General features: G+C 68.8%; 113 protein-coding genes and 1 tRNA gene (1 of these 114 cut by a window edge). 50 read left to right on the top strand and 64 right to left on the bottom strand.

Translation table 11 applies throughout. The features are described from left to right. Positions 1 to 21: 21 nt before the first annotated feature. Entirely contained in the window at positions 22 to 1,017 is a 996-nt protein-coding gene (gene uppS, locus ACOZ35_RS08030) for a polyprenyl diphosphate synthase (protein WP_424015857.1), read from the top strand. Here uppS and ACOZ35_RS08025 read toward each other — a convergent pair. The 3 genes from ACOZ35_RS08025 to ACOZ35_RS08015 form a co-directional block, all read right to left on the bottom strand. Next, on the bottom strand, positions 1,014 to 2,114 hold the full coding sequence (locus ACOZ35_RS08025) for a DUF2891 domain-containing protein (RefSeq protein ID WP_424015856.1): 1,101 nt from the start codon (positions 2,112 to 2,114) through the stop codon (positions 1,014 to 1,016). The genes uppS and ACOZ35_RS08025 overlap by 4 nt on opposite strands. Positions 2,115 to 2,192: 78 nt before the next feature. Continuing rightward, positions 2,193 to 2,651, bottom strand: a complete 459-nt coding sequence (locus tag ACOZ35_RS08020) for an NOB1 family endonuclease (protein WP_007345155.1) — start codon at positions 2,649 to 2,651, stop codon at positions 2,193 to 2,195. Continuing rightward, the gene (locus tag ACOZ35_RS08015; protein ID WP_017344246.1) at positions 2,651 to 2,896 is read right to left on the bottom strand and encodes a PRC-barrel domain-containing protein; all 246 of its coding nucleotides are present in this window, start codon (positions 2,894 to 2,896) and stop codon (positions 2,651 to 2,653) included. Before ACOZ35_RS08015 ends, ACOZ35_RS08020 begins: the two co-directional genes overlap by 1 nt. A gap of 229 nt (positions 2,897 to 3,125) precedes the next feature. Here ACOZ35_RS08015 and infB point away from each other — a divergent pair, with 229 nt between their 5' ends. Next, positions 3,126 to 4,919 (top strand): translation initiation factor IF-2, encoded by a 1,794-nt coding sequence (gene infB, locus ACOZ35_RS08010; protein ID WP_424015855.1) that lies wholly within the window; start codon positions 3,126 to 3,128, stop codon positions 4,917 to 4,919. Positions 4,920 to 4,970: 51 nt separating this feature from the next. Here the strand turns inward: infB and ACOZ35_RS08005 are convergent, their stop codons facing one another. The 5 genes from ACOZ35_RS08005 to ACOZ35_RS07985 form a co-directional block, all read right to left on the bottom strand. Then, positions 4,971 to 5,243 carry a hypothetical protein gene (locus tag ACOZ35_RS08005; protein ID WP_424015854.1) on the bottom strand — a complete coding sequence of 91 codons (273 nt, stop codon included), beginning with the start codon at positions 5,241 to 5,243 and terminating at the stop codon, positions 4,971 to 4,973. 121 nt (positions 5,244 to 5,364) lie between these two features. Then, the gene (locus tag ACOZ35_RS08000; protein WP_017344249.1) at positions 5,365 to 5,508 is read right to left on the bottom strand and encodes a hypothetical protein; all 144 of its coding nucleotides are present in this window, start codon (positions 5,506 to 5,508) and stop codon (positions 5,365 to 5,367) included. A gap of 43 nt (positions 5,509 to 5,551) precedes the next feature. Next, the gene (locus tag ACOZ35_RS07995) at positions 5,552 to 6,109 is read right to left on the bottom strand and encodes a hypothetical protein (RefSeq protein WP_424015853.1); all 558 of its coding nucleotides are present in this window, start codon (positions 6,107 to 6,109) and stop codon (positions 5,552 to 5,554) included. A gap of 431 nt (positions 6,110 to 6,540) precedes the next feature. Then, positions 6,541 to 7,608: an mRNA surveillance protein pelota gene (locus tag ACOZ35_RS07990; protein ID WP_424015852.1), complete on the bottom strand. Its 1,068-nt coding sequence runs from the start codon at positions 7,606 to 7,608 to the stop codon at positions 6,541 to 6,543. A gap of 25 nt (positions 7,609 to 7,633) precedes the next feature. Then, on the bottom strand, positions 7,634 to 8,764 hold the full coding sequence (locus tag ACOZ35_RS07985; RefSeq protein ID WP_424015851.1) for a DUF4013 domain-containing protein: 1,131 nt from the start codon (positions 8,762 to 8,764) through the stop codon (positions 7,634 to 7,636). A 235-nt stretch (positions 8,765 to 8,999) separates the two neighbouring features. Between ACOZ35_RS07985 and ACOZ35_RS07980 the strand changes: the two genes are divergently transcribed. The 3 genes from ACOZ35_RS07980 (at position 9,000) to ACOZ35_RS07970 (ending at position 10,724) form a co-directional block, all read left to right on the top strand. Next, positions 9,000 to 9,404: a hypothetical protein gene (locus ACOZ35_RS07980; protein ID WP_424015850.1), complete on the top strand. Its 405-nt coding sequence runs from the start codon at positions 9,000 to 9,002 to the stop codon at positions 9,402 to 9,404. Beyond that, on the top strand, positions 9,401 to 10,336 hold the full coding sequence (locus ACOZ35_RS07975; RefSeq protein ID WP_424015849.1) for an alpha/beta hydrolase: 936 nt from the start codon (positions 9,401 to 9,403) through the stop codon (positions 10,334 to 10,336). Before ACOZ35_RS07980 ends, ACOZ35_RS07975 begins: the two co-directional genes overlap by 4 nt. A gap of 76 nt (positions 10,337 to 10,412) precedes the next feature. After that, complete coding sequence (locus tag ACOZ35_RS07970; RefSeq protein ID WP_424015848.1) at positions 10,413 to 10,724, top strand: MTH1187 family thiamine-binding protein; 312 nt, start codon at positions 10,413 to 10,415, stop codon at positions 10,722 to 10,724. A 30-nt stretch (positions 10,725 to 10,754) separates the two neighbouring features. On the opposite strand, the gene ACOZ35_RS07965 is transcribed toward ACOZ35_RS07970, so the two are convergent. The 4 genes from ACOZ35_RS07965 to ACOZ35_RS07950 form a co-directional block, all read right to left on the bottom strand. Further along, a complete protein-coding gene (locus tag ACOZ35_RS07965) occupies positions 10,755 to 11,456 on the bottom strand; it encodes a hypothetical protein (RefSeq protein ID WP_424015847.1) in 702 nt (233 codons plus the stop codon). 120 nt (positions 11,457 to 11,576) lie between these two features. Further along, complete coding sequence (locus ACOZ35_RS07960) at positions 11,577 to 13,085, bottom strand: RtcB family protein (RefSeq protein ID WP_424015846.1); 1,509 nt, start codon at positions 13,083 to 13,085, stop codon at positions 11,577 to 11,579. A gap of 63 nt (positions 13,086 to 13,148) precedes the next feature. Continuing rightward, on the bottom strand, positions 13,149 to 13,604 hold the full coding sequence (locus ACOZ35_RS07955; RefSeq protein WP_424015845.1) for an archease: 456 nt from the start codon (positions 13,602 to 13,604) through the stop codon (positions 13,149 to 13,151). After that, on the bottom strand, positions 13,601 to 14,410 hold the full coding sequence (locus ACOZ35_RS07950; RefSeq protein WP_424015844.1) for a DUF502 domain-containing protein: 810 nt from the start codon (positions 14,408 to 14,410) through the stop codon (positions 13,601 to 13,603). Before ACOZ35_RS07950 ends, ACOZ35_RS07955 begins: the two co-directional genes overlap by 4 nt. Positions 14,411 to 14,733: 323 nt before the next feature. On the opposite strand from ACOZ35_RS07950, the gene ACOZ35_RS07945 reads away from it, so the two are divergent. From ACOZ35_RS07945 to hmgA, 3 genes are all read left to right on the top strand, one after another. Continuing rightward, the gene (locus ACOZ35_RS07945; RefSeq protein ID WP_424015843.1) at positions 14,734 to 15,207 is read left to right on the top strand and encodes a GNAT family N-acetyltransferase; all 474 of its coding nucleotides are present in this window, start codon (positions 14,734 to 14,736) and stop codon (positions 15,205 to 15,207) included. A 120-nt stretch (positions 15,208 to 15,327) separates the two neighbouring features. Continuing rightward, entirely contained in the window at positions 15,328 to 16,128 is an 801-nt protein-coding gene (locus ACOZ35_RS07940; RefSeq protein WP_424015842.1) for an inositol monophosphatase family protein, read from the top strand. Positions 16,129 to 16,175: 47 nt separating this feature from the next. Next, positions 16,176 to 17,399, top strand: a complete 1,224-nt coding sequence (gene hmgA / locus ACOZ35_RS07935; protein ID WP_424015841.1) for a hydroxymethylglutaryl-CoA reductase (NADPH) — start codon at positions 16,176 to 16,178, stop codon at positions 17,397 to 17,399. An 18-nt stretch (positions 17,400 to 17,417) separates the two neighbouring features. On the opposite strand, the gene ACOZ35_RS07930 is transcribed toward hmgA, so the two are convergent. The 3 genes from ACOZ35_RS07930 to ACOZ35_RS07920 form a co-directional block, all read right to left on the bottom strand. After that, positions 17,418 to 17,735, bottom strand: coding sequence for a DUF2250 domain-containing protein (locus tag ACOZ35_RS07930; protein ID WP_424015840.1), 318 nt, complete (start codon positions 17,733 to 17,735; stop codon positions 17,418 to 17,420). Positions 17,736 to 17,859: 124 nt separating this feature from the next. After that, positions 17,860 to 19,317: a 7,8-didemethyl-8-hydroxy-5-deazariboflavin synthase subunit CofH gene (cofH, locus tag ACOZ35_RS07925; protein WP_424015839.1), complete on the bottom strand. Its 1,458-nt coding sequence runs from the start codon at positions 19,315 to 19,317 to the stop codon at positions 17,860 to 17,862. 407 nt (positions 19,318 to 19,724) lie between these two features. Next, a complete protein-coding gene (locus ACOZ35_RS07920; RefSeq protein ID WP_424015838.1) occupies positions 19,725 to 20,708 on the bottom strand; it encodes a DUF6293 family protein in 984 nt (327 codons plus the stop codon). Positions 20,709 to 20,830: 122 nt separating this feature from the next. Here ACOZ35_RS07920 and ACOZ35_RS07915 point away from each other — a divergent pair, with 122 nt between their 5' ends. Beyond that, the gene (locus ACOZ35_RS07915) at positions 20,831 to 22,138 is read left to right on the top strand and encodes an acetamidase/formamidase family protein (protein ID WP_424015837.1); all 1,308 of its coding nucleotides are present in this window, start codon (positions 20,831 to 20,833) and stop codon (positions 22,136 to 22,138) included. A gap of 432 nt (positions 22,139 to 22,570) precedes the next feature. Here the strand turns inward: ACOZ35_RS07915 and ACOZ35_RS07910 are convergent, their stop codons facing one another. After that, complete coding sequence (locus tag ACOZ35_RS07910; RefSeq protein ID WP_424015836.1) at positions 22,571 to 23,557, bottom strand: M48 family metallopeptidase; 987 nt, start codon at positions 23,555 to 23,557, stop codon at positions 22,571 to 22,573. A 165-nt stretch (positions 23,558 to 23,722) separates the two neighbouring features. On the opposite strand from ACOZ35_RS07910, the gene ACOZ35_RS07905 reads away from it, so the two are divergent. Next, the gene (locus ACOZ35_RS07905; RefSeq protein WP_424015835.1) at positions 23,723 to 24,802 is read left to right on the top strand and encodes an aminopeptidase; all 1,080 of its coding nucleotides are present in this window, start codon (positions 23,723 to 23,725) and stop codon (positions 24,800 to 24,802) included. A gap of 13 nt (positions 24,803 to 24,815) precedes the next feature. Here ACOZ35_RS07905 and ACOZ35_RS07900 read toward each other — a convergent pair whose 3' ends face one another. After that, complete coding sequence (locus tag ACOZ35_RS07900; protein WP_424015834.1) at positions 24,816 to 25,211, bottom strand: hypothetical protein; 396 nt, start codon at positions 25,209 to 25,211, stop codon at positions 24,816 to 24,818. 96 nt (positions 25,212 to 25,307) lie between these two features. On the opposite strand from ACOZ35_RS07900, the gene ACOZ35_RS07895 reads away from it, so the two are divergent. Beyond that, the gene (locus ACOZ35_RS07895) at positions 25,308 to 25,592 is read left to right on the top strand and encodes an amphi-Trp domain-containing protein (RefSeq protein WP_424015833.1); all 285 of its coding nucleotides are present in this window, start codon (positions 25,308 to 25,310) and stop codon (positions 25,590 to 25,592) included. A 20-nt stretch (positions 25,593 to 25,612) separates the two neighbouring features. Here the strand turns inward: ACOZ35_RS07895 and ACOZ35_RS07890 are convergent, their stop codons facing one another. Continuing rightward, positions 25,613 to 26,170 (bottom strand): response regulator, encoded by a 558-nt coding sequence (locus ACOZ35_RS07890; protein ID WP_424015832.1) that lies wholly within the window; start codon positions 26,168 to 26,170, stop codon positions 25,613 to 25,615. Positions 26,171 to 26,468: 298 nt separating this feature from the next. Here ACOZ35_RS07890 and pan2 point away from each other — a divergent pair, with 298 nt between their 5' ends. From pan2 to ACOZ35_RS07875, 3 genes are all read left to right on the top strand, one after another. After that, positions 26,469 to 27,692 (top strand): proteasome-activating nucleotidase Pan2, encoded by a 1,224-nt coding sequence (gene pan2, locus ACOZ35_RS07885; protein WP_424015831.1) that lies wholly within the window; start codon positions 26,469 to 26,471, stop codon positions 27,690 to 27,692. A gap of 507 nt (positions 27,693 to 28,199) precedes the next feature. Further along, entirely contained in the window at positions 28,200 to 28,745 is a 546-nt protein-coding gene (locus tag ACOZ35_RS07880) for a pyruvoyl-dependent arginine decarboxylase (RefSeq protein WP_424015830.1), read from the top strand. Between the two features lie 73 nt (positions 28,746 to 28,818). Then, a complete protein-coding gene (locus ACOZ35_RS07875; RefSeq protein ID WP_008441998.1) occupies positions 28,819 to 29,196 on the top strand; it encodes a DUF5811 family protein in 378 nt (125 codons plus the stop codon). Positions 29,197 to 29,216: 20 nt separating this feature from the next. On the opposite strand, the gene ACOZ35_RS07870 is transcribed toward ACOZ35_RS07875, so the two are convergent. Both ACOZ35_RS07870 and ACOZ35_RS07865 read right to left on the bottom strand, forming a co-directional pair. Then, entirely contained in the window at positions 29,217 to 30,203 is a 987-nt protein-coding gene (locus ACOZ35_RS07870) for a succinylglutamate desuccinylase (protein ID WP_424015829.1), read from the bottom strand. Between the two features lie 54 nt (positions 30,204 to 30,257). Continuing rightward, on the bottom strand, positions 30,258 to 31,886 hold the full coding sequence (locus ACOZ35_RS07865) for a lipopolysaccharide biosynthesis protein (protein ID WP_424015828.1): 1,629 nt from the start codon (positions 31,884 to 31,886) through the stop codon (positions 30,258 to 30,260). A 120-nt stretch (positions 31,887 to 32,006) separates the two neighbouring features. Here ACOZ35_RS07865 and ACOZ35_RS07860 point away from each other — a divergent pair, with 120 nt between their 5' ends. Continuing rightward, positions 32,007 to 35,162 (top strand): FAD-binding and (Fe-S)-binding domain-containing protein, encoded by a 3,156-nt coding sequence (locus tag ACOZ35_RS07860; protein ID WP_424015827.1) that lies wholly within the window; start codon positions 32,007 to 32,009, stop codon positions 35,160 to 35,162. A 62-nt stretch (positions 35,163 to 35,224) separates the two neighbouring features. Here ACOZ35_RS07860 and ACOZ35_RS07855 read toward each other — a convergent pair whose 3' ends face one another. Beyond that, on the bottom strand, positions 35,225 to 36,211 hold the full coding sequence (locus tag ACOZ35_RS07855) for an aldo/keto reductase (RefSeq protein ID WP_424015826.1): 987 nt from the start codon (positions 36,209 to 36,211) through the stop codon (positions 35,225 to 35,227). Between the two features lie 115 nt (positions 36,212 to 36,326). Next, positions 36,327 to 37,205 carry a type II CAAX prenyl endopeptidase Rce1 family protein gene (locus ACOZ35_RS07850; RefSeq protein WP_424015825.1) on the bottom strand — a complete coding sequence of 293 codons (879 nt, stop codon included), beginning with the start codon at positions 37,203 to 37,205 and terminating at the stop codon, positions 36,327 to 36,329. Positions 37,206 to 37,481: 276 nt separating this feature from the next. Here ACOZ35_RS07850 and ACOZ35_RS07845 point away from each other — a divergent pair, with 276 nt between their 5' ends. After that, a complete protein-coding gene (locus tag ACOZ35_RS07845; protein WP_424015824.1) occupies positions 37,482 to 37,691 on the top strand; it encodes a hypothetical protein in 210 nt (69 codons plus the stop codon). A 26-nt stretch (positions 37,692 to 37,717) separates the two neighbouring features. Here ACOZ35_RS07845 and ACOZ35_RS07840 read toward each other — a convergent pair whose 3' ends face one another. Then, the gene (locus ACOZ35_RS07840) at positions 37,718 to 38,092 is read right to left on the bottom strand and encodes a hypothetical protein (protein WP_424015823.1); all 375 of its coding nucleotides are present in this window, start codon (positions 38,090 to 38,092) and stop codon (positions 37,718 to 37,720) included. Positions 38,093 to 38,159: 67 nt separating this feature from the next. Next, positions 38,160 to 39,242, bottom strand: a complete 1,083-nt coding sequence (locus ACOZ35_RS07835) for a pyridoxal-phosphate-dependent aminotransferase family protein (protein ID WP_424015822.1) — start codon at positions 39,240 to 39,242, stop codon at positions 38,160 to 38,162. Positions 39,243 to 39,424: 182 nt separating this feature from the next. On the opposite strand from ACOZ35_RS07835, the gene ACOZ35_RS07830 reads away from it, so the two are divergent. The 6 genes from ACOZ35_RS07830 (at position 39,425) to ACOZ35_RS07805 (ending at position 45,091) form a co-directional block, all read left to right on the top strand. Continuing rightward, entirely contained in the window at positions 39,425 to 41,023 is a 1,599-nt protein-coding gene (locus tag ACOZ35_RS07830) for an NEW3 domain-containing protein (protein ID WP_424015821.1), read from the top strand. Further along, positions 41,013 to 41,927, top strand: a complete 915-nt coding sequence (locus tag ACOZ35_RS07825; RefSeq protein ID WP_424015820.1) for an ABC transporter ATP-binding protein — start codon at positions 41,013 to 41,015, stop codon at positions 41,925 to 41,927. The genes ACOZ35_RS07830 and ACOZ35_RS07825 overlap by 11 nt, the downstream gene beginning before the upstream one ends. Then, the gene (locus tag ACOZ35_RS07820) at positions 41,920 to 42,705 is read left to right on the top strand and encodes an ABC transporter permease subunit (RefSeq protein WP_424015819.1); all 786 of its coding nucleotides are present in this window, start codon (positions 41,920 to 41,922) and stop codon (positions 42,703 to 42,705) included. The genes ACOZ35_RS07825 and ACOZ35_RS07820 overlap by 8 nt, the downstream gene beginning before the upstream one ends. Positions 42,706 to 42,815: 110 nt before the next feature. Beyond that, complete coding sequence (locus ACOZ35_RS07815; protein WP_424015818.1) at positions 42,816 to 43,412, top strand: metal-dependent hydrolase; 597 nt, start codon at positions 42,816 to 42,818, stop codon at positions 43,410 to 43,412. 96 nt (positions 43,413 to 43,508) lie between these two features. Next, a complete protein-coding gene (gene thyA, locus ACOZ35_RS07810; RefSeq protein ID WP_424015817.1) occupies positions 43,509 to 44,537 on the top strand; it encodes a thymidylate synthase in 1,029 nt (342 codons plus the stop codon). Then, a complete protein-coding gene (locus ACOZ35_RS07805; protein WP_424015816.1) occupies positions 44,537 to 45,091 on the top strand; it encodes a dihydrofolate reductase in 555 nt (184 codons plus the stop codon). The genes thyA and ACOZ35_RS07805 overlap by 1 nt, the downstream gene beginning before the upstream one ends. Positions 45,092 to 45,093: 2 nt before the next feature. Here ACOZ35_RS07805 and ACOZ35_RS07800 read toward each other — a convergent pair whose 3' ends face one another. Continuing rightward, complete coding sequence (locus ACOZ35_RS07800) at positions 45,094 to 45,510, bottom strand: thiol-disulfide oxidoreductase DCC family protein (RefSeq protein ID WP_424015815.1); 417 nt, start codon at positions 45,508 to 45,510, stop codon at positions 45,094 to 45,096. Positions 45,511 to 45,665: 155 nt separating this feature from the next. On the opposite strand from ACOZ35_RS07800, the gene ACOZ35_RS07795 reads away from it, so the two are divergent. Next, positions 45,666 to 47,342, top strand: a complete 1,677-nt coding sequence (locus ACOZ35_RS07795; protein ID WP_424016050.1) for an HTTM domain-containing protein — start codon at positions 45,666 to 45,668, stop codon at positions 47,340 to 47,342. A 51-nt stretch (positions 47,343 to 47,393) separates the two neighbouring features. Here the strand turns inward: ACOZ35_RS07795 and ACOZ35_RS07790 are convergent, their stop codons facing one another. The 6 genes from ACOZ35_RS07790 to ACOZ35_RS07765 all read right to left on the bottom strand — a co-directional run bounded on the left by ACOZ35_RS07790 (position 47,394) and on the right by ACOZ35_RS07765 (position 52,760). After that, on the bottom strand, positions 47,394 to 48,203 hold the full coding sequence (locus tag ACOZ35_RS07790) for a metal-dependent transcriptional regulator (RefSeq protein ID WP_424015814.1): 810 nt from the start codon (positions 48,201 to 48,203) through the stop codon (positions 47,394 to 47,396). Next, complete coding sequence (locus ACOZ35_RS07785) at positions 48,200 to 49,318, bottom strand: metal ABC transporter permease (RefSeq protein ID WP_424015813.1); 1,119 nt, start codon at positions 49,316 to 49,318, stop codon at positions 48,200 to 48,202. The genes ACOZ35_RS07790 and ACOZ35_RS07785 overlap by 4 nt, the downstream gene beginning before the upstream one ends. Next, positions 49,315 to 50,217, bottom strand: coding sequence for a metal ABC transporter ATP-binding protein (locus ACOZ35_RS07780; RefSeq protein ID WP_424015812.1), 903 nt, complete (start codon positions 50,215 to 50,217; stop codon positions 49,315 to 49,317). The genes ACOZ35_RS07785 and ACOZ35_RS07780 overlap by 4 nt, the downstream gene beginning before the upstream one ends. Further along, positions 50,214 to 51,263 carry a metal ABC transporter substrate-binding protein gene (locus tag ACOZ35_RS07775; RefSeq protein WP_424016049.1) on the bottom strand — a complete coding sequence of 350 codons (1,050 nt, stop codon included), beginning with the start codon at positions 51,261 to 51,263 and terminating at the stop codon, positions 50,214 to 50,216. The genes ACOZ35_RS07780 and ACOZ35_RS07775 overlap by 4 nt, the downstream gene beginning before the upstream one ends. A 206-nt stretch (positions 51,264 to 51,469) precedes the next feature. Further along, on the bottom strand, positions 51,470 to 52,351 hold the full coding sequence (locus tag ACOZ35_RS07770; RefSeq protein WP_424015811.1) for a homoserine kinase: 882 nt from the start codon (positions 52,349 to 52,351) through the stop codon (positions 51,470 to 51,472). A gap of 160 nt (positions 52,352 to 52,511) precedes the next feature. Further along, positions 52,512 to 52,760: a hypothetical protein gene (locus ACOZ35_RS07765; protein WP_424015810.1), complete on the bottom strand. Its 249-nt coding sequence runs from the start codon at positions 52,758 to 52,760 to the stop codon at positions 52,512 to 52,514. A gap of 125 nt (positions 52,761 to 52,885) precedes the next feature. Here ACOZ35_RS07765 and ACOZ35_RS07760 point away from each other — a divergent pair, with 125 nt between their 5' ends. The 3 genes from ACOZ35_RS07760 (at position 52,886) to ACOZ35_RS07750 (ending at position 57,400) form a co-directional block, all read left to right on the top strand. Then, positions 52,886 to 54,160 carry a TIGR00341 family protein gene (locus ACOZ35_RS07760; RefSeq protein ID WP_424016048.1) on the top strand — a complete coding sequence of 425 codons (1,275 nt, stop codon included), beginning with the start codon at positions 52,886 to 52,888 and terminating at the stop codon, positions 54,158 to 54,160. 103 nt (positions 54,161 to 54,263) lie between these two features. After that, on the top strand, positions 54,264 to 56,594 hold the full coding sequence (locus ACOZ35_RS07755; protein WP_424015809.1) for a formate/nitrite transporter family protein: 2,331 nt from the start codon (positions 54,264 to 54,266) through the stop codon (positions 56,592 to 56,594). 59 nt (positions 56,595 to 56,653) lie between these two features. Continuing rightward, entirely contained in the window at positions 56,654 to 57,400 is a 747-nt protein-coding gene (locus ACOZ35_RS07750; protein ID WP_424015808.1) for an SIMPL domain-containing protein, read from the top strand. A gap of 164 nt (positions 57,401 to 57,564) precedes the next feature. On the opposite strand, the gene ACOZ35_RS07745 is transcribed toward ACOZ35_RS07750, so the two are convergent. From ACOZ35_RS07745 to ACOZ35_RS07735, 3 genes are all read right to left on the bottom strand, one after another. Continuing rightward, a complete protein-coding gene (locus ACOZ35_RS07745; RefSeq protein ID WP_424015807.1) occupies positions 57,565 to 58,494 on the bottom strand; it encodes a hypothetical protein in 930 nt (309 codons plus the stop codon). Beyond that, the gene (locus tag ACOZ35_RS07740) at positions 58,491 to 58,928 is read right to left on the bottom strand and encodes a hypothetical protein (RefSeq protein ID WP_424015806.1); all 438 of its coding nucleotides are present in this window, start codon (positions 58,926 to 58,928) and stop codon (positions 58,491 to 58,493) included. The genes ACOZ35_RS07745 and ACOZ35_RS07740 overlap by 4 nt, the downstream gene beginning before the upstream one ends. 646 nt (positions 58,929 to 59,574) lie before the next feature. After that, positions 59,575 to 60,558 carry an NOG1 family protein gene (locus ACOZ35_RS07735; RefSeq protein ID WP_424015805.1) on the bottom strand — a complete coding sequence of 328 codons (984 nt, stop codon included), beginning with the start codon at positions 60,556 to 60,558 and terminating at the stop codon, positions 59,575 to 59,577. Positions 60,559 to 60,782: 224 nt separating this feature from the next. Here ACOZ35_RS07735 and ACOZ35_RS07730 point away from each other — a divergent pair, with 224 nt between their 5' ends. Next, complete coding sequence (locus tag ACOZ35_RS07730) at positions 60,783 to 62,246, top strand: Na+/H+ antiporter NhaC family protein (protein ID WP_424015804.1); 1,464 nt, start codon at positions 60,783 to 60,785, stop codon at positions 62,244 to 62,246. 19 nt (positions 62,247 to 62,265) lie between these two features. On the opposite strand, the gene ACOZ35_RS07725 is transcribed toward ACOZ35_RS07730, so the two are convergent. Both ACOZ35_RS07725 and ACOZ35_RS07720 read right to left on the bottom strand, forming a co-directional pair. After that, positions 62,266 to 63,012, bottom strand: coding sequence for a class I SAM-dependent methyltransferase (locus ACOZ35_RS07725; RefSeq protein WP_424015803.1), 747 nt, complete (start codon positions 63,010 to 63,012; stop codon positions 62,266 to 62,268). A gap of 9 nt (positions 63,013 to 63,021) precedes the next feature. Then, positions 63,022 to 63,906 (bottom strand): aldo/keto reductase, encoded by an 885-nt coding sequence (locus ACOZ35_RS07720; protein ID WP_424015802.1) that lies wholly within the window; start codon positions 63,904 to 63,906, stop codon positions 63,022 to 63,024. A gap of 152 nt (positions 63,907 to 64,058) precedes the next feature. On the opposite strand from ACOZ35_RS07720, the gene ACOZ35_RS07715 reads away from it, so the two are divergent. From ACOZ35_RS07715 to ACOZ35_RS07705, 3 genes are read left to right on the top strand one after another with little or no spacing between them, the layout of a single operon-like run. Beyond that, positions 64,059 to 65,399 (top strand): MFS transporter, encoded by a 1,341-nt coding sequence (locus ACOZ35_RS07715; protein ID WP_424015801.1) that lies wholly within the window; start codon positions 64,059 to 64,061, stop codon positions 65,397 to 65,399. A gap of 59 nt (positions 65,400 to 65,458) precedes the next feature. Further along, the gene (locus tag ACOZ35_RS07710; RefSeq protein ID WP_424015800.1) at positions 65,459 to 65,986 is read left to right on the top strand and encodes a DUF2240 family protein; all 528 of its coding nucleotides are present in this window, start codon (positions 65,459 to 65,461) and stop codon (positions 65,984 to 65,986) included. 1 nt (position 65,987) lies between these two features. Further along, entirely contained in the window at positions 65,988 to 66,455 is a 468-nt protein-coding gene (locus ACOZ35_RS07705) for a hypothetical protein (protein ID WP_424015799.1), read from the top strand. Positions 66,456 to 66,518: 63 nt separating this feature from the next. On the opposite strand, the gene ACOZ35_RS07700 is transcribed toward ACOZ35_RS07705, so the two are convergent. After that, a complete protein-coding gene (locus ACOZ35_RS07700; RefSeq protein WP_424015798.1) occupies positions 66,519 to 68,426 on the bottom strand; it encodes a methyl-accepting chemotaxis protein in 1,908 nt (635 codons plus the stop codon). 293 nt (positions 68,427 to 68,719) lie between these two features. On the opposite strand from ACOZ35_RS07700, the gene ACOZ35_RS07695 reads away from it, so the two are divergent. Beyond that, complete coding sequence (locus ACOZ35_RS07695) at positions 68,720 to 70,027, top strand: DNA double-strand break repair nuclease NurA (RefSeq protein ID WP_424015797.1); 1,308 nt, start codon at positions 68,720 to 68,722, stop codon at positions 70,025 to 70,027. An 11-nt stretch (positions 70,028 to 70,038) separates the two neighbouring features. Here the strand turns inward: ACOZ35_RS07695 and ACOZ35_RS07690 are convergent, their stop codons facing one another. The 11 genes from ACOZ35_RS07690 to ACOZ35_RS07640 all read right to left on the bottom strand — a co-directional run bounded on the left by ACOZ35_RS07690 (position 70,039) and on the right by ACOZ35_RS07640 (position 78,037). Next, positions 70,039 to 70,257, bottom strand: a complete 219-nt coding sequence (locus ACOZ35_RS07690) for a hypothetical protein (RefSeq protein ID WP_424015796.1) — start codon at positions 70,255 to 70,257, stop codon at positions 70,039 to 70,041. A 279-nt stretch (positions 70,258 to 70,536) separates the two neighbouring features. After that, positions 70,537 to 71,271 carry a lysostaphin resistance A-like protein gene (locus ACOZ35_RS07685; RefSeq protein WP_424015795.1) on the bottom strand — a complete coding sequence of 245 codons (735 nt, stop codon included), beginning with the start codon at positions 71,269 to 71,271 and terminating at the stop codon, positions 70,537 to 70,539. A gap of 94 nt (positions 71,272 to 71,365) precedes the next feature. Continuing rightward, positions 71,366 to 72,652, bottom strand: coding sequence for a glucose-6-phosphate isomerase (locus ACOZ35_RS07680; protein ID WP_424015794.1), 1,287 nt, complete (start codon positions 72,650 to 72,652; stop codon positions 71,366 to 71,368). A 65-nt stretch (positions 72,653 to 72,717) separates the two neighbouring features. Further along, positions 72,718 to 73,818, bottom strand: coding sequence for a DoxX family protein (locus tag ACOZ35_RS07675; protein WP_424015793.1), 1,101 nt, complete (start codon positions 73,816 to 73,818; stop codon positions 72,718 to 72,720). Positions 73,819 to 73,951: 133 nt separating this feature from the next. After that, the gene (locus tag ACOZ35_RS07670) at positions 73,952 to 74,509 is read right to left on the bottom strand and encodes a class I SAM-dependent methyltransferase (RefSeq protein WP_424015792.1); all 558 of its coding nucleotides are present in this window, start codon (positions 74,507 to 74,509) and stop codon (positions 73,952 to 73,954) included. A 90-nt stretch (positions 74,510 to 74,599) separates the two neighbouring features. Continuing rightward, on the bottom strand, positions 74,600 to 75,742 hold the full coding sequence (locus ACOZ35_RS07665) for an aminotransferase class V-fold PLP-dependent enzyme (protein WP_424015791.1): 1,143 nt from the start codon (positions 75,740 to 75,742) through the stop codon (positions 74,600 to 74,602). A 40-nt stretch (positions 75,743 to 75,782) separates the two neighbouring features. Then, on the bottom strand, positions 75,783 to 76,121 hold the full coding sequence (trxA, locus tag ACOZ35_RS07660; RefSeq protein ID WP_007996841.1) for a thioredoxin: 339 nt from the start codon (positions 76,119 to 76,121) through the stop codon (positions 75,783 to 75,785). 305 nt (positions 76,122 to 76,426) lie between these two features. Next, positions 76,427 to 76,711, bottom strand: coding sequence for a translation initiation factor eIF-1A (locus ACOZ35_RS07655; protein ID WP_004595341.1), 285 nt, complete (start codon positions 76,709 to 76,711; stop codon positions 76,427 to 76,429). A 99-nt stretch (positions 76,712 to 76,810) separates the two neighbouring features. Beyond that, positions 76,811 to 77,497 carry an AAA family ATPase gene (locus ACOZ35_RS07650; RefSeq protein ID WP_424015790.1) on the bottom strand — a complete coding sequence of 229 codons (687 nt, stop codon included), beginning with the start codon at positions 77,495 to 77,497 and terminating at the stop codon, positions 76,811 to 76,813. 64 nt (positions 77,498 to 77,561) lie between these two features. After that, positions 77,562 to 77,867: a helix-turn-helix transcriptional regulator gene (locus tag ACOZ35_RS07645; RefSeq protein WP_424015789.1), complete on the bottom strand. Its 306-nt coding sequence runs from the start codon at positions 77,865 to 77,867 to the stop codon at positions 77,562 to 77,564. Continuing rightward, positions 77,864 to 78,037 (bottom strand): hypothetical protein, encoded by a 174-nt coding sequence (locus ACOZ35_RS07640; RefSeq protein ID WP_424015788.1) that lies wholly within the window; start codon positions 78,035 to 78,037, stop codon positions 77,864 to 77,866. Before ACOZ35_RS07640 ends, ACOZ35_RS07645 begins: the two co-directional genes overlap by 4 nt. 182 nt (positions 78,038 to 78,219) lie before the next feature. Between ACOZ35_RS07640 and ACOZ35_RS07635 the strand changes: the two genes are divergently transcribed. After that, on the top strand, positions 78,220 to 78,549 hold the full coding sequence (locus tag ACOZ35_RS07635; RefSeq protein WP_424015787.1) for a MarR family transcriptional regulator: 330 nt from the start codon (positions 78,220 to 78,222) through the stop codon (positions 78,547 to 78,549). Positions 78,550 to 78,575: 26 nt separating this feature from the next. Here the strand turns inward: ACOZ35_RS07635 and ACOZ35_RS07630 are convergent, their stop codons facing one another. Then, entirely contained in the window at positions 78,576 to 78,839 is a 264-nt protein-coding gene (locus tag ACOZ35_RS07630; protein ID WP_424015786.1) for a hypothetical protein, read from the bottom strand. A 140-nt stretch (positions 78,840 to 78,979) separates the two neighbouring features. Between ACOZ35_RS07630 and ACOZ35_RS07625 the strand changes: the two genes are divergently transcribed. Then, the gene (locus tag ACOZ35_RS07625; RefSeq protein WP_424015785.1) at positions 78,980 to 80,191 is read left to right on the top strand and encodes a DNA cytosine methyltransferase; all 1,212 of its coding nucleotides are present in this window, start codon (positions 78,980 to 78,982) and stop codon (positions 80,189 to 80,191) included. Positions 80,192 to 80,216: 25 nt separating this feature from the next. Here ACOZ35_RS07625 and ACOZ35_RS07620 read toward each other — a convergent pair whose 3' ends face one another. Next, positions 80,217 to 81,500: an McrC family protein gene (locus ACOZ35_RS07620; protein WP_424015784.1), complete on the bottom strand. Its 1,284-nt coding sequence runs from the start codon at positions 81,498 to 81,500 to the stop codon at positions 80,217 to 80,219. Continuing rightward, positions 81,497 to 83,839, bottom strand: a complete 2,343-nt coding sequence (locus ACOZ35_RS07615; RefSeq protein ID WP_424015783.1) for an McrB family protein — start codon at positions 83,837 to 83,839, stop codon at positions 81,497 to 81,499. The genes ACOZ35_RS07620 and ACOZ35_RS07615 overlap by 4 nt, the downstream gene beginning before the upstream one ends. A gap of 152 nt (positions 83,840 to 83,991) precedes the next feature. Here ACOZ35_RS07615 and ACOZ35_RS07610 point away from each other — a divergent pair, with 152 nt between their 5' ends. Together ACOZ35_RS07610 and ACOZ35_RS07605 are read left to right on the top strand one after the other, a co-directional pair. Next, the gene (locus ACOZ35_RS07610; RefSeq protein ID WP_424015782.1) at positions 83,992 to 85,182 is read left to right on the top strand and encodes a hypothetical protein; all 1,191 of its coding nucleotides are present in this window, start codon (positions 83,992 to 83,994) and stop codon (positions 85,180 to 85,182) included. Further along, a complete protein-coding gene (locus tag ACOZ35_RS07605; protein WP_424015781.1) occupies positions 85,179 to 85,898 on the top strand; it encodes a hypothetical protein in 720 nt (239 codons plus the stop codon). Before ACOZ35_RS07610 ends, ACOZ35_RS07605 begins: the two co-directional genes overlap by 4 nt. A 91-nt stretch (positions 85,899 to 85,989) precedes the next feature. Here ACOZ35_RS07605 and ACOZ35_RS07600 read toward each other — a convergent pair. After that, positions 85,990 to 86,064: transfer RNA gene (locus ACOZ35_RS07600), tRNA-Val, on the bottom strand. Positions 86,065 to 86,237: 173 nt separating this feature from the next. Here ACOZ35_RS07600 and ACOZ35_RS07595 point away from each other — a divergent pair. After that, on the top strand, positions 86,238 to 87,395 hold the full coding sequence (locus ACOZ35_RS07595) for a M24 family metallopeptidase (RefSeq protein ID WP_424015780.1): 1,158 nt from the start codon (positions 86,238 to 86,240) through the stop codon (positions 87,393 to 87,395). Positions 87,396 to 87,464: 69 nt separating this feature from the next. Here the strand turns inward: ACOZ35_RS07595 and ACOZ35_RS07590 are convergent, their stop codons facing one another. Further along, complete coding sequence (locus tag ACOZ35_RS07590; RefSeq protein WP_424015779.1) at positions 87,465 to 88,853, bottom strand: NAD(P)/FAD-dependent oxidoreductase; 1,389 nt, start codon at positions 88,851 to 88,853, stop codon at positions 87,465 to 87,467. Positions 88,854 to 89,048: 195 nt separating this feature from the next. Here ACOZ35_RS07590 and ACOZ35_RS07585 point away from each other — a divergent pair, with 195 nt between their 5' ends. Next, complete coding sequence (locus tag ACOZ35_RS07585) at positions 89,049 to 90,404, top strand: sodium-dependent transporter (protein WP_424015778.1); 1,356 nt, start codon at positions 89,049 to 89,051, stop codon at positions 90,402 to 90,404. A 30-nt stretch (positions 90,405 to 90,434) separates the two neighbouring features. On the opposite strand, the gene ACOZ35_RS07580 is transcribed toward ACOZ35_RS07585, so the two are convergent. The 4 genes from ACOZ35_RS07580 to ACOZ35_RS07565 all read right to left on the bottom strand — a co-directional run bounded on the left by ACOZ35_RS07580 (position 90,435) and on the right by ACOZ35_RS07565 (position 93,300). Further along, positions 90,435 to 91,091, bottom strand: a complete 657-nt coding sequence (locus ACOZ35_RS07580; protein ID WP_424015777.1) for an AIM24 family protein — start codon at positions 91,089 to 91,091, stop codon at positions 90,435 to 90,437. 134 nt (positions 91,092 to 91,225) lie between these two features. Then, complete coding sequence (locus tag ACOZ35_RS07575; protein WP_424015776.1) at positions 91,226 to 91,891, bottom strand: cytochrome c biogenesis protein CcdA; 666 nt, start codon at positions 91,889 to 91,891, stop codon at positions 91,226 to 91,228. A gap of 36 nt (positions 91,892 to 91,927) precedes the next feature. Further along, entirely contained in the window at positions 91,928 to 92,536 is a 609-nt protein-coding gene (locus ACOZ35_RS07570; RefSeq protein ID WP_424015775.1) for a TlpA family protein disulfide reductase, read from the bottom strand. Further along, a complete protein-coding gene (locus ACOZ35_RS07565; protein ID WP_424015774.1) occupies positions 92,533 to 93,300 on the bottom strand; it encodes an SCO family protein in 768 nt (255 codons plus the stop codon). The genes ACOZ35_RS07570 and ACOZ35_RS07565 overlap by 4 nt, the downstream gene beginning before the upstream one ends. Before the next feature lie 208 nt (positions 93,301 to 93,508). Here ACOZ35_RS07565 and ACOZ35_RS07560 point away from each other — a divergent pair, with 208 nt between their 5' ends. Next, positions 93,509 to 93,715: a cold-shock protein gene (locus tag ACOZ35_RS07560; RefSeq protein ID WP_004595330.1), complete on the top strand. Its 207-nt coding sequence runs from the start codon at positions 93,509 to 93,511 to the stop codon at positions 93,713 to 93,715. 217 nt (positions 93,716 to 93,932) lie between these two features. After that, positions 93,933 to 94,640, top strand: coding sequence for a DNA repair and recombination protein RadB (radB, locus tag ACOZ35_RS07555; protein WP_424015773.1), 708 nt, complete (start codon positions 93,933 to 93,935; stop codon positions 94,638 to 94,640). Between the two features lie 182 nt (positions 94,641 to 94,822). On the opposite strand, the gene ACOZ35_RS07550 is transcribed toward radB, so the two are convergent. Beyond that, positions 94,823 to 95,962, bottom strand: a complete 1,140-nt coding sequence (locus tag ACOZ35_RS07550) for a CBS domain-containing protein (protein WP_424015772.1) — start codon at positions 95,960 to 95,962, stop codon at positions 94,823 to 94,825. Between the two features lie 126 nt (positions 95,963 to 96,088). On the opposite strand from ACOZ35_RS07550, the gene ACOZ35_RS07545 reads away from it, so the two are divergent. From ACOZ35_RS07545 to ACOZ35_RS07525, 5 genes are all read left to right on the top strand, one after another. Beyond that, positions 96,089 to 96,229: a hypothetical protein gene (locus ACOZ35_RS07545; RefSeq protein WP_424015771.1), complete on the top strand. Its 141-nt coding sequence runs from the start codon at positions 96,089 to 96,091 to the stop codon at positions 96,227 to 96,229. Between the two features lie 78 nt (positions 96,230 to 96,307). After that, positions 96,308 to 96,991, top strand: a complete 684-nt coding sequence (locus ACOZ35_RS07540; RefSeq protein ID WP_424015770.1) for an HAD family hydrolase — start codon at positions 96,308 to 96,310, stop codon at positions 96,989 to 96,991. Between the two features lie 70 nt (positions 96,992 to 97,061). After that, positions 97,062 to 97,820, top strand: coding sequence for a hypothetical protein (locus ACOZ35_RS07535; RefSeq protein WP_424015769.1), 759 nt, complete (start codon positions 97,062 to 97,064; stop codon positions 97,818 to 97,820). Positions 97,821 to 98,115: 295 nt separating this feature from the next. Continuing rightward, complete coding sequence (locus ACOZ35_RS07530; RefSeq protein WP_424015768.1) at positions 98,116 to 98,955, top strand: aldo/keto reductase; 840 nt, start codon at positions 98,116 to 98,118, stop codon at positions 98,953 to 98,955. A 93-nt stretch (positions 98,956 to 99,048) separates the two neighbouring features. Continuing rightward, positions 99,049 to 99,942 carry a bifunctional methylenetetrahydrofolate dehydrogenase/methenyltetrahydrofolate cyclohydrolase gene (locus ACOZ35_RS07525; protein ID WP_424015767.1) on the top strand — a complete coding sequence of 298 codons (894 nt, stop codon included), beginning with the start codon at positions 99,049 to 99,051 and terminating at the stop codon, positions 99,940 to 99,942. 450 nt (positions 99,943 to 100,392) lie between these two features. On the opposite strand, the gene ACOZ35_RS07520 is transcribed toward ACOZ35_RS07525, so the two are convergent. Continuing rightward, entirely contained in the window at positions 100,393 to 101,844 is a 1,452-nt protein-coding gene (locus ACOZ35_RS07520) for a bifunctional metallophosphatase/5'-nucleotidase (RefSeq protein ID WP_424015766.1), read from the bottom strand. Positions 101,845 to 102,108: 264 nt separating this feature from the next. Here ACOZ35_RS07520 and rpl7ae point away from each other — a divergent pair, with 264 nt between their 5' ends. From rpl7ae to ndk, 4 genes are read left to right on the top strand one after another with little or no spacing between them, the layout of a single operon-like run. Continuing rightward, positions 102,109 to 102,471 (top strand): 50S ribosomal protein L7Ae, encoded by a 363-nt coding sequence (gene rpl7ae / locus ACOZ35_RS07515; protein WP_004595322.1) that lies wholly within the window; start codon positions 102,109 to 102,111, stop codon positions 102,469 to 102,471. Positions 102,472 to 102,477: 6 nt separating this feature from the next. Next, positions 102,478 to 102,702, top strand: a complete 225-nt coding sequence (locus ACOZ35_RS07510) for a 30S ribosomal protein S28e (RefSeq protein WP_004595321.1) — start codon at positions 102,478 to 102,480, stop codon at positions 102,700 to 102,702. Between the two features lie 3 nt (positions 102,703 to 102,705). Then, positions 102,706 to 102,900 (top strand): 50S ribosomal protein L24e, encoded by a 195-nt coding sequence (locus ACOZ35_RS07505; protein ID WP_004595320.1) that lies wholly within the window; start codon positions 102,706 to 102,708, stop codon positions 102,898 to 102,900. After that, positions 102,897 to 103,376: a nucleoside-diphosphate kinase gene (gene ndk, locus ACOZ35_RS07500; protein ID WP_424015765.1), complete on the top strand. Its 480-nt coding sequence runs from the start codon at positions 102,897 to 102,899 to the stop codon at positions 103,374 to 103,376. The genes ACOZ35_RS07505 and ndk overlap by 4 nt, the downstream gene beginning before the upstream one ends. A 165-nt stretch (positions 103,377 to 103,541) precedes the next feature. On the opposite strand, the gene ACOZ35_RS07495 is transcribed toward ndk, so the two are convergent. The 4 genes from ACOZ35_RS07495 to ACOZ35_RS07480 form a co-directional block, all read right to left on the bottom strand. Then, entirely contained in the window at positions 103,542 to 104,822 is a 1,281-nt protein-coding gene (locus tag ACOZ35_RS07495) for a PQQ-binding-like beta-propeller repeat protein (RefSeq protein WP_424015764.1), read from the bottom strand. A gap of 134 nt (positions 104,823 to 104,956) precedes the next feature. Then, positions 104,957 to 105,688 (bottom strand): carbonic anhydrase, encoded by a 732-nt coding sequence (locus ACOZ35_RS07490; protein ID WP_424015763.1) that lies wholly within the window; start codon positions 105,686 to 105,688, stop codon positions 104,957 to 104,959. Positions 105,689 to 105,847: 159 nt separating this feature from the next. Continuing rightward, positions 105,848 to 105,982 (bottom strand): hypothetical protein, encoded by a 135-nt coding sequence (locus tag ACOZ35_RS07485; protein ID WP_424015762.1) that lies wholly within the window; start codon positions 105,980 to 105,982, stop codon positions 105,848 to 105,850. 69 nt (positions 105,983 to 106,051) lie between these two features. Beyond that, positions 106,052 to 107,725, bottom strand: coding sequence for an ABC transporter substrate-binding protein (locus ACOZ35_RS07480; RefSeq protein WP_424015761.1), 1,674 nt, complete (start codon positions 107,723 to 107,725; stop codon positions 106,052 to 106,054). A gap of 139 nt (positions 107,726 to 107,864) precedes the next feature. On the opposite strand from ACOZ35_RS07480, the gene phoU reads away from it, so the two are divergent. Beyond that, complete coding sequence (phoU, locus tag ACOZ35_RS07475; protein WP_424015760.1) at positions 107,865 to 108,539, top strand: phosphate signaling complex protein PhoU; 675 nt, start codon at positions 107,865 to 107,867, stop codon at positions 108,537 to 108,539. A 120-nt stretch (positions 108,540 to 108,659) separates the two neighbouring features. After that, on the top strand, positions 108,660 to 109,004 hold the full coding sequence (locus ACOZ35_RS07470; protein WP_424015759.1) for a hypothetical protein: 345 nt from the start codon (positions 108,660 to 108,662) through the stop codon (positions 109,002 to 109,004). Positions 109,005 to 109,142: 138 nt separating this feature from the next. On the opposite strand, the gene ACOZ35_RS07465 is transcribed toward ACOZ35_RS07470, so the two are convergent. Next, positions 109,143 to 109,685, bottom strand: the final stretch of a protein-coding gene (locus ACOZ35_RS07465) for a DUF2309 domain-containing protein (RefSeq protein ID WP_424015758.1). It continues 1,965 nt past the right edge of the window; the window shows 543 of its 2,508 coding nt (coding positions 1,966–2,508); its start codon lies off the right edge, out of view; its stop codon occupies positions 109,143 to 109,145.

Raw genomic sequence — 109,685 nt, 5'->3', positions numbered from 1 at the left:
TCGGGGGCGTGGTCTTAGCCCATGTGGCAGCGACTCCGCGGCCTCGTCGGGCGCGCGTACCGACGACACCTCCGCCGCGAGATCGACGACGTCCCCGACCACGTCGCCGTCATCCAGGACGGGAACCGGCGGTACGCCCGCGAGCGCGGCGACGACGCCCCCGAGGGCCACCGCGCCGGCGCGGACACCACCGAGCGCGTCCTCGACTGGTGCGCGGACCTCGGCGTCTCGGAGCTCACCCTCTACGCCTTCTCGACCGAGAACTTTGAGCGCCCCGACGAGGAGTTAGAGCCCCTCTTCGACCTGTTGGAACACAAGCTGCGCGAGTTCGCCGACGCCGACCGCGTCCACGAGCAGGGCGTCCGCGTCCGGGCCATCGGCGACGTGCCCCGGCTCCCGCCGCGTGTTCGCGACGCGGTCGACTACGCAGAGCAGCGAACCGCCGACAACGACCGCTTCACGCTCAACGTCGCGCTGGCGTACGGCGGCCGGACCGAGCTGCTCGACGCCGCGCGCGCCATCGCCCGCGACGTCGACGCCGGCGAGATGGCCCCCGAGGACGTCGACGTCGAGACCGTCGAGTCCCGGCTGTACGACCGCCCGATCCGCGACGTTGACCTTATCGTCCGCACCGGCGGCGACGAGCGGACCTCGAACTTCCTCCCGTGGCACGCGAACGGCAACGAGGCGGCCGTCTACTTCTGTGCGCCGTACTGGCCGGAGTTCTCCGAGGCCGACTTCCTGCGCGCGATCCGCACCTACGAGTCGCGCGAGGAGTCGTGGCAGCGCGCCCGGGCGGAGCGGGCCGCCGCGCTGGTGCGCGCGCTCGCCGAGGTCGAGTTCGCGGAGGCGCGCGCCGCCGCCTCGCGGCTCCGCGAGCGCGTCCCGCGGCTCGACCGCGGCGACCTCTCGGACGACGCCCTCGGCATCGCTGAGGGCGACGCGGTCGGGTCGGCCGACGGCGACGCCGCCGGTCGGATGGACGGCGACGCGCAGGACTCGCCGGGAGCCGATTAGACCGCTCCCGGCGCGATCCCGCCCTCGTTCCGGGTCAGCAGGTAGAGGGCGAACGACGAGAGCCAGTGCGAGCCCGCGTAGTCGTCGGTAAGCACGTCCGCGGCCCCCGCCTCCGCGTGGCGGCGCGCCGCGGTCTCCAGCGGTTCCCGGAGCCGGTCCGCGGCCGGTCCGTCCCGCCCGTCCAGCGCGTCGGACAGCCCGGCGAGACACCACGCGCGGGAGACGTTGAGCCCGATCAGGTGCATCGCGGCGCCGTCGCCCTCGTCGGGTTCGACGTCGACGGGCGCGAGCAGCGCGTCGTGCGGCGGCGCGGTGAGATCCGGGAGGAAGTCGTCGAGCCACGCCGCGAACGGGTCCGGGTCGAGGACGCGTCGCATGAGGTCAGCCTCGGCGAGCGCGGGCGAGAGGAAGTCCCAGCCGACGGGCTCTGCGCCAACGACCGCGGCGGTGTCGTCCGCGTAGAGGCGGCGCGCGGTCGCCTCCGTCTCCGATTCGAGGTCGGCGTCGCCGACGACTCGCGCGTAGTCGAGGACGCCGGCGAGCGCGAACGCGGTGTTGCCGTGGGTGCCGACGCGGTGCGGGCGGCCGACGTCGAGGAACGACTCGCGGGTCCCGCGCCGGACTCGCTCTTCGAGCGGGCGGAGCGTCTCGCGCCACGCGTCGGCGCGAGGGTCGTCCCAGAGCGTGAGCTCGGCGGCGAGGCGCAGCAGCCACGACCAGCCGTACGGCTCCTCGAAGCCGGGATTCTCGTCGAGGTATGCGACCTCGCGAGCGACGTTCTCGGGGGTTAGTCGCTCGTCGATGCTCGCAGCGATTTCGGCCTCGTCCGGGTGATCGGGGACGAGTCGCAGCGCGCGGACGAGCGCCCAGTGGCTGTGGACCGCGGAGTGCCAGTCGAAGCAGCCGTAGAAGACGGGATGGGTCTCCGCGGGACGCGGCGGCGCCTCCGGCCCCTCGACGGTCCCCTGGTAGTGCGGGTACTCGGTCTCGACTCCGTCGAGCGGGTGGGCGGAAAGCGCCGTCGCGACGGCGTCGTCGAGCGCGTCCGCTCGCCCGGCGCGGAGCGCGTCCGGCGACAACTCCTCGAATGTGTTCATACCGAGGGGTCTGCGGGGCGCCTGTTCAATCGGTCGGTGGCGTGCGGACCGGTGGCACGCAGAATTATGCGATGTCGCTCACGCCGGGTTCTTCCGCGTCAGGTCGCTGCCGCAGATCGGACACCGCTCCTTGTTCTCGTCGAAGGTGCGGTTGCAGCCGACGCACTGGAAGCGCCACTCTCGCTCCTCGGAGATGCCGTCGCGGGCGATGGCCTCGACCGGGAGGTCGAGCCGCTCGGCGACGTTCTGCATCGCGTAGTCGTCGGTGACGAGCGTCGCGTGGAGCTCTAAGGCGGTCGCGATGAGCCGGATGTCGGTGTCCGACAGCTCCGCGGCGTCGCCCGACCCCTTCGCGGCGCGGCGGACGCGGTCGACCGCCTCCGGCGCCGGGACGTGGACGGTCATTCCGGAGCCCTCCATCGCGTCGAAGCGGAGGGCCACCTCGCCGGTGAGCTCGTCATGGACCGCCGGGATGGAGACCACGTCGTCGTCTGTCGTGTACTCGTGGATGAACGCGGACGAGTCGAGGACTTGCATCAGCGGGCGACGACGATGTAGTCTTTCACCGCCTGGACGTTCGCGACCGGGACTCGGAGCCGGCCCATCTCGTCGACGTCGAAGTCGACGCGCTCGGGCCTGAGCTGCTCGTGTGGGCTGACGAGGAGGTGGTTCAGCTCCCCGGACTCGAGGTTCATCGTGATGTTGTACAGGTCCCCGAGCTCCGTGCCGTCGGAGCTCATCACCGCCTTCCCGGAGAGGTTCTCCGCGAGGATGTCGACCATACCCCCACGGTCCCGGGCGACGGTATTAAACGCCACGGGGCGTCGGACGGGTGACGGACGCGGGCGCGCGTTTGTCACCGGACGGGCGACCGGCGCTGGCGCGCGTTCGTCGCCGGACGAACGACGACGGACGGTCCGGCTCCGTCGCCTCGGTTCGTCGCAGCATTTTGAAAGGCTTAACTGACGCCCGGGCGGAACAGTCGGTATAACCTTCTCGGGGCGATCACATATGACCGACCACACACACGCGGACACCCTGCGAACCCCCATCGTCGCCGTGCTGGGCCACGTCGACCACGGCAAGACGAGCCTGCTCGACACGATCCGCGGCTCCGCCGTCAGCGAGGGCGAGGCCGGCGCGATCACCCAACACATCGGGGCGACGGACATCCCGCTCGACACCATCTCCGGGATGGCTGGCGAGCTGATCGACCCGTCGGACTTCGACCTCCCCGGCCTGCTGTTCATCGACACGCCGGGGCACCACTCCTTCTCGACGCTGCGCGCCCGCGGCGGCGCGCTCGCCGACATCGCGGTGCTCGTCGTCGACGTCAACGACGGCTTCCAGCCGCAGACGGAGGAGGCGATAGACATCCTCCGCCGGACGGGGACCCCCTTCGTCGTCGCCGCCAACAAGGTCGACACGACGCCCGGCTGGAACCCGCAGGACGGCGAGCCGATCCAGGTGAGCATGGAGGCGCAGTCCGAGCGCGCCAAGTCGATGCTCGACGAGAACCTCTACGAGATCATCGGCCAGCTGTCGGACGCCGGCTTCTCCGCTGACCTCTACTGGCGGGTTCAGGACTTCCAGAAGAACATCGGCGTCGTCCCCCTCTCGGCGCTCACCGGCGAGGGCGTGCCGGACCTCCTCACCGTACTCATGGGCCTCTCCCAGCGGTTCATGAAAGAGGAGATGGCGATCGACGTCACGGGGCCGGGCGAGGGGACGGTCCTCGAAGTGAAAGACGAGCGCGGCTTCGGCGCCACCGTCGACACCGTCGTCTACGACGGCGTGATCCGCAACGGCGACACCGTCGTCGTCGGCGGGCAGGACGAGCCGATCGTCACCGAGATCCGCGCGCTGCTCCGCCCGCGGCCGCTCGCGGAGATCCGCACGGAGAAGGAGTTCGAGAAGGTCGGCGAGATCGGCGCCGCGGCCGGCGTGAAGATCGCCGCCCCCGACCTCGATCAGGCGATGGCGGGCGCGCCGGTCCGGGTCGTCCGCGACCGCACCGTCGACGAAGTCGTTGAGGAAGTGAAAGCGGAACTCGCGGAGATCGAGGTCGAGACGGCCGAGAACGGCGTGGTCGTCAAGGCGGACACGCTCGGGTCGCTGGAGGCGATGGCGAACGCCCTCCGCGAGGCCGAGGTCCCAATCCTCCGCGCCGAGGTCGGCGACATCGCGCCGCGCGACATCGCCGTCGCGGAGACCGCGAACCAGGACGAACACAAGGCGATTTTGGGTTTCAACGTCGACCTCCTCCAGAACGCGGAGTCGGACTTAGAGAACGCCGACGTGAAGCTGTTCAAAAACGAGGTCATCTACCAGCTGGTCGAGGACTACGAGCGCTACGTCGAGGAGAAGCAGCGCGCGCAACAGGAGACGGTGCTGGACAAGGTCGTGCGCCCCGCCCGCTTCCGCATCCTCCCTGACCACACGTTCCGGCAGAACGACCCCGCTGTCGTCGGCGTGGAGATCATCTCCGGCACGCTCCAGAACAACCGCAACGTCGGCTTCTTCGAGGGCAACGAGTTCGAGCGCGTCGGCGGCCTCTCCGGGATTCAAAAGCAGGGCGACGACGTCGACGAGGCGCGCTCCGGCGAGCGCGTCAGCATCGCCATCGACGGGCCGACGGTCGGCCGCGACATCGAGGAGGGCGACACGCTCTGGACCGAGGTGCCCGAGAAGCACGCGAAGATCCTCGAACAGGAGCTGAAAGAGGAGATCACCGCCGACGAGCGCGAGGCGCTTCAGGGATACTTGGAGACGCGCCGGAAGCGCGACCCCTTCTGGGGGAAGTAACAGTCTGAATTTTTGACACGCTTCTGTGATTCCTAACGCGCGGCCGCAGCACTACCGCAGCCAGACAGCCACGAACGACACAACGATCCCGGCGATCAGCGGCGCGACATCGACGACCACATCGCTCTCGGTCGGTGCCGCGATCTCACCGAGAACGGGTGCGTACCACGCGATCGTTGGCGCACCGAGATACGGCGCGAAAAACGACCAGAAGGCGACGATACCGAGCGCGAACAGTGCGTAGCTGGCGAGGCTCTTCACGAGCCCGCCGACACCTCCCGGCCCGCTGGGCGTCGCCTCGTCGTCATCCCAGTCGTAACCCATACCACCATCCCGAAGCCCGGCCCTAAAAAGGTTGGATTCGAAATATGTCGCTGCCGGACGCCGTGATTCAACGTCACTCCCAAGGGACACAGTCGGGTCGCCGCGGTTCGTCATCGCTCACTCACGTCCCCGGCGGCGTCCTGACGTGGTGGCCGCAGTTCGGACACTGCCCCTCGTTTAAGAACTCCGTCGGGCCGGTGCCGGTCGCCGCGTTGTAGCTGAAGCTGTGGCCGCAGTTCGGACAGGTCTCGGAGCGTCGGACCATGCGGTCCGGTAGCGCGTCACGTCACTTCAATTTCCGCCGGCGGTCATCCGTATACCAGAATGATCACGGCCACGAACGCCAGTTCCCCGCCGACGAGCAGCGCGGCGAGCAGCCACGTCCGGTAGGTCCAGAGCCACTCGCGGACCGCCGCGAACCGGTTCTCACCGGCCGACGCCGACTCGGCCCGATACGCCGCATCGACCCGCCAGCCCGTCTCCGAGTCGTACGTCGCGGGGACGCGGGCGCCGACGAGCTCGTCGACGTCGAGCGGTGAGACGCCGGCGGCGTCCAGAAACTTGAGAAAGTCTTCGGACTCCTGAAGCGACCCGTCTCGGGGCGCGTCGAACCGCTCGGTGTGGGTGGCGTCGCCGTGGGGCGGGCGCATCTCGACGACGACGCGGTCGCCGACGGAGCGAACGCGCGTGACGATCAGCGCGTTCTCCTCGTCGTTGAGGTACGCCTCGCGCAGGCGGCGCTTCACCGCCTCGTCGACGCCGGCGTCGTCGAGGTCGTCGGGGAGGGGATCGGAGTCAGTCTCGGAGGGCGGAGACGCGTCCTCGACCGCGGTGGTCTCGGCGTCGTCCCCGGATCGGTCCGCCATCGCTCCGACGTTGACGGCGCGATCTGATAAGGTCACGGCCGCTCCCCGAACGCGTTACGTGACTGTTGTCGCTGCGAACGACTATACAACAGGGTCTGCCGAAGCCCCAGCCGCTCGGCCGTACGAAAGTGGCCCTTATAAATCGCCGATCGACATGAACGCCGCCGAAGCCCCAGCCGCGAGGCGGGCGCACGCTCGCTGCGCTCCTCAGTCGTTCGCTTCGCTCACTCCTTGCGGTGCTTACGTCGCCTGCGCCCGCCTCGCGACTGCCCCTTCGAGTCCCGCCCCGCACAGCCCCGCGCCTCACACCTCCCCAGCCTCGTCGCTGGCGGTCTTCGCTTCGCTCGACCGCCACCGACTCCCTCGCGCGTGCGACTCGCGCCCGTCGGGCGCTCGCCGGCACGCGCCACCGCACTTCGACTGTCAGCCGCTCACTGGAGCCGGTAGCGGAGGATTGCGGCGATGCCGCCAAGGTTGGCGAGCTGCTCGCCGGGGGCGAACTCCGAGGAGAAGACGACGACGTCGCCGCCCTGCCGCTCGACCGACTCGATCACCTCGTTGACGTCGATCGCCCAGTCGCCGTCTCCCTGGCGCTCCGTGCGGAGGCGCTCGTCGACGACGAGCAGCGTCTCGACCGCGCCGAACTCGGCGGCCTCGGCGGTGTCGTCCGGGCCGTACGTCGCCTTCTCCTCCGTCGCGATGTTCTCGGTCAGCTCGTCGATGAGGCTCGCCTCCTTCGAGATGCGTGTCTCCTTTTGTACCTCGTCGACCGCGCCGCGCTTGAGCACCTCGTGGACGCCGCGGTCGCCTGCCGCGGACGTGTCGACGGTGGTGATCCGGTCCGAGAGGTCACGGTACTCCTCGTCGATGTAGTCGCGGGCGTCCTGCTTGGTGAACCCGGGCCCCGCCAGAATGACGGCGTCTGCGTCGAGGTGCGCGAGTGCCTCGCCGAGCTCGGCGAACAGCTCCTCGCGCGGCCGCGAGAACTCGCCTTTCCCGGTCGGCTTCGTGAACGAGGCGTACTCCTCGGTGCCGTACTGCTGGACCGTATGGACGTAGGCGGCGCCCTCTTCGACGGTCGCGATGGCGACGTCGGGGTTCTCCGCGGCCTCGGTGGCCTCCTCTAACCGCTCGGTCTGGTCCGGCTTGAAGTGCTTCTCGACGGTTATCTCGTCGTGCTCCTCGACGTTGAGCGTGTGGTGGGCGTTGAGCTGGTCCTCCCGCGAGCAGCCGACGATGACGCCGGAGACGCGGAGGCGGTTGGCGAACCGCGCGAACTCCACGTCCTCGACCTCTAAGGTGACGAAAATGTGCTCGCGCTGCCCGCCGGTGTCCCGCATCTGGTCGTCGTTCCGCTGGATCCGCCGGGTGGTGTCGCCATCGACGCGGTCCCCGGGTTCGAGGACGTGCGCGAGGTGCCAGAGGTCGTCCACGTTCTCGGGGACCAGCGTGAGCCGTTCCCGGCCCTCCTCGCCGTACCCCCGCTCGGAGATGCGCATGTTCGGCCGTTCGCTCGCGGCCGTATCAACTCTTGTCTTCCGCGTCGGCGAGCGACGGTCCCCACTCGAAGCCGCCGGCCGGTTCGTCGCTCCCCTCGTCGATGGCGGCGGCGTCGCTCGCGTTTCCCCGGTCAGTGACCGGAACGTCGCGGCCGACCTGAACCGGCGCCGGGGGCTCGCTCCGTATCGGCTGCCCACCGTCGCCCGACACGATGTGGGTCGGGGGGGCGTTGCGCGCGCGACCCGCGGCGTCGGCGGCACGACCCGCGCCTGCGCCGTGGGTCGCGTCCGCGCGGCGATTCGCGTCCGCGCGGCGAACCGCTCGGCTCCCGGAGCGCGCGGCGTCGCGGTGCGTCCGGACCGCCGGCTGCGCCGCGGCGTCCCACGTCGAACCCTCCCGCAGCGCGCCCGCCGCGCCCCGCCCGTAGAGCCCGTGCGCGACGACGCGGGCGAGGAAGGCGAGCGCGACGCCGACCACGAGTGGCACCGTCGGCGCCGCGACGGCGTAGCCGACCGCGAGCGCCCCGACCGCGAGCGTCCACCCGGTGGCGTACGAGCCCGTCGCGGCGACGCCGGCCACCGTCCGCGGGCTCAGCCCGTCCCTGAGCCGCCCGGATTCGGCGAACGCGGCGAGCGCGGCGGGGCGGACGTACGCGAACGCGAGGAGGTACGCGCCGACGAGCGCGGCGGAGAGACCGACGGCGACGACCGCGACGGCGACTGGCCCGTTCGGACCGAGGGCAGATTCGATCGCATTCACGGTCGATTCCGGATCGACGGGACCCGCGACAAGCGCGGCGCCAGCGCCCCCGGCGACGGCGAGGCCGCCCGCGAGCGGGGCGAGCAGCGCCGCGGACAGCACTGCCGACTTGAGGCCGTCCCTGACCAGCTCCCCCCAGGCGACGAGCGAGGGCGCGCCGGTCGCGTCGCCGGACTGGATCGCGCTCCGCGTCACCCGGACGAAGTAGCCGCGCGCGACGAGCGACGGCGCGAGCGCGACCGGGGCCGCGACGGCGATGGCCGGGCTGACGAAGAGGACGCCGACGAGCCACAGCGCCGTGAGGATCCACCCCAACAGGGTCACGGACCCGCCGACGAGGACGACGCCCGCCGTGTCGTCGGTTCGCGTCAGCGCCGTCGCGGCCGCGGTGAGCATGTGACTCGACACAGGAACGGGAGCCGCATAAATGATACCCGGGCCCGAGCGTTTATATCACTCCACGGATTATTGCCACTCGGCCGCGCGGGACAATCGTGTGCCTCTGACAACTCAACCGCGGCCGCCACTCGGCGGTCGCCCCCCGTCCGCGGCTTTCGACTGCGCTCTTCCACCAGCCGCGCCGCCGTCGCGTGCCGGTACCGATTTATCCCGCCCCGCCGACGGATCGGGTATGACCGGCGACGAGCGGACGGCCGATCTGGAGCCGGAACTCAGGAGCTACGGCGTCAGCGTCGAGTCCATCGACGAGGGCGACCCGCTGGAGCTGACGTACATGACCGCGTTCCCCGGCCGCGAGATCCATCGCGGCGAGATCGGGCGCGCGCTCAACGCGCTCATCGAACAGGCCGAGGCCGACGAGTGGGACCCCGTCCGCGTCGAGGGGACGGTCGTGCGGTCCCCCGGCGACGTCCTCGGCACGTGGCACGCCGAGGCCGAGTGGTTCGAGGCGCTCGCGAGCTACGAGATCTCCGAGACGGAGTTCTCGACCCGCGTGCTGGACACCGTCAGCCACGAACCCGGGGCCGGAGACGAGGACGATGCCGGATCCGAACCCGACGCGGAGGCCGACCGGTGACCCGCCGCGATCCGGTCAACCGCGCGCAGCGCCGGCTCGCGCGCCCGGCCCGCGAGCGGTTCGCCACCCGCGCGGTCGCGTTCGACGTCGACGGCGCCACCTGCCGCGGGACGCTGTACCTGCCCGGCGGCGACGCCGACGACCCCCCGGTCGTCGTGATGGCGCCCGGGCTCGGCGCGGAGCGGACCTTCGGCTACCCCGCCGTCGCGGAGCGGTTCGCGGACGCGGGCTACGCCGCCCTCCTCTTCGATCACCCGGAGTTCGGCGACTCCGACGGTGACTCGCAGGTCGTCGACCTCGACCGCCAGCGCGAGGCGTACGAGGGCGCCATCGACCGCGCGGACCGCGTCGATGACATCGGCGACGACCTCGTGTTATGGGGCGCGTCGCTGTCTGCCGGCCACGTCCTGACCCTCGCCGCCGAGCGCCGCGACGTCGACGCGGTCGTGGGGCTCGTCCCGTTGCTCGACGGGCGCGCCGTCTCCCTGCGGCGCGGCGGCCGGTACCTCGCGCGCGCCGGCGCCGCCGGGCTCCGCGACCTGCTCGGCCATCGGATCGGTCGCGGCCGCACTGTCCCCATCGTCGGCGGGACGGAGGAGTGCGCGGCGATCACCGAGCCAGGGACGAAGCGGAAGTACATCGACCTCGTCGACCGCGAGTCGGCGTGGCGCAACGAAACGCCAGCGCGGTCGCTCCTCGGCCTGGTCGGCTACCGGCCCGTGACGCGGCTCGACGAGATCGACGCCCCGACGCTGCTCCTGGCCGGCACCGACGACGCCATCATCGACGCCGACTCGGTCGCGGCCGCCGGTGAGCGGCTCTCGCGGGGGACCGTCGTCTCGATGCCCGCGGACCACTTCTCGGTGCTCGGCGACGACTTCGAGGGCGCGGTCGGCCACCAGCTCTCCTTCCTGCGCGACGCACTGGAGTGACCAGCCGCGCCGACGCGCTCGCTCCTGACCGCCGCCCGCGCGACCGCTTAAGTGACCTCGCGACCGATTCCCCGATATGACAGCCATCGCGATGCTGAGCGTCGCGCCGGTGATCGAGGGGAGCATGGCCGAGGAGGTGGCGAAGGCCGTCGCCGCGCTCGACGAGTTCGACGTGAGCTACGAGACGAATCCGATGGGGACCGTCATCGAGGCCGAGGACGCGGAGACGCTGTTCGCGGCCGCGGCGGCCGCCCACGACGCCGTCGACGGCGACCGCGTCTCCACGGTCTTAAAAATCGACGACAAGCGGACGAGCGGCGGGACCGCCGCGGAGAAGGTCGACGCCGTCGAGGAGCACCTCGGCCGGGCGGCGAAGCGGGAGCGCTGACGGCGCCCCTTCACGTCCCGTCACGTTCCGTCACGCCGTGTCAATCCCGACGCTGCCACCCGCGGTCGCGTCGCCGTCCGGATTCTCGACCGCGACGTCGACGGTCGTCGTGCGGACGACGGTCGCCTCGTCGTCGCCGCCTGCGACGTCCGCGCGGAACACGACGTCGAGCGTCGTCGTCGCCGTCTCGCCGCCGCCGAGCTCGGGCGCGCTCAGCGACTCGCTCGTCACGGCGTCGCCGCGCTCCGTCGCGTCGGCGCGCTCGAACCGCGCGGAAAGAGCGCCGTCGACCGCGTTGAAATCAGGCGACTCGTCCGAAACGGCGTCGGATTGGTCGCCGCTCGGTCTTCCCACCGATGCGACGTCTCCGGGCGTCGCGTCTGGGTCGGCGCCCGTCAGGGTCTCCCGATACACCTCGTCGACGCCGGCGTCGCTCCCGACGGCGAGCGTGAGCGTCACGCGGTCAATTCCCTCGGAGAAGTCGGTCCACGACACCTCGAGGGCGGGCGAGAGGTACACCGACTCGATCCGACCGTCGTTCGCGGTGACGGTCGGCGCGTCGCCCGCCTCGAAGGCGGCGGGGTCGCCGTCGATCGCCGCCGCCGGACGGCTCGACGCGACGAGGGCACCGAGGCCGGTGAGGCCGCCGACCGCGACGGCGGCGACGCCGCCGAGGACCGAGCGTCTGGAGACCGTTTCGGACGAGCTACCGTTCCGCGAGTGGGCTGCCATCTCGGTGCGACGTGGCCGCGGCATCCGGCATAAGCGCTCGGCGGGGACGGGTTCAGCGGAGACGGGTTCAGCGGAGACAGGTTTGGTGGCGACGGGCTCGGCGGGGAGCGAGGACCGTCGTTACCCCTTGATGTTACAGACGGGGAACGTGCGCGCGACCTTGTCGCCGATACCGAGTTCGTCGCTCACGCGGATCACCTCGTCGATGTCCTTGTAGACGCCGGGCGCCTCCTCCGCGATGGTGGCGCCTGACTGCGCCTTCACGTAGATCCGCTGGCCGTCTTCGAGATCGTCCTGGACATCGCCGCCCCAGAACTCCTGTTTCGCCTGCGTCCGGCTCATCAGCCGCCCGGCGCCGTGGGCCGTCGAGCCGAACGACACCGACATCGACTGGTCCCCGCCGCGGAGGACGTACGAGCCGGCGCCCATGCTGCCGGGGATGATGACCGGCTGGCCGACGTCGCGGTAGGTCTCGGGCACGTCCTCGTTGCCCGCGGGGAACGCCCGCGTCGCGCCCTTGCGGTGGACGTACAGTTCGCGCTCCGCGCGGTCGACCGCGTCGTCGCCGACGGCGGGCCGCCCCTCGGCGTCGACGCCGATCTCGTGGGTCTCCTTCTTCGCGATGTTGTGCGCGACGTCGTACAGCAGCTCCATCCCGAGGTCCTCGATCGGGTCCGCGTCGAACACCTCGCCGAACGTCTTCCGGGCCTGGTGGGTGATGAGCTGCCGGTTCACCCACGCGAAGTTGATGCACGCGCCCATCGCGCCGTAGTACTCGTCGGCCAGTTCCGAGCCGGCGGGCGCGGCCGCCAGCTCCTTGTCCGGCAGCTCGTCGAGCAGGTCGCCGTGCTCCTTCTCGATCCGGCGGAGGTAGTCGTTACAGGTCTGGTGGCCGAGCCCGCGGCTCCCGCAGTGGATCAGGACGACGATCCCGTCCTCTTCAAGCCCGTACGCGTCGGCGACGTCGGCGCGGAACACGTCGGTGACGCGCTGAACTTCGAGGAAGTGGTTGCCCGAGCCGAGCGACCCCATCTGGTTGCGCCCGCGGTCCATCGCCTTCTGGGAGACGTACTCCGGGCGCGCGTCGGGGCGACGTCCCTCGTCCTCGCAGCGCGCGAGGTCGCTCTCGATCCCGTACCCCTCCTCGACCGCCCACTCGACGCCGCGTTCGAGGGCGCCCTCGATCGCGTCGGCGTCGCCGTCGATAACCCCGCCGCCGCCGAGCCCCGAGGGGATCGCCTCGAACAGCGCGTCGACGAGCTCCTCCTCACGGCCGCGCACGTCGTCGTAGGTGAGATTAGTTTTCACCATTCTCACGCCGCAATTAATATCGTAACCGACCGCTCCGGGCGAAATACAGCCGTTTCGGGCGTCGATCGCGCCGACGCCGCCGACCGGGAAGCCGTACCCCTGGTGGCCGTCGGGCATACAGAGCGCGGGCTCGACCATCCCGGGCAGGTGGGTGGCGTTCTTCAGCTGCTGAAGCGAGTCGTCGTCGCCGATCTCCTCGAGCAGCGACTCGCTGGCGAGGACCCGCGCGGCGACGTTCATGTCGCCCTCGCGGGGAATCTCCCAGACGTGCTCGCGCACCTTCTCCAGCCGGATCCCGTCGAACTCGCGCGTGGTCATGTGTCGGCCTTCGACGCCGGAGGGGAAGGGCGTTGCGTCAGGGAGTCGCGCGGGCGGCGCCCCTCACACGTCGAAGACGACGTACGCGTACCACTCGTCGTCGCGACGTTCGAGCGCCATCTCGGAGTAGGTGACTGCCTTGATCTCCCGGGCGGCCACCGCGTCGAGCGGGACGCCGCGCGCGCTGGCCGTGAGCCGCCACTGGTCCGCGTCTGCGTCCGCGTCCTCGTCCTCTCCGCTGTCCCCCTTACCGGGTTCGACGACCGAACAGCGGTGGTCGGCCGGGAGGACGAGCCGCACGTCGCGCTCGTAGATCAGCCGGTCGAGATAGTCGAACAGCAGGGCCTCGCGGCTCTCGGCGGCGACGTCGAGCTCGAACCGGTCGCCCCCCGTCTCCGGCACCGACTCCGCGCTCGCGGCCGCGAGCCCGTCCGCGACCGCGGCGAACAGCGCCGAGAGGGTGTCGGCCGTCGCCTCGACGGCGACGTCGGCCGTGTGGTCGCGGAGCTCGTAGCTCATTCCTCGACGCCTCCCTCGCCGCCGCCGCGGGGCTCCCCGGCGCCTTCCGAGCGCTCGTCGGTCTGGAACCGGGCGTCGATGGTCCGCTCCGGCGCGTCAGCGCGGAGGTTCTCTGGGTCGACGTCGTCGAGGTCGGCGGCGACCTCCTCCAAGGCGACGCCGCTCGTGACCAGCGCGCGGATCCCCTCGTCGACCGTCAGCTCGACGTCGACGATCCGACGCTCAGGGACGAAGACGACGTGACCGCCCATCACCGGGTTCGGTGCCATCGGCATGAACAGCGTCCGCATCCCCTCGCCCTCGCTGTCCGCGTGGTCAGCGATGGCGGCCGGCGTCTCGCTCGTGACGAACGCGAGCGTGTACGCCTCCGTCGTCGGGAACTCCACGAGGACGACCTCGCGGAAGTTCCCGCCGTCCGACTCCAGCATGGCGTCGCTCATCTGCCGGAACCCCTGGTAGACGGAGCCGACGCCGGGGACCCGTTCGACCGCGTAATCGACGTAGTCGACGGCGCGCTCGCCGTACCGCGACGACTCGACGGCCGCGCCGAGGAGGAGGATGACGGCCACGAACACGATCGGGGTCGCGATCTCGATCGCGAGTTCGCGGGAGACGGTGCCGAGCACCGGGAGTCCGACTCCCGGCGACACGGCGACGATGGCCGACGAGAAGGCGTCGAGGTAGTCGTACACCGCGTTGAACGCGAACGCGAGAACGGCGAGCGTGATGACGGCAGGGACGATGACGGCGACGCCCGTGAGGAAGGCTCGTCGGAGCAGCTCGACTCCCGACGACTCGTCGGTCATTACTCGTTTTCAAGCGCGACCGCGACAAAATCGTTTCCGTCGCGATCGCGGCGGTGGCCGTCGAGAGCGAGTTCGCCGCCCGCAACCGCTCTCGCTGGCGGCGCAGCCGCCCGCAACCGCTCTCGCTGGCGGCGCAGCCGCCCGCAACCGCTCTCGCTGGCGGCGCAGCCGCCCGCAACCGCTCTCGCTGGCGGCGCAGCCGCCCGCAACTGGTCTCGCTGGCGGCGCAGCCGCCCGCAACTGGTCTCGCTGGCGGCGCAGCCGCCCGCAACGGTCCCCGCTGGCGGTGGAGTTATATTCCGCCCGCGTGTTAGGTCTCCCCAGTGAGCGTCAACGTCGAAAAGCGGACCGACCCGCCCGGCGAGTCCGACTACGCGACCGCCGCGTGGGAACTCAAAGAGCGAATTCGGTCCGGTGAGGGCGTCCTCCGACAGCGACGCGGCTTCTTCGTCGATGCGTACCGCCGGTCGACCGCCCACCTGCTCGTCGAGAACGATCGGCTCGTCGCGTTCGCCTCCGTCCGCCGCGACGGCTACATCCTCTTTCTCGCCGTTCACCCCGAACACCGCGGCCGCGGCCACGCGGAGCGACTGGTCGCCGACATCGCGGAGGACCACCGGTCGGTCACCTGCCACGCCCGCACGACCAACCAGCAGGCGCTCGGCTTCTACGAGCATCTCGGCTTCGAAGTGATCCGCCGCATCGACGACTACTACGAGGACGGCGGCGACGCCTACTACCTCAAGCTCGGCGGCGAGTCGCTCCGCGAGCGGCTCTCCGGATTCGTCGGGCGGTAACCGGGCCGGCCACCCAGCAGTCGCCGTCTCGGATCGCCGACCTCTCACGCCGAGGCCGCCCGCGGCCGGTGAGCCCGTGGGACCGGAATCCGTTTGAGTTCCCCCGTCGAAGGCGTGCGCGTGACCGATCACGACCAGATGGCGGCGGTCGCGCGGGCGGCCGTCCTCGCCGGGGGCGCGGAGCTTCGCGACCGGTACCGGGACGGTGACACCGAGGCCGAGTACGGGGCGCACGACGTGAAGGCGGCGGCCGACGTGGCGGCCGAGTCCCGGATGCTCCCGGTCGTGCGCGAGGCGTTCCCGGACCACGCCGTGTTCGCCGAGGAGGCGGGGGAGTTCGCCGGCGACGAGCCGTACCGGTGGATAATCGATCCCCTCGACGGCACCAACGACTTCGCCGCGGGCCTGCCGACGTTCGCGTCGTCGGTCGCGGTCCTGCGAGACGGGACGCCGCTCGTCACGGCCGTCCACCAGCCCGCGACCGACGAAACGTACGTCGCGCGGGCCGGCGAGGGCGTCCGGTACGACGGCGACCGCGTCGACGCCGCCGACGCCCGGGGAACTGGCGGCGAGGCCGCGGGCGACCTCTCGGGCGCCACGGTCGCCGTGATCGTCGGCCGTGACGTGCCTCGCGACCCGGCGCTCGCGGCCGAGGCCGACGCCCTCCGAGCGGCGCTCGGCGGCCGCGTCAAGCGCGTGGTCGACAGCTGGGCGCCGACGGTCCACTCGGGGCTGTTCGCCCGCGGCCGGCTCCAGGGACTCGTCCAGTTCCACCCGGACGAGGAGGAGCGGGCGGTCACGGAACTGCTCGCGGCCGAGGCCGGCGCCGCGGTCCGGCGCGAGGGAGACCTGTACGTCGCCGCGACCGACGAGACGACGCTCGGCGAGCTGTGGTCGGCGCTGGACGGCGCGGACCGGTGACCCCGAAAACCGACAGCCATTAGCACGCGCCGCGAGGAGACGCGGGCATGACTGACGCCACTCCCGCGTCGCTCGCGGAACGCGTCCGCGACGGCGAGATTCGCTTCCACGAGCTCGAAGACCACGCCGACGCCGACGCCGCGGCCGCCGCGCGCCGGCTGCTCGTCGCGGAGGCGACCGACGCCGACCTCGACCCGCTCGGCGAGTACGCCTTCGACGCTGACGCGGTCCACGGCTCGAACATCGAGAACACCCTCGGCGGCGTCCAGGTCCCGATCGGCGTCGCCGGCCCGGTGACGATCGACGGCGGCGCGGGCTCGGGCGAGCGATACCTCCCGCTGGCGACCACCGAGGGCGCGCTGGTCGCGTCGATCAACCGCGGCTGCTCCGTCGTCGAGGACGCCGGCGGCGCGACTGCGCGGGTGACGAAGAGCGGGATGACCCGGGCGCCCGTCTTCCGGGTCGCGGGCGTCGCCGAGGCCGAGGCGCTGGTCGACTGGGTCCGCGACCACGTGCCCGCGCTGCGCGAGGCCGCGGAGTCGACGACGAGCCACGGCGAGCTGCTGGACGTGACGCCGTACGTCGTCGGCAACAACGTCTTCTGCCGGTTCCGCTACGACACGAAGGACGCGATGGGGATGAACATGGCCACCATCGCGACGCGGGAGGCCTGCGACGTGGTGGAGGCCGAGACGGACGCCTCGCTCGTCGCGCTGTCGGGGAACCTCTGTTCGGACAAGAAGCCGGCCGCCATCAACGCGGTCGAGGGGCGCGGGCGCTCGGTCGTCGCGGACGCGACGGTCCCGCGCGAGGTCGTCGAGGAGCGCCTCCACACGACCCCCGAGGCCATCGCGGAGATCAACACGCGGAAGAACCTCGTCGGCTCCGCGAAGGCGGGCGCGCTCGGCTTCAACGCCCACGTCGCCAACGCGGTCGCGGCGATGTTCCTCGCCACCGGGCAGGACGAGGCGCAGGTCGTCGAGGGGGCGAACGCGATCACGACCGCCGAGACGACCGCCGACGGCGACCTCTACGTCTCCGTCTCGCTGGCGAGCCTCGAAGTGGGGACCGTCGGCGGCGGGACGAAGCTCCCGACGCAGCAGGCGAGCCTGGAGATCCTGGGCGTCGCCGGCGGCGGCGACCCCGCGGGGAGCAACGCCGACGCCCTCGCGGAGTCGATCGCGGTCTGCGCGCTCGCGGGCGAGCTCTCGCTGCTCGCGGCGCTCGGCTCGCGGCACCTCTCGTCGGCGCACGAGGAGCTCGGTCGGTAAGCGCAGCGAACGCTCTTTTCAATCGGACCAGCGCGGGCAGTCGTCGCGGAGCGCATCGCGTCCCGCATCGGTGATCCGGTAGACGGCCTCGCCGGAGACGCGCTCGACGAGTCCGGCATCTTCGAGGGCGGTCAGCCGCGACTCCACGTGGTCGTCGTAGAGCCCGGTGTTCCCGGCGACGAACGCCTGGTAGTCGGCGCCGACGTCGGCGAGGTACGAGAGCAGCCGCTCGTCGGAGCGCGTGAGCGACGGGTGGTCTGGGTCGAGCGCCTCGCCGTCGCTCGCCTCGGAGCTCTCCGCCGAACGGTCGGCCGGCTGTGCGTCTGGCGCGGGCATCTCACACGTGTGGACGTGTACCACGATAAAGGGGTCACCGGCGGTTCCCACTCGCTGGGAGCCGCCGCCGCTCGCCGGAACGCGTTCGGTCGGCGACTCGTTTCGCAGCGCTCCGTCGAGCGCCTCAGTCGTCGGCGTCGGCGGGCGGCGTCCCGGCCGCATCGCCGCGGCTTCCCTCGCCGGAGGAGCGCTCGGAGAGCAATGGCGTCCCGTCGGCGCGCGGGCCGAGCTGCGGGCCGTGCGGGCCGTCGTCTGGGTCGATCCGGCGCCGCGTGCGGTAGTCGGTCGAGCGCTCGACGGGCGTTCGCCCGATCGCCGTTATCATCTCGACGTAGTCGTCGAACGAGCGGTACTCGCCGTACTCGCCGCCGGCGCGGCTGGTGATCTCCTCCGAGAGGATGGTGCCCATGAAGTCGTCGGCGCCGCAGTTGAGCAGTTTGAGCCCGTGGGCGTCGCCCGACTTCACCCACGAGGCCTGGACGTGGTCGACGTTATCGAGGAAGAGGCGCGCGACCGCGACCACGAGCTCGTCCTCGGCGCGCGAGGGGCCGGAGTCGACGACGCCGCGGCGGTAGAGGGGGGTGTTCTGGTGGATGAAGGAGAGCGGGACGAACTCCGTGATCGCGCCCGTGCGGTCCTGGAGATCGCGGATCACCTTCAGGTGTTCCGCGCGGTGGGCGACCGTCTCGACGTGGCCGTACATCATCGTCGAGGTGACGTCGAGGCCGGCCGCGGCCGCGCCCTCCATCGCCGCCACCCAGTCGTCGGTGCGGATCTTCCCCGGGCAGATCACGTCGCGGACCTCGTCGACGAGGATCTCGGCGGCGGTGCCCGGCGCGGAGTCGAGCCCGGCCGAAGCGAGTTCGCGGTAGACGCTCTCGTACTCCCAGTCTGTGCCGCGGGAGGCGTGGTACGCCTCCTCTGGGGTCATCGAGTGGAGGTGGACGCCGCCGACCGACATCGCCGCCATCTGCTCGACGTATGTGCCCGGGTCGGTCGCGTACGTCTCGGGCGGCTTGTAGTTCACCTCGCTTGCGGGGTCATCGTAGGAGGAGAGGATCTCGTGGTGCTCCGCGTTCAGCGCGAACGCGGGGTGGAGCCCCGAGACGGAGCAGACCTCGTAGATCCCCATGTCGAGGGCGTCCTCGACGACCGCGCGCGACTCCGCGGGCGGCTTGGTGAACCCCGCGTGCTCGACGTCGCTGTCGGCCTCGAACGCGTGCGCGGAGTCCTTGAAGTTACAGAACAGGCAGCCCGTGTTGCAGGCCGTGGTGACGTTGTTGTTGAGGTTGGCGACGAAGGTGACCTCATCCCCGACCGTCTCCGCGCGCCGGCGGTCCGCGGCCTCCAGCACCGCTTCCTTGCGGACGGGGTCGATCCCCGCGCGCTCCGTGCCGGTGGCGAGCAGTTCCGTCGCGTCGGCGACCGTCAGCCGCGCGCCGTCGCGGGCCTTCGCGAGCGCGTTCTCGAACGACTGGTCGGTCGCGGGCGTCGCGAAGTCGAACTCGTTCGCGTCGCTCTCGCGTCCGCCGTCCTCGCCGCCGTTCGATCCGCTCACGCCGGAACTCCCCCCCGAACTCATCCCCTAACGCTCCCGGTTCCACCCTGATAAACGGGCGGGTCGCGACACCGATCGAGTCGGAACGACGGCGTCGATCGCGAACGTCTACTTATAAATGGCTGCGGTGGCGCGTGCCTGCGAGGCCGCCTTGCGGCCGAGCAGCACCGCGCGAGGGAGTCAGTCGCCGGAGCGAAGCGGAGGCGACTGACGAGGTTGGGGAGGCGTGAGGCGCGGTTGCTGTGCGGTCGGGGCGGGACTCAAAGGGGCAGCCGCGAGGGCGAAGCATGACGACGCAAGCACCGCAGGGAGCGTAGCGACCGAGGAGCGCAGCGAGTCACGCGAGCCCTCGCGGCTGGGGCTTTGGAGGAGTTAGTAGCCGACCTTCCAGTGTCGATTTATAAATCTGCCACCGAGTCACCTAACTCGATTCACGCCACGTCTCGGTCCTCGTCGGCGTGTGCGCGGACCCACAGCTCGCCGATTCGTGAGAGGCTCGTCCGGTAGGACTTCCCGTGCTCCTCGCGCTCGATGTACCCCTTGCCGCCGGGCCCGAGCCGGTCGACGTTGTAGATCACCTTCGAGCGGAACGAGTCGGTGTACTCCTCGTTGAGCTCGGCCGCGAGCGTCTCCGCCAGCTCCGACACGGACTCGAACTCGCCGTGTTCGCCGAGCGTGAACAGCACCAGCTCCTCGAACGGCTTGACGTTCTGGAAGGAGGCGACCGGGAGCTCGATGACGTGGCTGTCGCCGATCTTCTTCGCGCCGATGGTGGTGCCGCGCTCGTCGAACTCCGCGAGCAGGTCCGTGGTGCTCGCCAGCCGGTCCGCGACGCGGTCGGGATCGATACCCGCCGCTTCCAGCGCCTCGGCGTCGCTCCCCTCGTCGAGGTCGCGCAGGAGATCGCGCGTCGCGCGGAGTTCCTCCGCAAGTTCGGTCTCCAGGTACTTCTCGGGGGCCGTGTAGTAGGTGTGGATCCGGTCGCGGTCCGCCTGCCGCTCGACCATGATCGAGTGGGCCGCGGTCGCGAACGCGAACGAGACGGGACGGGGCATCGAACAGAGGTTCACCCATACCTCGCGCTCGTCCGTCGGCGCGTCGCCATCGGGTGTCTCTTCGGCGTCGTCGACTCCCTCATCCCGATCGAGTTCTGCGTTGATCAGGTCGAAGGCGCGCTCGAAAGCGGCGTCGTAGTCGTACACGTCGTCCAACCGCTCGCGGACCGTCTCCGCGCCGAGCAGGTTCGTGAAGTCCTGTTCCAGTTTGCGCGCGATGTTGCGCGAGTACTCGACGTTGGCCTCGCTGCCGACCGTCCCCTCCAGCAGAATCACCCGGTCGACGTCGAACTGGTCCCGGATGAGCGGGGCGATCATCCGGTCGTAGTCGAACCCGACGGGCACGACGTGGGTCTGCATACGCGGGCCGTTTGGCGGGGCGCAGTTATAAACGACCGCAACCGGCCGTGGCGCCGCCGGCCCGCCCGATCGATTCCGCGAGCAGTAGGGTTATTTCGGTCAGCACATTACTTTGACACGGTATGTCACAGCAAGGCGTTCAAGAGGAGCTGTACGTCGACCAGTACACGCTCGGACTCGTCGGGCCCGACCAGGAGTGGGCGGGGACGGTCGCGGACGGCGGGACGGTGAAGACGTACACGCCGCCGGGCTGTTGGGGTCCGATGGTAACGCCCTCGTTCCGGGGCGGCCACGAAGTGACGCGACCGATCCGCGTCGAGGGCGCGGAGGTCGGCGACGCCGTCGCCATCCACATCCGCGACGTGGAGGTGACGAGCATGGCGACCAGCACGGGGTCGATGGCGGAGCGCGAGGGGGCGTTCGGCGACGACCCCTTCGTCGACCACCGCTGTCCGGAGTGCGGGACGACGTGGCCCGACTCCGTCGTCGAGGGCACCGGCGAGGACGCGATCCGCTGTGCGGAGTGCGGCGCCAACGCCTCCTCGTTCGGCTTCGAGTACGGCTACACCGTCGCGTTCGACCACGAGAACGCGGTCGGGATCACGCTCGACAAGGAGGGCGCCCACGAGCTCGCGCTCGACGCCGAGGAGGTGATGGACATCCCCGAGAACTCCCGGCAGCACCCGATCCTGCTGTACGAGCCCGACGGGATGCCCGGCACGCTCGGCCGGCTCCGCCCGTTTATCGGCAACATCGGGACGACGCCGCCGGTCACCATGCCCGACTCGCACAACGCGGGCGACTTCGGGCAGAACCTCATCGGCGCCGACCACGATTACGGCGTCGAGACGGAGGAGGACCTGGAACTGCGCACCGACGGGCACATGGACGTGCCCGAGGTCCGGGCGGGCGCGACGCTGATCTGTCCGGTCGTCGTCGACGGCGGCGGCGTCTACGTCGGCGACCTCCACGCGAACCAAGGCGACGGCGAGCTATCCTTACACACCACCGACGTGAGCGGGACCGTCACGATGGACGTCGAGGTCATCGAGGACGTCGACCTCGACGGCCCCGTCCTCCTCCCGAACGAGGAGGACCTCCCCTTCATCAGTGCGCCGTACAGCGACGAGGAGGCGGAGGCGGGTGAGGGTCTTGGGGAAGAGCACGGCGTCGACGTCGACACCGACGCCGCCCCGATCCAGGTGATCGGCTCCGGCGCGACCGTCAACGACGCCACCCAGAACGCCTTCGACCGCGCCGGCACCCTGCTCGATATGAGCGAGGGCGAGGTCCGCGGCCGGTGTACGTTCACCGGCGGCGTCCAGATCGGGCGGCTCCCCGGCGTCGTCCAGCTCGACATGCTGGTCCCGTCGGACGTGCTGGAAGAATCCGGGCTCGACGACGTGACCCGCGAACAGTACGACTTATAAATCGTTGCTGGCAGATCGACGTCGGAGACAGCCAGATCCCTGGCTGCTCGTTTATAAATTGTTGATGGCGGATCGACGACGGACATCTCCAAAGCCCCAGCCGCTTACTTATAAATCGCTGCCGGCGATTCCGCGACGAACTCCTCCAAAGCCCCAGCCGCGAGGGCGACGCAGGCGACGCAAGCACTGGAGGGAGTGAGCGAAGCGAACGACCGAAGCGCGCAGCGAGCGTGCGTCGCCCTCGCGGCTGCCCCTTTGAGTCCCGCCCCGCACCGCAACCGCGCCTCACACCTCCCCAGCCTCGCCGTTCGCTCCGGGCTCCCTTCGGTCGCCCGTCGCTCGCGGCGTCCCTCGCGCGTGCTGCTCGGCCGCGAAGCGGCCTCGCAGGCACGCGCCACCGCAGTACCGACCGAATGGCATATCGCACGCCTTTCAACGCCACGACGATCCACGTCCGCCGCTCGACCGCGACGGTCCCGCCGGAATCCGCCGCGTCGGACCCTGCGACTCGGCCATCTCCCGGAGGCGCTCGACGCGCTCGTCCGTCGAGGGGTGCGTCGACAGCCAGCGCTCGGCCGGCTCGTCGGTCCGCTTGTGGGTCGAGAACGGCGCGAACGGCCACGTCGGCTCGGCCGCGCGCTCGATCCGGCGGAGCGCCCGCGCGAGTGCCATCGGGTCGCCGGTCACCTCGGCCGCGCGGTCGTCGGCCGCGAACTCCCGCTTGCGCGACCGCGACCGGGAGACGAGCGTGGCGAGGACGAACCCGGCAAACAGCCCGCCCGCGAGCGTCCGGTGGAGCCGCGCAAACGGGCCGGACCGGTCGCCCGGTCGCCCGCGGATCCACGCCGAGGCGGCGGCGAGGCCCGACAGCGCGAGCAGCGCCGGCAGCGCGAGCACCGTGGCGAACCCGACCAGCGAGCGCCCGATCCCGTCGGCCATCGCGATCGCGAACCCGTCGTTCGTCTCCAGGTGCGCCAGCTCGTGCGCGAGAATAGCCTCGATCTCGCGCGGCGAGAGCAGCCGGAACAGCGACCGGTCGATCACTAAGGCGCCGCCGTCGCTCCCGCCTCCGACCGCGAACGCGTTGGGCGCGCGGGCGTCGGTGACGTACAGGTCGGGGCGCGCGACGTCCATCCGCGCCGCGAGCGAGTCGATCCGGCGGTGGAGGTCCGGCGCCCGCTCGCGGGGGACGCGGTCGCGTTCGATGTTCGCGAGGATCTGCGCGGTGCCGAGCCGGTAGCTGAGGTACGCCGACCCGAGCGCGCCCGCGGCCAGCAGTGCGAGGAGAACCGGGAGGTCGGGACGGGCGGCCCAAGCCGCGCGCAGCAGGTCAGCGACGAACAGCGCCGCGGTCAGGTAGGCGGCGAGCAGGGCGACGCCGACGACCGCCGCGGCCGCGCGGAACGCGAGCCGAGACATGTTCGAAAGTACGCGACCGCTGGGCAAACGCGTTGCGGCCGGGGCGTTCGCGGTGGGTCGGATACGTTGCGGCCAGGGCGGTCGCGGCGGTCGCCGTCGCTGTCTTCCCCCACTCGCCACGCCGGAAGGAAAAGCGGTAATTCCCCGGCCGCGAAATCGACGCTCATGGACGCACGCGTCCGCGAACACGCGGAGATCATCGCCGACCACGCCACCGGCATCGAGTCGGGCGACGACGTGGTCATCCAGATGCCCAAGGAGGCCGAGGACCTCGCCGTCGCCCTCCATGAGGTCTGCGGCGACCGCGGGGCGAACCCCGTCTACCTCAACTACTCGAAGCGCGCCCAGCGCGCGTTCAAGCGCTCGGCCGAGGAGTTCTCCGAGCCGAGCCACCGGCGCGCGCTCTACGAGGAGGCCGACGTCTTCCTCATCGCGCGCGGCGGCGCAAACGCCACCGAGGATGCCGACGTCGACCCCGAGACCAACGCGGCCTACAACCGCGCGATGGAGGAGGTCAAGCGCACGCGGCTCTCGAAGACGTGGTGTCTCACGCAGTACCCGACCGCGAGCCACGCCCAGCTCGCCGGGATGAGCACCGAGGCGTACGAGAACTTCGTGTGGGACGCTGTCTCGCTGGACTGGGACGAACAGCGCGATTTCCAGTCGAACATGGTCGAGATTCTGGACGAGGCGGACGAGGTCCGCATCAAGTCGGGCGAGGAGACCGACCTCACGCTCGACGTGTCGGGCAACTCCACGCTCAACGACTACGGCGAGGCGAACCTCCCGGGCGGCGAGGTGTTCACCGCGCCGACGCGCGACGGCGTCGACGGCGAGGTCCACTTCGACCTCCCGCTGTACCGCTACGGCCGCGAGATCGACGGCGTCCGGCTCCGGTTCGAGGACGGCGAGGTCGTCTCCCACTCGGCCGAGCGCAACGAGGACCTCCTCTCCGGCATCCTCGACACCGACGAGGGCTCGCGGCACCTCGGCGAGCTCGGTATCGGGATGAACCGCCAGATCGACCGGTTCACCTACAACATGCTGTTCGACGAGAAGATGGGCGACACCGTCCACATGGCGGTCGGCTCCGCGTACCCGGAGACGGTGGGGGGAGACAACGAGGTCAACGAGTCCGCCGAACACGTCGACATGATCGTCGACATGAGCGAGGACTCCGTCATCGAGGTCGACGGCGAGGTCGTCCAGCGGAACGGGACGTTCGTCTTCGAGGACGGGTTCTAGGGCGGTTGCGGTTTTATTCTGAACCGGTCGCCTCGCGTGCGGCGCTCCGACGGACGAACGCGGCGTAGGCGACGACGAGGACGGCCAGCAGCCCGACCGTGCCGATCGCGGCGATTCCGGGGTAGTCCGCGAGCGGCGCGATCTCTCCCGCCGGCGGGGCGACGACGTCGACGATGCCGGTGCCGATCGACAGTGCCAGCACCGCGAGCCACATCGTCCCCACCGCGTAGCCGAGTTCGACGAGCCGGTCGGTGCGCGCGGCGTGCGCGACGACGGCGCCGCCGCCGAGGACCGGGACCGCGACGAGCGGGCTCGTCGGGTCCGGGAGGAGGACGCTCCCGCCGAGCGCGATCGCCGTCCAGTAAACGGCGACGGCGACGACCGTACGGAGCGGGTCGGGGATTGACACGGACTGAGAGTTCGGTCGGGTGCCACAAAACGATCGGGGGAACGGCGGCGCAGCGCTGCGTCGGTCTTTAAGTTTCGAGGCGGCGTACGACCAAGTATGCCCGAAGAAGTCCTGTTCAAATCGGAGAGCCGCCGGAGCCGCGAGGAGATTGCCGCGTACCTGCGGACGGTCGCGGACTCGTTGGACGCCGGGAACGCGCTCACGCTCAAACGCGGCGACGAGTCGACGACGCTCGACCCACCCGCGCGACCGACCTTCGAGGTGAAGGCGGAGCGCGAGGGGCCCGCCGAGGGGCCGGGCGAGCTGAGCGTCGAGTTCGAGTTGGAGTGGGACGAGGACGGCGGCGGGGAGGGCGCCGACGGAGAGTTAGAGATCGAGTAGTCGGTTCGGGGGGTTTCCGTCTACGGCACTTCGCCGGGAACCTCGACGAACGCGTCCCGCGCGGAGAGGTGATCGAGCGTGTCGTCGACCTCAACCCGGACGGACTCCATCCGCTCGACGAGCTCCTCGTACTCCTCGGTGCCGGTCGTGCCCGCGGCCTCCAGCGCCGCCTTCTTCGAGGCGAGCGCGAAGAACTCCTGGCTCCGCTCGTCGAACGCGGCGCGGTGGAGGAGCACCTCGACGAGCGTGAGCAGGTCCTCCTTGGTCACCGGCTTCGTCTTGTAGTCGTCGAACGGCATCTCGACGATGTCGACGTCGGGCTCGACCGCGGTGAGCATCGCCACGCGGGCGTCGTACCCGTCGCCGCGGATCGCGTTTAGCACCTCGTGGCCCGACATGTCGGGCATCCGGCGGTCCAAGAGGACGACGTCGACCGCGTCGTCCATCGCGTCGATCGCCGCCTCGCCGCCGGTCGCGATCCGCACGTCGTACACCGGGTCGAGGTACACCCGGTACAGCTCCGCGAGGTCCGGCTCGTCGTCGACCGCGAGGACGGTCGCGTCCGAGGTTCCACTCATCGGCGGAGCCTCCCCGTCCGGGTCTCGCGGTTCGCGAGCGCCGGACCGGCGCGTCCGCCCGCCGTTCGTGCGTCCATATCAACGACTTTGTTCGCTCCGCGTTAAAACGTTCACATCCGGTTATCGAGACTGATATCGAACGGGCAGTCGTGCGGTCGCTCGGGTTTGGCGGTCTCAGCAATCGCGCGCTTGCTCGGGTTTCGCGGCCCCGACAGTCGGGCGCTCGTCGACGCCGATCCAACGGTCTCTCCGTGACCCAAAGGCACATTTACGCCCGCATCTTATCCGGGAACAACGAATGTCTCACAGCCCCTCACTGCCCGACCGCCCGCGGTTGGAGCTCGACCCCGAGATGAGCGACGCGGAGCGGCTGGAGGCGATCCGCCAGCACTACCGGCGGATCGTTCAGGTGAACGAGGAACTGGAAACGCGGCTCGCGGACGCCGAGGGGCGCCGCGGCGAGCTAAAAGACGACGTCGAGCAGCTAAAACGCGAAAACGAGGTGCTGAAGACCTCCTCGCTGTACATCGCGTCCGTCGAGGAGATCACCGACGACGGCGTCGTCATCAAACAGCACGGCAACAACCAAGAGGTGCTCACGCAGGCCGCCTCGCGGCTTGACGAGGACCTCCGCCCCGGCGACCGCGTCGCGATCAACGACTCCTTCGCGGTCCAGCAGGTGCTCGACGACGAGACCGACTCCCGGGCGCAGGCGATGGAGGTCACCGAGTCGCCGGACGTCGAGTACGCCGACATCGGCGGCATCGACGACCAGATCCGTGAGGTCCGCGAGGCCGTTGAGGACCCCCTCGAAAACCCCGAGCAGTTCGAGAAAGTCGGCGTCGAGCCGCCGAGCGGCGTCCTGCTCCACGGCCCGCCGGGCACCGGGAAGACGATGCTCGCGAAGGCGGTCGCCAACGAGTCGGACGCGACGTTCATCAAGATGGCCGGCTCGGAGCTCGTCCGGAAGTTCATCGGCGAGGGCGCGCGGCTCGTCCGCGACCTGTTCGAGCTCGCCGCCGAGCGCGAGCCCGCCGTCATCTTCATCGACGAGATCGACGCGGTCGCCTCGAAGCGCACGGACTCGAAGACCTCCGGGGACGCCGAGGTCCAGCGGACGATGATGCAGCTGCTCTCGGAGATGGACGGCTTCGACGACCGCGGCGAGGTCCGGATCATGGCCGCGACCAACCGCTTCGACATGCTCGACGAGGCGATTTTGCGGCCGGGGCGGTTCGACCGCCTCATCGAGGTGCCCGAGCCCGGCCCCGAGGGCCGCGAGCGCATCCTCGAGATCCACACCCAGGACATGAACGTCGCCGACGGCGTCGACCTCGGTTCCGTCGCCCGCGACCTCGACGGGTACAGCGGCGCGGACATCGCCTCGCTGGCCACCGAGGCCGGGATGTTCGCCATCCGCGACGGCCGCACCGAGGTCTCGCAGGCGGACTTCGAGCAGGCTCGCGACAAGCTTCAGGACGCGGACAAAGAGGACGAGCAGGTCATCAACTACCAGTACTGAGGCGACGACGCGATTGAGGTTCGGTTTTTGCGGGGTGCTGTAGGGTGCGTTACTTGGGCTGAAATTCCAGCGGTTCGTTTATAAATCGGTACTGGCAGATTGGCGGCAAACACCTCCAAAGCCCCAGCCGCTCGTTTATAAGTGACTGCTACCGGATCGACGCCGACCACCTCCAAAGCCCCAGCCGCGAGGGCGGCGCACGCTCGCTGCGCGCTTCAGTCGCTCACTCCGTTCGCTCCTTCCAGTGCTTACGTCGCCTGCGCCGCCCTCGCGGCTGCCCCTTTGAGTCCCGCCCCGCACCGCTCCGCACAGCACCTCACGCCTCCCCAGCCTCGTCAGTCGCCTCCGCTTCGCTTCGGCGACTGACTCCCTCGCGCGTGCTCCTCGCGGCCGCCGGGGGCGGCCGCTCGCAGGCACGCGCCACCGCTTTTAAATCCGGTTTATTATTGTCCGCGCCGGCACTCGGGTTCGTAACCCCTTACCGCGCCCGCCGCCGATTCGCCGTCAATGAACACCATCCACGTCGCCGGCGGCGTCGGGGTCGCCGACACGGCGATGGCCTCCTACGACGCCGCGCTCGCGGACGCGAACCTCCACAACTACAACCTCGTGGCGGTCTCCTCGGTCGTCCCCGCGGAGGCGACCGTCGAAGCGGTCTCCGAGGTCCCTGACCTCGGCCCCGCCGGCAACCGACTCACGGTCGTCGAGGCGCGCCGGACGATCGGCCCCGGTGACGAGGTCGACTTCCGTGAGGGCGGGCGCTCGGGCGCCGAGGGTGCCGAGTCGAAGCGCGCGCCGCGACGCCACCCTGACGCGGTCGCGGGGCTGGGCTGGGCGACCGGCCCGGGCCCGGGCCTCTTCTACGAGGTGACCGGGGAGGATTCCGAGGATGTCCGCGAGCGGATCGAAGCGGGGCTCGACAGTGGCGCCGACCTCCGAGACTGGGCGCTCCCGGACCGCGAGACGCGCGTCGAGACGGTCGCCGCGGAGCCGGACCGGTACGCGACCGCGGTCGTGATCGCCGCGTACGGGGAGTCCGAGCCGATCCTCTGAGAATTTCGAGCGGCTCCGGTCGCCGGCGCCGACGCCTTTTTGACTCGGCTCCGCGTACGTATCGTGTCTTCGAATGAACGGCAACAACCCGTACGCCGGGGCACCGGGTGTGACGGACGCGGGCTCGCCCGCCGCCGTCGACCTCTCTCCGGACCAAGAAAAACAGCTCCGGCGCGCGGTCGCCGGGATCGTATCGCGAACTGAGTCGTATCTCCCCGACAGCTACGCCGTCGGCTCCGAGCTCTCAGTCGGCGCCGAGGGCCCGCAGGCGACCGTTGCGGTGAACCCCCCGGCCGGCCACCCCGTCTCGGCCGGCTTCACCCCCGACCCGGAGGATCTGGACGCCGGCATCGCGGAATCCGACACCGACGAGGTCGCCCGCGGCCTCGCCGCCAGCGCCGCGGTCCAGGTGATGGACGCCGTCGGCGACATTACGCCGACCGCGAAGTGACGCTCCGCGCCGAGACGTAATCAGTTCGAGCGCTCCGAGCCGTCCGCCCCGTTCTCGCCGTCGCTCCCATCCGCTACCGAGTCGCGACGCTGGTCTCCTTCGTCTCGTTCGTCCCGTTCCTCCAGTTCGTCACCCTCGTCGCGCGGGTACACCCGCAGGTCGCCCTCGTCCGGCGGCTTCAGCACGCCGGTGACGCGCCCGTACATCCCGAAGATGTCGTCGTACCCCCGCTCGCTTGCGAGGATCGGGACCAGCCCCGACTCCTCGACGCGGTGGGTGTACACGTCATCCTCTGCGAACACCGCCCCCTCCGGGATCGCCTCGAAGTTCCGGTAGTTGACGCGCGGCTCCCCGCCCCCCTTCGGCACCTCCTCGCTGCCTTTCACCACGGTCGTCTCCGAGAACGTCGGCGGCTCGTCCGCGATCGCGCCGTGGACCCGGAGGAAGGCGAGGCAGGCCTCGTAGCCGAACTCGACCGCCTCCTCGCTGCCCTGGCGACCCACCTCGATGGAGACCGTGTTGGGGATCGTGGAGTCGAGCGTCGTCGAGCGCAGCCCGCTCGCGTCGACGACGTGGTCGACCGGGAGCCCGGTGACGGTGCGCCGGACCGACTCCGTGAGGTCGCTGAAGATGGCGAACGGCGGCGGCGCGCTGTGCGAGGTGTGGAGCGCGAGGACCGCGTCGAACCCCTCCAGCTCGGCGGCGAGCCGCGGCGCGAGCGCCCGCTCGTACTCGTCGCTGTCGGCGTCGCCCGGGAACGCCCGGTTCAGGTCCGTGTCCGTGTAGCGCGTCTCGGCTTCGATCGCCGGTTCGTTGGCGAGGATGAGCCGGACGAGTCCCTCGGACCCCACGTCGCCGTCGCTCCCGCCTCCGTTGGACGGGTCGAGCGGGGAGAGTTCCGTCGCGAGGCGCTCTACGATCCGCACGCCGGCGGGCTCGTCGCCGTGGATCCCGCCGACGATCGCGACGCGAGCCGACCCCGCCGACTCGCGGTCGATCGTTTGCATACCGTCAGTACGTCGCCGTCCGCCCATAAATCGTCGCGATCCGCGGACGGCGGGTCAGCGACCGAACCGCTCGGCGAGCGCGGCCCGGTACCGCCGCGCCAGCCGCCGCGCGACGAAGCGGTCGCGGGGGTCCACGCCGACGAGTCGGAGCGAGGCCGCGTACGCCGCGAGCCCGACCGCGCTTCCCGCGAGGACCGCCGGGAGGCCGGTCAGGAGCGAGCGGACCGCGTACATCGCGGCGACGGCGCCGCCGCCCGCCGCGAGCGGGGTGAGGAACGTCCGGTCGAACGGCCACAGCCCCTCGAAGTGACGGAGGAGGACGACCTGAATCCCGTTCTGGACCGCGATGGCGAGCGACGTGCCGAGCGCGGCGCCCACGAGCCCGTACCGGACGACGAACGCGTACGTGAGGCCGACGTTGAGGACCGCGAGCAGCCAGTCGAGCGCCATCCGCGCGTACTGGTGGTCGGTCATCATCAGGAGCCAGCCGGTCGCGCCGACGGCGCTCCCGACGAAGACGCCGCCGAGGTAGACGACGAGCGGGAGGTAGCCGTCGACGTACGCCGCGCCGAACAGCGCTAGAATCTCGCGCCCGTACACCGCCAGCACGGCGAGGATCGGGACGACAGCGGTGACGATCTGTCGCGTGACGGAGCCGTACACCGCGTTGAGCGTCGCCGTCCGGTCGTTCGCGTACAGCTCCGAGGCGACCGGCGGGAGGAGTTGGTTGAAAGAGAGGAGCGGGATCCACGCGACCGCGATCACGACGAGGACGACGTTGTACACGCCGGCCGCGGTCGCCGTCAGCAGCGCGCCGACGAGCAGCACGTCGACGCGGTTCTGGAACACCTTTCCGAGACTGCTCATCGCGACAGGGGCCGCGTGGTCGTAGAAGCGGCGCGCCTCCGCGCGGGCACCCCGGAGCGTCGGCCGAACCCCCGTGACAGACGCGGAGAGTGGGACCGCGGCCGCGGCGAGGACCCCGGTCGCGGCGACGATCGCTCCGGCGACGCCGACGACGGAGTAGCCGAGCGCGAGCGCGCCGAGCGCGCCGACGAGCCTGACGCCCGGGCGCAACAGCTTGTTGAAGAGGATCTCGCCGCGGGCCGACCCGACCGCGCGGAAGAGCGCGGACGCGACCATCACGACGCCGAGGAGGCCGACGAGTCCACCGAACGCTCGCATCGTTCCCGAGAACGCCGGCTCCGTGACGGTGCGGGCGTTTATCGCCGGCGCCGCGAACCAGACGGCGACCGCGATCGCGGCCCCGAACCCGACCGTCGTCGCGTACGCGAGGCCGGCGACAGCGCCCTGTCGGTCCGGGTCCGCCGCGTACTCGGGGAGGTACCGCTGGATCGCGGGGACGCTGCCGAACGTCACGAGTCTGGAGAGCAGCTGAGCGATCCGCCACGCCAGCGCGTAGACGCCGTAGGCGGTCGGGCCGAGCCCGCGGGTCAAGGCGAACTCGGTCGCCGCGATCAGCGCGCGCTGGCCGGCGACCCCGCCCGAGGTGAGCACCGCGCCGTGCGCGATCGTCTCCAGCGCGTCGCGCTCGTCGTCCGGGATCGTGTCGCTGTCGCCGTCGCGGCGCTCGTCGCGGGCGCGTTCGTCGTCGCGGCGCTCGCCGCCCTCGCGGCCCTCGGCGTCCGAATCGCCCGCCTCCACGTCGCGTTCGTGTCCCACGGTCGTCTCTCTCGGTCGGTCGCGGCCCCACCGAAAAAGCGGCCCGCTTCGCGGTCGCCCTAAATGAATATAATTATCGTTCACGATGGATTTATCACTCTCATCCTGCCCACCTTCCCCATGGACGGAGGAGGACTCGCCGGCGACGGCGGCCCGGGAGAATCGAGTGAGGGTGCCGAGCGCGACCGGTCACGGCGGGTAGCGTCAGACGACGAGATCGCCGCGGACGGCGGGGTCGCCGCGGGCGAGCCCGCCGGCCCGGATCGATCGGGCGTCTCGGCCGCCGCGCTGGGCCACGACCGGCCGGACGTCGAGGCGTACCGGTCGCTCGCGGCCGACCTGCGCGACGCGGTCGCGGGCGGCGTCGAGTTCGACGAGTACGCGCAGGTGCTGTACGCGACCGACGGGAGCGTGTATCAGGCCCGACCGGCGGGCGTGGTGTACCCCCGCGGGGTCGAGGACGTGCGGGCGGCGATGCGTGTCGCGGCCGACCACGGCGTCCCCGTGCTCCCGCGCGGCGCGGGGTCGTCGCTCGCGGGACAGACTGTCGGTCCCGGCTGCGTCGTGCTCGACTGCTCGCGACACATGGACTCGATCCTGTCGGTCGACCCCGACGCGCGCCGGGCCACGGTCCAGCCCGGCGTCGTCCAAGACGAACTCGACGACCGGCTCGCGGAAGACGGCCTGAAGTTCGCGCCCGACCCCGCCTCCTCGGCGCGCGCGACCGTGGGCGGCGGCATCGGCAACAACTCTACCGGCGCCCACTCCGTGCGGTACGGGATCACCGACGCCTACACCGAGGAGCTGCGCGTGGTGCTGGCCGACGGCACGCTGATCCACACCCGCGACGTCGTCCTCGACTCCCCCGAGTACGAGGCGATCGTCGCGGGCGAGGAGGGCGGCGAGCGCGAGGCCGCGTTATACGAGACGGTCCGCGCGCTCGTCGAGGAGAACGCCGACGAGATCGAGGACCGATACCCGACGCTCAAGCGGTCGGTCTCGGGCTACAACCTCCACAAGGTGATCTCCGAGAACGACGACGGCGAGCGCGTCATCAACCTCTCGAAGCTGTTCGTCGGCGCCGAGGGGACGCTCGGCGTCGTCGTGGAGGCCACGCTCTCGCTCGTCACCCGCCCCGAGGAGATCGCGCTGGCGCTGTACGCCTTCGACTCGCTCGACGCGGCCATGCGCGCGGTCCCCGAGGCGCTGGAGTTCCCCGTGAGCGCGGTCGAGCTGATGGACGACGCGGTCGTCGAGCTGGCGGCGGGGTCGCCGGAGTACGCCGAGTACGCGGAGCCGATCCCGGACCGGGCGGCGGCCGCGCTCATGCTGGAGTGGGACTCGGAGCTGGTCGACGACTTCGAGGCGGCGGTCGCCGACGCCAACGACCGCTTCCTCGGCGACGGCGACCGCGACGCCTTCGATGTCATCGAGGCGTACGACGCGGCGACCCAGACCGACCTCTGGAACCTCCGAAAGGCGGCGATCCCCCTCCTGATGAGCATGGACGGCGACGCGAAGCCGTACCCGTTCATTGAGGACGCGTCGGTGCCGCCCGCGGAGCTCGCCGACTACGTCGCCGCCTTCGAGGAGGTGCTCGACGACCACGGCACCTCGGCCGCGTACTTCGCGCACGCCGGGGTCGGCACCCTCCACATCCGACCGATCCTTTCGCTGAAGGAGTCCGAGGGCGTCGAGACGATGCACGACATCGCCGACGACGTCACCGACCTCGTCTTGGAACACCACGGCGCCTTCTCCGGCGAGCACGGCGACGGGCTCGCGCGCACCGAGTTCAACCCGAAGATGTACGGCGAGGACCTCTGGACCGCGTTTCAGGAGTTGAAGTCGACGTTCGACCCCAAGTGGCGGATGAACCCCGGGAAGGTCGTCTACGTCGACGGCGAGACCGCCGCGGAGCGCGGCTACCCCGAGACCGCCGCCGACACCGACATGCGCGAGAACCTCCGGTACGGGCCGACGTATCAGTCGGTCGAGCCGCAGACGACGTTGGACTTCTCCGACGAGGGCGGCTTCTCCGAGCTCGTCGAGCTGTGTAACGGCTGCGGCACCTGTCGCGAGACCGACTCCGGGACGATGTGTCCGACCTACCGGGCCTCGGGCGAAGAGATCCAGACGACCCGCGGGCGAGCGAACATGCTCCGGGCGGCGATAAGCGGCGAGCTCGACGACGAGGAGATCCACTCCGACCGGTTCCAGGCGGAGGTGCTCGACCTCTGTGTCGGCTGTAAGGGGTGTCAGAGCGACTGTCCGACCGGCGTCGACCTCGCGAAGCTGAAGGCCGAGGTGAAACACGACCACCACGAGCGGGATGGGGCGGGACTGCGCGAGCGCCTCTTCCGCGACATCGACCGGCTCTCGGCGCTCGGAAGCAAACTCGCGCCGGTGTCGAACGCGGCGGCGAAGGTTCCCGGAGCCCGCAAGGCGATGGACGCCGTCGCGGGGATCGCCCCCGAGCGCGCCCTGCCGACGTTCCGGTCGACAAGCTTCGAGGAGTGGTTCGCGGCCCGCGGCGGCCCCGCGGTCGACGAAGGCGACGCGGTCGACACCGTCGCGCTGTTCCCAGACACCTACACCAACTACAGCTACCCGGCGGCCGGGAAGGCGGCGGTGCGAGTGCTGGAGGCCGCGGACGTCCGCGTCGAGGTCCCCGACGACCTCGCACCCTCCGGCCGCGCCGCGTTCTCGACGGGCTTCCTCGACGCGGCCCGGGAGCGCGCGGCCGAGAACGTCGCGGCGCTCGCGCCTCGCGTGCGCGAGGGGCAGTCCGTCCTCTTCGTCGAGCCCTCCGACGCGGTGATGTTCCAAGACGAGTACCTGGACTTACTCGACGGCGAAGACGTCGAGGCGGTCTCGTCGGCCGCGGCGGGCGTCTGCGAGTACCTCGACGCGCGCCGGGTTGACGAGCGACTGTCGTTCGACGCGCCGGCGGAGACGCTCACCTACCACGGCCACTGCAACCAGAAGGCGACGAACAAGGACCACCACGCGGTCGGCGTGCTGCGGCGCGCCGGCTACGGCGTCGACCCGCTCGACTCCTCTTGTTGCGGGATGGCGGGCTCGTTCGGCTACGAGAGCGAGCACTACGACCTCTCGCAGGCGATCGGGCGGATCCTCTTCGGGCAGGTCGCCGACAGCGACGGCGACACGGTGACGGCGCCCGGCGCCTCCTGCCGGTCGCAGCTCGGCGACCGCGAGGGTGCCGAGGCGCCCCCGCACCCGATAGAGAAGCTGGCGGCCGCGCTCGACGAGTGAGTGAGGCGGGGGCGCGCGCCTCGCTCTCGTCTCGTCGTCCGCCGGCCGGGCGCGTCCGCCCTCTACCAGCGCTGGTGGACGTGCTCGCGGACGTGAGCGTCGTACACCTCGCTTGCGGCCTCGCGCTCGGCGTCGGAGAGGGGCGGCGCCTCGCTCGCGGCCGCGTTCGCCCGCACGTGTTCGGGGGTCGTCGACCCGGGAATCACGGTCGTGACGGCGTCGTGGTCGAGGATCCAGCGCAGCGCGAACTCGGGGAGCGGCCGGTCGTCCGGCAGGCGCTCCTCGAGGGCGTCGACCGCGTCGAGGCCCGCCTCGAAGGGCACGCCCGCGAACGTCTCGCCCACGTCGAACGCGTCGCCCTCGCGGTTGTAGTTGCGGTGGTCGTCCTCGGGGAACTCCGCGTCGCGCGAGAGCGCGCCCGTCAGCAGCCCGGACGCGAGCGGGACCCGGCAGATCACGCCCACGTCGCGCGCGGCGGCCTCCTCTAAGAACAGCTCGGCGGGCCGCTGGCGGAACGGGTTGAAGATGATCTGGACCGTCTCGACGCCGGGGTACTCGATCGCCTTCAGCCCCTCCTCGACGCGCTCGACGCTGACGCCGTAGTTCGCAATCCGGCCCTCGTCCGCGAGCGTCGCCAGCGCGTCGAACGTCTCCGGCCGGTAGTAGACGTCCGTCGGCGGGCAGTGGAGCTGGACCAGATCCAGCGTCTCCATCCCCAGGTTCTCCCGCGAGCGGTTGACGAACCGCCGGAGATTCGCCTCGGTGTAGCCGTCGGGCTCGTGCGGGTCGAGCCGTCGGCCGGCCTTCGTCGCGACGGTCACGTCGCCCGCGGCGATATCGTCTGCGAGGACCTCGCCGACGATCCGCTCGGAGCGGCCGTCGCCGTACACGTCGGCGGTGTCGAAGAAGTCGATCCCGGCGTCGCGGGCGGCCTCGACCGCCGCGACGGCCTCGTCCTCCGTGACCTCGCCCCAGTCGCCGCCGATCTGCCAGGCGCCGTAGCCGACCTCGCTGACCCCGCCGACCTCGCCGAGTTCGCGGTGGTTCATGTCGGCCGAACGTTGTCCGGGCGAACGCAAGGGCGTTCCGGAGGCGGAACCGAAGGGCGACGGATTCGGAGGGTTTGTGCCGACTCCCTCGGGAACCGGTGACCGAGTCGCCGTTCTATGAGCTCTCAGTCGGCGTCTCGGTGCCGCGGTCTCCGCGGAGCGACGGGCGGACGATCGACGGGGCGACGCGTCCGTCGCCTCTCGCTCGACGGTACCAGCCGAACAGCAGTCCGATGCCGACGGCGGCCCCGAGGAGCCGAACGACGACCGCCTCCGGCGGGAGAACAAGCGACTCGGCGACCGTCTCCGTCGACGAGAGCCGAACGATCGACGCCTGCTGGGGCGCCGATCCGCCGATCATCCCCGTAAAGTTCACGCCGAAGTGAATCCCGATTGGGACGGCGAGATCGCCGCTGAGCACGTACGCGATCCCGAGGAGCACAGCGAGCCCGCCGGCCATGACGGCGAACACGTCGCCTCGCGTGGAGTGCGTGAGATAGAAGAACGCGGACGAGACCGCGACCGCGACGCCGACCGCCACGCTCCGCGGGATCGACTGTATCCCGTCCAGGCCCTCGATGGCGTTCGTGATGATGTATCCCCGGACGAACAGCTCCTCCGCGACGACGATGAGCAATTGCGACAGCGCGGTCCCGGCCACGAGGAGCGCCCACACGCCCGGTCCGCCGGTCAGCTGGAACCCCGCGAACTCGTAGAACCCTGCGGCCACGCCGGCAGCGACGCCGAAAGCGCTGATCGCGGCGCCGAGCGCGAGCCCTCCCGCGAACCGGCGCCAGACGCCGCGTCCGAGTCGCAGTCCGAGGTCGGTGAGCACCCGCTGATCGACGACCAGCGCGACGAGCACCACGCCGAGCGCGATCCCTCCCGACTGGGGGATCCCCCCGACCAGGTTGTTCGCGACCGCCGCGAGGGGCCCGTCTCCCGCGAACGGCGACGGTTGGAGCGTCCGCCCGGTGTTGGCGAAGACGAGCACCACGACGACTCCGGCGGCGAGACGGAGGGGAGCGCGAGGCCGTCGTTCGCCGTCGTTCCACACCAGCCGGAGGGGTAACCGCAGCCGATCGTTCCCGTTTCGGAGTATTCGTGACATTTCGGGGACCTACCGGGCCCTGATTCCGAATACCACAATTAAAATTTCGGATTCTTCACACGTGCCCGGGGTCGAAACGAGCTCCGGGGTCGCTTCCGGGCGGCGCTCGGTTTCGACTATACATTTTTAATTGACGGCCGAAGCGAACGTCGTCACGGCATGAAACGACTCGGGCTCTCCGTGAGCGTCGCCGGACTGGCGCTCAGCGTCGCCAGCACCCTCCTGCTTCTCACGCACGTGACCGATCAGTACCACTCGCACATCCAAGACATCGGATCGATCGCCGTCGGCTACCTCGGGGCCATCGTCTGCGGACTGTCGCTGTCGGTCACCGGCGTCGCGCTCCTGCTGTGGGGCCGGGGCGACTAACACGCGGGTCGGCTCCCGTCCGGCGCTCACTCGTGCGGGAACGGGAGGTGGGCTCGCCCCTCGTCCCACTCGGCGTTCATCACCCGCCAGCGAGGGTTGTCCCGCCAGAGGGAGCGCTCGTCGCGCTCGGCGAGTTCGTGCGCCGTGGTCACGTCGTGGCCGTCGGCTCGGTGTTCGATCTCCCTGAGCTCGTGGAACAGGATGAACCGGTCGTACTTCGACCACTTCTCCGAGACCCAGACCTTGTTCCTCGGGATGCCCAGATCGTCGGCCGCGGGCGGGTAGATCAGCTCCCCGTCGTACTCGACGCGGTAACAGGCGTTGTACCTCGCTATCTCCTCGTGAGGGACGTGTTCGACCGTCCAGCCGCGTTCCCGCATCACTTCGCGCGGCGAAGCCATAGGCGAAGCGTCGCACCGCGTACCGGTTGAAGATTCCGCCGGGTTGTGGCCCGTTCTCAATCCGCACTCACAGCACGGCCGCGAGCGCGTCCATCGTCTCGTCGACGCGGTCGACGCGCGCGTTGTGGCCCATGTGGCCGACGCGGAGGATGTCTTCGGCGTCCTCGCCTAACCCCGTCGCGAGGATCACGTCGTGCTCCTCCCGCAGCCGCTCCTGGAGCGCCTCGGCCCGCCCGGGAACTTTGAAGGCGGTTACAGTCGGCGAACTCCGCTCGGGGCCCGGGACCGTCTCCAGCCCCAGCTCCGCGCCGCGCTCGCGGCACCGCGCCGCGGCCGCCGCGTGTCGCTCGCGGACCGCGTCGAGCCCCTCGTCGAGCAGGAGGCCGAGCGCCGCATCGAGCGCGACGACCTCGGTCGTCAGGTGCGTGTACGGGAACCCGTCGTTCACGTCGCGGAACGGCAGGAAGTTCGCGTACAGTTCGTGCGGGTCGCGCTCCTCCATCGCGGCCCACGCGCGGTCGCTCACCGCGGCGGTCGCCAGGCCCGGCGGCGCGCTGAAACACTTCTGGGAGGCGCCGAGGCACACGTCGATCCGGTCGGTCGGGACCTCGACTCCGCCGAGCGAGGAGACGGCGTCGACGACGGTGAGGATCTCCGGGTCCGCCGCCTCGATGCGGTCGAGTGCGCTCCCGACGTCGTTGAGCGTCCCCGTGGGCGTCTCGCAGTGGACCATCGTCGCGAGGTCGAAATCACTCTCATCTGCCGCCAGCGCATCGTCGAGCGCGTCGAGCGGGAGCGGCTCGTCGTGCTCGGCCGCGACGAGCGTCGCGTCGCCGCCGTACGACTCGACGAAGTCGGCGAAGCCCTCGCCGTAGAGCCCGTTCGACAGGCACAGGACCTCGGTGCCGGGCTCGACGAGCGAGGCGACTGCGGCCTCCAGACCTAAGATACCCTCGCCGCCGAGGGCGACGATGTCGCGGGCGTCCGCCCCGGTAGCGTCGGGGTCGACGCCGTACACGGTCGCCAGCCGCTCCGTGAGCCGGTCGTAGATCTCCCGAAATCGCGGGTCCACGTCGGGGTTGATCAGCTCGCGGGACATCGCGTCGCGCACCGGTTCGGGGACCGCGGTCGGCCCCGGCGTCATGAGCATACGTCGACACGCGGTTCCATCGAGATAAGCGCCCGGTACCGGCCGTCACCGAACCGATCGCCACACGTACATACATATGATCGGCGAGCGGAGTTCCACACATGATACTCGACCATCACTCTCGCGCGTGGTTGGTACGGTCGGCCGGTAGACGTACTACGGCCGCCGGATCGGGGGCGTGAATGTCCCGGAAACGCCTCCGAGCCCTCGCCGCCGTCGCTGTCGTCGCTCTCCTCGTCGGAACGCTTGCCGGCCTCGCCGTCGCTCAAGAGGAGCCGCCGTTCGTCCGCGGTGAGCCCGAGCTGGACGTGTACGTCCCGGACCCGACGGTGTCCCCGGGAACGACGACGGACCTCACGGTGCAGATCGCGAACGACGGCGACGTACGGGCGGGGTCGGACGCCCGGCGAGCCACCGTCACGACCGCCCGGAGCGTCGTGGTCGACGTTCGAAACGACGGCTCGCCCCTCGTCGTCGAGACGGGTCGGTTCGCCGTCGGATCGATCGGCGAGGGCGCGGTCCGGGAGGTCCCCGTCTCGGTCAGGGTTCCGGCCGACGCGGAGCCGGGACGGTACTCGCTCGACGTGCGGCTCGAGTACTCGCACACGTTCCTCTCGGCGCCGCGGAGCGGGGTCGTCCAGGACCGATCGCGGACGCGGACCGAGTCGATATCGGTGACCGTGGACGACGCGCCCCGGTTCGCCATGCGGACGGTCGGCACGGACGTCCAGGTCGGCGACTCCGGGACGCTCGTGGCGAACGTGACCAACGTCGGCGGGGAGCCCGCGCGCGACCTCTCGGTTGAGCTCGCCGCGAACGGCCCCGATCTCGCGCTCGGCGAGACGCAGCGGAACACCGCGCGGGTCGACCGGCTCGACCCCGGCGAGAACGCGACGGTCAGGTTCCCGGCGAGCGTCGACGCGGACGCCGCCGCAGAGTCGTTCGGCCTCACCGGCAGCGTTCGGTACACGGACCCGGACGGCATCCGCGGCGCTCACGAGGGGATCCCGGTCGGGCTCCGACCGCGCGCGGAGCAGTCCTTCTCGGTCGCGGTCGACGACTCCACGCTCCGCGTCGGCGAGAACGGGAGCGTCAGCGGGACGATCACCAACGACGGGCCGAGCGACGTCAACGGGGTCGTCGTCGCGGTCGGCGACGGGGCGTTCGCTCCCCGCAGTCCGCGGTACGCCGTCGGCGACCTCGCCGCCGGCGAGAGCGCCGCCTTCCGGTTCCGCGGTGAGGTCCCGGCGGGCGCCGACTCGGTCCCCCAGCAGCTGGTCCTCTCGACGAGCTACCGGAGCGCCGCCGACACCGTCCGCACGACCCGCGAGGCGGTTCGCGTTCCCGTCGCCGAGCGCCGGGACGCGGTGACGGTGTCCCCGGTCGACTCGGAGTTCGCGGCGGGCGAGGACGGCGTGTTGCGGCTCGACGTGACGAACCGCCGCGACGTCGAGCTCCGCGACGTCGAGTTGCGTCTCGCCGTCGACCAGCCGCTGGAGAGCGAGTTCCGAACCACCGTGGTCCCGTCGCTGGCGCCCGGTGAGACGGGGCGTGTCGCGTTCGACCTCGCGGTCGACGGCGAGGCGCCGGCGAGTCGATACCCGGCCAGCGTCGAGATCAGCTACACCGACCCCGACGGAGTCCGCGTCACCGGCGACACCGCGACCGTCGCCGCCTCGGTCGTCGAGTCGCCCGGCGGCGAGGTCCCCATCGAGTCCGCCGTGTTGGTCGTCCTCCTGCTCCTCGTCGCCGCCGGGGCGTGGTGGTTCTATGTCCGGTGAGACCGACCGCCCCCTCGTCGTCGAGGGGCTCACGAAGGACTTCGGAAGCGTGGTCGCGAACGACGACGTGTCGTTCGCCGTCGACGAGGGCGAGGTGTTCGGGTTCCTCGGCCCCAACGGCGCGGGGAAGTCGACGACGATACGATTGCTGCTCGGGCTGTTGAAGCCCACTTCGGGGACAGCGAGGGTGCTCGGCGCCGACATCCGCGACGAGGACGCGCTGACCGAGGTCAAGCGCCGGATCGGGTACCTCCCGGCGCACCTCGGGTTCGACGGGGAGGCGACCGGCGAGGCGGTGCTTGACTACCACGGCGCGATGAAGGGCGAGCGTCGCCGCGAGGAGCTGCTGGAACTTTTCACCCCGCCGGTCGAGAGACCGGTACGCGAGTACTCGACCGGGAACAAGCGGATGCTCGGACTGGTACAGGCGTTCATGCACGACCCCGACCTCGTGATCATGGACGAGCCGACCGGCGGGCTCGACCCGCTCAAACAGGAGGCGTTCAACGAGTTCGTCCGCGACGAGCGCGAGCGGGGCACGACCGTGTTCTTCTCCTCGCACGTGTTGAGCGAGGTCCGACGCGTCTGCGACCGCGTCGGCATCCTCCGCGCCGGGTCGCTCGTCGAGCTCGAGGACGTCGAAGCGCTCCTTCACCGAAGCGGGAAACACGTGCGCGTTCACGCGAGCGACGCGGCGGTCGCGACGATAGCCGACCTCGACGGCGTCGTCGACCCGGAGCGATTCGCCGAGGGCGTCCAGTTCATCTACGCCGGCGACGTCAACGCGCTCCTCCGCGCGCTCGCGGCCCACGACGTCCGCGACGTTGAGATCGGCGAACCCCCGATCGAGGACGTGTTCGCGCACTACTACGGGAGCGACGGGGCGGAGGCGACGAATGCTTGAGACGGCTCGGTACGAGGGGAGGCGGCGCCTCCGCGGCGCCGCGATCCTCACGGCCGGCGTCGGGGCGTACGCCGGGTTTATCGTCTGGTACTTCACCGTTCTGGAGGGGGTCGACTACGAGGACGTCTTCGAGGACCTGCCGCCGGCGATGCTGGAGGCGTTCGGCATCGAGAGCCTGTCGACGGTCGAGGGGTTCCTCGGCGCACAGGTGTTCAACTTCGTCTGGCTGCTCGGGCTGGGGCTGTACTTCGCGTACGTCGGCGGCGGCGTCGTCGCGCGAGACGTCGAGACGGAACGGATGGATCTCCTCCTGTCGTTCCCCGTCACGCGCTCCCGGCTGCTCGTCGAGAAGTTCGCCGCGCTGCTCGTTCCCATGATCGCCGTCAACGCCCTCGGCGGCCCGATCATCTACCTGTTCGTCGTCGCCGTCGGGGAGACGGTCCCCCTCGATCACCTGTTCCTCACGCACCTGCTATCGGTCCCGTTCCTCCTCGTCTGCGCGGGGATCGGCCTCGTGTTCTCGGTCGCCGTCGACCGGGCGGCGGTCGCCGAGCGGGGCGCCGTCGGCACCGTGTTCGTCCTCTACCTCGTCGAGTCCGTCGTCGGCGGCGCCGAGGGCTACGACTGGATACAGTACCTGAGCCCGACGCAGTACTACGAGCCGACGCCGATCCTGATCGACGGGTCGTTCGAGCCGATCGACTCGGCCATCCTGCTCCTCGCGTTCGTCGGCCTGCTCATCCTCTCGCAGGCGCTGTTCGAGCGTCGAGACATCTGATCCGGAGTGTTTCGGGGGGTTTGGGCCCCGCCGGGCGGATCGCCCGACCGATCGCCGCCGGTCCGGCCGACACGCTCATATATTTCTGTCGCCTGCGTTCCGGTACGATGATGCTTCCGACCCACGTGCTGGCGGGGATGCTGCTCGCGGCCCCGCTGGTGCGGGCGGCGCCGGAACTGGCGCCGATCGGGTTCGCCGCCGGCTTCCTCGGCGGGCTCGTCCCCGACCTCGACATGTACACCGGCCACCGGCGGACGCTCCACTACCCCGTCTACTACTCCGTCCTCGCCGTCCCAGCGCTCCTCGCGGCCGTGGCCGCGCCGTCGACGCTCACCGTCGGCGTCGCCTTCTTCCTCCTCGGCGCGGCGCTCCACAGCGTCGCCGACATGTACGGCGGCGGCCTGGAGCTCCGCCCCTGGGAGGGGAACTCCGACCGCGCGGTGTACGACCACCACCGCGAGACGTGGATCTCCCCCAAACGCGGCGTCCGGTACGACGGCGCCGTCGAGGACCTCGCGCTCTCGGTCGGGCTGTCGATCCCGCTGCTCCTCTTAGTCGAGGGCCCCCTCCGACAGATCGTGATCGGGACGCTGGCCATCGCGGTCGTGTACACCGTCCTCCGGCGCCGCCTCGCGGAGATAGCGGCGGCCGTGATCCCCCTGCTCCCGGCGGCGTTCGACCCGTACCTCCCGGACCGATACCGGTGATCGCGGCGGCCGATCAACGTTATTAGGTGCCCCCACTCGTTTCATCCGATAACAGTCCGCGCCGGTGACCGCCGGTCCCGGCGCGCAGAACCCACCATGCAACAGTACCTCGACCTCGTCGACGACGCGCTCTCGACGGGCACGTACAAGCCGAACCGAACCGGCGTCGACACCATCGCGACGTTCAGCGGGCAGTACACCGTCGACCTCGCTGAGGGATTCCCGCTCCTGACCACGAAGAAGATGGACGGCTACCGGTGGAACTCGCTCATCCACGAGGTGCTGTGGTACCTCTCCGGCGAGGAGCACATCCGGAACCTCCGCGAGGAGACGAAGATCTGGGACGCGTGGGCCGACGAGGAAGGGAAGCTCGACACCGCGTACGGTCGATTCTGGCGTCGCTATCCGGTTCCTGAGAGGGCAGCCGAACTCCCCGGCGAGACGTGGCCCGACGACGCCGACCGCTGGGTCACCGTCGAGGAGGACGCCGACGGGACGACGCGGCGCACGTTCGACCAGATCCAGTACGTCCTCGACACCCTAGAGGAGAATCCCCACTCCCGCCGGATGGTCGTGAACGCGTGGCACCCGGCGAACGCCGCCGTCTCGACGCTGCCGCCCTGCCACTACACCTTCGTGGTGAACGTTCAGGACGGCCGGCTCAACCTCCACCTCACGCAGCGCTCGGGCGACATCGCGCTCGGCGTCCCGTTCAACATCGCGGCGTACGCGCTGCTCGCGAACGCGCTCGCCCAGCGGACCGGCTTCGAGGTCGGCGAGTTCGGCCACACCGTCGTCGACGCACACGTTTACTGCGGCCGCGGCGACCGCGGGAAGTGGTACGCGAACAACCTCCGCTACGTCCAAGAGCGGCTCGCGAGCGTCGAGCGCAAGAGCGACTACCTCGACGTGAAGAGCTGGGTCGAGCGGACCGCCCCCGACGAGCCGAACGGCCAGGAGGGGTACGACCACGTGCCCGGCCTCCTCGAACAGCTCTCGCGGACGCCCCGCGACCGCCCGCGAATCGAGATCGCCGACAAGCCGCTCGACGAGCTGACGCACGACGACGTCGAGGTCGTCGACTACGACTCCGCGGACGGCATCTCGTTCGCGGTCGCGGAGTGATGGCGGACGCCGACGATCCTGCGGCGGAGCGCGACGCTGACCCCGACCTCGTCCTCGTCGCCGCCGTCGCGGAGAACGGCGTGATCGGTGACGGCGGCGGGATGCCGTGGCACTACCCCGCGGACCTGGCACATTTCAAGCGGCTGACGACCGGCCATCCGGTGATCGTCGGCCGGAAGACGTACGAGCGCATCGCCGACCGGCTCGGCGGCCCGCTCCCCGACCGGACGAACGTCGTGTTGACGACACGCGCGATCGACGACGCCGACCTCCCGGGCGGCGCGGTCGTCGCGCACGACGTCGAGTCGGCGCGCTCCCGCGCGACCGCGGACGCCGCCGACCGCGGCGTCGACGCCGTCTACGTCATCGGGGGCGCGACGGTGTACGAGGCGTACCTGGCGCGTGCGGACCGGATGGTTCTCACCGAGATCCCGGAGCGCCCGGAGGGCGACACGCGCTTCCCGGAGTGGGACCCCGAGGCGTGGGACGAGCGGGAGCGCGAAACAGACGGCGACCTCGCGTTCGTCACCTACGAGCGGCGCGACGGGGCGTAAGCCTACTCCAGGAACCGCGATTCCACGTCGCCCGAGGGCATCATACACCGGTCCTTCTTCCCGAACCAGCGGTACCGGTTGTCGGCGACGAAGTCGTACACGCGGTCGCGGACCGCCTTGGGCACGTACCGGAACGGCGAGAGCAGCCGGTAGCGACCGCCGAGCCCCGTCGCGATCTGGATGATCGCCGACGACTTCACGTAGCTCTCGCCGTCCTCGATCAGGACGATCGAGTCCAACTCCTCGGTCGCGAGGTCGTGTTCGGCCAAGAGAGCCTGTCCCACGTCGGACTGGAGCGAGGCGAACCGGTACTTGCCCTCCGGGTCGCGGGGGAAGACGAACTGTACGAACCCGCTACAGAGGTTACAGACGCCGTCGAAGAGTACGATCGCGGCGTCCTCCGGGATGTCCTCGTCCATCACCTTCTGTGTGTACGCGGCCGTCGCAGTTCAGGATTCCGGTGGGAGCCGATTCGTGTCTCGCGGTGGGGGCCGAGAGACACGAACGGCAGTGCCGTCTCACGGAAAACTTATGCCGGTCCCTCGGTGTCTCCAACAAGTTGGATCAAAAGAGCATGGCTGGAAACCCCTCCGCCCCGGACGTGCGGTCGCGGGTCACCGCCGCAGTCGGGCGGCTCGCGGCCGCGGTCGCCGCGCGGGTCTCGGTCGACCTGCGCGCGCTCGCCGCCTTCCGGATCGGGCTCGGAACGCTGGTGATCGTCGACCTGCTCCTGCGCTCGCGATCGCTGACCGCCTTCTACACCGACTACGGGGTGCTGCCGCTCCGTGCGTTCCTCACGGATTACTCGACGAGCCACTCGCTGCACGCGCTCTCCGGCGAGCCGTGGGCGGCGGCCCTGTCGTTCGCGGTCGCGGGTGCCCTCGCGCTCGCGCTGATCGTCGGGTACCGAACGCGACTCGTGACGCTCGTCTCGTGGGTGCTGCTGGTGTCGCTTCACGCCCGGAACCCGATGGTGTTGAACTCGGGCGACAGCCTGCTTCGCATGCTGCTCTTCTGGAGCGTCTTCCTCCCGCTCGGCGCGCGCTGGTCGGTCGACGCCGTCAAGCGGGCGGACCGGGGAACCGGCGCAGAGTCCGATGGCGCCGCCACCGACGACGGCGGCTCTGCGACGGGCGGCGACGGCGGTTCCGCGACGCGGGGGCCGAGCGGGACCGCCGTGGCGAGCGTCGCCACGATGGCGGTCCTGGTACAGGTACTGGTGATGTACCTGACCAACGCCGTCCACAAGTACGAGAGCGACCTCTGGATGGGCGGCGAGGCGGTCGCGTACATCATGCAGGCCGACCAGTTCACCTACCTCCTCGGTAACTACCTCGCCGAGTTCACCGGACTCCTGCGGGTGTTCACGCTCCTGTGGGTCGCCCTGTTGTTCGCGTCGCCGCTGTTGCTCCTGCTCACCGGGATTCCGCGGGCCGCGCTCGCCTCGCTGTTCGTCGGGATGCACCTCGGGATGGCGGTCACGATCCGGGTCGGCCTCTTCCCCATCGTCGTCATCGGGTTCATCCCGTTCCTCCAGACGCCCGTCTGGGACGCCTTAGAGCGCGCCGCCGACCGCCTGAACTGGGCGACGCCGCTCGCGCGCTGGCGGGCCCGTTTCGAATCCCTGGCGAGGACAGCGCTCTCGGCCGGCGCGTCGCTCCCGCGACCGGCCGCGTCGGAGCGGCTGGAGGGGCTCCGTGACCGGGACTTCGCTGCGGGTCTCGCCCGTGGACGCGTCCTCTTCTCGACGATCCTGCCCTACGTCTTCCTCGTGTTGATCCTCCTGTCGAGCGCGGCGTCGGTCGGCTACGCCGAGGTCCCGGAGCCCGCCGACGACGCCCTGGACGCCGCCGAGATGGATCAGTCGTGGCAGATGTTCGCGCCGGATCCGATCCGCACGACGCGGTGGTACGTCGCGGTCGGGACGCTCGAAGACGGGACCGAGCGGGACGTACTGCGGGACGCGGCGGTCACCTTCGACAGACCGGCGCGCGCGGAGACCGCCTATCCGACCTCGCGCTGGCGGAAGTACCTCAAGAACGTCTACGGCGCCGACAACGAGAATCACCGCTCGTACCTCGCGAACTACCTCTGCGGGAACTGGAACCGCACCCACGAGACGGCCGTCGAGAACGTCACCGTCTACCAGCTGTACGAGCGAACCGACCCCTACAACGGGAGCGTCCAGGCCGCGAACGAGTTCGAGCTGATCGAGTACGACTGCTCGGGCGAGTTCGTTCAGAACGAGTGAGCCGGGCGGCCGAGCGCGCTCGGGGGGCGTCGCTACCGATCGAGACCGGCGTCAGGACGCGTCGCCGTCACCGTCGACGGCGATTTCGACCTCGATGAGCCGCGCGATCTCCGCCGGGAGGCTCTGGTCGGCCGCCGGCGTCTCGACGGTGACCATGCCGAACGGCGCGACGTCGAAGACGACGAGTTCGGCGCCCGGCCGGACGCCGGCGTCGGAGAGGTAGCGCAGCTCGGCGTCCCCCTGATGGCGGATCCGTTGGACGATCGCGCGGTCCCCCTCGTCGGCGTCGACGAGCCGGACGGTCTCGCTCGCTTCCGGGAGCGAGAGGTCGGCGTCCGGAATCGGGTCGCCGTGCGGGTCGACGGGCGGGTTCCCGAGCGCCTCGGCGATGCGCCCGCTCAGCTTCTCGGAGACGTGGTGTTCGAGTCGGTCGGCCTCGTCGTGGACGTCCACCCAGCTGTAATCGAGCTGCTCGGTCAGGAACGCCTCTAAGAGCCGGTGGTGTCTGAGGATCTCGAGCGCCACGACCTCGCCCTCGTCGGTGAGCGTGACGCCCTTGTACTCCCGCCGGTCGACCAGCCCGCGCTCCTCCAGCTTCTTGATCATCGAGGAGACGGTCGGCGCGGTGACGTCGAGGTAGTCGGCGAGCGCGGAGGTCGAGGCCCGCTCCCCGGTGTCGCGCTCGATGGCGTAGATCGACTTGATGTAGTCTTCCATCACCGCGCTGATGACGTCCGCCGACGCCCTCGGGCCGGAGTCGTCGGCACCGATGTCGATCGCGGCCCCGTCACCGGCGTCGCCGGAGTCGTCGTCGGCCTCGCGTCTATCGCCGGAGTCGGCCTCGCGCTCGTTGCCCGTCACCGTCGGTCACCCCCGGTTCCGCCGCCGACGTCGACGCCGTCGATCTCGATCCCCTCCATCTCGCTGGCCGCTTGCTCGCCGCGGGCCGACTGGAGCTTCCCGATCCCGACCGCGCAGACGTAGATCCCCACGGCGATGAGCACGATGATCCCGCCGGCGGTGACGCCGCCGTAGTAGGCGACGCCGATGCCGAGGAGGACCGCGAGCTCGGCGAGGACCACCGAGACGACGAGCGACTCGGTGAAGCTGCGCGACACCTGCGTCGCGCCCGCCACGGGCACGACCAGCATCGCCGCGACGAGGATGACGCCCATGATCTGCATCGCGCCGACGACGACCATCGCCGTCAACATCACCATCACGCGGTTGTACCAGTTGACGGGGATCCCGGAGACGGCGGCCGCGGTCTCGTCGAAGGTCACGTAGAGGAGCTGGTTCCGGGTCACCGCCACCGTTCCGACGATGACGACGAAAAGCACCAGCAGGATTCCGGCGCTCTGCGGCGACACCGTCGAGAGGCTCCCGAAGAGGAACTGGTTCACCCCGACTGCGAGCCCGCCGGCGTTGAGGCTGATGAGCGTCGTCCCCAGCGCGAACCCCGTCGAGAGGACGATCGCCATCGAGACGTCGTTGTACGCGTCCGTCGTCTCGGAGATGAGCTCGATGAACAGCGCGGCGATCATCGCCACGATGACGGCGGTGAGGTACGGCGACACCCCGAGATCGATGACCGCGTTGAGGAAGAGCCCGACCGCGACCCCGGCGAAGGCGGTGTGCGCCAGCGCGTCCCCGATCAGCGCGAGCTGCCGGTGGACGAGGAAGGTCCCGATGAGCGGCGCCATCACGCCGACGCAGAGCCCGACGAGGAGCGCGCGGTGCATGTACCGGTAGCGGGGGTTCAGCATCTCCAGTCCGGTGCCGTAGTACACCCAGTCCATCAGCCAGTACCACTGCGCCAACACCCAGCGCAGGGCGGCGAAGAGGGCGTCCCCGACGGCGGTGAAGCCGCCCTGAAGCGCCACCGCCGCCGACCCGTCGACCCCGGCGAGAGTCAGCGACCCGTCGACCCCGGCGAGGAGCCACGCGAGGACCGCGGCGGTCAGCGGGTCGCTCATTCGTCACCCCGCGTCAGGAAGCGCGCCTCGGTTCCGAACGCCCGCGCTAAGGCGTCGCTCTCGACGAACTCGTCGGTCGGGCCGTCGAAATACACCTCGCGGTTGAGACAGACGACGCGGTCGGCGTGCTCGACGACCGCGCCGAGGTCGTGCTCGATGAGGACCACGGTGATGCCCGCGTCGTTGAGCGCGCCGAGCAGGTCGTAGAACGCGTCGACGGACTCGGCGTCGACGCCGACGGTCGGCTCGTCTAAGATCAGCAGGTCGGCCTCGCCGGCCAGCGCCCGGGCGATGAACACCCGCTGGCGCTGGCCGCCGGAGAGCCGCCCGATGCGCCGGTCGTCGAACGCGCTCATCCCGACGGTCGCGAGGGCGTCGTCGACGATCTCCCAGTCGGCGGCGGTGAGCCGTCCCGAGACGACGTTGGCGGTCCGCCGCGCCGTGCGGAGGGGGTCGGCGGCGAACTCGTCGGCGAGCGCGCCGTCGGTCACCCGGTCGAGGCCGAGGTACGGGAACCGGCCCATCTTCACGACCTCGCGGACGGTGATGGGCATGTCCTCCGCGGCGGTGGCCCGCTGGGCGACGTAGCCGACGCGCTCGCCGTCGTTGAACCCAGCGGCGTCCTCGCCGAACAGCCGGGCCGTCCCGGTGTCGGGACCGAGCAGCCCGAGCATGAGCCGCATCAGCGTCGACTTCCCGGAGCCGTTCGGCCCCACGACGGCGACGTACTCGCCGGGCTCGACCGTCAGCGACACGTCCTCGACGACCGGCGTCGCCGTGTAGCCGAAGGTGACGCCGGAGAGGTCGACGATCGGGCCGTCTGCCTCGGGGACGGCGGTCTCGGTCTCGCGCGCTGTGCTTCCCGTGACGGTCGCGTGGTCCGCGTCGTTCGCGCTCATATCGGTTCGAAGTTCCGCCACTCGTCGACCCAGCTGTCGGTCGGCGCCGCGGCCTCCGGCGTCTCGTTCCCGAGGACGATCTCGAAGGTCGGCATGTTGATGTTGTACGCGATCTCCTCGTACCCCCAGTCCTCCGCGACCCACTCGTCGCGGACCCCGGCGTACGGCGTGACGGGGAAGTAGGCCTCGACGGCGGTCTCCCGGACGAGCTGCTCGGCCGGTCGCTGCGACTCGAAGACGCCGTTGGCGATGTACCGGATGTCGTTCTCGCGGATGACCCGCGTCGCCTCGCGGATATCCGCGGGCTTGACGTCCCCGCTCGCCGCGAGGCTGGTCACCAGCGGGCGCATCCGGACGCCGTACCGCACTCCGATGTACTGGAAGGCGTTGTGTGCGGCCAGCTGGACCACATCGCGGTCCGAGCGGTCGAAGATCGCCTGGTAGTCCGCGTCGATGCGGTCGAGCACCTCGCTTTTGTACCGGTCCGCGTTCTCGCGGAACTGGTCCGCGTGGTCCGGCGCCACCGCCGCGAACCCCTCGGCGATGTTGTCGACCGACCGCTTCGCGCGCCGCGGGTCCAGCCAGAAGTGCGGGTCCTTCCCGCGCTCGGCGCCGACGCCCTCCTCCTCGCGGTCGAGCGACGCCGCGAGGTCCACGAGCTCGACCCCCTCCCGGGCGTTTATCAGCGCGGTGTCCGCGCCGTCGGCCTCGAGCGTCTGAATGGCGCGGTCGGCCCACGGCTGGAAGTCCTCTCCGACGTGGACGAACGCGTCCGCCTCGATGATCCGCCGGGTGATGCTCGCGTTCGGCTCCCAGCCGTGGCCGTGGAGCCCCGTCGGCACGAGGTTCTCGACGGTCAGCGGGGTCCCCTCCGCGACCTTGCGGCCGAAGTCGTAGAAGCTGAAGAAGGAGGCCACGACGACCGGTCCCTCGTCGTCGCTTTCGGCCTGGCCGGCCCCGACTGGCGCGCCCGGGAGCGACGTACAGCCGGCGACGGAGGCCAGCGCCGTCGCCGCCCCCGCGCGCACCGCGTCACGTCGCGTCACAACTCGGTCGTCGTCGCGTTGGGTGGGCATAATAGAAGTCACATCCAATTTTTTGACTCATCTAAATCTAAGGTTGGTCGGCTCATATATGACTTCCGCCTAGCGTCGTCACTGGTCGGTACTCGGTCTGTGGTGCCGCCGGCCGCCCGGCGCCGCTCACTCCGTGAGAAACGCTTTGCCGCTGACCGACCCCTCTCGCCGCCCGCTCACTCCTCGAGAACGGTCGACCCGCGGCCGATCTGCGTCTGATACGCGCGCGCCTCGATCCCGGCGCCGGCGAAGGCGTCGAGCATCCCGGCGGCGACGTCGCGGCGGTCGCGCTCGCGGCAGGCCGCGATCACCGCGGGGCCGGCGCCGCTGACGGTGACGCCGGTCGCGCCCGCGTCGAAGGCGCGCTCGCGGACGTCGTCGTAGCCGGTGATCAGGCGGGCGCGCTCGGGCGTTACCACGGAGTCGTTCATACCGAGGCCGACGAGGTCGGGGTCCGAGCGGCACATGCCGATCGCGAGCGTCGCCGCGTTGCCGACCGTCTCGACCAGCTCCTCCATCGAGGCGCTCTCGGGGACGACCCGGCGCGCGTCGCGGGTCGAGACCGCCACGTCGGGGAGGCAGACGACGAGGGGGATCGCGGCGTCGACGGATCGGGTCCCCTCGGCGGTCGTCACGGTGAACCCGCCGAGGATCGAGGGGGCGACGTTGTCAGCGTGCGCGACCCCGGAGACGACGGCCTCGCCCTCGGCGGCGATCGGGACCAGCTCCTCTCGGGAGAGGCCCCGGTCGTACAGCCGGTTGAGTGCGACCGCGGCGCCCGCGGCGCTCGCGGCCGAGGAGCCGAGCCCGGAGGCCGGGCGCACGCCCTTGTCGATGTGGATGCGCGCGGGCGCGTCGAGCGCCTCGACGACGGCGCCCACGGTGTTCTTCTCTGGGTCCTCCGGGATGTACTGCGCGCCGACGCCCGTGACCTCTATCGTCGTCTCGGCCGCCTTCTCGACGGTGACGACGTCCGCCGGCCGCGAGAGCGCCGCCCCGAACACGTCGAAGCCGCTCCCGAGGTTCGCGCTCGTCGCGGGGGCCCGTACCGTTACCATGGCGGGGAGTGTCTCCCGGGGGGCAAAAAGGAGCGGGATCGAACAGAACGACGGCGGGGCCGGTCGCGGTCGGCGGAGGGAGAGTGAGAGGGAGAGAGAGAGGAGGGGACGCGTCGAGGGCAGTTCGGTCGGGCGCTCCGTTTGGCGTCGTTCGGCCGAGTCAGCGGGCCATCGTCCACAGCAGCGTACCGACTAAGACGAGCGGGATGCCGAGGAGGATGAACGTCGGCGGCATCGTCGTGTACGGCGCCATCAGGAAGATGACCCCGAAGACGGCCAGAATCGACGCGATGACCTTCTGGGACTTCAGCGGCGCTGCCCCCAGAAGCGACACGAGGAGCCCGAACAGGATGATGTGCCCGAGGTGGTAGTTGAGCAGGAACGTGTCGATGACCAGCGGCGAGATCATTCTTGGCTGGAGGTGCGAGCGATTCGCGCATTAAAGTTCCGTTTCTCGTGGCCCGGGGCGCTCACCGCGTGCCGATACTATAAGGGTCGTCGGTCCGACCGGCGACCGTGCGACTCGTTCAGGTCATGATTCCGGCGGGCAAGCGGGCGGCGGTCGTCCGCGCGCTCGACGACGAGGGGGTCGATTACGTCGTCACCGACGAGACGAGCGGCCGGGAGTACACCGCGGTCGCGACGTTCCCGCTCCCGACGGCCGCCGTGGAGCCGGTCCTCGACCGGCTGCGGGAGGTGGGGATCGACGAGAGCACCTACACCGTCATCGTCGCGGCCGAGACGGTCATCTCACGGCGGTTCGAGGCGCTCCAAGAGGAGTACGAGGAGGACGCCGACCACGGCGGCCACCACATCTCGCGCGAGGAGCTTCAGGCGAAGGCGGAGGGCCTCGCCTCGGACCTCGGGACGTACGTGTTGATGACGGTCATCTCGGCGGTGATCGCCACCGCGGGGCTCCTGCTCGACTCCCCCGCGACCGTGGTCGGGTCGATGGTGATCGCGCCGCTCATCGGGCCCGCGATGTCGGCCGCGGTCGGCACCGTCGTCGACGACGAGGCGCTGTTCCGGCGCGGCGTGCGGATGCAGATACTGGGCGTCGCGGTCGCGATACTCGCGGCGACCCTGTTCGCGTTCGCGCTGCGTACGCTCGCGTTGGTCCCGCCGGGGCTCGATCCGCTCGAGCTCGCGGAGGTGTCGGAGCGGCTCGCGCCGAACGTCCTCGTCTTGGTCGTTGCGGTCGGCGCCGGCGTCGCGGGCATCGTCTCGCTGATGACCGGCGTCTCCGCGACGCTGGTCGGCGTGATGATCGCGGTGGCGCTCATTCCGCCCGCGGCCGCGGTCGGGATCGGTCTCGCCTTCCGGATCCCGCGGCTCGTGATCGGCGCGGGCGTCATCGTCGCGGTGAACGTCCTCTCGATCAACCTCTCCGCGCTCATTATGCTGTGGTACGAGGGGTACCGGCCCCAGCGCTGGTTCCGGGAAAACGAGGCCCGCTCGGCGGTTCTGAAGCGGGCGGCCGTGCTGGCGGTCGCCATCGCGCTCCTCTCGGTGTTCCTCGGCGGCGTCACCTACGAGTCGTACGTCGCGTCGACCACCGAAGCGGACATCCGCGCCGCCGCGAGCGACGAGCTGACGGCGCTGGACTCCGAGTTCGAGCTCCTCGAACTGACGGTCGACCGAAGCGGGACGGTTCCGCCGCTCGAGACCGAGCGGGTCGTGATCACGGTCGGCGTGCCACCGGGCGGGACCGTCGAGGGCATCGCGCCCGTACTCGACGACCGGATCGAGGCGGTCGTCGACAGCGAGGTCGCCGTCGAGGTCCGCACGGTGACGGTCGAACGGGCCTGAGCGCCCCGCTGGCGGGTCCCCTCGATCGCCAGCCGCTCGCTCGGTTTTCTCCGCGTGACCGGAAGAGCAAGTGATTTTTACCGGGCCGTCGTGGCCTCCGCCAGTGACGGACTCAGAGCAACCCGACGACGATTCGATGCGGGAGGTCGTCGAGCGGTCCCGGAGCGGCGCGCCCGCGGTCGGCGAGGCCGTCCGGGACCGGTTCTCCTCGGACGAGGTGTTCCAGCGGATCATCGCGGCCGCGGACGAGGAGGTGACCTCGGGGAGCCGCGAGCTGTTCTTCAGCGGGCTCGCCGCCGGGCTGGCGATCACGATCACGTTCATGCTGTACGCGTCGCTGACGGCGTCAACCGACTCCCATCCCATCCTGAGCGTACTGCTGTACCCGCTCGGGTTCATCTACATCATCATCGGCGGCTACCAGCTGTACACCGAGAACACGCTGCCGCCGGTGGCGCTGACCCTCGAACGACTCGCGAGCCTCCCCACGCTCCTCCGCCACTGGACGATCGTGCTCGCGGGCAACTTCGTCGGCGGCGGGATCGGCGCGCTCGTGCTGTCGTACGGCGGCGTCTTCACGGGCGACACCGTCGAGGCGGCGCGGTACATCTCCGAGGGCGGGTTCAGCGTCGGCACCGTGCCGCTGTTCTTCAAGGCTGCGATGGCGGGGCTCGTCGTCGCCGGGGTCGTGTGGGTCGGCTTCGCCTCCACCGACTCCGTGAGCCGGATGCTCGTCGTCTACCTCGCGTTCCTCGCGATCCCGCTCGGCGACCTGTTCCACGTGGTCGTCTCCTTCACCGAGGTCCTCTACCTGTTCTTCGAGTACAACATTCCGCTGTACGGCGCCGAGATCAGCCTCTACTCCGGGATGGTTGGCTTCGTGATCCCGGTGTTGCTCGGGAACACTATCGGCGGCGTCGTCTTGGTCACGCTCGTCAACTACTTCCAGACCAGCGAGGAGCGGCTCGAAGAGGCGCGCTTCGAGGGCGTCAGCCGTCGCCTGACGGTCCCCGAGTGGGTGTTCGGCCGCGCGGCCGGCCGCTCGTACGTCCCCATCCTGGACGCCACCGAGGCGACGCTGTTCGCGGGCGAGGGGTACCGGATCATGGTGCCGATCACGAACCCCCGGACGGACGGTCCGATCGTCGAGCTGGCGGCGCGGCTCGCGAGCAGCCACGAGGACGGCGTCGTCCACATCGTCCACGTCGTTCAGGCGCCCGAGCGCATGTCGCTGTCCTCCGGCGACGCCGGGCGTCGCATCGCGGACGTCTCCGCGGAGGGGATGGCGAACCTCCGGTCCACCGCGGCAGAGTACGACGTCGACGTGTCGACCTCCACGGTCGTCTCCCACCGCTCGTTCGAGGAAGTGTTCAACATGGCCCGTCGGACCCGTCCGGACGCGGTGCTGATGGGCTGGGGCGAAGACCAGCTGTGGAGCGCCGCCCGCGCCGAGCGCCCCATCGACGAGCTCACCAACCAGCTCCCCTGTGACTTCCTCATCCTCAACGAGCACGAGCTGGACACCTCGCGGATCCTCATCCCGACCTCCGGCGGTCCGGACTCGGACCTGAGCGCGGAGGTCGCGAAGGTGCTCTCCGACACCACCGACGCCGACGTGACGCTGCTCCACGTGGTCGACGGGCCCGAGAACAGGGGAGAAGGCGAGCTGTTCCTCGCGAACTGGGCCGAGGAACACGGCCTCGAGGACGCGGAGCTCGTTGTCGACGACGGCGGCGACGTGGAGGCGGGCATCTGCGACGCCGCCCTCGACAAGACCCTCGTCATCATCGGCGCCACCGAGAAGGGGCTGCTCTCCCGACTCGTCTCGAACTCGCTGCACCTCGACGTGATCCACGACGTCGACGCCTCGGTGCTGCTCACCGAGCGCCCCAGCAGCCGGTCGCTGCGCGAGCGGCTGTTCGGCTCCGGCCGCCGGGCGACCGACATGTCGTCTGGCGTCGAGCGCGACCGGGAGCAGTCCGAGGGGACCGACGTGCGGGCCGGCGAGACCCGCGAACCCGACCGCGGCGACGACGCCCGCGGGAACGGGGGATCCGACGGCGTCGACGCGGGCGGTGCCGCGGGATCGGGCGACGCCGCGGACGCGGCCGTCGACGCCGCTCTCGACGACGCGGACGAGAATGGTGACGACGAGGCGGCCGGCGACGATGAGGCCGCCGGCGACGACGAGGCGGCTGGCGACGACGAGCGCGTCGGTGACGAAGGCGAGGCGGCTGGCGACGACGAGGCGGCCGGTGACGACGGCGCGGTCGACGAGCAGCCGCACCTCAACGACACGTTCATCGCGGACCACGACGAGGCGGACGAGGAGGCCGCAGACGAGGCGGACGATGAGGCCGCAGACGAGGCGGACGAGGAGGTCGCAGACGAGGCGGATGACGAGGACGCCGCCGACCGCGACGACGCGCGATAGGGAAAGCGGCTCTTTGCGCTATCGGCGTTTTATAGGCGTCCGCGATCGATCGGGCGGATATGAACAGGCGACTGACGGCACTCATCGGCATCGCGGCGCTCGTTGCGCTGGCCGGCTGCTCGGGGCTCGCGGGCACCGCGACGCCGACCGACGGCGACGAGGCGCAACTGGAACGGAGCATCGAAGTGACGGCCGCGGGCGAGGCGACGTCGGCGCCCGACCGCGCCACGCTCAGCGTGGCGGTCACGGCGACCGGCTCCGACGCCGAGGCGGTGCGCGACGAGCTCGACGCCGGCGACGACGAACTGCGGTCGGCCCTGACGGAGTGGGGACTCAGCGACGACAACATCCGGACCGAGGAGTACGATGTCCGGGAGAGCTACGAGACGCGCGACGACCCGAACCGGACGCGGTACGAGGGCGTCCACCGGTACGCGATCGAGCTCGACGACGTCGACGCGGTCGGCGAGGTCATCGATGTCGCGATCGACGCGGGCGCCGACCGGGTCCAGCGGATCCAGTTCGGGCTGAGCGAGGAGACCGAACGCGAAGTGCGCGAGGAGGCGATCGCGACGGCCATGTCGAACGCCGACGCCGACGCGGCCGCGCTCGCGAACGCGAGCGACCTGGAGGTCGTCGGCGTCTACGAGGTGTCGACGAGCGAGTCGGGGTCGCAGCCGTACGTCAGGGAGAGCTACGACGCGGCGGCCGGCGGCGGCGACGCGGGCGCCTCGACGTCGGTCGAGACGGGCGACGTCAGCGTGCGCGTCTCGGTGAACGTCGTCTACGAAGCGGTTCCGGCCTGACGGCCGAACGGGGACGCATCGATCTCGGGGTGCTGTTGAAATCCCCAACCCGTGCTACGTTCTCAGAGGCGTGCTGAATACAGCGCGCGACTCGGCCACGGACCGGGTATCTTTTCTCGACGATAGACAGAGCTCAAAGAAGTGATAGAGATCGGTGCGTGGGTTCAGTAGATCAGTAAATCATGTCTCAGTCCATTCAGACGAGTCTCGAGGTCTTGTTCAATGTTACCTGCTGGCCGGCGAGCTGTTGTCTCTCCATACTGGTCGAACTCCGTCTCAATCCGAAATGTCAGCGACTGACCGGCCGCTTCCTCTACAGCAATCCTCAGGTCACGATGATCGACGATCTGCCGAAGCCGGCCTGTTTCACGACTGAGCGTCACCTCGATCCAGCAGTCGTCAAGTTCCAACTCGCGAGTACGTCGGAGCGGAACGACCTGCGCGTATGCATCCGGACCCGCAACGCGGTAGGTGACGGTCTCGGCCGATTCGTCTGTTTCCGTCCAGTCGGTGTGGTGCGGACGGACAAAATCGAGCCGAGTAGCATCGTCAGCATAACCGAGGCTGTTGGGAGTGGCGTGCGCATCCGAGACACGAACCGTACCGTCTTCAGGGACTGGCGCATCAAAGTCATAGACTTGTTTCCCGTCGGTGAAGTAGTGAACAGTGGTTAACGGAAGGTTCTCCGTGTTCCCGAGTATCCGAGCTGAATGTGCTAATTCAAGATAATTTTCATGTGGGAACATCTCAGTACTGAGTTCCTCACGAATCGGGTGGCTGCGGGCCATCGGTGCGGTATATGTTGTTAGTGCTCGGAGTTGGCGGCGGCGCGAGTGCTGGTACCACCGTCGGAACACGTCGAGGTCGTACGGCGCTTCACCGGTCCAGTCGTCGAGGACCCGCACCCGAGTGATCGCCCGGTGATCGGCCGCGTGGCGATGTTCCGCTGCCGCGATGATGCGCTCACGCGGTGAGTCGCCCGTCGGAAGCTCTGGGTCGTACGGACGGATATCAGCTATTCGGATCCCAGCGTATCCACCGCCGGTGCCGACGACGGTCGTGGCGGCCCCAGCAAGGAACTGGCGGCGGTTCATTCGGTAGCCCCCCCCGTTTCATCCGCTGGATACCACACATTGATCGGCAACAACGACGACTCGCCGGCCGGCGTCCAGTGAATCACAGTCTCTGCCGGGGTCGAGAGCTCGTGGACTACGGTCGATTTGGGAGTGAGTGGAAACGCCGCCACCGGGTTCGTTTCTTCGGGGCCGATCCACACGGTTTCCGTCTCGTCGTCATTCTCTGAGACAACAGCTACCCGCTCCGTGTTGCTGGTTGTGAGACGATTTCCGCGATCGAACCGGACTGTGAGCGTCGAACGTTCGGAGTTCCAGTCAAACGAAAAGAACATGTTTGGGGGGCTTGCCGGATACGAATCTGTTGAGGGCTCACTCGGCGCTAGCGAACACCCAGCAAGCGCCGTGGCAAGCGCGGCTCCCCCTGTTGCGAGAAGTGTGCGTCTGGAAGGCATACTGTCACTCAAACTCGACAGGGCCATAGGCTTTTTGTATAGATTTTTGAGCGAGAAAATTAACCACTGTCGGACGTTACGATGATTGATTGCGGGAGTGAGTGTAGTACGTTGTGAGCGAGGCCATTTATAAGTAGAATCGCGGCGTTGTCGGCGGCTGTTTATAAGTGACTGACGCTGCTGAGATGACGGCCTCCAAAGCCCCAGCCGCGAGGCGGACGCACGCTCGCTGTCGTTCGAGACGCCGAAGGCGTCTCGTGATGACGAGAGAGCTCCGCTCTCTCGAACCACGCTCCTCGGTCGCTCACTCCGTTCGCTCCCTGCGGTGCTTACGTCGTCATCAGAACGCTTCGCGTTCTGATTGGCTCACGAGAGCTCCGCTCTCGTGAACGCCTGCGTCCGCCTCGCGGCTGCCCCTTTGAGTCCCACCCCGCACCGCACAGCACCGCACCTCACACCTCCCCAGCCTCGTCGGCCTCCCTCCGCTTCGCTCCGGTCGGCCGACTCCCTCGCGGGCTGGCTCGCGGCCTAGCGGCCGCTCGCAGGCGCGCCACCGCACCCTCTATTTATAAGCGCTCGTCGCTGTTGCTCGCGGATGTTTAAATACCACATCGCGGCCGCCGATCTGCGATACCCACTCCCGTGACTACTCGCCGTCGCGGGTGGGGAGGTCGGGCTCGTAGCCGACCGCGTCGACCGCCATGTCGAGGACGTCCTCGACGTTCTCGTCTTCCGTAACGCTCATCGTCGCGTCGACGGACTCCGCTTTCACCGCCTCGAAGCGGTCGTGTTTGTTCGCCACGGTGAGCAGCGGCACGTCGGATCCGAACAGCTCACGGACCTCCTCGCGCAGCTCCAGCTGGACGTCGAGGGGGTAGCCGCAGTCGCCGGAGGGGTCGATGACGAAGACGACGGCGTCCGCGAGGTGTTCGAGGGCGCTCACCGCCTGCCGCTCGATGTCGTTGCGCTCGTCTTCCGGGCGGTCGAGCAGTCCGGGGGTGTCGACGATCTGGTAGCGAACGTGGTTCCGGTCGAAGTGGCCGATCTGGACGCCCTTCGTCGTGAACGGGTACTCCGCGATCTGGTTGGACGCGCGGGTGACGCGGTTGACGAACGAGGACTTCCCGACGTTCGGGTAGCCGGCGACGACGATGGCGGGCTCGTCGGGGTTGATCTCCGGGAGGACCTTCAGCTGGTCGCGCGAGTCGCCGATGTAGCGCAGGTCGTCTTCGATCTGGTCCATCACGTCCGCCATGCGCGCGAACGCCTGCTTGCGGTGTTTCCGCGCGGTGTCGACGTCGGAATTGCGGATCTTCGTCGTGTACTCGTCGCGGAGGTCCTCGATCTGCCGGCTGGCCCACATCACCTGCGAAAGCGCCTGCCGGAGGCGGTCAACGTCGACGATGGCGTCGGCGAGCTCGTAGTAGAACGGGTCGACGTCGAAGCCGAAGTCGGGCCACGAGGTGACGACGTTCTCCAAGTTGTCCGAGAGCACGTTGCCGGCGGTCCGGAGCATCGACTCTTGGGCGTCGTGGCCGCGCTTCGCGCGCCCGGCCCGCGCCGCCCGCGAGAACGCCTTGTCGACGAGTTCCTCCGCGCGCGGAGTCGTCGGGAGGCCCTCAAATATCATTGTTATCCGAGTTTCGCCGCCGACGCGTATAAGAGCGTCCGTTCGCGGACCGCCGCGACACGGCGGCACACGGTCGGATGCGGAGGCTGACGAGAGCGGACGCCGCGCCGCCGTCCCGTCGGACGCCGCGGGCCCGAGGACCCGCAGCGAACGAGATGAACGATTGTTATCTTTATCACGCATATTTCGAGACGTTCTTATGCTTCAAAGGAATACGACGGCGCATGGCACGCTCGTTCACGCCGACGGCGTACGAGGACCTCGACCCGGACCGCCGCCCGAGCCTGGCGGCGGCGCTGGTCCCAGTCCTCGCCATCGTCGCGTTCCTCGGTATCGGCTCGGCCGTCCTCGGGTTAGACCCGCATCCGCCGCTCCTCTGGAGTATCGCCTTCGTCGGCGCCTTCGGGCTGTGGCTCGGCTACGACTGGGAGGATCTGTACGACGGGATCGCCAACGGCCTCGTGATGGGGCTCCAGGCGATCCTCATCATCTTCACCATCTACGGGCTGATCGCCACGTGGGTCAGCGCCGGCACCATCCCGAGCCTGATGTACTACGGGCTGGAGGTGCTGTCGCCGACGACGTTCCTCCCGGCGGCCGCGGTCCTCGCCGCGGTCGTCGCGTTCGCGATCGGCTCCTCGTGGACTACGGTGGGAACGCTCGGCGTCGCCTTCGTCGGCATCGGCGCCGGACTCGGCGTCCCCGCTCCGATGACGGTCGGGGCGGTCCTCTCGGGCGCGTACGCCGGCGACAAGCAGTCGCCGCTCTCCGACACCACGAACCTCGCGGCCGGGGTCACCAACACCGACCTGTACGGCCACATCCGCCGCATGCGGACCGGCACCGCGATCGCCTTCGGGCTCGCGGTCCTCGGCTTCGCCGCGCTCGGCCTCCGCACGAGCGGGACCATTCCGGCGGGCCGCATCGCCGAGATCCAGGGCGGGCTCACGGAGACGTACGCGATCACGGTCGTCGCCTTCGTCCCGCTCGTCGTCACCTTCGGGCTCGCGCTGCGGGGCTACGCCGCGCTCCCGACGCTCGTCGCCGGCGTGTTCGCCGGCGCGTTCACGACGATCCTGCTTCAGGGGACCGGCTTCGTCGCCGCGTGGGAGATATTCATGTACGGGACCGCGCCGGAGTCGGCCTCTGAGACCGTGAACGACCTCCTCGCCACCGGCGGCCTCACCGGCTCCGCGTGGACGATCACGGTCGTCGTCGCCGCGCTCTCGCTCGGCGGAATCTTGGAGCGCACGGGCGTCCTCGCAGTGATCGCCCACGCGTTCACGTCGGCCGTGCGGAGTCCGGGTGCGCTCGTCGCGGGGACGGGCGTCTCCGCGATCGTCATCAACGCGCTCACCTCCCAGCAGTACATGAGCATCGTCCTCCCGGGCGTCACGCTCCGGAACACATACGACGAGTTCGGCCTCGACAGCGACCAGCTCTCCCGCGCGGTCGAGGCCGCCGGGACCCCGACCGGCGCGCTGTTCCCGTGGCACGCAGGCGCCGTCTTCATGGCGAGCGCCACCGGCGTGCCGACGCTGGAGTACGCGCCCTACTACCTGTTCGCGTTCCTCTCGCCGCTCGTGTTATTCGTCATGGCCGCGACCGGGTACACCATCGACGTGAATCCGGTCTCGGCCGGGGCGCCCGCCGCCGACGAGCCGGCCGCGGCGACCGACGACGACTGAGCCGCTACTTCCGAGGTCCTCAGCCCGGACGCTGTAACGCGAGACTGTACATCCGTCCGACTGATTCCGACCCGATCTCGGTCGTGAGTCGACGAGCAGTCTCCGACAGCGTATCGCCCGCTTCACCGGGACATTCCGCGGCCATGGAGGCCGCCTCGTCGGCGTGTGCCGAGACGTGACTCTCGGTCCAGGGGACCGGCTCCAGGAGCGTCCGCTCCCGCTCGAACTCCCAGCCGTGGCCCGCGAAGAACCGTCGCAGGAACGCCGCCGGGTAGAAGCTGAGCGCCGGGCGGCAGCGGGCCAGTTCCGACGCGGCGTTTTCGACGGCGAACAGCTCGCCGATCGCGGCGCCGTCTGGCAACGGGTCGTAGTCGTCGACGACGAGGTGCGCACCCGGGGCTGCGACCCGAGAGAGCTCCTCAGCCACCGTCGACAGCGCCGCGGGATCGAGGACGTTACACAGACCGTGCGCGGTGATCAGGTCGATGGAACCGTCGGGTAGCGGGACCGACCGGAGGTCCGCCTCCAGCACCGCCAGTCGGTCGGCGTCGTTGCCGCGGTCGCTACCGTCGCCGCCGCTATCGGCGACGCGTCGGCGCGTCGTCCGCGCGTGGTCCCGGTCGTTCGTCACGGCGTACACCCGAGCGGCGCCGTTCGCGAGCAGTCCGGCGGTCGCGTTCCCGACGCCCGCACCGGCCTCCAGACAGCGTCTCCCGGCCACCGGTCGATCGCCGAGCGCGGTCGCGACCGTGTCTGGCACGTCCATTCGTCTCGCTCAGTGGTGAAGCTGTTCGGGAACCGGGCTGTCGTCGTGGCGCACCCGTTCGATCAGCGACCGCTGGGCGGCCTCGTCCATCCCGTCGTAGTCGGTCGCGGCCTCGAGGATCATGGTGACGAGCTTCGGATCGCCGGCGCTGACGACGCTGGTGAGCCCCTGTGCGGCGGCGAAGTCGAACCGATCGCGGATCTCGTCCGGCGCGGTGACCGGCCGGTACCAGTTCGCGAACGGTCGGTCCGCCTCGGGAAGCTCGTCGGTCGGCGGCCACGAGCCGCCGGCGAACGCCTTGATCCCCAGCGTGCCGACGTTCTTCTCGTCGGCGCGGGCGAGGACCGCCTCGTAGTCGTACTCGTCGTCGTCCTTCCCCGCGACGACGGGATTCAGGGGAAACATCACCGACTCGAGGTCGTCGATGCGGTCGAGCGCGTCGAGGATGAGTCCCGGGTCGCCGTGGCTCGTCAGGCCGATGTGGTCGATCAGCCCCTGCTCTTTGGCCTCGCGGAACGCCGTGAGCGCCCCGTCGTCGCCCGTGATCTCGTCCAGCTCCTCGTCGTACTCGAGCCCGTGGACCTGATACAGATCGATTTTCTCGACACCGAGGCGGTTCAGCGACCGGTCGAGCTTGCGCCACGCGCCCTCGTAGGTCCGCTCTTGGGTCTTACAGCCGAGGAATATCTCCTCGCGGTGTTGGCGGAGCTTCGGGCCGAGCTTCAACTCCGCGTCGCCGTACGTCGGGGCCACGTCGAAGTGGTTGACCCCGTAGTCGAGGACGTGTTCGACCAGCTGGTTCGCGCCTTCCTGTTCGAGCCAGTTGAGCGCGATCGCCCCGAACGTCATGACGGTGCTGTCGTGGCCGGTGTCGCCGAGCGGGCGGGTCTCCATGCGTGCCACGTCACGCCGGGGAAACATAACGATTGGCGGCCTTGACGACGCGGGACGCGGCGACGGAAATCGGTGGGCGGCCCCGGAACCGACTCCGCCCGCGAGCGCCCTCGACCGGTGCGGTTATGACCGCTCGGTGACGGGTTCGTCCCATGTTCGAGCGGTGGCTGTACGCGTGGGGACTCGCCTCGGTCGCCTTCGGCGGCGCGTCGCTGGTCGTCCCGCTGTACGTCGTCGACCTCGGCGGCGGGCCGTTCGTCCTCGGCCTCTTGGCGGCCGTCGCCGCGATCGTCGGCGTCCCCGGCGCCCTCTGGTTCGGTCGCGTCGCCGATCGCACGGGCCGGCGTCGGCGCCTCGTCCTCGTCGCGCTCGTCGGCGCGACCCTCGCGGTCGCGGTCGTCCCGTTCACCGACCGGATCGCCGCGGTGATCGCGGCCAACGCCGTCGTCTGGTTCGCCTTCGCGGCCGCGACGCCCGTCCTGACGCTGCTCGCGGTCGCCGACGCGCCGGAGGCCGCCTGGAGCGAGCGGATCGCCGACCTCAACCGATACCAGGGGATCGGCTGGGCGCTGGGGCTGCTCCTCGGGACCGCGTGGACCGTCGGCGGGGCCGCCGTCGCGTCGCCAGCGGCCGCCACCCGAACGCTGTTCGCGCCGCTCGCGGTCGCCGCCGGCCTCTCCTGTGTCGCCGCCGCCCGGACGCTCCCGGCCGACCCCCCGGGTGCCGACGCCGACCACCCGGCTGCGTTGCCCTCCGGAAACCGCGTGCGTCGCGCCATCCGCCGCGCCGACCGGTTCGCCGTCCGCGGCGCGACGCTCCCCGGAGCGCTCACTCGGACTGACTTCCGCGGGCTGGACCCGCGTCGCCTCGCCGCGCGCTTCACGCCCGCGCTCGCGGCGTACTTCCTCGCCGCGCTCCTGTTCCTCTCCGGCTTCTCGGCCTTTTTCGCGCCGCTGCCGGCGTTCCTCACCGAGATCGGGTTCGGTTCCGGCGGCACGTTCGCGCTGTACTTGGTGAACAGCGTCGCGGCCGCGGTCGCGTTCGGGACCGCCGGCCGCCTCGCGGCCGACCGAAACGTCGTGCGGCTCCAGGTCGGCGGGCTGGTCGCCCGCGCGGTCATGCTCCCACTGGTCGCACTCGTCGGCGCGGCGCTGGGCGCGAGCGCGCTCGGGTTCGTCGCGGTCGGCGTCGCGTTCGCGGCGGTCGGGCTCACGTGGGCAGTGATCGCGGTCACCGCCGGCGTGCTCGTCACGCGCCTCGCGCCGCCGGCGATCCGGGGCGAGGCGCTCGGGGCGTACGCGGCGCTCGGGGCGCTGGCGGGCGGAATCGGCAGCGTCCTCGGCGGCTGGCTCGCGGCGATCGGCTACGGGCTCGCCTTCGCCGTCGCCGGCGGGCTGGTCCTCGCGGGCGCGGCGGTCGCGTTCGCGGTCGGTCGTCGGATCGACGGCGACGCCCCGCAGGCGTCCGGGGGCGACCCGACCTCTCGGGCGTGACCCGATGACGGGTTCTCGCGTTCGACACGTTTACGCGCCCGCCGCGCCGTCCGTCTCATATGAGCCTGGAGGTCGCCGTCGCCGCCCCGTTCAAGACCCGGGCCCAAGACCGGCTCGGCGAGGGGGAGTTCGTCGTCGCGCTGTCGCTGGAGCGGGAGTGGTTCTCCCCCGACCAGGCGAAGCGCCTCGTCGACGTCGCCGTCGGTCGCGGGCTGCTGGCGTCTGAGGACGGCGACCTGGTCCCGCAGTTCGACCCGGCCGAGGTGACCGTCCCGGAGGGGTTCGCCCCCGACGAGTCGGTCCTCCGCGAGCAGTCCACCTTCGAGAGCGCGCTCGACGCCATCGTCGCCGCGGGCGTCGAGAAGCAGCGCGCGGTCGCCGCGATCAACGAGCGCCAGCGCGCCCTGTCGATTACAATCGAGGCCGCCGCGGTCCTCTACGCCCGCGAGCAGGGCGCCGCGGTCGACCGTCTCGCGGCCGACGTGCGCGAGGAGCTCGCCGCCGAGGCGGGCGACGACGGGACCGACGCGACCGGCGGGACCGACACGGCCGAACCGAACGACGCCGACGGCTCGGAGGCGGCCTGAGATGGTCACGGACCGCCTCGGCGACGGCGTCAGGATCGCCGAGCTGCTCGCCTCCGAGGTGACCGGCAACGAGAGCGACCTCCGCGGGCTGACGGTCGTCGACGCCGACCGCGACGTGGAGCCGACGGCCGACGGGGCGCTGGCGTACCGGATCGCCCGCGAGCGGTCTGAAACGGACGAGGGCGAAACGGACGAGGGCGAAACGGACGAGGGCGAAACGGACGAGGGCGAAACGGACGAGGGCGCGACCGAAGCGCTTGCCGAGGTGTCCGTCCAGCCGGACCGCGCGCTGATCGAGGCGCTCGTCGCTCCGGACGCGGCCGCGGACGCGGCGAGGGAGGCCGACCTCCGCGTGCGTCCGAAGGCGGTTCACCCGCCGCGCACGCTGGTGTTCGTTGAGGACGGGGCGCAGGTGAAGCGGGCGCTCGCGGTCCTCGAAGCGATCGGAAACGCGTCGGGTGACGAGTAGCCGACGGCCATCACCGAACCGGCAAAAAAGAAAAGCGTCCTCTCGCGCGGTCGCAGACTGCGCTTACTCCGGCTGTCCGCCGTCGCCGACGGCGACGTTCGGGCCGGCACCGGCTGCCGGGTCGACGTCGTCGCGGGAGACGTCGAAGTCGCGGACGAGCGCGCCGAGCCGCTCCGCCTGCTCCGCGAGCGAGCCGGCCTCCGTCGTCGCCTCGTTCATCGCGGTCAGCTGCTCGTCTGCGGCCTCGGCGACCGCGTCCGCCTCGTCGGCGGTCGACTGACTGATGTCCGCGACCTCCTCGGCCATCGAGACGGTCTCCTCCGTGCTGGCGGCCTGGTCGTCGGTGGCGCGGCTGATCTCGCGGATCCCCTCGCCGGCCTCCCCGGCGTTGTCAGACACCCGCGCGAACGCGTCCGCGGCGTCCTCGACGGCGTCGGCGCCGACGGCGATGTTCTCCTCGGCGCTCCGGACCGCCTCGACGGTCCCCTCCGTCTGCGACTGCGTGGCGCCGATCAGCTCCTCGATCTCCGTGGCCGCGTCCTGGGTCTCCTCGGCGAGCTGTTTCACCTCGTCGGCGACGACCGCGAACCCGTCGCTCCCGCCGCCGCTCCCGCCCGCGCGGGCCGCCTCGATGTTGGCGTTGAGGGCGAGCAGGTTCGTCTGCTCGGCGATGTCGCCGATCAGGTCGACGATCTCGCCGATGTCCTCCATCCGCTCGTCGAGCTCTTGGACGGTCCCCGCCGCGGAGTCGAGCGCCTCGCGGGACTCCTCGACGCGCTCGATCGCGGCCTCGGCGGTCTCCTCGCCGTCGTCCGCGATGTCGGCGGTCTGCTCGGCGACCTCGACGACGGTCTGCGTCGAGGAGGCGACCTCCTCGATCGTCGCCGAGAGGTCGTTCATCTCGTCGGACACCTGCCGGAGCATCTCGCGCTGCTCGTCTGCCCCCTCGGCGATCTCAGTGACCGACTGGCTGACGGCCTCGCTCCGGTCGGCCGCGGTCTCGACGCCGTCGACCGTGTTCGCGCTCGCGGTCGACACCTCCTGAGCGAACGACCGGACCTCGCCCATCGCTTCGTCGATGTCGTCCATCATGCCGTTGAACGCCTCGCCGATCTGGGCCATCGCCTCGCTCTCGCTTTCCGCGTCGAGCCGGACGGTCAAGTCGCCGGCGGCCGCCCGGTCCATCGCGGCGCTGTAGTCGTCCGCCTTCGTCTCGAGGTGGCTGTTCAGCCGCTCGACCTCCTCGCGGCGCTGTTCGACCTCCGCCTTCGCGGCCTCGACGTCCTGAATCTCCGACTGCTTCTGCTCCGCCAGTTCGAGCTGCTCGCGCGCCGCCTCGCGCGACTTCTCGATCGAGTACCAGTTGACCATCAGCGCGCCTGCCAGCGCGAGGACGAAGATCGCGTGAATGCCGCCCCAGATGATCGGGTTCTCGATCGCCGCGGTGTGGTTGTAGACGAGACTCGAGTCGATGAGGCTGAACGCGCCGTGGCCGACCGCCACGTACGCGACGCCGACGGCGAACGGGAGCCAGTCCTCGTACAGCGCGAGCACCCCGATGAACACGAAGAAGCTGAAGTGCGCCTCGATGTACCCGCCCGACAGCTTCACCATCGCCATCGAGACGGTCATGAGGCTGAACGCCGTGAGCACCGTCCGCTGGCGACGCCCGAGCCCCGACCAGCTCGCCAGTGCGGCCGTCGCGAGGATGACGGCGACGAACCCGCCAACCATCCACAGCGGCGTCGCCGGAACCTCTGCGCCGGTGATCGACTCCGTTCCGCTGTAGAGCCCGAGCCCGATCAACAGCGGAAGCTGGATCACGGTGGCGATCAGGATGTTCCGGTGGCGCGGCGCCCACATCTCTTCCGGCATTGAGGTGCCGTCAGGGATGTACCGGATCACCTCTCGTAGGCCCCCCGTCAGCCCGCCCGACCCGCCCGAATCTACCCCGGTCGCAGTCTCTGCCATACTCGTTCGTTGTCGTATGTTTTAAAAACATATCGCCTCCAACTATTATCGCTGATACCGTCGTTTAGCGCGCGTAGCAGCGCTAAGAAAACTGTGGGATCCGATCTCACGGGTCAGGTCCCCCGACGATTTTACCGGTATATTAGCGCGAGCCGAACTGGTTCGGCCGATGGCGGATCCGATCCGTCGAGCTTCGATTCCGCTCGGGGGGGTCGGGTCGCCGCCGGGGCGCGGCGGCACTCGTCGACCGCGCGGCCGACGCCTTTTATATGCGTCCGGTCCGCCGTACGGTCGTGACGCTCGATCCGATCCACGTCGAGAATATCGCCCAGCTCGCGTACGGCATCGGCGGCGACGTGGACGCGACGGACCACGACGACCTCGCCGAGCACGTGTGGCGCGAGTGGCTCCCCGAGCTCCGCCGCGACGGCCGGGTCGTGATCGAGGCGCTCGGCGACCACGAGCGCCGCCGGGCCGCCATCGACGACGTGGCGCTCGCCGAGCGCCCGTTCGAGACGGTCCACGGCCTCGATTCGGGGACGATCAACCCCACGACGTTTAAAAATGGGCTCGTCGTCGATGTCGCGCACGCGGCGATGGCGAGCTCGCCGACGGATCTCGACCTCCACCGTGACCGCACCATCGTCGCCACCGTCCACGCTGGCGACTCGACCGCCGGCTTCGACAGCGAGTGGACCCGCCGCGACGAGGGACACACCAAACAGCGCGTCCTCCACGTGCCGCGGGTGAACCGCTACGCGGAGCGGGTCGTCCACGCCCTCGCCTTGTACCTCGCGGAGGGAACCCACGCGCTCGACCGCGCCGACGAGGTCGACGACCTGCTCGTCCTCGACGGCCCCATCTACCCGAAGGAGCTCTTTACGTGGGCCGACCGCGACCCCGAGCTCGGCGCGCTCGCCCGCGAGGCGAAGCCCCGCGCGGTGATCGAGAAGTACGTGCGCCTCGTCGAGCGGTTCGTCGAGCGCGACGTGCCGCTGGCCGGCTTCGTCAAGAACCCCGCGAGCGGCACCGCGGTCCGGGCGCTCTCGCGCGCCGGCGTCGAGTCGCCGTGGCCCGACGACACGGCGCTTTTTACCCGACTGCTGGAGCGGCGCGAGCCGGACGAGGCGGCCGGAGGTGGCGGGGGGTTCGCCGGGAGCGGGAGCGAGAGCGACGCTGCCGCCCGCGGCGCCCGCCTCGACGACGACCTCACGTTCACCACCTGGTTCCGCAGCCGCGGTGGCGCGGACGCGCCGATGGCCGCCGACGGCGACGCGCTCGGTGTCGAGCGCGAGCTCGACCCGGAGCTGTACGAGCCTACGTTCATGGTCGTCTACGACCCCCGGACCGACGTGACGTACAAGCTGGAGGCGCCGTACGCGTTCACCCGGGAGGAGGAAACTCGCAAGCGGCTCACCCGGCAGGTCGTCGCCGAAGTGGCCGCGACGCGCGGCCCGCCAGAGCCGGTCTCGAAGGCGGACGAGCTGGCGCGGATCTCGGCGACGGAGAAGGCCGCGCTCCGCCGGAAGTTCGAGGAACGCCTCGGCAGCGACCAGCAGGCCACCTACGACGACCTGCGGTGGGGGAAAGAGACGTACTAAGCTGCCGTCGATCACTTATAAATAATCGACTGCGGATCGATGACGAACACCTCCAAAGCCCCAGCCGCTCGCTTAAAGAAAGTTGACTCCGGATAGACGGAGAACACCGTCAAAACCCCAACCGCTCGTTTATAAATGGTCGACTGCGGGTCGACGACAAACGCCGTCAAAGCCCCAGTCGCGAGGCCGCCGCACACTCGCTGCGCTCCTCGTTCGTTCGCTTCGCTCACTCACTGCGGTGCTTGCGTCGTCTGCGGCGGCCTCGCGACTGCCCCTTTGAGTCCCACCCCGCACTGCTCCGCACCGCGCCTCACACCTCCCCAGCCTCGTCGCCGGACTACGTCCGGCTGCAAGCGAGAGCTTCGCTCTCGCCCTGTCAGTCGCCGTCGCTTCGCTCCGCCGACTGACTCCCTCGCGCGTGCGACTCGCGCCCTCCGGGCGCTCGTCGGCACGCGCCACCGCAGAGGCTTCATTGGAGTGATCACGTTCCAGAACAGTCGAATCCGCTCTCAGAGCGCCTGTACCAGCAGCACCGCGTACGTGATCGCGTTGTAAATGCCGTGGACCAGCCCCGGCACCACCACGTTGTCCGTCCACTCGTAGAGCGCGCCGAGGACCGAGCCGAGGACGACAACAACGCCGACGTACGCCCACTGTTCGACCATCGTCCCGGAGATCGACGGGAGGTGGATCAGCCCGAACGCGACAGCCGCGATGAGGATCGCGGGGACGGCGTCGAACGCGCGCCGGACGCCGCCCTGAACGACGCCGCGGAACAGTAGCTCCTCCACCGGACCGACCACCGCGAGCGACACCGCGATCATCGCGAGGTAGTAGACCACGGGGTCGCCCGCGGGGACGACCGCCTGGTTCTGCCCGGTCGAGAGCCCGACCTGATCGAGCGCGAACAGGGCGCCGTACTGGAACGCGAAGAGGACGATCCCGCCGCCCACGATGATCGCGACCTCGCGGGCATCCGGTCGTGAGAAACGTGCTATCTCCCACTCGTCGGTGACCGCGAGGTAGCCGACGGCCCCGAGCGCCAGCGCCACGAACTGGAGCAGCGTCTGAAGCAGCTGGTAGCCGGTCGACCCCTCCGAAACCAGCCCGGCGGAGGCGGCGAGCGTCGCTGCTGGCACGGTGATCGCGTTCGCGACGAGGAACGCGAACACGATCGCGAACAGCGCGCTCGCGACGCTGAACAGCCGCTCGCCGACCGCCGAGGCCGAGAGGTCGTCGCTCATTGCCGGGACCACGGCTCGGGAGGCTTTAGGCGCACCGGAAGGGGATCGGCGCCGTCGGGGCGTCACCGGTCCCCCGACGGCGGTGGCCGCGACTTCAGTCGACCCGCAGCTCGCGCTTCTCCTCGACCGCCTCGGCCTCCGCGAAGTCGCCGCCGCCGAGCAGTCCGCGGGCCGCCTTCTTCCCCCACTCGACGGCGGGCTGCGTGAACGTCGAGACGCTCGCGAGCTCGCCGTACAGCACGCAGGCGGCCTCCATGCCGTAGAGCAGCTCGCCGAGCGCCCGCTCGTCGACGCGGTCGATCTCGACGCGCACGTTGGGGACGCCGGCGGCCGCGAGGCTCGCCTCGGTCGCCTCGAACTCGGCGTCGAGCAGGCCGCCGAGCGACGAGCCGCCGAGGTACGCGAGGCCGTCCAGATCGGTCTCGGGGATCGGCACGTCGGCGCGCTCGGTCGGGCGCACGAGCGTCACCAGCTTGTCCGGCGGCCCGGCGCGGTATAACTGGAGCTGGGAGTGCTGGTCGGTCGCGCCGAGCGCGCGTGCGGGGGTCTGCCCGAGCCCGTCCTTCCCGAGACTCTCGGCCCACAGCTGCGCGAACCACTCCGCGAACGTCTCCAGCGACTCGGCGTACGGCATCACGGCGTTGGTGAGCGCGCCGCGCTCCGCGAGCGCGTACGTTGCCGCGCCGTAGGCGTACGCGGGCGACTCGTACAGCGACCCCGAGAGCGAATCCATCCCGTCGCGGCCGCCCGCGAGTACGGCCTCGACGTCGTGGCCTTGGAGCGCGGCGACCGCGAGGCCGACGGTCGACAGCGCCGAGAACCGACCGGGGACCCCGTCGGGGACCGGCAGCGAGGGCAGATCGTGGCGGTTGGCCAGCTGACGGAGGTTCCCTTCCTCGCCCGTCGTGACGAGCGTGCGCTCGGTCCAGTCGACGCCCGCGTCGGCCATCGCCTCGCGGACGACGAGAAAGTTCGCCAGCGTCTCCGCCGTCGTCCCCGACTTCGAGACGACGTTGACCACGGTGTCGTCGAGCGGGAGGTCGGCGAGCAGGGCTCGCGTGTCGTCGGGGTCGACGTTGTCGAGGACGTAGGCGTCCACGTCGCTTTCGAGGGCGTTCGACAGCGTCGCCGCGCCGAGCGCGCTCCCGCCGATGCCGACCGTCAGCACCGCCTCGGGACGGTCGAAGCCGTCGACCGCGGCGCGGATTTCGTCCGGGTCCGCGGTCTCGGGGAGGGTCAGGGCGGCGTAGCCGAACTCGTCGTCGGCCATCCCGCCCGCGATCCGGTCGTGTGCGGCCGCGACGCGGTCGTCGAGTCTGTCAAGCGTCTCCGTCGTGAGCCCGGGGGTCGTCTCCAGGGCGTTGCCGAGGTCCACGCGCATACCTCTCTCACCGCGCGAGAGCGACTTAAAAACCGCCGACCGACCGAAGACCGAATCGAGGGGCGTCAGTCGGCCGCCGCGACCGGCTCCTCGTCGTCGAGCGCGGGGCGACCGATCAGCCGGTCGACGGAGAGCGGGCCGGCGCCGAGCGCGAAGACGGCCGACGCGAGGCCGAACAGCGCCACGTGAGCGAGGACCGGGTCGTCGGGAAGCCCGAACAGCGTCGTCGTGAACAGGACGAACGAGAGCGCGGCCGCGCCGCGGGTGAAGAAGCCCGCGATGAGCGCGAGGCCCACGGCGACCTCGGTCACGCCGGCGCCGACGACCCACAGCCCCGGATCGACGGGGACGACCGACGTGAGGTCGTACTTCTCGACGACGCGCAGCGCGCTGCCGGGGTCGGCGAGCTTCTGGATCAGCCCGAGGTAGACGAACGAGACGCCCATGCCGACCCGCAACACCGTGGGGACGTAGCGCCGCAGCGGGCCGGTCGCCCCGTCGAGGAACGACTTGAGGTGGTGGACGGGGTCGATCCGCCCGTAGTACGACCCCGGCGTGCTGGCGACCTCTAACAGCATGTCGTCGGCGCTCGGCCGACCGCCGCCGAGGACCGCCAGCGCGAGGAACACCGGGACGTACTCCACCGCGAGGACCACGAGGGGGTCGACGGCGACGAGCACCCACGCGTACGTCAGCAGGCCGGCCGCGGCGGTGATCCGCGTCGCGAGCCCGAAGAGGAGGAAGAAGCCGAGCCCGATGAAGAGGAGCCGGAGGAGAGGGCTCGCTCCTGGGTCGAACGAGAGCGTCGGCGCGAACAGGTACCCCTGGAAGCCGGCGCCGACGAGTGGGAGCCCGACCGCGAGCCGCAGCATCCACGGGACGAGGTCGCCGTAGCCGGCGAGCTTCTCGCGGAGGACGACGACGTCGACGATAGTCGGGCGCACCCAGAGGTACGCGGCGATTCCGGCGGCCGCGAGGAGCCCGGAGCCCGCGAACAGCGCCGCGTTGAACGGGTCCGACAGCACCTCCGCGGTGAACGCCACCGCGTCGAGCGGATCGCCCGAGTCCTCGGTGACGTAGTCGACGTGGGCCGCGGCCGGTCGCGCGACGAGCGTCGCGAACAGGGCGAGCGCGGCGACGGCGACCGATCGGGTACGAGCGGACATACATCGCGTACGGGCCGAACGCACCTAACGGTATTTCTTCACGAACGTTCGAATCCACCTCTGACACCCTGTTTCTCGGATTCGAACGCCAGCCGTCGACGGCGCTCTAGCGCCGACGCCAAACGCCGACCGCCTACGGCGCCCGAGCGACGACGCCGAACGTCTCCGTCCGGGTGGCGGCGGAGACGACCTCGAAGCCCGCGGCCTCCAGCGCCGCGACCGCGTCGGCGGCGGCGAACCGCTCGTCGACCGGCGGCCCCTGCTCGCCGTCGCCGTCGCCGGCCCAGTCGAACGTCACGACCACGCCCCCCGACCGCACCACGCGCGCGATCTCCGCGATCGCGGCGTCGCTCGCGAACTCGTGGTACGTCATCGTGGAGACGGCGCCGTCGAGCTCGCCGTCCGCGAACGGGAGATCCTCGACGTTGCTCGCGACGAGCTCGACGTTCTCGGGGGTTCCCTTCTCGCGGTACCGGTCGTGCATCTCGGGCTGGACGTCGACGCCGTAGACGGTCCCGACGCGCGCCGCCACGTCGTCGGTGTAGAAGCCGGTGCCGCTGCCGAGGTCGGCGACGACCTCGGCGTCGGCCTCGACCAGCGGCCCGACAAGCTCCTCCGCGGACACCCAGCGATAGCGGCCGGGGCGCTCTAACCGCTCCGCCTGGTCGGCGTCGAACGTGTGGAATCCCATGTGCGGTCTTGTACGTCGAGCGCTAAAACGCGTCCGGTCGCGCGGCGTGCGGTGGCGTCCGACTCGGGATCGATCGACCCCGCCCGCGGCTCACCACTCGGATTCCAGCGCGTCGAGGAGCCGGTCGACCTCGGCCTCCGTCGAGACCGCGTGGACCGACGCGCGGATCCCGTTCGGATGCGGCAGCGACCGGACGACGATGTCGTCGTCGGCCAGCCGCTCGACGGTCGCCTCCGGGTCGTCGACGTCGATCGTGACGAGCCCGGACTCGTACGCTCGCGGGCTGTGGAGTCTGTCCTCCGGGACTCCTTCCTTCAGGCGGTCGGTGAGCGACTCGATCCGGGACTCGATTACGTCGAGGCCGACCGCGTCGATCGCGTCGAGCGCCTCGACGAGGCCGACGTGCGCCGCGGCGGTGGTCGTCCCGACCTCGAAGCGCCCCGCCGCCGGCTTGTACTCGATCTCGTCGCCGGTCGGGTCCTCGACGCCGCGGTAGCCGATCGCGCGCGGCGCGAGGTCGGCCGCGGCGTCGCGGTCGACGTAGAGGAAGCCGGCGCCCCACGGGCCGAGCGTCCACTTGTGGCCGGCGGCCGCGACCGCGTCGGCGCCCCACTCGTGAAGGTCCATCGGGACCTGCCCGGGCGACTGGACCGCGTCGACGAGGGTGAACGCGCCCGCGTCGTTCGCGACCTCGACGAGGTCGGCGACCGGGAGGCGCGTGCCGTGCGTCCACGTGATCGCGCTGAAACAGACGAGGCGGGCGTCCGCGACCGCCTCCGCGTACTCGTCGCGGTCGATGCGACCGTCCTCGGTCTCTACGACGCGCACCTCGATCCCCTCCCGTTCGAGCCGCTGCCACGGGAGGACGCCGGCCGGGTGTTCGAGGTCGGTCCGGACGACGACGTCGCCCGGCTCCCAGTCGATCGCGCCGGCGACGCGGTTTATCCCGTCGGTCGTGCTCTCGGTGAGCGCGATCTCCGCCGGGTCGGCGCCGACGAACTCGGCGATCCGCTCGCGCACCCGGTCGTACGTGTCGAACGCGTGCTCGTACGGGTCGGTCGTTGCGGAGCCGTACTCGTGGTCCGCGACGAACGATCCGGCCGCCTCGACGACGTACTCGGGGCTCGGCCCGTGCGCGCCGAAGTTGAAGTACGCCGCGTCGCCGAGGGCGGGGACGTCCGCGCGGAGCTCTCTGGGGGTCATACGGTCGTCGTCGAGTTGGATCGTTCTCATGGTGTCGGTTTCGGCGGCGCCGCGGCGGGTGGTGCTCGAATCAGGCGTCGGCTTGGCGGACCGCATCCGCCAGCGCTTCCTCGGTCTGGGCGCCGACCATGCGATTGACCAGTTCGCCGTCCGCGAACACGAGCAGCGTCGGGATGCCCTGAACGCCGTACTCGCCGGCCAGCGCCTGGTGGACGTCGACGTCGACCTTCAGGACCGCCGCGTCGGTGTCCTCAGCGACCGCCTCGACGGCGGGCTCCATCATCTGACACGGGCCGCACCAGTCGGCGTAGAAGTCGACGAGGACGACGCCGTCGGCGACGTGGTCGTCGAACGCGTCGGCGTCAGTCAACTGGATCGGCTCTCCGGGTGCGGCTTCTGTCGAACTCATACCCGGACGTAAGCGCCGCGTGGTAATAATGGTTTTGGGTATAGTATACAATACTATCGTGTTCGGATGTGCGCCGTCCGTCCGTTCGACTGTTCGTCCGCCTGTATGAACGTCTATCCGCCCGTATGAACGTCTGTCCGCCCGTTCGACCGGCCGTCCGTTCCACGCCTCGATACGGGACGGGGTGGCGGCTGCTCGCAGGAAACATCGAAGCGAGCGAGAAAACGCCCGAACGAACCGTGTCGGGGCGGAGAGAACGCAGATAAACGGTCGACGGCGACGCGGCGCGGTCGCGAGCGGTTCGTCTACTGGATGTGGCCTTCGCGGCGGAGCTGGTCTGCGTCCTCGTCCTCGTACCGCCACTCGACGTTCGCCTTCTCGTCCTGCCAGTCCCACGGCTCGGCGAGGACCACGTCGCCCTCGCTGATCCATGTGCGGTACTTCATGCGGCCGGGGATTCGGCCGAGCCGCTCCTCGCCGTCGGCGCAGCGCAGCTGAACGTGGTTGCCGCCGAGGTGTTCCGTCACCACGGCGAACACTTCGTCGTCGTTGGGCATGCGGAGATTCTTCCGCCCGGATTCTTCGCTCATACCACCAGTAGTGCGTTCGCCCGTATAAGTGATGGGAGACGCGTGTGTGCCCCCGTCATGCGATCTGTTCGCACGAAACGGCGCCGCGGACGGTGACGTTCACTCCGCGTCGGTGACCGGGGCCGAGCGGTCGCCGCGGTCGGTGGGAGCGCCCTCGCCGGCTGCGCCCCCACCGAACGCGGCGTCGACCTGCGCGAACGTCTCCGCTTCCGTGCCGGAGTTGTCGACGACGACGTGGTCGCTCGCCACCTCGTCGAACAGCTCCTTGAAGTGGAGGTGGATCTCGAAGTCGGCGTCGCTGATCCCGTCGCGGCGCTCGATCCGGCGCTCGACGACCGCCTCGTCGCAGGCGACCTCGACGAGGTCGAACTCGGCTCCGGCCGCGGCGGCCGTCTCGCGGGCGTCCGCGCGGAACCGGGCGTCCGCAAACGTCGCATCGAGGACGACCGCGTCGCCGGCGTCGACGTCCTCGCGGGCGCGTGCGAGGAGTTCGGCGTAGACGGCCTCGGTCTCCGCGTCGGTGTACTCGGGGTCGTCGAACAGCTCCTTGCGTATCACGTCGGTCCGGCGGATCCGCCCGTCGACGTGGGCGGCGACCCGCTCGGCGACGGTCGACTTGCCGACGCCGGGAAGCCCACAGACGACGACCAGCCGCCCCGTCGACGCCTCCTCATCGGCGCCCGTAGCGGACGAGGCCGACGGCGTCGGAGCGAGCGAATCCGCCGCCTCACCGTTCGAAGTCGGCGATTCGGTCCGGTCCGGCGCTCGACCGCCTCGGTCACTCATCTACCGGTATCCTCCGGGGTGAGCTAAAAGAAACTTCGCATCGAAAGGTCGCTACGAGCGACTCTCACGCTTTCCTCCCGGTCTGCCACGTGCGGCGCCCTTCGAGCGCGCGACGAGCGGTCTCGGTGAGTCGGTACTCGTTGGTGCGCCTGTCGCGTGGCCGCTTGGCGACGAGGTCGCGCTCGACGAGCCTGTCGAGGTTCTGGTAGAGGCGGCTGTGGTTGATCGCCTCGCCGTAGTAGTCGGCGAGGTCCGCCTTCAGGGCCGTCCCCTTGCGGGCGTTCTCGTGAGAGAGCGCCCAGAGCAGGTCGCGCTGGAACGCGGTGAGGTCGGCGAGCGCATTGCAGTCAGGCGCGCAGTCCGCGCTCATGCCTCTTCCTCCGCGCAGGCGTGGCAGACGGGCACGTCGCGTGCGGCGTCGAAGCCGTCAGCCGGCGCTGGACAGCGTGCGCAGTCGGTGTGTTCGCTCGATTCGCCGGTCGTCGCGTAGGGCTTAAGCCCCGCAGTTGCCATCGTCAGCATGGTTCTGTGGTCAAGCACAGAACCCGATCCGGCTGGGTGCTGGTACACCGCAGCCGGGATTCCTACATTTCATCGCGAGCCGAGGGTTCGTCACTCGGGCTCCGTAGATACACATGAATACTATTGTTACTTGAATGTACTGGGAGTGTCCCCAATCACTATTCGGACATATATTAAATACGGGTGCGTCAGTGTATTATATGAGATATGCGGGAGAGTGGATGTCTGCTGCTGACGATCGAATTCTAGAGTATCTGTCCGAACACGAATCCGGCTCTCCTACGAAAATGAAGAAGGAGGGACCGATTCGATACTCGCGTGTTCAGGTCCATCGGCGATGTAAGAAGTTAGCCGAGAAGGGGTTAGTCAAAGATCTCGGAAACGGCGTCTACATGATCACCGACGACGGTGAGGCGTATCTCAACGGTCGGCTCGACACCGAGAATTGGGCCTACATCGATGACGACGGTGGGTCTGTCGAGGCGCAGGATCCGACGGACAGTGAGGCCCCGAATGGAGGCGCCACCTGAATGCCTGTTATGGATATCTACGGGGATCAGCGTTTATTTTCGATGAACTTCCACTCTAGCGTATTAGCGTCAACTCGTACTACCCCAATTTTCGTCGTTTCATTAATCGCACGAATATCAATCTGATCCCGAACGTGCGACTCCACGGAGAGCTCTTCAAGCCGCCACTCTTGAGTATCCAACTCCGGAGGGATATCGTCTCCAGACAGGACGTTCACCGATCGAAGTGTCCCGTACCGTTCTGACGTGACCTCCACTTCGATCGGGAGCTCAACGAGGTCACTGCTCATAGGTCGACTTGAGCGCCCCACGATATGAAATTTGCTCGGCGAGATCTGGCTCCGTGACGACCGCCTCCCGGACAAGTTGCCTCTCCAACGATTCTCCCAGTACCAACGATTAAATACGGTTGAGCGGCACTCTCCGATAGATGAGTCAGCAGGACCTGACCTACGTCGATCTGTTCGCGGGAGCGGGCGGACTCTCTGTCGGCCTCGAACGCGCCGGCTTCGAGCTCGTCCACGCCGTCGAGGTCGACGACGACGCCCGCACCTCGTTCGCGAACAATCGCGAGGGTCTGGAGCCGGAGGAGCTGACGCAGGACATCCGCGAGGTCGACAACCAGGACGTCACCGAGGTCGTCGGCCGCGACACCGTCGACCTCGTCGCTGGCGGGCCGCCCTGTCAGGGCTTTTCCGAAGTGGTCAGCCCTGACGGCAGCGACGACCGGAACCACCTCTTCGTGAACTTCATCTCGTGGGTGAACGAGCTCGATCCGAAGGCGGCGCTCTTCGAGAACGTCCGCGGGATGCAAAACACCGCCAACGGGAAGTTCCTCGACGCCGTCGAGGAGTCGTTCGGCGAGATGGGCTATGATGTCAGCTATCGCGTCGTGGAGGCGTCCGACTTCGGCGTCCCGCAGCAGCGCCACCGACTACTGGTGCTCGCGACGAAGCACTCTACGACCGAGTTCCCCTTCGACGGGTTCGAGCTGGACCCGATCGAGACACCCGGTGTGATCGCTGGGATCGGCGACCTTCCCGAAGTCGGGCCCGGCGAGGAAAAGACCGAGTACGACGCTGAGCCGAAAACGGTTATTCAGGATGACCTCCGCGGTGAGAGCACGGAGCTCACCCACCACCAAGCCGCGAACCACACCGAGGACATGGTGGAGATGATCTCACACATCTCCGACGGTGGGAACCGGACCGAGATTCCGGACGAGCTCCAGCCGTCGTCGGGCTACCACAACTCCTACTCCCGACTCGACTCGCAGGAGCCGGCCGTCGCGATCACGTCGAACATGTCGAAGCCCTCCAGCGCCCGGTGTATCCACCCGTTCCAGCACCGGGGGCTCACGCCGCGTGAGGGGGCGCGGCTACAGACGTTCCCCGACTGGTACCGCTTCGACGGCGGACTCGTCTCCGTCCGGAAGCAGATCGGCAACGCGGTGCCGCCGTATCTCGCGGAATCCGTCGGCTACTACCTCAAACAGAGCGTCTACAGCCAAACGCTGACCGCCAACGAGCGAGAGCGCATCTACAAGCTTCGGTGCGGGGGGATGGACCTCGCCGAGTTTGAGGAAGAAAAGTCGGATATCGGGGGCCACGCACAGCAGGTTACACTCGACTTCGCCAACTGATACGTGACGCGAATACAACTGAAAATCACAGTTCCGGAAGTTGTGCTTGCATTGCTTCCCTAACCTTCTCTCTGGCTTCTCGCTCGAACTCTTGATAAGTCTCACCACCTAGTGGAACCTCGACTATTCGCAACTCATTATCTTCTCGTGTGTCATGCTCGTCGTCTGAGAGTCCATAGACGGTCTCGAGGGAACCCCCCTGATCAGGATAGAATATCACCGAATCTCCCCCCACCTTCCGTTGGTAGCTCGTGACTTGATACAGGTCATTTCGTGCCGGCGAGTCACTCTCCTTCCACTTTGCGTCGGCAATCCAAACTGGTGTTCCTCGATCTCTGAGAAAAATATCGGGTTGCATTCCTTGTATTCCATCTCCTGATTCATCCCTCAGCAGATGCCCGATGTCCGAATCTGCTTCTGACTCAGGATCTCCATCTCCTTCCAGAATGTAACGAGAGCCATGGACCACGTCAGCAACGAGAGAATAGACTACTTCCTCGAACAATGTCTCTGTGTTGATGAGCAGAGATTCAAGCAGCTTAGTCTGCTGACCGAAAGTATCGATATAGCTCTCGTCGAGGATCTGTTCTGCGAACTTCACCAGCGGCTCGTATCCCTGCGTCTCCCTGGTAAGCGTGACTTCAGATGGATGTGGTGGGGTTAGGGGGAGTGTGACTATCCGTTGAAGATCTCCGATCTGGCGTCTGAGTCTATCCTCTACTGTAGGTTCTCGAACTTCTTCTGCCAGTTTAACAGCAGCAAATAGAATTAACTGATTGAGAGGAATGTCCGCTGTGAGCTCATCGTACCGACTCTCGAAGGAAGTTGCGAACGGCTCCTGACGCGCTAGTTGTTTGGTTACTTGAAGTTGACCCTTGACGTGGTCGGTCGTTCGCTGCTTGGGGAGGTATCGTTTGTGGATCCCCCTTCGTAACAGCCGTTCAATCTCTTGTGCGTAGACCTGCCCTACGACCTCAATGAATGACTCTCCAACCGAGAACCCGATCTCCCCTCTACCGGTGACAAGTTCCTCGCTTACCCGACCCGCTTTCGCTAGATAGTATAGTAGTTTGAATCCCTCTAGGCTGTCCTTGGGGAGTACCTCAAGATACGCTCCGCTGGGAAGCCCGATATGTCCAATGTGCTGTTGTATCTTGACTTTTTCAGAGGTAATCGACACACTACTTACATTATCGTGCTTATCCAGGGCAACGTAATCTTCCTCTGTGAGTGCTTGATCGGAGAGATCCGTCTCTGTTCGCTCCTGTAAAGTAATTATCTCCTCATTTGATTGTGAGCTAAAACTCATTCAGGCGAGATCTCGATGTCAAGTTCACCCTGATTGTCAATCACAAAGGTTCTGAGATTCTCTTTGAGTTTCGACGGCGTCATACTCAGAACGTCGTTTGTTGACTCATTAATGAATTCAGAACCTCCACGTAATATACTCTCTTCTAGTTGTTGAGTGTCTTCGAAGAAGTACTCCTCCAGGAGCGGTAAGATATCGTATCTCCAGACATCGGTTAGCTCGATGTCTCGTGGATCTTCAGTATCACTCATCCAGGTGTCCGGGTGTAAATACGCGTGACCGATTCGTTTCCCCTTTCCAAGTCCTCGAACGGCAGTGATCCGTTTATTAATGATCTCGAGCGCAAGCACCGATGCTGCTACCATTGCCTCAACGTCCTTCCGACCTGTCTCGACTAGCTTTGCGGCTGTTTCCTTGTCTTCAGGAAATACACTGTGGGAGTCATAAAGCGCATCGTAATCAGGGCCGAGTGAAATAGCAGCGAAACGTCGTCTCAGAGCAGCGTCTAGTTTTGAAATCGATTGATCCGCAGTATTCATTGTAGCAATAATATACACGTTTTCTGGGATCGTGAATTTAGCCCCTGAGTGAGAGAGGAAGCGTTCTTGTCCGCGTTTGTCCTTTTCAAGCAGGGTGATGATTTCGCCGAAGATTTGCGGAACATTGCCACGATTGAGCTCGTCAATGACAAGCACGTATCGTGGTGGTGTTCGGTTTTCCGGTGTAGCTTCTAAGGCGAGAGCGGCTTCGTCACAGATTTCCCGGAAGATCCCTTCCTTCAGTCCATACGGTGAGCCGTTCGACATTTCAGTTCTTTTCTCGTCTTTTTCCGCCGAATCCACAGCAGCCACCCTATTTGACTCCTCACCACTGCCGGTGATGGTGTATCCCTCTATGAAATCCTCGTACGAGAAGGAAGGGTGGAACGTGACGGACTCCGTTTGATACGTGCTGGGATCTGTTCCTGGTTGCTTACCCGTCCAAAGTCTCGCAAATCTCTCTGCGAAGAATGTCTTCCCTGTCCCGGGTGGTCCGTACAGGATAACTTGTCTTTTTCTCTCAAGTTGCCGAGCCAAGTGACGGGCGAAGTTCCCGTCCAACGACCAGTTCTCATACGACCAGAAATTGAACTGGAGTTCGCCTCTCGCTTCCATAACAAATGCCTCAACTGAGTCGTACTCATATGCGAGAACCTGACTCTGTCTGTTATCGAGTCGACTCCACTGTTGGTTGGGATGGCTCTCCCAGCCAAAAAGCTCGAATAATTCTTCCTCTGAAACTACGGCATCATATACCTCTTCAAAGTAGATCGCAGTGTCAAGCGTTGATATCGGAATATCGACTGTGACCGCTTCTAGCACGGTTGCAACGGTCATATATCCCTTGTCCACGTGATGGAACAAAATTGCGTCTCCTCTGGCTAATCCACCAACGTTGTCGAGTTCATTACTGTCACACAGCCAGTATCGAACTGAATTATTCTGATATTCTTCGATGAAGAGGGGATCTTCTGGATCAAGAGTCTCGTTGGACTCGACAGTGCTTTCGTACCGATCATCTGTGTTATTGCTTTTCGGCACGTGAACTGAGATCACTTTCGTATCTATCCGCTCAATAAAAGGAAGCGTAATTGACTGATCCGCACCATCTGATGTAGTAGTCTGCGTCTCAGAGTCAGATGCTACTGAATCAACTTCTTCATTCGCTTGCTGTGGCACGTTTTTAGAGGGTGTGGCATTACTACCTGATCCGAGGAGGGGCAGAATGTCTGGAGTCCCATATTCATCCTGTAGGTCTCTGTATATCTCTTCTCCTTGAGTAGAGAGTGTGTATTCGTTAGCAGAATTCAGATCGATTACTCCTGCTAGTCGTAACCAGTCAGCCCGCTGCTTAGCCTGGCTCTTCGACTCCCAATCTAAATCGTATTTCTGATTTAAAACTGTCTGTAGTTGGCTCACTCGCAACGGAACAGTAGATACCAGTGCGATCGTGTCATAGAATCCGACGAACGTTTCACAGAAAGATTTTATTAGTACCATCGGGGTATCTGGGGCCCCTTCTCGCTGAAGTTCACGTAGTACCTGTTCACCAGTAGGGCGTAGTTCAATAGTCCGGGAATTCCTGCTAACGCGGACCAAACCCATCATTTCCATTTGCGTGAGCCAAGACTGCGGTACTGCCGAGGCCGAATTCACCTCACGTTGATAGCCTGATTGGACCTCTTCAAGTTCTGGACCATAATTCTCGATTGAAATTAGAAAGTGAGCCAATCTACTGAGTTTTTCCGTTGCTGTATTGGAGAACACCGTCAGAGAGGAACGCAGATTTTCATCATTCATGATTGATTAGAAATCTAAATCCTATAATAAATTAATTATGGGTACCTGCGAATCTCTCCCACTCTCAGGAATAGGCACTGTGAGATGTAATTTCCAGTAATGGGGGAACACAACGTTTCTAAGCGTGTCTGCTAAGTGGACAGTATATCCAAATGAGTAGATGGAGCGAAGATCGCGCAGATCACGAGCACGAGGCAATCGAGGCGTTTCTGCGGAGCCACTTCCCGAGCACCTACTTCGAAAATCAATCAGATCTGTCCGAATACGACGGTTCAGACGAGGAAATCTCTGACGCGGAGCGTGCGGTAATCGAGACGCTCGTGTCGGAGGCGGAGACGCAGTTCAAATCCTCCAAGGGGACTCTCGGACTCGCGATCGACTTCGTCGTTCTCGCCGAGGAGTTGGCGGAACACGACGACTGGCTCGCCGGCTTCGACCCCGACATCACCGTCGACGACATTCTCGACCGATACGAGAGTATGGCGAAGTCGTCGCTGACGCTGAAACGCGGTGACACACGGGAAGGGATCCGAACGTTCCACAACGAGCTGATCGAGCTGTTCCGGGAGGACCTGAACCGAACGAACTTCCCGAGCTCGCCGGGCCACCACACCGGCGAGTGGGAGCGGTACGACGACATGCTCGAACTCGCGTTCCGACTCTCCCGCGACGGTCGCTTCGTCGCCGCACAGGAGCTCTTCGACCTCGGGCTGAAGCGGTTGGAGTCGAGCGAGTACGAACGACGCGACCCGCCGTTCGAAGATCCGTTCCTGAAGGTACTCAGGGACTACACGCGGAAGGCCCCCAACGAGCAGGGTGGCTCGGCGTACCAGGCCCTCTGTTACGGGTACGTCAAAGCGGAGTGGCCGCACCTGTCCCTCCGCGCGAGCAAGGTTCGAACCGGCTCCTCGCGCCAGCAGCGCTACGGCGACATCGACGGGTACCACGGCCCCGACCTCATGATCTCGGTCGAGGTCAAGGACCGCGTCATCGACGAGTCGAACGTCAGTGCCGAACTCGGCACGATGATGAAGGTCGCACAAAACACGACCGCCATCGCCATCGCGATCTGTACAGAGGTGAGTCCGGAAGCCCGCGAAACGCTCGAAGAAGCGGATGTCCGGGTTCTGGATGACGATGATCTCGGTCGACAGCTTCGATTCTGGGACTACCACAAGCAGAACCGCGCGCTTCACGGGATGGTCCACTTCTTCGCCAACATCGAGGAGAATCCCGACGGCGTTCAGCGACTCTTGCGGTTCGTTTCGAGCATCGACCCGGACAACCGCGTCCTCGACCACCTCGCGGACTCCGACGTACAGATGGGACTCGACGAGACATGAAGCGGCCAGAGATTCAAGAGCGATTTGTCAACCGCGATGCGGAGCTCCCCTACGGACTCGAAGTTTCGCAGGTCGTGAGCGCGATCGAGAGCTTCTACGAATACTGGCACGAGGTGAACAAGTGGCACCTCGAACAAGGGTACGGGCGGTTCCACGAGCAGTTCCGAGCGAACAACGCGATTGGTGGATTTGTCAGTCACCGTCTAACCACTCGTTTTGCGGAAGAGTCTCCGAACTTCGTTCTCAACCGACTCGACGACGGATACCCGGACTTGCTCTACGACGGGACCGATCACGAATGGCCGGACAATTACGCAGTCAAGGATTCTGACAACGGTCCGGGCTTGGAAGTCAAAGCCTCGAAGGGGAACACGTTCTACGCGCACCACAATGTCGAGGGGTGGCTCCTCGGAATCCACTATCGGATAAACGCGCGGAGCAAGTCCGCCACGGACGATGCCCCCGCCCCGGACGAGACGCCGCCTATCGAGGTCACGCAGGTTCTATGCGCGAGTATGGACCACGAGGACTGGGAGTACCGCAACGCCGAGGGCTCGAACCGGACGAACACCAGCGAGCTGAAGGCGAAAGTCGGGCTTCACGAGATGAGGAAGAACCCGATTATCGAGATGGAGTCTGCGATTACCGGAGTGGGAGATCTCCTTCGAGAGTATAAACAGGCCCACGCCGAGTTCGACCCAGACTACTCGGTGTAACTGGGTAGAAACGCTCAGAGCGCCGCAGCACGCGCCGTTAAAAGGCCGATATTCTACGAGCGATGCTATCGAAGTCGCGAAATCTCAAAAGTGGGTTGGGGCAGATTTGAACTGCCGGCCTCCTCCATGTCAAGGAGGTGTCATAACCGGACTAGACTACCAACCCGCAGGGGCTTACTGACGCATCTCGTCGTTTCCGGGGGACATAATTGAACCTTTCGTTTCGGGGATCCGGACGGGGCGAGTCACCACCCGCCGATCGGGCGACGGCAGGCTCCCGGATCCGACGGCGCGAGCGGCTTTCGACCGTTTTTACCCGCTCGCCGACAGTCCGTTCGCATGGTCGATCTCACCGCCCGCACGGAGAGGCTCGACGCGTACCTCGACGAGCGCGGGCTCGAAGCGGTCTGGTTCGCGCGTCCGAACGGGTTCGCGTGGCTCACCGGCGGCGACAACGTCGTCGACGCCGACGCGCCGACGGGCGTCGCCGCCGCCGGCTACGACGGCGAACTCCGCGTGATCACCGACAACATCGAGGCGGACCGGCTCGCCGACGAGGAGCTCCCGGACGCGTTCGCGGTCGAGTCGTTCCCGTGGTACGCGGACTCGCTCGCCGAGGCGGTCGCCGAGCGCTCGCCCGCCCCCGCGGCCGCCGACTTCGACGTGCCCGGATTCGAGGCCGTCGACGGGAGCCGCCTCCGGCAGCCGCTCACCGACGACGACGTCGAGCGGTACCGCGAGCTGGGCCGCGAGGTCGCGGCCGCCGTCGAGACCGTCTGCCGGAACCTCGAACCCGAGGACCCCGAGTACGAGGTCGCGGCCGGCATCGACATCTCGCTCGCCTCCCGCGACGTGGACACACCGGTCGTCCTCGTCGGCGGCGGGGACCGGGCACAGGCGTTCCGCCACTACACGCCGAGCGACGCCGCCCTCGGCGACTACGCGCTCGTGTCGGTCACCGCTGAGCGCGCGGGGCTGTACGCCTCGATGACGCGCACCGTCGCCTTCGACGCCCCCGACTGGTTCGAGGAGCGCCACCGCGCCGCGGCGCGCGTCGAGGCGACCGCGGTCCGCGCCACCGAGGCCGCCGCGGCCGGGGCGCTCTCCGGGGACGACGACGCCGCTTCCGGCGATCCCGCTTCCGACGACGCCACCCCCGACACCGCCGGCGACATCTTCGCGGCCATCCAGCAAGCGTACGACGCTGCCGGCTTCGCGGACGAGTGGGAGAAACACCACCAGGGCGGCGCCGCCGGATTCGCTGGCCGGGAGTGGATCGCGACCCCGGACGGCGACGAGCCGGTCCGGCGGCCGATGGGTTACGCGTGGAATCCGACGGTTCAAGGGACGAAAAGCGAGGACACGCACCTCGTCACGTCCGATCTGACCGAGCGGCTCACGAAGACGGGCCGGTGGCCGACCCACGAGGTCGAACCAGTGGACCTTCCGGGAATCGAAGCCGAACCCGTCGAGCTGGCGGCGCCCGTCATTCGATAACAGGACGGACTCGGTGGAGGACGCACCGCGGCCGCGCGAACGCCGCACCGCCGCCGCGCGAACGCGGCGTCAGTAGACGTACTCGCTCTCGTCGATGCCGACGTACTCCTTCTTCACCCGGCGCTTGTTCCACTTGTAGCCGAGCAGCAGCTTCAGCGACTCCCAGCCGGAGCGGTACGGCTGCGAGAGCAGGCTGCCGCCCGCCTCGGCGGCGAGCATCGCGTCGGCCGCGCCGATGACCCGGTTCCAGTCGTCGGGCTCGTACTCCGCGACCATGTCGGCCATCGTCACGTTGCGGACGATCTCGTCGCCGATCGCCTCCTTCCAGCGGCGATTGTAGGAAGCCAAGTCTCCCTCGGCGGCGAGTTCTCCGGCGATGGCGCCGGTACGGACCGCGACGTGGTCGCCGCCCTCGTGGAACGCCGAGGTCGTCCCCATCGCGCCGCCCGCGACCGCGACGCCGGCGTCCACCGGCGAGTCGATCGGCCGGGTCGACGAGATCGGATACGTCTCCGTCCCGTTCCGCTTGCCGGCGTCCTCGACGAGCGGGAAGTCCTCCTCGACGTCGTACTCGTCGCCGTACTGCCACTCCAGGAGGCGACGGATGTACTCGCTCCCCTGCGGGATCGACTCGTCGTCGTCGTCGAGCAGCGCGTACTCGTCGCGGTCGACCTCGTCGATGTCGAGGCCGATCGGCATCGTCAGCCCGATCCGACAGACGCGGTCCGCGTTCGGGAAGATCCACGGGTAGGCGGTCTCGCCCGGCATCACGCCCCACCAGAAGACGATGGCGTCGTTCACCTCCTCGAACACGTCCTCGGGGACGCGCCGGTACTCCTGGTAGGCGATGTGGTTCGCGGTGCGGGAGGCCAGCCGCTCGGACGCCTGCGCGTCCGCGGGCAAGTACTCGTCTAAGACCCGGTTCGTCACGGTCCGCTGCGGGCCGTCGGCGAGGACGACGAAGTCGGCGCCGACGGTCTCGCCGTCTGCGAGTTCGAGCGTGTGCCGCGGGTCGTCGTCGCCCGGCGCGACCGAGAGGTCGGTGTCGACGCCGCGGACGGAGGTGCCGACGCGGTACTCGGCGCCGGCGTCCTCGGCGCGGTCGCGAAGCCAGTCGTCGAAGCGCGCGCGCTGGAAGGTGTACCCGAACTTGTCGTACGAGGAGTCGATGCCGGTGGCGGTGAGCGTGGCCGACTCCTCGGGGCCCCGGAACTCGGCGCGGTTCAGCTCGCGCTGGACGACCCCGTCGTCGAACTCGTCGGGGTGGATCCCCATGATGTCCACCCAGTAGTCCAAGATCCCGGCCGCGTCGGTCGAGTCGGGACCGAGGCGGTCGCGGTCGGCTCGGGGGACGCCCTTCTCGAGGACCAGCGCCTCCGCGCCGTCGGTCGCGGCCGCGTGCGCCGCGGACGACCCGGCCGGTCCGCCGCCCACGATCGCGACGTCTACGCGTTCCATACCCCGTGAGGTTGCCGTCCGGCTATTAAATTCACGGTCCCCGATGCGGACCGGTCTCGGCTGTCGCTCCGGGGCGACCCTCGGAGTCAGTCCGTCCTCGCCACAGCGGTGCCCAATTGATCATGTTCGATGATTACTGGAGAGAGCGGCGGAGAGACACGCTTTTACACGGTTGGGGATCTCTCTCCGACACCAATGGCACGCGAGACATGGGCGACGCGGATGGGGTTCATCCTCGCCGCGGTCGGCAGCGCGGTCGGGCTCGGGAACATCTGGCGGTTCCCGTTCATCACCGGCCAGTACGGCGGATCGTCGTTTCTGATCACCTACTTGGCGTTCGTCGCGCTGATCGGGTTCCCGGCGATCCTCGTCGAGTTCGTCATCGGGCGCCGGACCGACCGGAACCCCGTCGGCGCGCTGCGGGAACTGGGGAGCGGCGTCTGGTCGTACGCCGGATGGCTGTTCGTCATCACCGGCTTCATCATCCTCTCGTACTACAGCGTCGTGGCTGGCTGGTTCCTCCGGTACACGCTCATCGGCGTGACCGAGGGCTTCACTATCACTGACCCGGCGGAGGCGAACGCGCTGTTCGGCACGGTTTCGACCGGCCTGGACACGCTCCTCTTCCACGCCATCTTCATGCTGCTCGTCGTCGGCATCATCGCCGCGGGCGTCAGGCGCGGCATCGAACTGAGCGTGAAGGTGATGGTCCCCGCCATCCTCGTGATGCTCGTCGGGCTGGCAGTCTACGGGTTCACCCTCGACGGGGCGAGCGCGGCGTACGGCTACTACCTCTCGCCCGACTTCGGGACGATCGCCGCGAACTGGACCGAGATCCTCCCGGCCGCCGCTGGGCAGGCGTTCTTCACTCTGTCGCTCGGGATGGGCGTAATGATCACCTACGCCTCCTACCTCGGCGAGGACCGGAACCTCGCGGCTGACGCCGGAATCATCGCCACGATCGACACGCTCATCGCCGTCCTCGTGGGTTTCGTCGTCTTCCCGGTCCTCTTCACGGTCGGGATCGAACCGGGCACCGGCGGTCCCGGCGCGATCTTCGTGAGTCTCACGTCGGCGTTCGCGAGCGTCCCGGGCGGTCGGATCATCGGGATCGTCTTCTTCGGGATGGTCGGGATCGCCGCGCTCTCGTCGGCGATCAGCATCCTCGAAGTGCTCGTCTCCTACCTGATCGACGAACTCGGTGTCGCTCGCGTCCCGGCGTCGGCCGCCTTGGGCGCGGCGGTGTTCCTGCTCGGCGTGCCGGTCACGCTCGATCTGGTGTTCCTCGACCTGTACGACCTGCTCGCCGACGGTATCCTGCTCGTTCTCGGCTCGCTGCTGCTCGCGCTGTTCGTCGGCTGGGTCATCCCGGACGTCGGCCGCACGGAGCTCCGAAAGGGGATCGCGGACGCCGGCGGCCTCGACGGCGCCTGGATCTGGGCCGTCCGGATCCCGATCGTGATCGTCGTGGTCGTCTCGCTGTACCTCGGCGTCGTCGACTACGTCGACTTCCTCACCGGCGACTTCGCCGACTGGCTGGCGGCGCGGTAGGCGCGATCTCGGGGGTCGAGGTTCCCCGCCTCACACGTGTTCTTCCCGCGGTTGGACCACGACGAAGCCGCCGTCGCCGTCGAACCGCATCTGGTAGCGCTCGCCGGACTCCTGGCCGATCATGTCCGAGAGGCTCCGGTTGACCTCCACGTCCGGGGAGGTGCCGCCCCACGCGACGGTCGCGCTCGGATCGGTCGCCACCGGCGGCTCCAAGACGATTGGGTCGCCGTGGGTGGTGAGCGCAACGTAGCCGGGCCCTTCGAGGTAGACGTTGCTGAAGCCGCCCGCGAGCGCGCCGGCGAGGCTGTCGATGGCGCTGATCTCGTAGGAGAGCGACTCCTCGAAGGCGAGCACGTCCTCGCCGTTGACCGTGATCGACTCGCCGGCGCCGAGTTCGATCACCTGGACCTTCTTGCCGTCGTCCGCGAAGTAGACGTGGCCGTCGCCCTCGACGGCCATGATCGGCGTCCCCTCGCCGGTGGCGGCCTCCTTGAGGAAGCCGGTGATGCCGCCCTCCGCGGAGGCCTTGCCGGTGAACGAGACGTCGCCCGTGTACGCCACCATCGAGCCCGCCTTCGCCATGACGGTGCCGACGACCTCGACGTCGAGGGTGTAGCTGTTCTCGCGCTGGAATGGTTCCGCGCTGTCCGTCGGTGCGTTCTCTGCGGTGAACTGATCGAGGTTCATGGTACGGGGACCGAACCGTTCGGTTCGGCTGTGCGGAGATTCTGCGGTATCGGTTAAGAACTTACGGGAGACGCAAGGACTCGTTTCGGAGCCCGCGGCGCGACGACGTCGGGTCTCGCCGCGCGGTTACGGTCTCAGTACACGACCAGCGAGAGGTACAGCTGACCGATCCCCGCGATGATCATCACGGCGCCCGCAATCCGCTTCAGCAGTCCCGCGTGGGTCATCACCCGGTTGGCGTTGCTGACGAGGCCGACGCCGGTCGCGACGGTGGTCGCGGCCATCAGGACGGCGACGGTGCCGCCGTAGACGGCGAGCAGGAGCACCGCCGTCTCCGACGGGAGCGCGATCGCGCGGGCGACGACGCTGAGGAACACCGGCGCGACGCAGCCCGCCCCGGCCAGTGCGTACCCGGCGCCGAAGATCCCGAAACCGAGTACGCTCGATCGGCGCTCGGGCAGGGGGACCGATATCGACGGCATCCGCCCTGAGACCACGAGCAGCCCGAAGGCGATCAGCAGCCCGCCGACGAGCGTCTCGAAGACGGTGATGTTCGACAGCGTCGAGTAGCCGACTCGAACGGTCGCGCCCGCGAGCAGCGCGAACGTCGCCAGCACGCCGACCGCGGCCGCGACGCCGCGAGCCCCGGCGCCGAGGACGGACGCGGTGTCGGCCTCGACGGAGTTCACGTAGAAGCCGACGTATCCCGGCAGGAGGGGGTACGCGCACGGGGAGAAGAACGTGGTCACACCCGCGGTCACGGCCAGCGGGACGTTCGTCGCGAGCGAAACGTCGGTCATCGATCGGTCCGTCGGATCATTGATCGCATCGCCTGTTCATTCGTCGAGCGCCCGCTCGATTCCCTCGACGAACTCCTCGGTGGTGTGGGTTCCCGAGGTGGCCCACTGAACCCGTCCGGAGGCGTCCATGGCACGGGCGCTTGGGTATTTCCCGATCGGAAACCGCGACGCAAGTTCGGCCGTCACGTCGGCCGCAACGAGCCAGTCGCCGTCGTGTTCCGTCCACCAGTCGACTACCGTCTCCTCGCTGACCGCGTCGCCGACTGGCTCCGTGGTCACGGAGACGAACAGCACCTCGTCGCCGATCCGATCGTGGGCCTCCACGAGGGCTGGCATCTGCTCGGCGCAGGGAGGACACCATGTCCCGAAGAAGTCGACGAACGTCGGCCGATCCGGCGCCGGAATCGTCACCTCGCCGTCGCGACTACCGGGCGCCTCGATAGTGTCGATCGTCACCGGCTCGATCGGCTCCGGTCTACCGCTGTCGGTGTCGCTGCTGTCGGAACCGTTTTCGCCGAGTTCGTCGGATTCCTCGTCGGGGACGCTTCCACCGAGCGAGTTGGGGACCCCCCCGGTCGCGACGGCGCCCGCCCCCCCGAGCACCCCGACGCTCGCGAGGCCGGCCAACAGGTCTCGTCGCCTCACGCCGTGACCACCCGTCGGAAGTCGTCCACGAGCCGTTCGACGTCGGTGGCCGGCCCGCGCGGGTACGCCCGCTCGACAATCCCGCGCCTGTTGACGAGGAGGATGAGTCCGTAGTGCGGGAACGTGTACTCTAGGCTCTCGTAGTCGTTGTCGAACGACTTCTGGATTTTGAGCCCGAACTGCTCGTCGAACAGCTCCTGTCCGCTCTCGTACGTCTCTGGGCGGAGGAAGTGCCAGTTTCCGGCGTCGAGGTCAACCCCGCGCTGGCCCGCGTACTCGCGGAGGGCCTCCTCGGTGTCACGCTCGGGGTCGAACGTGGTGGGGAGGAACGCCGCTTCGTCTCCGAATCCCTCCTCCGCGGCAACCTCCTGTGCGCGCCGCAGTCGGAGGATGAGCGCCGGACAGACGCCGTCGGGGCAGTTAGTATAAAACATCGTCCAAAGGAACGCACGCTCCCCCTCGAACTGCGCTGTCGATATCTCTTCGCCCGAGATCGGGTCAGGAACGCTGAACTCGGGCATCTCGTCGCCGCGAATCGGGTGGACCGGATCCCCTCGGGTCTGTTCGGGCGGCCCGAGGATGGTTTCGTTCGCGCCCGCGCCGTCGGAGCCGGACGAGTCGGCATCGTCGGAGGGGCCGTCGGCGTCTGGGGTGCCGTCGGCGCTGCCGGAATCGCCGATGACGCCGGCGCAGCCGGCCGTGGCGGTCGCGCCGGCGGCGGCGCCGGCCGCGGCGAGCGAGCGGAGGAAGTGGCGGCGGTCCATGTCGTTGTCCGTCCTACGTGGTCGCGCGTAAATGAACCCCGCGGCTGGTGGCGCGCGCTGAACACAACCGGGGGCGTCGGAACATCGACCGGAGCGTCCCGAAGAGAGGCGGTATTCGGGGTTTCTCGGGTAGACGAACGTCCGGAACCCCCGTGGTACCGTGCCCCTCGCAAGGGTTATCCCCGAACGGGCTGTACGTTTATTCGCAATGGCAAACGGTAAGGTTGATTTCTTCAACGACACTGGCGGCTACGGTTTCATCTCGACTGACGACGGCGACCTCGACGACGACGAAGACGTGTTCTTCCACATGGAAGACGTCGGCGGCCCGGACCTCGAGGAGGGTCAGGAAGTGGAATTCGACATCGAATCGTCCCCCAAGGGACCGCGCGCGACGAACCTCGTCCGCAACTAATCTCTGAATCGCGGACGACGCGTCCGCACGCACTAACCGGATTTCGGCCGTCGCTCGACGTGATCGGCGCCATCTCCGTTTCTTTCACACTTATCACACACCGACGAGCGGCGGCGCTTTGGCGACGGCCGACAGCGTCTCGGCGACGAGCGACGCGTACTGCTCCGTTCCCGTCGCAATCGACCGTTTAAATACGAGCGCGGGCGAAGCCTCTCCAGTGAGCGATCCGATCCCGACCGGCTGTCGCCCGGTCGACGAGCTGTTGGACGGCGGCTTCGAGCGCGGCGTCGTCACGCAGGTGTACGGGCCGCCGGCGGCGGGGAAGACGAACCTCGCGCTCGCCGCGGCGGTCGAGGTCGCGGGCGGCGGCGACCGCGCCCTCTACATCGACACCGAGGGGCTCTCCATCGACCGCTTCGAGCAGATGGCCGAGGGGCGGCTCGACCGCGGCGACGGCGACGACTCTCTCGAGGAGCTCGCCTCGCGGCTCGTCATCTCGGAGGCGTACGACTTCGACGACCAGCGCGAGGCGGTCCGCGACGCCGAGGAGCTCGCCGAGGAGATCGAGCTGATCGTGTTAGACTCCGCGACGGGCTTCTACCGACTTGAGCGCGCCGGCGACACCGAGGGCGGCGAGTCGCTCCGCAAGGTCGCCAAGCAGGTGACGCATCTCCTCTCTTTAGCGCGCCGTCACGACGTCGCCGTCGTGATCACGAACCAGGTGTTCACGGACCCCGAGGGCGACCGCGACCGCGCGCTCGGGGGCAACACGCTGAACCACTGGACCGGCGCAATCCTCCGCGTCGACCGGTTCCGCGGCGGGAACCGTCGGGCGACGCTCGAAAAGCACCGCTCGAAGCCCGCCGGCGACACCGCGACGTTCCGGATTGTCGGCGACGGGCTCGCCGAGGGGACCGACGCCTGAGCGTCGCGGGCGGCGAATCGAAGCGGACGGCGAGAAGACTAGGGCAGGGACCGAAATTCTCGCGCCGGACGACCGAGGTCCGTTAACAGCGTCGAGGTCCGTTAACAGCGTCAAATCCGTGGACACCGTCGAGGTTCGCCGACGGCGTGACGACCGCGCCCGCCGGTCGGGCGCTTACCGCCTCACAGCTCGCCGAGCTTCCGGAGGAGCTGGCCGCGGTACTCCTCGTCGGCGTTGACGCCCTTGATTTCGAGGACGTTCCGCTCCAGCTTGTCGAGCGCGACGTGGAAGGCGTGCTCGGCGCCGTACCCCTCGCCGGAGCCGCCCACCTGCCCCTCGTTGGTGCGGAGGCGGATCTGACACTGGATCAGGGGCGTGCCGCGGAGCTTCTCCTTGTGCGCGTGGAGTCGGACGTGCGCGTGGATGACGTGCATGTCCGCGTACTTGTCCGCGACCTGCTCGATGGACTCGACGATGTGCTCGCGGGAGGTCCCCTCCAGCAGGTCGACGTTCGTGATCTGGACGTCCATCGAGTCCTGCTCGGTGAACGTGAGCGCCCGCAACACGTCGGTCTTCGTCACCATCCCGGCGACGGTGTCGGCGCCCTTCGGCGTGACGACCAGCCCGGACACCTCGTTGTCGAACATGCGCTGAACGACGGTTTGCGCCGTCTCCTCGCTCGTCGCCGTGACGACGGGGCTCGACATGATGTCGTAGACGGGGATGTCGAGCATGCGGTCGATGTCGCCGGCGCGGTCGCCGCTGCCCTGACGCTCCTGGTCGCGGACGACGAACTCCACGATGTCGTTCGTGGTGACGACGCCGACGAGGTTACCGTCCTCGTCGAGGGCCGGCAGCCGAGAGATGCCGTTCTCGCGGAGGAGGTTGATCGCGCGGCCGACGCTGTCCTTGTCGTTGATTCCGATTACGTCCTCGGTCGCGATCTGGCCGACGGTGATCGCGTCGAGGCTGTCGATGACGGCCTCTAAGATCTGGTCGACCGTGACGATGCCGAAGAGCTTCTCGCCCTCGTAGACGGGCGCGATCTTCACGTCGCCCTCGACGAGGAGCCGCGCGGTCTCGCGGACGTCCTCGTGGCGGTCGACCGAGGGCGCCGGCTTCATCACCGCCGACACCTTCGTGTCGTCCTCCATGCGCGAGCGCATGAGCTGCTTCTCGCCGACGACGCCGGCGTACTCGCCGTCCTCGACGACGATGATCCCCTTCGGGTTCTCTCGCTCGAAGATAGAACGGACCTTGGCGAGCCGCTCGTCGACGTCGACCTCGACGTACTCCGGCACTGCGATATCAGAGATGTTCATAGTCCAATCTGAGGGTTCGACGGGCCGGGTATTGAAAGTGCGGGAGTCGTCGCGCCATCCGGCGGGCGTCGTCCGACCGTCGAAATCCGCCTGAAGGTATTTGAGCGTCGCCGGCGAAGTCGGGACGTGAAACTCTCGACCGCGCTGATCGCCGTCGGCGTCGCGCTGATCGTGATCCCGCTCCCCGTTCCGATCCCCTTCGTCGGCGTGATCGCCGGCACGCTCGCGGTGCTCGCCGGGCTCTTCTTCCGGCTGTTCGGCGTCTGAGTCGGCCCTCTCGACGGCTGAGTTGCCACCTCCCCGGCGTGTGAAAGCTTTTTGCCCGCTACCGACGCAGAGAGAGGCGTGTACGACGCCGTCGTCCTCGACAACGACGGGGTGTTGGTCGGGCGGACGCCGTTCGACACGCTCCGTGAGGCCGCGTGGGACGCGTTTGTGAGCCTCGGCGTCGAGGACCCGGACCTCGCGCACGTCGACGATATCGCGGTCGGCGTCGACCCCGCGACCCTGACGGACATCTGCGAGCGCTACGGCGTCGACCCGGCGGAGTTCTGGCGGGTCAGAGACGAGACCGCGGCCGCGGCGCAGATCGACGCCGCCCGGAAGGGGCGCAAGACGCCGTACGACGATGTCGACGCCCTCCGTGCGTTGGACGCCTCGCTCGGCGTCGTCTCGTCGAACCAGCAGGCGACCGTTGACGCGCTCCTCGACCACTTCGGGCTGGCGGGCCGCTTCGAGGTCGCGTACGGCCGCGAACCCTCGGTGGCCAGCCTCTCGCGGAAGAAGCCCTCGCCGTACTACATCGAGCGCGCCCTCGAGGACCTCGGCGCCGAGACGGCGCTGTTCGTCGGTGACAACGAGTCGGACGTTCGCGCGGCCGACAACGCCGGCATCGACTCGGCGTTCCTCCGCCGTCCCCACCGGCGGTCGACGGAGCTCTCCTGTCACCCGACCTACGAGATCGACGACCTCCACGATCTCGTGAGCATCTGCGGGCGGGCGCCGGCCGATGCGGACGGAGAAGTCTGAGGTCGGCGGCCGAATCCGCGTCACCCGCCCCGACCAAAACGGGCATGTGGTCCGTCGCCGAAATGCGACCATGCCCTCGCCCTCCGCGACCCCGGCCACCGACCCAGACGCGCCGAACGTGCGGTCCGTCGTCGGCCGCTACCGCCGCGCCGAGCGCGCCGCCAGCTGGACTCTCGCGCTGATCGCCGTCGGCGCGTTCCTCGCGGCGGTCGCGGCGCTGTCGTTCTGGCCCGGCGCGGCCGTCGGCGCCGTCCTCCTCGTCGCGCTCCGGGTGCCCCTGTTCCGACGGCGCGGCTCGACCCGCCTCCGGACGAACGCGACGCCCGAGGCCGTCGTCCGCGAGTTCGCGACGGCGACGCCGCCGATCCTCGCGTTCCAGTGGGTCGTCGCCGACGAGGTTCGGCGCGACGGCGCGACCGACCCGACCGATTCCGTCGGCGAGGGCGCGTCCGGGGCGAGCGCGACCTACGAGTTCTCGTACCTCTTCGGTCTCAAAACGGTCGAACTCGACCTCGCCGTGGACGTCGGCGAGGGGGACCCGATCGCCGGTGAAAGCGGGACCGACGAGTCCGAGAGCGCGTCAGACCGGCCACCGTTCGCGACCGTCGACATCGAGGGGACCGCCGGCGGGGAGCCGTGGGGGTCCTACGCGGTCGCGGTGCGCGAGGCGCCGGACGGCGGGAGCGTCGTCGACGTCGAGCTGCGGCCGACGCGTCGGTTCGGCCTCCGTCGGCTCCCGCAGGGGTGGGCCGCAGAGCGGTACTACGCCGAGGCGCTGGCAGCGCAGGGGTACGAGACCGTCGAGCGGACGGTCTCCGTGACGCGGTGACTCACGCGACGAGCTCCGCCTCGGGCGCGTCGACGACCCCTCGACGGATCCGGATCTCGTCGGGGGCGACGCGGACCCGCCCGCCGACCGTCGCGAACAACCACGTGCCGGTTCGGCTCATCTGGACCCCGCCGGATCGAGATCGACCGACGAGGGAGGACACCGGGCTGAAGGGTTCGCTGCCATGGAGGGATATCTGTCACACTGCCGCAACCAACTTAAATACGCTCGCCGGGCGCGTCCGTGGACGGGACGAAGCCGGAGGCTTTTGCCCGACCGCGAGACAGGGTCGCCCATGGACCTCCCGCCCGTCGGCCTCGGTACGATGGGGATCGACGACCCAGACGCGGTCGCGACCGCGCTCGCGCTCGGCTATCGCCACCTCGACACCGCGCGGATCTACGACAACGAGGCCGTCGTCGGCGAGGGGCTCGCCGCCGGGCTGGCCGGAGACGCCGGCGCCGCGGGACTGGCCGGGGACGCCGGCGCCGCGGGACTGGCCGGGGACGCCAGCGCCGCGCTCGACCGCGAGGACGTGACCGTCGCGACCAAGCTGTGGATCGACGACCTCGCGGCCGACGCGGTCGCGCCCGCCGCCCGCGAGAGCGCCGATCGGTTGGGTGTCGACGCGATCGACCTCCTGTACGTCCACCGACCGCGCGGCGACTACGACCCCGAGGCGACGCTGCCGGCGTTGGACCGGCTGGTCGACGACGGCCTCGTGCGGAACGTCGGCGTCTCGAACTTCGAGATCGACGATCTCGACCGCGCAGTCGACCGCCTCGACGCGCCGCTCGCGGCCCACCAGACGGAACTCCACCCGCTCTTTTATAATACGGAGCTGCTCGATCACGCCCGCGAACACGGGTATCCGGTGGTCGCCTACTCGCCGCTCGCCGGCGGGCGGGTCCGCGAGATCGACGCCGTCGTCGAGGTCGCGGACGCGCACGGGACGACGCCCGAGGCGGTCGCGATCGCGTGGACGACCGCGAAGGACCCGGTGGTCGCGATCCCGAAGGCGTCGAGCGAGGCGCACCTCCGGGCGAATCTCGCGGCGGCCGACCTCGAACTGACCGAGTCGGAGATCGCCGCGATCGACGCCGTCGAGTGCGAGGAGGAGCTGTTCCCAGAGTAAATAATTCACAAACTTGGATCGAATTGGGGATGAACTGCGGTCGATGCCCACGATCCCGCGTCATTTTTATCGCGGGGGTGACGACGAGTATTCATGACAGAGATCATCGACGGCGAGGCGGTCGCGGCCGACGTGCGGGACTCGGTCGCCGACGAGGTGGCGCGGCTGGCCGACGCCGGCGTCGAGCCGGGGCTCGCCACGGTGCTGATGAGCGACGACCCGGCCAGCGAGACGTACGTCTCGATGAAACAGCGTGACTGCGAGGAGGTCGGGATCGAGAGCTTCCACGTCGAGATCGACGCCGACGCGCCCGCGAGCGAGCTGTACGAGACGATCGACGACCTCAACGACCGCGACGACGTCCACGGGATTCTGGTCCAGCTTCCTCTCCCGGACCACGTCGACAAGCGGACCGTCCTCCGGCGGATCGACCCCGAGAAGGACGTGGACGGCTTCCACCCGGAGAACGTCGGCCGCCTCGTCGCGGGCGACGCCCGATTCAAACCCTGTACCCCTCACGGCGTCCAGAAGCTCCTCGACGCCTACGACGTGGAGACCGAAGGCGCGGACGCGGTCGTCGTCGGCCGCTCCGACATCGTCGGCAAGCCGATGGCGAACCTGCTGATCCAGAAGTCGCCGACCGGGAACGCGACGACGACGGTCTGTCACTCCCGGACGGAGGACTTGGAGGCGAAGCTGGCCGGCGCGGACCTCGTCGTCGCGGCCGCGGGCATCCCGGAGTTCGTCGACGGGTCGATGATCAAGGAAGGCGCGACCGTCATCGACGTGGGGATCAACCGCGTCGACGCGGACACGGAGAAGGGGTACGAGCTCGTGGGCGACGTGGAGTACGAGTCGGCGAGCGAGGTGGCGGGGGCGATTACGCCGGTTCCCGGCGGGGTCGGCCCGATGACGCGCGCGATGCTCCTCTACAACACGGTGAAGGCGGCCGGCCTCCAGCGCGATGTCGACGTGAATCTGGACTGAGACAGAGAGGCGGTGGATTCGGTCACTTCTCTCGCAGGTCGCATTTATATACGGTTGCGTGATATCTTATAAACTGTTGCTGTCGGATCAGCAGCGAAAGCCTCCAAAGCCCCAGCCGCTCGGCTATACATAACCGACTACGGATCGACGGGTAACACCTCCAAAGCCCCAGCCGCGAGGCGGGCGCACGCTCGCTGCGCTCCTCGCTCAGTCACTCCGTTCCTTCGCTGCGGTGCTTGCGTCGCCTGCGCCCGCCTCGCGGCTGCCCCTTTGAGTCCACCCCCGACCGCCCAGCACCGCAGCCTCACGCCTCCCCAGCCTCGTCGGCCTCCCTCCGCTTCGCTCCGGTCGGCCGACTCCCTCGCACGCGCTTCTCGCGGCCGCCGAGGCGGCCGCTCGAAGGCGCGCGCCACCGCTTCTGTTTATAAATGAGTCGTCGCCGCGGTCCCGTCAGTCGTCGTCGGCCGCGGCGGCGCGGTTCCGGATCTCGATCCGGTCCTCGATTTCGGGAGCGATGCCGTGTTCGCGGGCGTACTCCGCCAGCACCTCGTACTGGATGTCGGCCTCGTCGATCCGGTGGCGCTGGGCGAGCGTCGGATACTCGTGTTCGGAGTGGAGCAGATACTCCGAGACGGCGACGGTGTAGCGCGCCTCGGGGTCGATGGGCTCGCCGCCGACGGTGGCCTCTAAGATGAGTTCGGCGTCGTCGTCCCAGACGACCCGGGCGTTCGAGACGTGGCCGTGCCACCAGTGGTCCTCGCCGAAGTCCACGTCGGGCGCAGCCATCTCGCGGAACACGTCGTGAAGCTCCGCGCCGGTGACGGAGGCGAGCGCGACGGGCTCCTCGAACGGGATCAGCGAGATCAGGTCGGCCTTCGTCACGTCGCCCGCCCACGGGTCGCCCTGCCGGAGCCCGCCGGCGTTCGACAACCCCACGTCGGCGTCGTGGACCCACCGGAACGCGTCCGCGACGAAGTTGCCGACGCGGCACTCCCCGCCGTGGACCACGTCGCCCGACCGCTCGATCGGCTCGTCGACGACGTCGACGGTCTCGTCGAGGTCGGCCGCGGCCATCCGCTCGGCGAGCGCGTCCGCGAGGTCGGGCGCGGGGTCGGCCCCGTCGGGCTCGTGGAGCGTCGCAGTCGGGGGATCGGCGTCGAGGTCGATTTCTGCGACGGTCTCCCCGTTGACGCCGGGCCGGACGAGCAGGGTGTCCGCGACGACCTCGTTCCGGCGGCTGTGGACGTGGCCGCCGAGGATCGCGTCGACATCGAGTTCGCGCGCGAGGTCGTCGTCGCCTGCGCCGAGATGCGAGAGGACGACGACGTGATCGAGCGGGTCGCCGTCGCCGGTCGCGTCCGCCTCGCTCCCCGAACCCGCCCTCTCTTCCCCGCGCTCGGCGACCGCAGTCCGCATCTCCGCGAGCGCGTCGCGCACGGCCGCGACCGGGTCGTCGAAGGAGAGGTCGGCGGCCATCGGGTTCAGCGAGTCCGTCGCGGGGTCGGTGACGCCGACGAACCCGACCGTCTCGCCGTCGATTTCATGGGTCGCCCACGGGACGACGCCCTCGTCGCGGCCGAACGGCTCGCCCGCCTCGTCGCGGACGTTCGCGGAGACGAACGTCGCGGGCGAGTCGGCGACGAGGTCGCGGAGCGCGTCGGGGCCGTAGTCGAACTCGTGGTTGCCGAACGTGTCGAAGACGGTGTCGGTCGCCTCGTAGAAGTCGAGGACCTGCCTGCCGGTCGCGACCAGCGAGAGGACGCCCGGCGCGGTCGTGTCGCCGGTGGCGACGACCGCAGCGTCGGGGCCCGAGAGCGCCCGGATCCGGCCGGCGAGCCGGGCCGCCCGCTCGGGGGCGTCGAAGACGTTCTCGATGTCGGAGTAGTGAACGAGACGGACCATTCGATACGCGGATTGAGGGGCGAGCCGGGCTTAAAAAGCGCGGAGTCCGTCCGCCGCTGCGGTCCCTCGGTCGTTGCCCCGTTCGGTCCCTCGGTCGTTGCCCCGTGATCCCCGCTCGCACACGCGCAGGTCATTGAAAGCGCTTTTATGGATGTCCGGACTACGACGGGGCACAGCCTCTGTGGGGTCGATGATGTGCCGTTCCGTTAGGGACCGACCACGGGACGGACACGCGAGCCTACACGGAGGATAGGTGAACAACATATGCCCGTTTACGTAGACTACGACACCCCGGCGGACCTCGCGGAGCGATCCCTCGAAGCGCTCGAGGTCGCCCGAGACACCGGTACAGTAAAGAAAGGAACCAACGAGACCACCAAGGCCGTCGAGCGCGGCAACGCCGATCTGGTCATCGTCGCCGAGGACGTCTCCCCCGAGGAGATCGTGATGCACCTCCCCGAACTCGCCGAGGAGAAGGGGATCCCGGTCGCCTTCGTCGACACGCAGGACGAGGTCGGACAGGCCGCCGGCCTCGAGGTCGGCTCGGCCGCCGCCGCCGTCGTCGACGCCGGCGACGCCGCCGACGACGTCGAGGACATCGGCGAGAAGGTCGCGGAGCTCCGATAACCTCCCATGAGCGCAGAAGAGGGCACCGGCGACTCGACGACCGCGGAGGTCATCGAGGTCGTCGGCAAGACCGGGATGCACGGCGAGGCCATGCAGGTCAAGTGCCGCATCCAGGAGGGATCGAACCAGGGCCGGATCATCACCCGGAACGTCCTGGGTCCCGTCCGTCTGGGCGACGTGCTCCAGCTGCGGGAGACCCAGCGCGACGCCGACTCCATCGGAGGCCGATAACCAATGGTCGAGACACGCACCTGCGATTACAGCGGTGAGGAGATCGAGCCCGGCACGGGCACGATGTTCGTCAAGAAGGACGGCACCGTCCTCCACTTCGTCGACTCGAAGGCGGAGAAGAACTACTTCCTCGGCCGCGAGGCGCGCGACGTCGAGTGGACCGAGGAGGGCCACCGAGCCGGAGGCGACGAGCAGTGAGCCACCACGACGAGCGCACCTTCGTGATGGTGAAGCCCGACGGCGTCCAGCGCGGTCTCATCGGCGAGATCGTCTCTCGCTTCGAGGACCGCGGGCTCAAGCTCGTCGCCGGCAAGTTCGTCCAGCTCGACGAGGAGCTCGCGAAGAACCACTACGGCGAACACGAGGACAAGCCGTTCTTCGACGGCCTCGTCGAGTTCATCACCTCCGGCCCCGTCTTCGCGATGGTGTGGGAGGGCGCGGACGCAACCCGACAGGTCCGCGCGATGGTCGGCGAGACCGACCCGACCGAGTCGCCGCCGGGAACCATCCGCGGCGACTTCGGCCTCGACCTTGGCCACAACGTGATCCACGCGTCGGACCACGAGGACGAGGGCGCCAACGAACGCGAGATCGACCTGTTCTTCGACGACGAGGAACTCGTCGACTACGACCTCGACACCTCCGCGTGGGTGTACGAGGAAGAAGACCACTGACGCCGCCGCTCTCGGAGTTTTCACTTTTCGCTGCGCCCACCGCCCGCCGAGCTCTCGCTCAGTCGACACACCGCGTTTCCGGTGAATTCGCATCCTGAAACGCTCGCAGTCTCTCGGTTCTCGTGAGGAACCAGCTTATAAATCGACCAGAAACGCCCCGCCGTCTCAGGTTTCGACCGCGATCGCGGTTCCGTCGTCCGCGACCACGATCACCTCGTCGCCGCCGTCGCCCGTGACGTCGGCGAACAGGGGGCCGCCGTAGGCGACGACGTCGCCGGCGTCGCCCCGGGCGATCACCTCGCCACTTTGGATCATCGCGAGCACCCCGCCGGCCCGGTTGACCGCCACCGGCGCGCGTTCGCCGTTCCCGTCGACATCACCCATGCGCGGCTCGTTGATCCGGGTCGACGCGCCGTACTGCTGTTTCCAGACGACCTCGCCGTCAAGGAGATCGACGGCCCACACGCTCCCGGAGCCGCCGACGTACACCCGCCCGGGGTCCGCGTCCCCGACGGCGATCGGGCGGTCCTGTAGCTTGACCTCGTACCGACCCGACCCGTCGCTCGCCTCGAGGGTCTCGATGTTGCCGTTCGCGCCGCCGAGCGCCAGCACGGGACCGTCGCGGCTGTCCGCCGCGTTCCAGCTCAGCGGGTTCACAGTCGGCTCGGTCGTCCAGCGCGTGCCGCCGCTCGCGTCGAGCATGTGGACCGTCGCGGGGTCACCCGCTGTCGTCGCCACGGCGAGCCCGCCCCGCTCGTCGGCGTCGGCGTCCGGCTCGACGATGAGCGGCCGACGGCTGATCTCGCCCGACAGCGAGGCCTCGGCGACCGAGTCTCCCTCGCCGTCGACGACGCGAACGCCTCCGTCCGTCGTGACCGCCGCGACCTCCCGGCTCCCGTCGCCGGTGAGGTCGCCGATGGCCGGTCGGAGCCCGGACGGACCGCCGAGGTCGACCACGAACCGCTCCGTCCCGTCCGCGGCGTCAAGGACGACGAGCTCGCCCGACGCCGTCGTGAGCGCCACAACCGGATCGCCGCCGAGCGTGCCCGCGGTGAGACCGCTGACGGCGACGGGATCGCCGCCGCCCCCGTCGGAGTCGTTCCCGTCGGCGTCTCCGCCGCCGTCACCGGTGCCGTCCCCGCCGCCGCGCTCCGCGTCCGGTCCGGCGACCGGGACCGTCCACGGGGTCTCGTCCGTCCCGGCGACCGTTGCGGTGACGACCCGCGACCCGTTCTCGACCGCGGGCCGGAGGAGGAGCGGGTCGCCGTCGACGGTCGCGATCACGGCGCCGCTGCCGTCGTCGCCCGCGGCCGGCTCGGACTCCCACACGACCGCGGCCTCCGTCGTGGCGTCGTCGACGCCGACGAACGCGAACAGCGCCACGCCGACGCCGGTCGCGCCGCCGGCCAGCAGTATCAGCGTCGCGAACAGCACGCGTCGGTCCATTTGAACCCCCTTCGGGCGTCGCCGTGAAACGGTTGTCGGATGCGCACCCCGGCCGCGGCGGTCGGGAGGCGCTCCGGGAGGCACGCCGCGAGGCGCTCCGGGAGGCACGCCGCGAGGCACTCCGGGAGGCGGTCCTACCGCTCCAGCAGCGTCGCCACGTGGTCGGCGTGCGCCTCGCCGACGAGGTCGCGCAGCGCCGCGGGGTCGCGCTCGCCGTCGGCGTTCACCAGGTAGACGGCGCCGTCGCGGTCGCCGTAGACGCCGTGGAGGTCGTAGACGAACCCGTACACGGTCGCGTCCGCCGCCTCCTCGCTCTCGCGGGCGAACGCGACCTGCTCGTGGACGTTGTACTCGACGAGGCGGTCGCGGACCGAGGTGTCGGCATCGTTGTCCGGATCGCCGTTGTCCACACCGTCGACCGCGTCGCCGACGACGGCCGGGTCGTTCAGCCCCGCCTCGACGATCGGTAACAGCGCCTCGACGTCGGCGCGGACGCCCGGTTCGGGCGGGAATTCCCCGGTTCGAGCCGCCGTGAGCGCGGCGTCGACCGCGCCGCACCCGGTGTGGCCGACCACGACGAGGACCTCGGTGTGGGTGTGCCGGAGCGGGTACGCCACGCTCCCGTCGAGGACCCGCTCGCCGCCGACGAGGGCGCTCACGCTGTTGCCGATGGCGCCGGAGGTGAAGAGGAACCCCGGCTCGTCGACGGCGAACATCCCCTCCTGAGAGACGCGCGAGTCGGAACAGCAGACGGAGACCACGCCGGGTCGCTGGCCGTCGCGCTGCCGGTCGAAGGAGCCGGACGGGAGCGCGGCGACGTGGTCGTCGTTGCGGTCGAGGAGGTCGACGAGTATCCCGCGGTGCATACCGTCTCGACCCGCCCGAAGGACAAAAAACGTCGTGGGCGCGAGGGTGGTCCTCCGCGAGAGGACGCCTCGCTGCCGGCGGAATCGCGGAATGGCGCCGGCGGAATTAGGGACTGATGCCGGCGGAATCGCGAACCGTCACCGCCGGAACTGGGCCCGTCAGGCGACGAGTCCGACCGCGGCGACCAGGAACCCGACGACGAATATCGCGAGGAGCGCGACCGTCGCGATCACGACCGCGGGCGCGAGCGCCTCCTCGTTCTCGTCGAGGACGATGTCTTCCATGTTCTGCATGTCCGAGCCCTCGTCGCCGCGGGGTTTGAACGCTTCGACCGAGGCCGCGCTACCCCCCGAACCGCTCCGTCACTGGTCGAGCCAGACGTTGTTGTAGTCGCTCAGGACCCGCGGGTTGTACTGCGAGCGCGGGTGGGCGACGAAGTCGTTGACGTAGTCGCGGACGCCGATGGAGACGCGCAGGCTGTAGCTGGGCAGGTGGACCCGGTCTTCGAGCACCGTCGGGATGATCGACTCGTAGAGCTCGCGCCGCTCGTCGATGTCGCTGGCGCGCCGGGCCTCGATGATGTCGTCCATGAGGTCGTCGTTCTCGTAGTAGGTCCCGCTGGTGGCGCCGACCTGGCCGTCGTAGAACATGTTGTACACGTACGAGTCCGGGTCGGGGCCGCCGAGCCACCCCAGCGCGTACATGTTGTAGTCGTCCTCGTTGCCGGTAGTGTACGTGTCGAGGAACGTCCCCCAGTCGTAGCGGCGCACCTCGGCCTCGTAGCCGGCCTCGTTCAGGCCGTTCGAGACCGAGACGCCGATCTGCTCGCGGAGGTCGTCCGGCGGCACGATGATCCGGAAGTTGTAGTCCTCGGGCACGCCGGCGTCCGCGAGCAGCTCCGCGGCGCGGTCGACGTCGCGGTCGTGGGCGATGTCCGCCCAGTCGTCCACCGAGAAGTCCCACGAGTCGGCGACCGGGAGCGGCACCGGCCCGTAGTTGCGCTCGCCGGCTGGTTCGATGAAGTTCGAGACCGCCTGGTCCATCGAGAACGCGTAGTCGATCGCCTCGCGGACCTGCGGGTCCGCGGTCGGCCCCTCGTTGCAGTTGAACGCGATGTAGTAGTAGGAGATGCCGGGCTCCGACTGGAGCGACATGTTGTCCGCGCTCTGGACCGTCTCCCACGTCTGCGGCGTGATCCCGTCCGCGACGTCCGACTCGCCGGTCTCTAAGGAGACGACGCGCGTCGTGCTCTCCTCGACCGGCTCGAACCGGAGCCGGTCTAAGTGCGGCAGCGTGTCGCCCCAGTAGTCGTCCCACTTCACCAGGTCGACGAACTCGCCTTCGGTCCAGTCGTCGAACTCGAACGGCCCCGAACCGACCGGCGACTCGAGGTTGAACGCGTCCCTGTCCTCCTCTCGGACCGACTCGGGGACCACGTTCCGCGTCAGCGCCAGCGTGTAGAAGGGGCCGTACCCGTACTGGAGGTCGATCTGGACGGTCCGGTCGTCAACGACCTCGATCGTGTCGATCATCTCGACGTCCGGCGCGTTGGCCGTCTCCTCCTCGACCGGCGCGAGCAGCGAGTACTTGACGTCCGACGCGGTGACCGGGTCGCCGTTCTGGAAGCGCGGCCCGTCGCGAAGCTCCACGACGTACCGCGTCCCCTCGCGTTCGACGGTCGGCTCCTCGCTCGCGAGGTGCGGGACCGGGTTCGTCCGCTCGTCGTAGGCGTACAGCGGCTCGAACACCTGCGAACACACCTGCTGCGAGTAGATATCGTTGACCACGATCGGGTCGAACTCGATCGGCGACACCTGCTGTGAGTACACCAGCTCGCCGCCGCTGACGGGCTCGCTTTCGCCCTCGTCCCCGTCTTCGGTCCCGTTGCCGCCGTCTCCGTCGGTCCCGTCTCCGGCCGTTTCGTTCCCGTCGTCGTCGGAGCCGCGGCCGGCGCACCCGGCGATGGCCCCCGCCGTCACTCCGGTCGCGACGCCGCGAAGCACGCGTCGCCGCGACGGATCGAGTTTCCGTGACATGCCACCCCTTTCGACCCGACATATATATCAGGGGACACTCGGGCAGCGTTCGACCGTACGTCGGACAACCAGAGATAATCTCCGGTAAATCGCCGTCGCCGACGTGCTTTTGTGCGTCGGGCGAGGCGGATATGCCAAGATGCCACGCGAACAGTACCAAACGAAACTGGAGGGGCTCCGCGACGACGTCCTTTACATGAGCGAAGTGGTCGCCGAGCGCCTCCGCATGGGGCTCGATGCCCTCGAACGGCAGGACGAGGAGTTAGGCGAGGAAGTGATCGCCGGCGACGCCGAGATCAACGAGCTCTACCTCGAACTGGAAGGGCAGTGTACGGACCTCATCGCGCTTCAGCAGCCGGTCGCCGGAGACCTGCGATTCATCGCGGCGTCGTTCAAGATCATCACCGACCTCGAGCGGATCGCGGACCTCGCGACGAACCTCGGAGAGTACGCCAAGCGGGCGGACCGCGAGGTGTTCCCCGACGTCGACGTCCAGCGCATCGGTGACGACACGCTGTCGATGCTCCAGGACGCGATGGACGCGTACGCGGAGTCGAACCCCGAGCGCTGTTACGCCGTCGCCGAGTCGGACGACGAGCTCGACGCCGCCTGCGAGGCCGCGAGCGAGCTCGTCGTCCGCGACCTCATCGAGCGCGACGAGCTCCGCGAGGACGAGGATGTGGAGGCGACGATGCGCAACGTCTCGCGGCTCCTCCTCACGATCCGCGACCTCGAACGCGTCGGCGACCACGCGGTCAACATCGCCGCCCGGTCGCTGTACATGATCGAGAACGACGACGAGTTACTGTACTGAGCGGGAACCGCGGTCCCTCCGAGTGGCGAGGACTCGCCGCGTCGGTGGGCCGCCCCCGACGTGTCACCGAGAGAGACGCTGTCCCCGTGTTATATCCGTCTGACCCGAGAGGGCGTACACATGGTTCTTGGAGCACTCGTCTCGTTTGTCGTCGCGCTGTTGGTCGGTGGGTTGGGAATTTATATTAGCGGCCGCGTCGTCGCGGGCGTCGACGACTACTCGCACGCGGTGGTCACGGCGCTGCTCGGTGCCCTCGCGTGGGCGATCGGATCGCTGATCCCGGTGATCGGATCCGTGGTCGCGCTGGTCGCGTGGGTGTGGGTCATCAAGTGGCGGTACCCCGGCGGGTGGAAGGACGCGGCGATCATGGGGCTCGTCGCGTGGGCGGCCGCCCTGATCGTCATCGCCGTCCTGAACGGCGTTCTCGGTCTCGGAATCAGCGCGTTCGGCGTCCCCGGCGTCTAAGCGTTCCCCCTCGTTTTCGGTCGGCCGTTCGAATCCATCACGGCGGGCGCACGGCCCCGCGGTAAACGCCGTGCTGATATACGAACCGCGTCGAATCGCGTTCGCCGCCGGCGCCGCCTCCGCGACCCGAACGCCGACTCAGTCGTCGGCGACGGCGGGCGTCTTCCGCGGCTCGGCGCGCGGTTCGGTCTCCTCGGGCGTCGGCGCCCACGCTAACTCTCCCTCGTACTCGAAGGCGCGGTGGCCGCGCGTCGGGTCGACGACCGTCAGCGAGAGCCAGTCGTTGTCCAGCAGTCCGGTTACCGCCTCGTTGTCGGCCAGGACATCGGTGACGCGGTCGACCGGCGCGTGGACGACCGTCGAGAGCCGGAGCGGTTGGTGGTACGGCTCGCCGGCGGCGGCCATGACCGACTGGAGCGGGAGGCCCGTCATGAGGTCGCCGCCGTTGCCCTGGTAGACGCCGACGTTGCCGACGGGGTTGTGGGTCACCTTCGACCCGCTCCCGTACGCCGCGTTGTCGACCGTCGAGAAGTAGTACTGCGCGTTGATCCACTGCGTGACGACCATCGGGCCGGCGAGGATCGCCTCCAGCGCGTCGCCGTCCGGATCGGTCGACCAGTCGTACGAGTGGAGGAAGGCGCGCCCGTCGAGGTCGATGTCGCTCGTCAGCTCGCGGGGGCC

The organism is Halorubrum xinjiangense (assembly GCF_049604745.1).
Taxonomy (GTDB): Archaea; Halobacteriota; Halobacteria; order Halobacteriales; family Haloferacaceae; genus Halorubrum; species Halorubrum xinjiangense_A.
This window is presented reverse-complemented; position numbering and strand designations above follow the sequence as displayed.

Bases quoted from the DNA above. Each gene is read 5' to 3' on its own strand.
- uppS (WP_424015857.1), top strand. From the start codon at position 22: ATGTGGCAGCGACTCCGCGGCCTCGTCGGGCGCGCGTACCGACGACAC.
- ACOZ35_RS08025 (WP_424015856.1), bottom strand. From the start codon at position 2,114: ATGAACACATTCGAGGAGTTGTCGCCGGACGCGCTCCGCGCCGGGCGA.
- ACOZ35_RS08020 (WP_007345155.1), bottom strand. From the start codon at position 2,651: ATGCAAGTCCTCGACTCGTCCGCGTTCATCCACGAGTACACGACAGAC.
- ACOZ35_RS08015 (WP_017344246.1), bottom strand. From the start codon at position 2,896: ATGGTCGACATCCTCGCGGAGAACCTCTCCGGGAAGGCGGTGATGAGC.
- infB (WP_424015855.1), top strand. From the start codon at position 3,126: ATGACCGACCACACACACGCGGACACCCTGCGAACCCCCATCGTCGCC.
- ACOZ35_RS08005 (WP_424015854.1), bottom strand. From the start codon at position 5,243: ATGGGTTACGACTGGGATGACGACGAGGCGACGCCCAGCGGGCCGGGA.
- ACOZ35_RS08000 (WP_017344249.1), bottom strand. From the start codon at position 5,508: ATGGTCCGACGCTCCGAGACCTGTCCGAACTGCGGCCACAGCTTCAGC.
- ACOZ35_RS07995 (WP_424015853.1), bottom strand. From the start codon at position 6,109: ATGGCGGACCGATCCGGGGACGACGCCGAGACCACCGCGGTCGAGGAC.
- ACOZ35_RS07990 (WP_424015852.1), bottom strand. From the start codon at position 7,608: ATGCGCATCTCCGAGCGGGGGTACGGCGAGGAGGGCCGGGAACGGCTC.
- ACOZ35_RS07985 (WP_424015851.1), bottom strand. From the start codon at position 8,764: ATGCTCACCGCGGCCGCGACGGCGCTGACGCGAACCGACGACACGGCG.
- ACOZ35_RS07980 (WP_424015850.1), top strand. From the start codon at position 9,000: ATGACCGGCGACGAGCGGACGGCCGATCTGGAGCCGGAACTCAGGAGC.
- ACOZ35_RS07970 (WP_424015848.1), top strand. From the start codon at position 10,413: ATGACAGCCATCGCGATGCTGAGCGTCGCGCCGGTGATCGAGGGGAGC.
- ACOZ35_RS07965 (WP_424015847.1), bottom strand. From the start codon at position 11,456: ATGGCAGCCCACTCGCGGAACGGTAGCTCGTCCGAAACGGTCTCCAGA.
- ACOZ35_RS07960 (WP_424015846.1), bottom strand. From the start codon at position 13,085: ATGACCACGCGCGAGTTCGACGGGATCCGGCTGGAGAAGGTGCGCGAG.
- ACOZ35_RS07955 (WP_424015845.1), bottom strand. From the start codon at position 13,604: ATGAGCTACGAGCTCCGCGACCACACGGCCGACGTCGCCGTCGAGGCG.
- ACOZ35_RS07950 (WP_424015844.1), bottom strand. From the start codon at position 14,410: ATGACCGACGAGTCGTCGGGAGTCGAGCTGCTCCGACGAGCCTTCCTC.
- hmgA (WP_424015841.1), top strand. From the start codon at position 16,176: ATGACTGACGCCACTCCCGCGTCGCTCGCGGAACGCGTCCGCGACGGC.
- ACOZ35_RS07930 (WP_424015840.1), bottom strand. From the start codon at position 17,735: ATGCCCGCGCCAGACGCACAGCCGGCCGACCGTTCGGCGGAGAGCTCC.
- cofH (WP_424015839.1), bottom strand. From the start codon at position 19,317: ATGAGTTCGGGGGGGAGTTCCGGCGTGAGCGGATCGAACGGCGGCGAG.
- ACOZ35_RS07920 (WP_424015838.1), bottom strand. From the start codon at position 20,708: ATGCAGACCCACGTCGTGCCCGTCGGGTTCGACTACGACCGGATGATC.
- ACOZ35_RS07915 (WP_424015837.1), top strand. From the start codon at position 20,831: ATGTCACAGCAAGGCGTTCAAGAGGAGCTGTACGTCGACCAGTACACG.
- ACOZ35_RS07910 (WP_424015836.1), bottom strand. From the start codon at position 23,557: ATGTCTCGGCTCGCGTTCCGCGCGGCCGCGGCGGTCGTCGGCGTCGCC.
- ACOZ35_RS07905 (WP_424015835.1), top strand. From the start codon at position 23,723: ATGGACGCACGCGTCCGCGAACACGCGGAGATCATCGCCGACCACGCC.
- ACOZ35_RS07895 (WP_424015833.1), top strand. From the start codon at position 25,308: ATGCCCGAAGAAGTCCTGTTCAAATCGGAGAGCCGCCGGAGCCGCGAG.
- ACOZ35_RS07890 (WP_424015832.1), bottom strand. From the start codon at position 26,170: ATGAGTGGAACCTCGGACGCGACCGTCCTCGCGGTCGACGACGAGCCG.
- pan2 (WP_424015831.1), top strand. From the start codon at position 26,469: ATGTCTCACAGCCCCTCACTGCCCGACCGCCCGCGGTTGGAGCTCGAC.
- ACOZ35_RS07880 (WP_424015830.1), top strand. From the start codon at position 28,200: ATGAACACCATCCACGTCGCCGGCGGCGTCGGGGTCGCCGACACGGCG.
- ACOZ35_RS07875 (WP_008441998.1), top strand. From the start codon at position 28,819: ATGAACGGCAACAACCCGTACGCCGGGGCACCGGGTGTGACGGACGCG.
- ACOZ35_RS07870 (WP_424015829.1), bottom strand. From the start codon at position 30,203: ATGCAAACGATCGACCGCGAGTCGGCGGGGTCGGCTCGCGTCGCGATC.
- ACOZ35_RS07860 (WP_424015827.1), top strand. From the start codon at position 32,007: ATGGACGGAGGAGGACTCGCCGGCGACGGCGGCCCGGGAGAATCGAGT.
- ACOZ35_RS07855 (WP_424015826.1), bottom strand. From the start codon at position 36,211: ATGAACCACCGCGAACTCGGCGAGGTCGGCGGGGTCAGCGAGGTCGGC.
- ACOZ35_RS07845 (WP_424015824.1), top strand. From the start codon at position 37,482: ATGAAACGACTCGGGCTCTCCGTGAGCGTCGCCGGACTGGCGCTCAGC.
- ACOZ35_RS07840 (WP_424015823.1), bottom strand. From the start codon at position 38,092: ATGGCTTCGCCGCGCGAAGTGATGCGGGAACGCGGCTGGACGGTCGAA.
- ACOZ35_RS07835 (WP_424015822.1), bottom strand. From the start codon at position 39,242: ATGCTCATGACGCCGGGGCCGACCGCGGTCCCCGAACCGGTGCGCGAC.
- ACOZ35_RS07830 (WP_424015821.1), top strand. From the start codon at position 39,425: ATGTCCCGGAAACGCCTCCGAGCCCTCGCCGCCGTCGCTGTCGTCGCT.
- ACOZ35_RS07825 (WP_424015820.1), top strand. From the start codon at position 41,013: ATGTCCGGTGAGACCGACCGCCCCCTCGTCGTCGAGGGGCTCACGAAG.
- ACOZ35_RS07820 (WP_424015819.1), top strand. From the start codon at position 41,920: ATGCTTGAGACGGCTCGGTACGAGGGGAGGCGGCGCCTCCGCGGCGCC.
- ACOZ35_RS07815 (WP_424015818.1), top strand. From the start codon at position 42,816: ATGCTTCCGACCCACGTGCTGGCGGGGATGCTGCTCGCGGCCCCGCTG.
- thyA (WP_424015817.1), top strand. From the start codon at position 43,509: ATGCAACAGTACCTCGACCTCGTCGACGACGCGCTCTCGACGGGCACG.
- ACOZ35_RS07805 (WP_424015816.1), top strand. From the start codon at position 44,537: ATGGCGGACGCCGACGATCCTGCGGCGGAGCGCGACGCTGACCCCGAC.
- ACOZ35_RS07800 (WP_424015815.1), bottom strand. From the start codon at position 45,510: ATGGACGAGGACATCCCGGAGGACGCCGCGATCGTACTCTTCGACGGC.
- ACOZ35_RS07795 (WP_424016050.1), top strand. From the start codon at position 45,666: ATGGCTGGAAACCCCTCCGCCCCGGACGTGCGGTCGCGGGTCACCGCC.
- ACOZ35_RS07785 (WP_424015813.1), bottom strand. From the start codon at position 49,318: ATGAGCGACCCGCTGACCGCCGCGGTCCTCGCGTGGCTCCTCGCCGGG.
- ACOZ35_RS07780 (WP_424015812.1), bottom strand. From the start codon at position 50,217: ATGAGCGCGAACGACGCGGACCACGCGACCGTCACGGGAAGCACAGCG.
- ACOZ35_RS07770 (WP_424015811.1), bottom strand. From the start codon at position 52,351: ATGGTAACGGTACGGGCCCCCGCGACGAGCGCGAACCTCGGGAGCGGC.
- ACOZ35_RS07765 (WP_424015810.1), bottom strand. From the start codon at position 52,760: ATGATCTCGCCGCTGGTCATCGACACGTTCCTGCTCAACTACCACCTC.
- ACOZ35_RS07760 (WP_424016048.1), top strand. From the start codon at position 52,886: ATGATTCCGGCGGGCAAGCGGGCGGCGGTCGTCCGCGCGCTCGACGAC.
- ACOZ35_RS07750 (WP_424015808.1), top strand. From the start codon at position 56,654: ATGAACAGGCGACTGACGGCACTCATCGGCATCGCGGCGCTCGTTGCG.
- ACOZ35_RS07745 (WP_424015807.1), bottom strand. From the start codon at position 58,494: ATGAACCGCCGCCAGTTCCTTGCTGGGGCCGCCACGACCGTCGTCGGC.
- ACOZ35_RS07740 (WP_424015806.1), bottom strand. From the start codon at position 58,928: ATGCCTTCCAGACGCACACTTCTCGCAACAGGGGGAGCCGCGCTTGCC.
- ACOZ35_RS07735 (WP_424015805.1), bottom strand. From the start codon at position 60,558: ATGATATTTGAGGGCCTCCCGACGACTCCGCGCGCGGAGGAACTCGTC.
- ACOZ35_RS07730 (WP_424015804.1), top strand. From the start codon at position 60,783: ATGGCACGCTCGTTCACGCCGACGGCGTACGAGGACCTCGACCCGGAC.
- ACOZ35_RS07725 (WP_424015803.1), bottom strand. From the start codon at position 63,012: ATGGACGTGCCAGACACGGTCGCGACCGCGCTCGGCGATCGACCGGTG.
- ACOZ35_RS07720 (WP_424015802.1), bottom strand. From the start codon at position 63,906: ATGGAGACCCGCCCGCTCGGCGACACCGGCCACGACAGCACCGTCATG.
- ACOZ35_RS07715 (WP_424015801.1), top strand. From the start codon at position 64,059: ATGTTCGAGCGGTGGCTGTACGCGTGGGGACTCGCCTCGGTCGCCTTC.
- ACOZ35_RS07710 (WP_424015800.1), top strand. From the start codon at position 65,459: ATGAGCCTGGAGGTCGCCGTCGCCGCCCCGTTCAAGACCCGGGCCCAA.
- ACOZ35_RS07705 (WP_424015799.1), top strand. From the start codon at position 65,988: ATGGTCACGGACCGCCTCGGCGACGGCGTCAGGATCGCCGAGCTGCTC.
- ACOZ35_RS07700 (WP_424015798.1), bottom strand. From the start codon at position 68,426: ATGGCAGAGACTGCGACCGGGGTAGATTCGGGCGGGTCGGGCGGGCTG.
- ACOZ35_RS07685 (WP_424015795.1), bottom strand. From the start codon at position 71,271: ATGAGCGACGACCTCTCGGCCTCGGCGGTCGGCGAGCGGCTGTTCAGC.
- ACOZ35_RS07680 (WP_424015794.1), bottom strand. From the start codon at position 72,652: ATGCGCGTGGACCTCGGCAACGCCCTGGAGACGACCCCCGGGCTCACG.
- ACOZ35_RS07675 (WP_424015793.1), bottom strand. From the start codon at position 73,818: ATGTCCGCTCGTACCCGATCGGTCGCCGTCGCCGCGCTCGCCCTGTTC.
- ACOZ35_RS07670 (WP_424015792.1), bottom strand. From the start codon at position 74,509: ATGGGATTCCACACGTTCGACGCCGACCAGGCGGAGCGGTTAGAGCGC.
- ACOZ35_RS07665 (WP_424015791.1), bottom strand. From the start codon at position 75,742: ATGAGAACGATCCAACTCGACGACGACCGTATGACCCCCAGAGAGCTC.
- trxA (WP_007996841.1), bottom strand. From the start codon at position 76,121: ATGAGTTCGACAGAAGCCGCACCCGGAGAGCCGATCCAGTTGACTGAC.
- ACOZ35_RS07655 (WP_004595341.1), bottom strand. From the start codon at position 76,711: ATGAGCGAAGAATCCGGGCGGAAGAATCTCCGCATGCCCAACGACGAC.
- ACOZ35_RS07650 (WP_424015790.1), bottom strand. From the start codon at position 77,497: ATGAGTGACCGAGGCGGTCGAGCGCCGGACCGGACCGAATCGCCGACT.
- ACOZ35_RS07645 (WP_424015789.1), bottom strand. From the start codon at position 77,867: ATGAGCGCGGACTGCGCGCCTGACTGCAATGCGCTCGCCGACCTCACC.
- ACOZ35_RS07635 (WP_424015787.1), top strand. From the start codon at position 78,220: ATGAGATATGCGGGAGAGTGGATGTCTGCTGCTGACGATCGAATTCTA.
- ACOZ35_RS07630 (WP_424015786.1), bottom strand. From the start codon at position 78,839: ATGAGCAGTGACCTCGTTGAGCTCCCGATCGAAGTGGAGGTCACGTCA.
- ACOZ35_RS07625 (WP_424015785.1), top strand. From the start codon at position 78,980: ATGAGTCAGCAGGACCTGACCTACGTCGATCTGTTCGCGGGAGCGGGC.
- ACOZ35_RS07620 (WP_424015784.1), bottom strand. From the start codon at position 81,500: ATGAGTTTTAGCTCACAATCAAATGAGGAGATAATTACTTTACAGGAG.
- ACOZ35_RS07615 (WP_424015783.1), bottom strand. From the start codon at position 83,839: ATGAATGATGAAAATCTGCGTTCCTCTCTGACGGTGTTCTCCAATACA.
- ACOZ35_RS07610 (WP_424015782.1), top strand. From the start codon at position 83,992: ATGAGTAGATGGAGCGAAGATCGCGCAGATCACGAGCACGAGGCAATC.
- ACOZ35_RS07605 (WP_424015781.1), top strand. From the start codon at position 85,179: ATGAAGCGGCCAGAGATTCAAGAGCGATTTGTCAACCGCGATGCGGAG.
- ACOZ35_RS07595 (WP_424015780.1), top strand. From the start codon at position 86,238: ATGGTCGATCTCACCGCCCGCACGGAGAGGCTCGACGCGTACCTCGAC.
- ACOZ35_RS07590 (WP_424015779.1), bottom strand. From the start codon at position 88,853: ATGGAACGCGTAGACGTCGCGATCGTGGGCGGCGGACCGGCCGGGTCG.
- ACOZ35_RS07585 (WP_424015778.1), top strand. From the start codon at position 89,049: ATGGCACGCGAGACATGGGCGACGCGGATGGGGTTCATCCTCGCCGCG.
- ACOZ35_RS07580 (WP_424015777.1), bottom strand. From the start codon at position 91,091: ATGAACCTCGATCAGTTCACCGCAGAGAACGCACCGACGGACAGCGCG.
- ACOZ35_RS07575 (WP_424015776.1), bottom strand. From the start codon at position 91,891: ATGACCGACGTTTCGCTCGCGACGAACGTCCCGCTGGCCGTGACCGCG.
- ACOZ35_RS07565 (WP_424015774.1), bottom strand. From the start codon at position 93,300: ATGGACCGCCGCCACTTCCTCCGCTCGCTCGCCGCGGCCGGCGCCGCC.
- ACOZ35_RS07560 (WP_004595330.1), top strand. From the start codon at position 93,509: ATGGCAAACGGTAAGGTTGATTTCTTCAACGACACTGGCGGCTACGGT.
- ACOZ35_RS07550 (WP_424015772.1), bottom strand. From the start codon at position 95,962: ATGAACATCTCTGATATCGCAGTGCCGGAGTACGTCGAGGTCGACGTC.
- ACOZ35_RS07535 (WP_424015769.1), top strand. From the start codon at position 97,062: ATGCCCTCGCCCTCCGCGACCCCGGCCACCGACCCAGACGCGCCGAAC.
- ACOZ35_RS07530 (WP_424015768.1), top strand. From the start codon at position 98,116: ATGGACCTCCCGCCCGTCGGCCTCGGTACGATGGGGATCGACGACCCA.
- ACOZ35_RS07525 (WP_424015767.1), top strand. From the start codon at position 99,049: ATGACAGAGATCATCGACGGCGAGGCGGTCGCGGCCGACGTGCGGGAC.
- ACOZ35_RS07520 (WP_424015766.1), bottom strand. From the start codon at position 101,844: ATGGTCCGTCTCGTTCACTACTCCGACATCGAGAACGTCTTCGACGCC.
- rpl7ae (WP_004595322.1), top strand. From the start codon at position 102,109: ATGCCCGTTTACGTAGACTACGACACCCCGGCGGACCTCGCGGAGCGA.
- ACOZ35_RS07510 (WP_004595321.1), top strand. From the start codon at position 102,478: ATGAGCGCAGAAGAGGGCACCGGCGACTCGACGACCGCGGAGGTCATC.
- ACOZ35_RS07505 (WP_004595320.1), top strand. From the start codon at position 102,706: ATGGTCGAGACACGCACCTGCGATTACAGCGGTGAGGAGATCGAGCCC.
- ACOZ35_RS07495 (WP_424015764.1), bottom strand. From the start codon at position 104,822: ATGGACCGACGCGTGCTGTTCGCGACGCTGATACTGCTGGCCGGCGGC.
- ACOZ35_RS07490 (WP_424015763.1), bottom strand. From the start codon at position 105,688: ATGCACCGCGGGATACTCGTCGACCTCCTCGACCGCAACGACGACCAC.
- ACOZ35_RS07485 (WP_424015762.1), bottom strand. From the start codon at position 105,982: ATGCAGAACATGGAAGACATCGTCCTCGACGAGAACGAGGAGGCGCTC.
- ACOZ35_RS07480 (WP_424015761.1), bottom strand. From the start codon at position 107,725: ATGTCACGGAAACTCGATCCGTCGCGGCGACGCGTGCTTCGCGGCGTC.
- phoU (WP_424015760.1), top strand. From the start codon at position 107,865: ATGCCACGCGAACAGTACCAAACGAAACTGGAGGGGCTCCGCGACGAC.
- ACOZ35_RS07470 (WP_424015759.1), top strand. From the start codon at position 108,660: ATGGTTCTTGGAGCACTCGTCTCGTTTGTCGTCGCGCTGTTGGTCGGT.